The sequence below is a fragment of the Streptomyces sp. NPDC037271 genome (assembly GCF_055603605.1).
Genome location: NZ_JBVJVN010000024.1, coordinates 1 through 112337 on the forward strand (window position 1 = coordinate 1; position 112337 = coordinate 112337).

102 protein-coding genes, 1 tRNA gene and 4 pseudogenes (1 of these 107 running past the window's edge) are annotated in these 112337 nt (G+C 72.9%); 43 read left to right on the forward strand and 64 right to left on the reverse strand.

Features of this window, described 5'->3' with window-relative positions; all coding sequences use genetic code 11:
* Window positions 1–127: 127 nt before the first annotated feature.
* Both chpH and ACZ7G3_RS29195 read right to left on the reverse strand, forming a co-directional pair.
* Window positions 128–361, reverse strand: coding sequence for a chaplin ChpH (chpH, locus tag ACZ7G3_RS29190; RefSeq protein ID WP_426518549.1), 234 nt, complete (start codon window positions 359–361; stop codon window positions 128–130).
* Between the two features lie 167 nt (window positions 362–528).
* Window positions 529–1854 (reverse strand): M20/M25/M40 family metallo-hydrolase, encoded by a 1326-nt coding sequence (locus ACZ7G3_RS29195; RefSeq protein ID WP_073730969.1) that lies wholly within the window; start codon window positions 1852–1854, stop codon window positions 529–531.
* 148 nt (window positions 1855–2002) lie between these two features.
* Between ACZ7G3_RS29195 and ACZ7G3_RS29200 the strand changes: the two genes are divergently transcribed.
* Together ACZ7G3_RS29200 and ACZ7G3_RS29205 are read left to right on the forward strand one after the other, a co-directional pair.
* A tRNA-Leu gene (locus ACZ7G3_RS29200) sits at window positions 2003–2090 on the forward strand.
* A 76-nt stretch (window positions 2091–2166) separates the two neighbouring features.
* On the forward strand, window positions 2167–2550 hold the full coding sequence (locus ACZ7G3_RS29205) for a YchJ family protein (protein WP_470929047.1): 384 nt from the start codon (window positions 2167–2169) through the stop codon (window positions 2548–2550).
* A gap of 27 nt (window positions 2551–2577) precedes the next feature.
* Here the strand turns inward: ACZ7G3_RS29205 and ACZ7G3_RS29210 are convergent, their stop codons facing one another.
* A complete protein-coding gene (locus ACZ7G3_RS29210) occupies window positions 2578–3279 on the reverse strand; it encodes a FadR/GntR family transcriptional regulator (protein WP_426603087.1) in 702 nt (233 codons plus the stop codon).
* A 137-nt stretch (window positions 3280–3416) separates the two neighbouring features.
* Here ACZ7G3_RS29210 and ACZ7G3_RS29215 point away from each other — a divergent pair, with 137 nt between their 5' ends.
* The 5 genes from ACZ7G3_RS29215 (at window position 3417) to ACZ7G3_RS29235 (ending at window position 6970) form a co-directional block, all read left to right on the forward strand.
* Complete coding sequence (locus ACZ7G3_RS29215) at window positions 3417–3944, forward strand: gluconokinase (RefSeq protein WP_426603085.1); 528 nt, start codon at window positions 3417–3419, stop codon at window positions 3942–3944.
* Between the two features lie 99 nt (window positions 3945–4043).
* Complete coding sequence (locus tag ACZ7G3_RS29220) at window positions 4044–5441, forward strand: GntP family permease (RefSeq protein WP_470929050.1); 1398 nt, start codon at window positions 4044–4046, stop codon at window positions 5439–5441.
* Window positions 5442–5617: 176 nt separating this feature from the next.
* Entirely contained in the window at window positions 5618–6127 is a 510-nt protein-coding gene (locus ACZ7G3_RS29225; RefSeq protein WP_470929052.1) for an NUDIX hydrolase, read from the forward strand.
* Window positions 6128–6218: 91 nt separating this feature from the next.
* Window positions 6219–6611, forward strand: coding sequence for a YidH family protein (locus tag ACZ7G3_RS29230; protein WP_426600564.1), 393 nt, complete (start codon window positions 6219–6221; stop codon window positions 6609–6611).
* Between the two features lie 2 nt (window positions 6612–6613).
* On the forward strand, window positions 6614–6970 hold the full coding sequence (locus ACZ7G3_RS29235; RefSeq protein WP_470929055.1) for a DUF202 domain-containing protein: 357 nt from the start codon (window positions 6614–6616) through the stop codon (window positions 6968–6970).
* Between the two features lie 68 nt (window positions 6971–7038).
* Here ACZ7G3_RS29235 and ACZ7G3_RS29240 read toward each other — a convergent pair whose 3' ends face one another.
* Window positions 7039–7971 (reverse strand): NADP-dependent oxidoreductase, encoded by a 933-nt coding sequence (locus ACZ7G3_RS29240; RefSeq protein WP_470929057.1) that lies wholly within the window; start codon window positions 7969–7971, stop codon window positions 7039–7041.
* A gap of 73 nt (window positions 7972–8044) precedes the next feature.
* Here ACZ7G3_RS29240 and ACZ7G3_RS29245 point away from each other — a divergent pair, with 73 nt between their 5' ends.
* The 3 genes from ACZ7G3_RS29245 (at window position 8045) to ACZ7G3_RS29255 (ending at window position 10758) form a co-directional block, all read left to right on the forward strand.
* Window positions 8045–8341: a hypothetical protein gene (locus tag ACZ7G3_RS29245; RefSeq protein WP_470929059.1), complete on the forward strand. Its 297-nt coding sequence runs from the start codon at window positions 8045–8047 to the stop codon at window positions 8339–8341.
* 170 nt (window positions 8342–8511) lie between these two features.
* The gene (locus ACZ7G3_RS29250; protein ID WP_470929061.1) at window positions 8512–9537 is read left to right on the forward strand and encodes a phosphotransferase family protein; all 1026 of its coding nucleotides are present in this window, start codon (window positions 8512–8514) and stop codon (window positions 9535–9537) included.
* A gap of 6 nt (window positions 9538–9543) precedes the next feature.
* The gene (locus ACZ7G3_RS29255) at window positions 9544–10758 is read left to right on the forward strand and encodes an acyl-CoA dehydrogenase (RefSeq protein WP_470929063.1); all 1215 of its coding nucleotides are present in this window, start codon (window positions 9544–9546) and stop codon (window positions 10756–10758) included.
* Between the two features lie 54 nt (window positions 10759–10812).
* Here ACZ7G3_RS29255 and ACZ7G3_RS29260 read toward each other — a convergent pair whose 3' ends face one another.
* The 3 genes from ACZ7G3_RS29260 to ACZ7G3_RS29270 are packed head-to-tail and all read right to left on the reverse strand — an operon-like array spanning window position 10813 to window position 13887.
* The gene (locus tag ACZ7G3_RS29260) at window positions 10813–11406 is read right to left on the reverse strand and encodes a TetR/AcrR family transcriptional regulator (protein WP_426518528.1); all 594 of its coding nucleotides are present in this window, start codon (window positions 11404–11406) and stop codon (window positions 10813–10815) included.
* 22 nt (window positions 11407–11428) lie between these two features.
* Window positions 11429–13120, reverse strand: coding sequence for a class I adenylate-forming enzyme family protein (locus ACZ7G3_RS29265; RefSeq protein WP_470929065.1), 1692 nt, complete (start codon window positions 13118–13120; stop codon window positions 11429–11431).
* Entirely contained in the window at window positions 13117–13887 is a 771-nt protein-coding gene (locus ACZ7G3_RS29270; protein WP_470929067.1) for an SDR family oxidoreductase, read from the reverse strand. The genes ACZ7G3_RS29265 and ACZ7G3_RS29270 overlap by 4 nt, the downstream gene beginning before the upstream one ends.
* Window positions 13888–14062: 175 nt before the next feature.
* On the opposite strand from ACZ7G3_RS29270, the gene ACZ7G3_RS29275 reads away from it, so the two are divergent.
* Window positions 14063–15319, forward strand: coding sequence for an exo-beta-N-acetylmuramidase NamZ family protein (locus ACZ7G3_RS29275; RefSeq protein ID WP_470929069.1), 1257 nt, complete (start codon window positions 14063–14065; stop codon window positions 15317–15319).
* Window positions 15320–15625: 306 nt separating this feature from the next.
* On the opposite strand, the gene ACZ7G3_RS29280 is transcribed toward ACZ7G3_RS29275, so the two are convergent.
* On the reverse strand, window positions 15626–15814 hold the full coding sequence (locus tag ACZ7G3_RS29280) for a hypothetical protein (protein ID WP_470929071.1): 189 nt from the start codon (window positions 15812–15814) through the stop codon (window positions 15626–15628).
* A gap of 619 nt (window positions 15815–16433) precedes the next feature.
* Between ACZ7G3_RS29280 and ACZ7G3_RS29285 the strand changes: the two genes are divergently transcribed.
* A complete protein-coding gene (locus ACZ7G3_RS29285) occupies window positions 16434–17039 on the forward strand; it encodes a hypothetical protein (RefSeq protein WP_426600574.1) in 606 nt (201 codons plus the stop codon).
* Between the two features lie 111 nt (window positions 17040–17150).
* Here the strand turns inward: ACZ7G3_RS29285 and ACZ7G3_RS29290 are convergent, their stop codons facing one another.
* Complete coding sequence (locus ACZ7G3_RS29290; protein ID WP_470929073.1) at window positions 17151–20558, reverse strand: hypothetical protein; 3408 nt, start codon at window positions 20556–20558, stop codon at window positions 17151–17153.
* A 125-nt stretch (window positions 20559–20683) separates the two neighbouring features.
* The gene (gene soxR / locus ACZ7G3_RS29295) at window positions 20684–21232 is read right to left on the reverse strand and encodes a redox-sensitive transcriptional activator SoxR (protein WP_426600576.1); all 549 of its coding nucleotides are present in this window, start codon (window positions 21230–21232) and stop codon (window positions 20684–20686) included.
* Window positions 21233–21377: 145 nt separating this feature from the next.
* On the opposite strand from soxR, the gene ACZ7G3_RS29300 reads away from it, so the two are divergent.
* Entirely contained in the window at window positions 21378–21839 is a 462-nt protein-coding gene (locus ACZ7G3_RS29300) for a MaoC family dehydratase (RefSeq protein ID WP_426600577.1), read from the forward strand.
* Here the strand turns inward: ACZ7G3_RS29300 and ACZ7G3_RS29305 are convergent.
* The 3 genes from ACZ7G3_RS29305 to ACZ7G3_RS29315 form a co-directional block, all read right to left on the reverse strand.
* Window positions 21830–22474: a TetR-type transcription factor C-terminal domain-containing protein gene (locus tag ACZ7G3_RS29305; RefSeq protein WP_426600578.1), complete on the reverse strand. Its 645-nt coding sequence runs from the start codon at window positions 22472–22474 to the stop codon at window positions 21830–21832. The genes ACZ7G3_RS29300 and ACZ7G3_RS29305 overlap by 10 nt on opposite strands.
* An 84-nt stretch (window positions 22475–22558) precedes the next feature.
* Window positions 22559–22849, reverse strand: coding sequence for a YiaA/YiaB family inner membrane protein (locus ACZ7G3_RS29310; protein ID WP_426600579.1), 291 nt, complete (start codon window positions 22847–22849; stop codon window positions 22559–22561).
* A 61-nt stretch (window positions 22850–22910) separates the two neighbouring features.
* Complete coding sequence (locus ACZ7G3_RS29315; RefSeq protein ID WP_426554827.1) at window positions 22911–24062, reverse strand: acyl-CoA dehydrogenase family protein; 1152 nt, start codon at window positions 24060–24062, stop codon at window positions 22911–22913.
* A gap of 89 nt (window positions 24063–24151) precedes the next feature.
* Here ACZ7G3_RS29315 and ACZ7G3_RS29320 point away from each other — a divergent pair, with 89 nt between their 5' ends.
* The 3 genes from ACZ7G3_RS29320 (at window position 24152) to ACZ7G3_RS29330 (ending at window position 26580) form a co-directional block, all read left to right on the forward strand.
* A complete protein-coding gene (locus ACZ7G3_RS29320) occupies window positions 24152–24793 on the forward strand; it encodes a TetR/AcrR family transcriptional regulator (RefSeq protein WP_426518506.1) in 642 nt (213 codons plus the stop codon).
* Window positions 24794–24840: 47 nt separating this feature from the next.
* Complete coding sequence (locus tag ACZ7G3_RS29325) at window positions 24841–25554, forward strand: ArsR/SmtB family transcription factor (RefSeq protein ID WP_470929077.1); 714 nt, start codon at window positions 24841–24843, stop codon at window positions 25552–25554.
* Between the two features lie 75 nt (window positions 25555–25629).
* Window positions 25630–26580, forward strand: a complete 951-nt coding sequence (locus tag ACZ7G3_RS29330; protein ID WP_470929185.1) for a DMT family transporter — start codon at window positions 25630–25632, stop codon at window positions 26578–26580.
* A 75-nt stretch (window positions 26581–26655) separates the two neighbouring features.
* Here the strand turns inward: ACZ7G3_RS29330 and ACZ7G3_RS29335 are convergent, their stop codons facing one another.
* The 3 genes from ACZ7G3_RS29335 to ACZ7G3_RS29345 form a co-directional block, all read right to left on the reverse strand.
* Complete coding sequence (locus ACZ7G3_RS29335) at window positions 26656–27753, reverse strand: zinc-binding dehydrogenase (protein WP_470929079.1); 1098 nt, start codon at window positions 27751–27753, stop codon at window positions 26656–26658.
* A 22-nt stretch (window positions 27754–27775) separates the two neighbouring features.
* On the reverse strand, window positions 27776–29164 hold the full coding sequence (locus ACZ7G3_RS29340) for an aldehyde dehydrogenase family protein (protein ID WP_470929081.1): 1389 nt from the start codon (window positions 29162–29164) through the stop codon (window positions 27776–27778).
* A 122-nt stretch (window positions 29165–29286) separates the two neighbouring features.
* Complete coding sequence (locus ACZ7G3_RS29345) at window positions 29287–30639, reverse strand: ABC transporter ATP-binding protein (protein WP_470929083.1); 1353 nt, start codon at window positions 30637–30639, stop codon at window positions 29287–29289.
* Window positions 30640–31307: 668 nt separating this feature from the next.
* On the opposite strand from ACZ7G3_RS29345, the gene ACZ7G3_RS29350 reads away from it, so the two are divergent.
* Window positions 31308–31688, forward strand: a complete 381-nt coding sequence (locus ACZ7G3_RS29350; RefSeq protein WP_470929085.1) for a hypothetical protein — start codon at window positions 31308–31310, stop codon at window positions 31686–31688.
* A 113-nt stretch (window positions 31689–31801) separates the two neighbouring features.
* Window positions 31802–33001: an ABC transporter substrate-binding protein gene (locus tag ACZ7G3_RS29355; protein WP_470929087.1), complete on the forward strand. Its 1200-nt coding sequence runs from the start codon at window positions 31802–31804 to the stop codon at window positions 32999–33001.
* Between the two features lie 229 nt (window positions 33002–33230).
* Here ACZ7G3_RS29355 and ACZ7G3_RS29360 read toward each other — a convergent pair whose 3' ends face one another.
* The 5 genes from ACZ7G3_RS29360 to ACZ7G3_RS29380 form a co-directional block, all read right to left on the reverse strand.
* Window positions 33231–34478: an MFS transporter gene (locus ACZ7G3_RS29360; RefSeq protein WP_470929089.1), complete on the reverse strand. Its 1248-nt coding sequence runs from the start codon at window positions 34476–34478 to the stop codon at window positions 33231–33233.
* 77 nt (window positions 34479–34555) lie between these two features.
* A complete protein-coding gene (locus ACZ7G3_RS29365) occupies window positions 34556–36025 on the reverse strand; it encodes a CitMHS family transporter (protein WP_470929091.1) in 1470 nt (489 codons plus the stop codon).
* Between the two features lie 123 nt (window positions 36026–36148).
* Window positions 36149–38404: a molybdopterin-dependent oxidoreductase gene (locus ACZ7G3_RS29370; protein WP_470929093.1), complete on the reverse strand. Its 2256-nt coding sequence runs from the start codon at window positions 38402–38404 to the stop codon at window positions 36149–36151.
* Between the two features lie 429 nt (window positions 38405–38833).
* Window positions 38834–39451: a TetR/AcrR family transcriptional regulator gene (locus ACZ7G3_RS29375; RefSeq protein ID WP_426600590.1), complete on the reverse strand. Its 618-nt coding sequence runs from the start codon at window positions 39449–39451 to the stop codon at window positions 38834–38836.
* Between the two features lie 64 nt (window positions 39452–39515).
* On the reverse strand, window positions 39516–40112 hold the full coding sequence (locus ACZ7G3_RS29380) for a hypothetical protein (protein WP_470929095.1): 597 nt from the start codon (window positions 40110–40112) through the stop codon (window positions 39516–39518).
* Between the two features lie 204 nt (window positions 40113–40316).
* On the opposite strand from ACZ7G3_RS29380, the gene hmgA reads away from it, so the two are divergent.
* Genes hmgA through ACZ7G3_RS29395 form a run of 3 tightly spaced genes read left to right on the forward strand, consistent with a single transcriptional unit; the run spans window position 40317 to window position 43604 of the window.
* On the forward strand, window positions 40317–41639 hold the full coding sequence (gene hmgA, locus ACZ7G3_RS29385; protein WP_470929097.1) for a homogentisate 1,2-dioxygenase: 1323 nt from the start codon (window positions 40317–40319) through the stop codon (window positions 41637–41639).
* A gap of 26 nt (window positions 41640–41665) precedes the next feature.
* Window positions 41666–42415, forward strand: coding sequence for a GntR family transcriptional regulator (locus tag ACZ7G3_RS29390; protein WP_470929099.1), 750 nt, complete (start codon window positions 41666–41668; stop codon window positions 42413–42415).
* Between the two features lie 22 nt (window positions 42416–42437).
* Entirely contained in the window at window positions 42438–43604 is a 1167-nt protein-coding gene (locus ACZ7G3_RS29395; protein ID WP_470929101.1) for a type ISP restriction/modification enzyme, read from the forward strand.
* A gap of 335 nt (window positions 43605–43939) precedes the next feature.
* On the opposite strand, the gene ACZ7G3_RS29400 is transcribed toward ACZ7G3_RS29395, so the two are convergent.
* Window positions 43940–44209 (reverse strand): hypothetical protein, encoded by a 270-nt coding sequence (locus ACZ7G3_RS29400; protein ID WP_426600595.1) that lies wholly within the window; start codon window positions 44207–44209, stop codon window positions 43940–43942.
* 902 nt (window positions 44210–45111) lie between these two features.
* Between ACZ7G3_RS29400 and ACZ7G3_RS29405 the strand changes: the two genes are divergently transcribed.
* Complete coding sequence (locus ACZ7G3_RS29405) at window positions 45112–46797, forward strand: serine/threonine-protein kinase (protein WP_470929103.1); 1686 nt, start codon at window positions 45112–45114, stop codon at window positions 46795–46797.
* Here the strand turns inward: ACZ7G3_RS29405 and ACZ7G3_RS29410 are convergent.
* Window positions 46767–47573 carry an SGNH/GDSL hydrolase family protein gene (locus ACZ7G3_RS29410; RefSeq protein ID WP_426600597.1) on the reverse strand — a complete coding sequence of 269 codons (807 nt, stop codon included), beginning with the start codon at window positions 47571–47573 and terminating at the stop codon, window positions 46767–46769. The two genes, ACZ7G3_RS29405 and ACZ7G3_RS29410, sit on opposite strands and share 31 nt — an antisense overlap.
* A 630-nt stretch (window positions 47574–48203) precedes the next feature.
* Here ACZ7G3_RS29410 and ACZ7G3_RS29415 point away from each other — a divergent pair.
* From ACZ7G3_RS29415 to ACZ7G3_RS29435, 5 genes are all read left to right on the forward strand, one after another.
* A complete protein-coding gene (locus tag ACZ7G3_RS29415) occupies window positions 48204–49082 on the forward strand; it encodes a glycosyltransferase family 2 protein (RefSeq protein ID WP_426600598.1) in 879 nt (292 codons plus the stop codon).
* Complete coding sequence (locus ACZ7G3_RS29420; protein ID WP_470929106.1) at window positions 49079–50092, forward strand: glycosyltransferase family 2 protein; 1014 nt, start codon at window positions 49079–49081, stop codon at window positions 50090–50092. Before ACZ7G3_RS29415 ends, ACZ7G3_RS29420 begins: the two co-directional genes overlap by 4 nt.
* Window positions 50085–50900, forward strand: a complete 816-nt coding sequence (locus ACZ7G3_RS29425; protein WP_470929108.1) for a polysaccharide deacetylase family protein — start codon at window positions 50085–50087, stop codon at window positions 50898–50900. The genes ACZ7G3_RS29420 and ACZ7G3_RS29425 overlap by 8 nt, the downstream gene beginning before the upstream one ends.
* 109 nt (window positions 50901–51009) lie before the next feature.
* A complete protein-coding gene (locus ACZ7G3_RS29430; protein WP_470929110.1) occupies window positions 51010–52104 on the forward strand; it encodes a DUF5925 domain-containing protein in 1095 nt (364 codons plus the stop codon).
* A 16-nt stretch (window positions 52105–52120) separates the two neighbouring features.
* Complete coding sequence (locus ACZ7G3_RS29435) at window positions 52121–52885, forward strand: DUF72 domain-containing protein (protein ID WP_470929112.1); 765 nt, start codon at window positions 52121–52123, stop codon at window positions 52883–52885.
* 81 nt (window positions 52886–52966) lie between these two features.
* Here ACZ7G3_RS29435 and ACZ7G3_RS29440 read toward each other — a convergent pair whose 3' ends face one another.
* Window positions 52967–53335 (reverse strand): GntR family transcriptional regulator, encoded by a 369-nt coding sequence (locus tag ACZ7G3_RS29440; RefSeq protein ID WP_426600603.1) that lies wholly within the window; start codon window positions 53333–53335, stop codon window positions 52967–52969.
* Window positions 53336–53406: 71 nt separating this feature from the next.
* On the opposite strand from ACZ7G3_RS29440, the gene ACZ7G3_RS29445 reads away from it, so the two are divergent.
* From ACZ7G3_RS29445 to ACZ7G3_RS29455, 3 genes are all read left to right on the forward strand, one after another.
* Window positions 53407–54336: a GNAT family N-acetyltransferase gene (locus tag ACZ7G3_RS29445; protein WP_470929114.1), complete on the forward strand. Its 930-nt coding sequence runs from the start codon at window positions 53407–53409 to the stop codon at window positions 54334–54336.
* A complete protein-coding gene (locus tag ACZ7G3_RS29450) occupies window positions 54317–54817 on the forward strand; it encodes a ribonuclease FAU-1 family protein (RefSeq protein WP_470929116.1) in 501 nt (166 codons plus the stop codon). The genes ACZ7G3_RS29445 and ACZ7G3_RS29450 overlap by 20 nt, the downstream gene beginning before the upstream one ends.
* Before the next feature lie 412 nt (window positions 54818–55229).
* Entirely contained in the window at window positions 55230–55364 is a 135-nt protein-coding gene (locus ACZ7G3_RS29455; protein ID WP_398135216.1) for a hypothetical protein, read from the forward strand.
* A 26-nt stretch (window positions 55365–55390) separates the two neighbouring features.
* Here ACZ7G3_RS29455 and ACZ7G3_RS29460 read toward each other — a convergent pair.
* A pseudogene (locus tag ACZ7G3_RS29460) lies at window positions 55391–55840 on the reverse strand (GNAT family N-acetyltransferase).
* A 189-nt stretch (window positions 55841–56029) separates the two neighbouring features.
* On the opposite strand from ACZ7G3_RS29460, the gene ACZ7G3_RS29465 reads away from it, so the two are divergent.
* Window positions 56030–57100, forward strand: a complete 1071-nt coding sequence (locus tag ACZ7G3_RS29465) for a lytic polysaccharide monooxygenase auxiliary activity family 9 protein (RefSeq protein ID WP_470929119.1) — start codon at window positions 56030–56032, stop codon at window positions 57098–57100.
* A 111-nt stretch (window positions 57101–57211) separates the two neighbouring features.
* On the opposite strand, the gene ACZ7G3_RS29470 is transcribed toward ACZ7G3_RS29465, so the two are convergent.
* Window positions 57212–57658, reverse strand: a complete 447-nt coding sequence (locus ACZ7G3_RS29470) for a MarR family winged helix-turn-helix transcriptional regulator (protein ID WP_470929121.1) — start codon at window positions 57656–57658, stop codon at window positions 57212–57214.
* 100 nt (window positions 57659–57758) lie between these two features.
* On the opposite strand from ACZ7G3_RS29470, the gene ACZ7G3_RS29475 reads away from it, so the two are divergent.
* Complete coding sequence (locus ACZ7G3_RS29475; protein ID WP_470929123.1) at window positions 57759–58133, forward strand: cupin domain-containing protein; 375 nt, start codon at window positions 57759–57761, stop codon at window positions 58131–58133.
* Window positions 58134–58145: 12 nt separating this feature from the next.
* Here ACZ7G3_RS29475 and ACZ7G3_RS29480 read toward each other — a convergent pair whose 3' ends face one another.
* Window positions 58146–59114: a DNA polymerase Y family protein gene (locus ACZ7G3_RS29480; RefSeq protein ID WP_470929125.1), complete on the reverse strand. Its 969-nt coding sequence runs from the start codon at window positions 59112–59114 to the stop codon at window positions 58146–58148.
* Entirely contained in the window at window positions 59111–62656 is a 3546-nt protein-coding gene (locus ACZ7G3_RS29485; RefSeq protein ID WP_470929127.1) for a DNA polymerase III subunit alpha, read from the reverse strand. Before ACZ7G3_RS29485 ends, ACZ7G3_RS29480 begins: the two co-directional genes overlap by 4 nt.
* Before the next feature lie 152 nt (window positions 62657–62808).
* Between ACZ7G3_RS29485 and ACZ7G3_RS29490 the strand changes: the two genes are divergently transcribed.
* Complete coding sequence (locus tag ACZ7G3_RS29490; protein WP_470929129.1) at window positions 62809–63867, forward strand: DUF3533 domain-containing protein; 1059 nt, start codon at window positions 62809–62811, stop codon at window positions 63865–63867.
* Between the two features lie 226 nt (window positions 63868–64093).
* On the opposite strand, the gene ACZ7G3_RS29495 is transcribed toward ACZ7G3_RS29490, so the two are convergent.
* The 4 genes from ACZ7G3_RS29495 to ACZ7G3_RS29510 form a co-directional block, all read right to left on the reverse strand.
* A complete protein-coding gene (locus ACZ7G3_RS29495; RefSeq protein ID WP_470929131.1) occupies window positions 64094–65176 on the reverse strand; it encodes a S1 family peptidase in 1083 nt (360 codons plus the stop codon).
* Between the two features lie 474 nt (window positions 65177–65650).
* Entirely contained in the window at window positions 65651–66559 is a 909-nt protein-coding gene (locus ACZ7G3_RS29500) for a S1 family peptidase (RefSeq protein ID WP_470929133.1), read from the reverse strand.
* Window positions 66560–66770: 211 nt separating this feature from the next.
* Window positions 66771–67556: a DUF1684 domain-containing protein gene (locus tag ACZ7G3_RS29505; protein ID WP_470929135.1), complete on the reverse strand. Its 786-nt coding sequence runs from the start codon at window positions 67554–67556 to the stop codon at window positions 66771–66773.
* 28 nt (window positions 67557–67584) lie between these two features.
* A complete protein-coding gene (locus ACZ7G3_RS29510) occupies window positions 67585–68769 on the reverse strand; it encodes a DUF5685 family protein (RefSeq protein WP_470929137.1) in 1185 nt (394 codons plus the stop codon).
* Between the two features lie 289 nt (window positions 68770–69058).
* Between ACZ7G3_RS29510 and ACZ7G3_RS29515 the strand changes: the two genes are divergently transcribed.
* Window positions 69059–69496 carry a cell division protein SepF gene (locus ACZ7G3_RS29515; RefSeq protein ID WP_426518430.1) on the forward strand — a complete coding sequence of 146 codons (438 nt, stop codon included), beginning with the start codon at window positions 69059–69061 and terminating at the stop codon, window positions 69494–69496.
* 60 nt (window positions 69497–69556) lie between these two features.
* On the opposite strand, the gene ACZ7G3_RS29520 is transcribed toward ACZ7G3_RS29515, so the two are convergent.
* Entirely contained in the window at window positions 69557–70747 is a 1191-nt protein-coding gene (locus ACZ7G3_RS29520; protein ID WP_470929139.1) for an acyl-CoA dehydrogenase family protein, read from the reverse strand.
* A gap of 215 nt (window positions 70748–70962) precedes the next feature.
* Window positions 70963–72561, reverse strand: a complete 1599-nt coding sequence (locus tag ACZ7G3_RS29525; protein ID WP_426600618.1) for an MFS transporter — start codon at window positions 72559–72561, stop codon at window positions 70963–70965.
* Window positions 72562–72819: 258 nt separating this feature from the next.
* On the opposite strand from ACZ7G3_RS29525, the gene ACZ7G3_RS29530 reads away from it, so the two are divergent.
* Window positions 72820–74007, forward strand: a complete 1188-nt coding sequence (locus tag ACZ7G3_RS29530; RefSeq protein ID WP_426600619.1) for a glycosyltransferase family 39 protein — start codon at window positions 72820–72822, stop codon at window positions 74005–74007.
* A 238-nt stretch (window positions 74008–74245) separates the two neighbouring features.
* On the forward strand, window positions 74246–75262 hold the full coding sequence (locus ACZ7G3_RS29535; RefSeq protein ID WP_426600620.1) for a phosphatase PAP2 family protein: 1017 nt from the start codon (window positions 74246–74248) through the stop codon (window positions 75260–75262).
* A gap of 51 nt (window positions 75263–75313) precedes the next feature.
* Here the strand turns inward: ACZ7G3_RS29535 and ACZ7G3_RS29540 are convergent, their stop codons facing one another.
* The 4 genes and pseudogenes from ACZ7G3_RS29540 to ACZ7G3_RS29555 form a co-directional block, all read right to left on the reverse strand.
* Window positions 75314–75529 carry an I78 family peptidase inhibitor gene (locus ACZ7G3_RS29540; RefSeq protein ID WP_426600621.1) on the reverse strand — a complete coding sequence of 72 codons (216 nt, stop codon included), beginning with the start codon at window positions 75527–75529 and terminating at the stop codon, window positions 75314–75316.
* A gap of 370 nt (window positions 75530–75899) precedes the next feature.
* A pseudogene (locus ACZ7G3_RS29545) lies at window positions 75900–76862 on the reverse strand (helix-turn-helix transcriptional regulator); the annotation flags it as partial.
* 51 nt (window positions 76863–76913) lie between these two features.
* Complete coding sequence (locus ACZ7G3_RS29550) at window positions 76914–77726, reverse strand: hypothetical protein (RefSeq protein ID WP_470929143.1); 813 nt, start codon at window positions 77724–77726, stop codon at window positions 76914–76916.
* Between the two features lie 162 nt (window positions 77727–77888).
* Complete coding sequence (locus tag ACZ7G3_RS29555) at window positions 77889–78539, reverse strand: LysM peptidoglycan-binding domain-containing protein (RefSeq protein ID WP_470929145.1); 651 nt, start codon at window positions 78537–78539, stop codon at window positions 77889–77891.
* Window positions 78540–79075: 536 nt separating this feature from the next.
* Between ACZ7G3_RS29555 and ACZ7G3_RS29560 the strand changes: the two genes are divergently transcribed.
* Together ACZ7G3_RS29560 and ACZ7G3_RS29565 are read left to right on the forward strand one after the other, a co-directional pair.
* Window positions 79076–79873, forward strand: coding sequence for a hypothetical protein (locus ACZ7G3_RS29560; protein WP_426600624.1), 798 nt, complete (start codon window positions 79076–79078; stop codon window positions 79871–79873).
* A 74-nt stretch (window positions 79874–79947) separates the two neighbouring features.
* Window positions 79948–80241, forward strand: a complete 294-nt coding sequence (locus ACZ7G3_RS29565) for a hypothetical protein (RefSeq protein ID WP_398135195.1) — start codon at window positions 79948–79950, stop codon at window positions 80239–80241.
* A gap of 81 nt (window positions 80242–80322) precedes the next feature.
* On the opposite strand, the gene der is transcribed toward ACZ7G3_RS29565, so the two are convergent.
* The 5 genes from der to aroH all read right to left on the reverse strand — a co-directional run bounded on the left by der (window position 80323) and on the right by aroH (window position 84796).
* Entirely contained in the window at window positions 80323–81801 is a 1479-nt protein-coding gene (gene der, locus ACZ7G3_RS29570; RefSeq protein WP_470929147.1) for a ribosome biogenesis GTPase Der, read from the reverse strand.
* A 64-nt stretch (window positions 81802–81865) separates the two neighbouring features.
* Entirely contained in the window at window positions 81866–82525 is a 660-nt protein-coding gene (locus ACZ7G3_RS29575) for a lysophospholipid acyltransferase family protein (RefSeq protein WP_426518409.1), read from the reverse strand.
* Window positions 82522–83217 (reverse strand): (d)CMP kinase, encoded by a 696-nt coding sequence (gene cmk, locus ACZ7G3_RS29580; RefSeq protein WP_426518407.1) that lies wholly within the window; start codon window positions 83215–83217, stop codon window positions 82522–82524. The genes ACZ7G3_RS29575 and cmk overlap by 4 nt, the downstream gene beginning before the upstream one ends.
* A 134-nt stretch (window positions 83218–83351) precedes the next feature.
* Window positions 83352–84437 carry a prephenate dehydrogenase gene (locus tag ACZ7G3_RS29585; RefSeq protein WP_470929149.1) on the reverse strand — a complete coding sequence of 362 codons (1086 nt, stop codon included), beginning with the start codon at window positions 84435–84437 and terminating at the stop codon, window positions 83352–83354.
* Window positions 84434–84796, reverse strand: coding sequence for a chorismate mutase (gene aroH / locus ACZ7G3_RS29590; RefSeq protein WP_470929151.1), 363 nt, complete (start codon window positions 84794–84796; stop codon window positions 84434–84436). Before aroH ends, ACZ7G3_RS29585 begins: the two co-directional genes overlap by 4 nt.
* A 134-nt stretch (window positions 84797–84930) precedes the next feature.
* Here aroH and ACZ7G3_RS29595 point away from each other — a divergent pair, with 134 nt between their 5' ends.
* Window positions 84931–85323 (forward strand): Rieske (2Fe-2S) protein, encoded by a 393-nt coding sequence (locus tag ACZ7G3_RS29595; protein ID WP_470929153.1) that lies wholly within the window; start codon window positions 84931–84933, stop codon window positions 85321–85323.
* A 23-nt stretch (window positions 85324–85346) separates the two neighbouring features.
* Window positions 85347–86099 carry a nucleotidyltransferase domain-containing protein gene (locus ACZ7G3_RS29600; protein ID WP_470929155.1) on the forward strand — a complete coding sequence of 251 codons (753 nt, stop codon included), beginning with the start codon at window positions 85347–85349 and terminating at the stop codon, window positions 86097–86099.
* Here ACZ7G3_RS29600 and ACZ7G3_RS29605 read toward each other — a convergent pair.
* From ACZ7G3_RS29605 to ACZ7G3_RS29660, 12 genes and pseudogenes are all read right to left on the reverse strand, one after another.
* A pseudogene (locus ACZ7G3_RS29605) lies at window positions 86034–86192 on the reverse strand (nucleotidyltransferase domain-containing protein); the annotation flags it as partial. The gene ACZ7G3_RS29600 and the pseudogene ACZ7G3_RS29605 sit on opposite strands and share 66 nt — an antisense overlap.
* A 19-nt stretch (window positions 86193–86211) precedes the next feature.
* Window positions 86212–87252 (reverse strand): ADP-ribosylglycohydrolase family protein, encoded by a 1041-nt coding sequence (locus ACZ7G3_RS29610; protein ID WP_470929157.1) that lies wholly within the window; start codon window positions 87250–87252, stop codon window positions 86212–86214.
* Window positions 87249–87968, reverse strand: coding sequence for an NUDIX hydrolase (locus tag ACZ7G3_RS29615; RefSeq protein ID WP_470929159.1), 720 nt, complete (start codon window positions 87966–87968; stop codon window positions 87249–87251). The genes ACZ7G3_RS29610 and ACZ7G3_RS29615 overlap by 4 nt, the downstream gene beginning before the upstream one ends.
* Before the next feature lie 71 nt (window positions 87969–88039).
* On the reverse strand, window positions 88040–89188 hold the full coding sequence (locus tag ACZ7G3_RS29620; protein ID WP_426600633.1) for a pseudouridine synthase: 1149 nt from the start codon (window positions 89186–89188) through the stop codon (window positions 88040–88042).
* Window positions 89188–89841 carry an SMC-Scp complex subunit ScpB gene (gene scpB / locus ACZ7G3_RS29625; RefSeq protein WP_426600634.1) on the reverse strand — a complete coding sequence of 218 codons (654 nt, stop codon included), beginning with the start codon at window positions 89839–89841 and terminating at the stop codon, window positions 89188–89190. Before scpB ends, ACZ7G3_RS29620 begins: the two co-directional genes overlap by 1 nt.
* Window positions 89838–90866, reverse strand: a complete 1029-nt coding sequence (locus ACZ7G3_RS29630; protein WP_470929161.1) for a segregation and condensation protein A — start codon at window positions 90864–90866, stop codon at window positions 89838–89840. The genes scpB and ACZ7G3_RS29630 overlap by 4 nt, the downstream gene beginning before the upstream one ends.
* A 483-nt stretch (window positions 90867–91349) precedes the next feature.
* Window positions 91350–91913, reverse strand: a complete 564-nt coding sequence (locus ACZ7G3_RS29635) for a hypothetical protein (RefSeq protein ID WP_426600636.1) — start codon at window positions 91911–91913, stop codon at window positions 91350–91352.
* Window positions 91898–93025 (reverse strand): ParA family protein, encoded by a 1128-nt coding sequence (locus ACZ7G3_RS29640; protein WP_398135180.1) that lies wholly within the window; start codon window positions 93023–93025, stop codon window positions 91898–91900. The genes ACZ7G3_RS29635 and ACZ7G3_RS29640 overlap by 16 nt, the downstream gene beginning before the upstream one ends.
* 445 nt (window positions 93026–93470) lie before the next feature.
* Complete coding sequence (gene ald / locus ACZ7G3_RS29645; protein WP_470929163.1) at window positions 93471–94595, reverse strand: alanine dehydrogenase; 1125 nt, start codon at window positions 94593–94595, stop codon at window positions 93471–93473.
* Between the two features lie 132 nt (window positions 94596–94727).
* Window positions 94728–96755 carry a tetratricopeptide repeat protein gene (locus ACZ7G3_RS29650; protein WP_470929165.1) on the reverse strand — a complete coding sequence of 676 codons (2028 nt, stop codon included), beginning with the start codon at window positions 96753–96755 and terminating at the stop codon, window positions 94728–94730.
* A gap of 164 nt (window positions 96756–96919) precedes the next feature.
* Complete coding sequence (locus tag ACZ7G3_RS29655) at window positions 96920–97555, reverse strand: NUDIX domain-containing protein (RefSeq protein WP_426600640.1); 636 nt, start codon at window positions 97553–97555, stop codon at window positions 96920–96922.
* Window positions 97556–97641: 86 nt separating this feature from the next.
* Window positions 97642–99297: a CTP synthase gene (locus ACZ7G3_RS29660; protein ID WP_426600641.1), complete on the reverse strand. Its 1656-nt coding sequence runs from the start codon at window positions 99295–99297 to the stop codon at window positions 97642–97644.
* Window positions 99298–99858: 561 nt separating this feature from the next.
* On the opposite strand from ACZ7G3_RS29660, the gene ACZ7G3_RS29665 reads away from it, so the two are divergent.
* Together ACZ7G3_RS29665 and ACZ7G3_RS29670 are read left to right on the forward strand one after the other, a co-directional pair.
* Complete coding sequence (locus ACZ7G3_RS29665; RefSeq protein WP_426600653.1) at window positions 99859–101661, forward strand: glycoside hydrolase family 15 protein; 1803 nt, start codon at window positions 99859–99861, stop codon at window positions 101659–101661.
* A gap of 240 nt (window positions 101662–101901) precedes the next feature.
* Entirely contained in the window at window positions 101902–103536 is a 1635-nt protein-coding gene (locus tag ACZ7G3_RS29670; RefSeq protein WP_470929167.1) for a PucR family transcriptional regulator, read from the forward strand.
* Between the two features lie 10 nt (window positions 103537–103546).
* On the opposite strand, the gene ACZ7G3_RS29675 is transcribed toward ACZ7G3_RS29670, so the two are convergent.
* From ACZ7G3_RS29675 to ACZ7G3_RS29700, 6 genes and pseudogenes are all read right to left on the reverse strand, one after another.
* A complete protein-coding gene (locus ACZ7G3_RS29675) occupies window positions 103547–104692 on the reverse strand; it encodes a glycosyltransferase family 4 protein (RefSeq protein ID WP_470929169.1) in 1146 nt (381 codons plus the stop codon).
* A 186-nt stretch (window positions 104693–104878) separates the two neighbouring features.
* Window positions 104879–105636 (reverse strand): annotated as a pseudogene (locus ACZ7G3_RS29680) (hypothetical protein).
* Window positions 105637–105668: 32 nt separating this feature from the next.
* On the reverse strand, window positions 105669–107411 hold the full coding sequence (gene recN / locus ACZ7G3_RS29685) for a DNA repair protein RecN (protein ID WP_470929171.1): 1743 nt from the start codon (window positions 107409–107411) through the stop codon (window positions 105669–105671).
* A gap of 346 nt (window positions 107412–107757) precedes the next feature.
* A complete protein-coding gene (locus tag ACZ7G3_RS29690; RefSeq protein WP_426600646.1) occupies window positions 107758–108663 on the reverse strand; it encodes an NAD kinase in 906 nt (301 codons plus the stop codon).
* Window positions 108660–109475, reverse strand: a complete 816-nt coding sequence (locus tag ACZ7G3_RS29695; RefSeq protein ID WP_426600647.1) for a hemolysin — start codon at window positions 109473–109475, stop codon at window positions 108660–108662. The genes ACZ7G3_RS29690 and ACZ7G3_RS29695 overlap by 4 nt, the downstream gene beginning before the upstream one ends.
* A gap of 7 nt (window positions 109476–109482) precedes the next feature.
* Complete coding sequence (locus ACZ7G3_RS29700) at window positions 109483–109809, reverse strand: hypothetical protein (protein WP_470929174.1); 327 nt, start codon at window positions 109807–109809, stop codon at window positions 109483–109485.
* Window positions 109810–109851: 42 nt separating this feature from the next.
* Here ACZ7G3_RS29700 and ACZ7G3_RS29705 point away from each other — a divergent pair, with 42 nt between their 5' ends.
* Entirely contained in the window at window positions 109852–110199 is a 348-nt protein-coding gene (locus ACZ7G3_RS29705; RefSeq protein WP_470929176.1) for an SCP2 sterol-binding domain-containing protein, read from the forward strand.
* Here the strand turns inward: ACZ7G3_RS29705 and ACZ7G3_RS29710 are convergent.
* The 3 genes in view from ACZ7G3_RS29710 to ACZ7G3_RS29720 are tightly spaced (at most 23 nt apart) and all read right to left on the reverse strand, a layout consistent with a single transcriptional unit that may run on beyond the window.
* Window positions 110183–111070 carry an ABC transporter ATP-binding protein gene (locus ACZ7G3_RS29710; protein ID WP_470929178.1) on the reverse strand — a complete coding sequence of 296 codons (888 nt, stop codon included), beginning with the start codon at window positions 111068–111070 and terminating at the stop codon, window positions 110183–110185. The two genes, ACZ7G3_RS29705 and ACZ7G3_RS29710, sit on opposite strands and share 17 nt — an antisense overlap.
* Complete coding sequence (locus ACZ7G3_RS29715; protein WP_470929187.1) at window positions 111067–112104, reverse strand: FecCD family ABC transporter permease; 1038 nt, start codon at window positions 112102–112104, stop codon at window positions 111067–111069. The genes ACZ7G3_RS29710 and ACZ7G3_RS29715 overlap by 4 nt, the downstream gene beginning before the upstream one ends.
* Before the next feature lie 23 nt (window positions 112105–112127).
* Window positions 112128–112337: the final stretch of a FecCD family ABC transporter permease gene (locus tag ACZ7G3_RS29720; protein WP_470929180.1), read on the reverse strand. 837 nt of this gene lie beyond the right edge of the window; only the last 210 of its 1047 coding nucleotides appear in the window; the start codon falls outside the window, past its right edge; it ends in the stop codon at window positions 112128–112130.

Below are 112337 nucleotides of genomic sequence, written 5' to 3' on the forward strand. Positions count from 1 at the left end.
CCCCCCCCCCCCCCCCCCCCCCCCCCCCCCCCCCCCCCTCCCCCCCCCCCCCCCCCCCCCCCCCCCCCCCCCCCCCCCCCCCCCCCCCCCCCCCCGGACTCAGACCCTCATGAGGCGAGGCGCAACGTCACTTGTTGATGCAGACGTTGCCGAAGGCGGGGTTCAGCAGACCGATCACGGAGACCGTGTTGCCGCAGACGTTCACCGGAACGTGGACGGGCGCCTGAACGACGTTGCCGGAGAGGACACCGGGCGAGTGCACGGCGGCACCCTGGGCACCGGAGTCGGCGGCGGCCATGCCCGCGCCCGCGAGAACCAGACCACCGGTGGCAGCCGCGACGGCGACGACCTTCTTGAGCATTATTCCTCCTAGTTGGCAAGCGCGATCCCAGCTTGCTGATCGCATCACCTGTAACGAGGAGGAACTAATGAGGCTACGAGCTTATGAATGCATTCACTCGTCCCGGTCGCCACCCGCACGCGCGGCCGAATACCGTCGCGTGCGGCAGTCACGTTCGAGCGGGCGAATCAGGACGCGTCGATGAAGCGGTCGAGCACCCGCACGCCGAACTGCAGTCCCTCCACCGGCACCCGCTCGTCCACCCCGTGGAACATGCCCGCGAAGTCCAGCTCCGGCGGCAGCTTGAGCGGCGCGAAGCCGAAGCAGCGGATGCCGAGGTCGTCGAAGGACTTGGCGTCGGTACCGCCGGAGAGCATGTAGGGCACCGCCCGCGCGATCGGGTCCTCGGCGCGCAGGGCCGTCTGCATGGCGTCGACGAGCCGGCCATCGAAGTCGGTCTCCAGCGCCTTGTCGGCGTGCACGTCCTCGCGCCGCACGCGCGGGCCGAGGATGCGGTCGAGGTCGGCGAGGAACTCCTCCTCGTAGCCGGGCAGGAAGCGCCCGTCGACGTGCGCGGTGGCCTGGCCGGGGATGACGTTGACCTTGTAGCCGGCGCCGAGCTGGGTGGGCGCCGCCGAGTTGCGCAGGGTCGTGCCGATCATCCGGGCGATGCCGCCCAGCTTGGCGAGGGTCTCCTCCATGTTCTCGGGGTCGAGTTCGGTGCCGAGCGCGTCGGACAGCTCGTCCAGGAAGGCCCGTACGGTCTTGGTGACCCTGACCGGCCACTTGTGCCGGCCGAGCCTCGCCACCGCCTCGCACAGTTCGGTGATCGCGTTGTCGTCGTTGGTCATCGAGCCGTGCCCGGCCGTGCCGTCGACGGTGAGCCGCATCCAGTGCATGCCCTTCTCGGCGGTCTCGACGAGGTAGAGCCGCAGCTTCTCGTTGACCGTGAAGGAGAACCCGCCGACCTCGCCGATCGCCTCGCTGACGCCCTCGAACAGCTCCGGGTGCTCGCGCACCAGGTGCTTGGCGCCGTACGTGCCGCCGGCCTCCTCGTCCGCGAGGAACGCGAGCACGATGTCGCGCGGGGGCTTGCGGCCGGTGCGCAGCCGGTCGCGGACGACCGCGAGGGTCATCGCGTCCATGTCCTTCATGTCGACCGCGCCGCGCCCCCACACGCATCCGTCCGCGATCTCGCCGGAGAAGGGGTGGTGGGTCCAGTCGTCCGCGTTGGCCGGGACGACGTCGGTGTGGCCGTGGATGAGCAGCGCGGGCCGGGACGGGTCCTCGCCCTCGATCCGGGCCACCGTGGAGGCGCGTCCGGGGTGGGACTCGAAGATCTGCGGTTCGAGTCCCACCTCGGCGAGCTTCTCGGCGACGTACTCGGCCGCCTTGCGCTCGCCGGGGCCCGAGTGGTCGCCGTAGTTGCTGGTGTCGATCCGGATCAGCTCGCGGCAGAGGTCGACGACCTCGTCCTCGCCGGTGACGCTCCTGGCCGTGCCCGAGTCGCTCACGTGCTTCCTCCCGCTGTCGCTGCTGGTGGGTCCCTCTCATCCTCCCCCTCCGGCCGCCCCCGCCCAAGGCGGGGGTGATCGGCCACCCCGGAAAGCCTGGTAATGTTTACGTCGTCGCCGCGGGGAAAACCCGCACGACAGACACCTTGTCCGGGTGGCGGAATGGCAGACGCGCTAGCTTGAGGTGCTAGTGCCCTTTATCGGGCGTGGGGGTTCAAGTCCCCCCTCGGACACCAGCGAGATCACCGAAGGCCCCTTGATCATCAAGGGGCTTTCGGTGTTTCCGTCGAGGCTCGGCGCCGACCGGGCAGAATGGCCGCCATGCCAACTCGTTCCTGCCCGTGTGGGCTGCCCGACCCGTACGAGAAGTGCTGCGGCCGTTTCCACGCGGGGGAAGCCTCCGCACCCACCGCCGAGGCCCTCATGCGCTCGCGCTACAGCGCCTTCGGGCGTCTGGACGCGGGCTATCTGCTGCGGACGTGGCATCCGAAGACGCGCCCCGAGCGCCTCGACCTCGACCCGGGGACGCGGTGGACCGGTCTGGAGATCCTGGCCGCGACCGGCGGGTCGGCCTTCCACTCCACCGGGACCGTGACGTTCCGGGCGTCCTACCGCGGCGGCTCGCTGCACGAGCGGAGCCGGTTCGAGCGGGTCGACGGGGCGTGGGTGTACGTCGACGGGGAGTTCCTCGCGTAGAGCCCCGCCCAGGCCCCCGTCCGCGCGCTACGGCGCCAGGATGTCCAGTTCCTGCAGCGCCCCCACCGTGATCTCCCGGGTCAGCCGCTCGGCGCGCTCGGCGTCCCGCGCGCGGACCGCCTCGGCGACCTGGACGTGCAGGGTGACGGCGGCCGGGTCGGGGTCCTCGAACATCACGTCGTGATGGGTGCGGCCGGCCAGGACCTCGGCGACGACGCCGCCGAGGCGGGCGAACATCTCGTTGCCGGAGGCGGTCAGGATGACGCGGTGGAAGGCCACGTCGTGGAAGAGGTACTGCTCCAGTCGGTGGCCGCTGGAGTTGGCGACCATGCCGAGCGCGCACTCGGTCAGTTCGGCGCACTGCTCCGGCGTGGCGAGCCGCGCCGCCAGCCCCGCCGCCACCGGTTCGACGGCCGACCGCAGCACGGTCAGGGAGCGCAGCTGCCGCGGGCGTTCGGCGCCGGCCAGGCGCCAGCGGATGACCTGCGGGTCGTAGACGTTCCACTCGCACTCGGGCAGGACGGTCACGCCCACCCGGCGGCGTGACTCGACCAGGTGCATGGACTCCAGCACCCGGACCGCCTCCCGCATCACGGAGCGCGACACCTCGAAACGCTGTGCCAGCTCGTCCGTGCGCAGAACGCTGCCCGCAGGGTACTCGCCCGCCGTGATCGCGGGGCCGAGGGTGTCCAGTACGCGGCCGTGCAGCCCTCGACCCGGTGTGCTCATGCACTCAGCGTACGGGGCGCGTTACGGGAACAAAAAGTCAGACTTATATGTCACAGACTCTTGAATTCGTCGTACCTAATGGGTTTCAGTTGCGTCGACATCACGTGTCGACGAAGACAGCAGACAGCGAGAGTGCGATGCAGCAACTGCATACCCCCCACGTCGTCGTGGTCATGGGCGTAGCGGGCACCGGGAAGACCACCATCGGCCCCCTGCTCGCGGCCCGGCTCGGCGTTCCCTACGCCGAGGGCGACGACTTCCACCCGCCGGCCAACATCGCCAAGATGACGGCCGGCACCCCGCTCACCGACGAGGACCGCTGGCCCTGGCTGGACGCCATCGGCAGCTGGGCGCACGGGCGGGCGGGGCTCGGCGGGGTGGTGAGCAGTTCGGCGCTGAAGCGGTCGTACCGCGACCGGCTGCGGGCCGCCGCTCCCGGTGTCGTCTTCGTGCACCTCTCGGGCAGCCGCGAGCTGATCGAGGACCGGATGTCGCACCGGCAGGGGCACTTCATGCCGACGGCCCTGCTCGACTCCCAGTTCGCCACGCTCCAGCCGCTGGAGCCGGACGAGGCGGGAGTCGCGGTGGACGTCGCCGGCACGCCGGAGGAGATCACCGAACGGGCCGCGAACGCCCTGAAGGACCTCCCCGGGCCGATCGGGTAGCCCCCCGCCGCACCCCCACACCCTCCCCCGGGGCCGTGCCGCCACCCGCGGACACGGCCCCGCCCTCCCCCGACCCCCCATCACCGCAAGGGAACCACCGTGACCAGACTCAGCGTCGAGATGCTGGCAGCGGACACCGCCGAGCCCATCACCTCGGCCGGCCATGCCCAGCTGGGCATCGCCGTGCTCCTGGGCATCGCCGTCATCGTCCTGCTCATCACCAAGTTCAAGCTGCATGCCTTCCTGTCGCTGACCATCGGGTCACTGGCTCTCGGCGCGTTCGCCGGAGCGCCGCTGGACAAGGTCATCACCAGCTTCACCAGCGGACTCGGCTCCACCGTCGCGGGCGTCGGCGTCCTGATCGCCCTCGGTGCGATCCTCGGCAAGATGCTCGCCGACTCCGGCGGCGCCGACCAGATCGTGGACACCATCCTCGCCAAGGCGAGCCCGCGTTCGATGCCGTGGACGATGGTGCTGATCGCCTCCGTCATCGGACTGCCGCTGTTCTTCGAGGTCGGCATCGTCCTGCTGATCCCGGTCGTCCTGATGGTCGCCAAGCGCGGCAACTACTCCCTGATGCGCATCGGCATCCCGGCGCTGGCCGGCCTGTCCGTGATGCACGGTCTGGTCCCGCCGCACCCCGGCCCGCTGGTCGCGATCGACGCGGTGGGCGCGAACCTCGGTGTGACGCTCGCGCTGGGTGTCCTGATCGCCGTCCCGACGGTGATCATCGCCGGTCCGCTGTTCTCGAAGTACGCGGCCCGCTGGGTGGACGTGCCCGCCCCCGACCGCATGATCCCGCAGCGCGCCTCGGAGGAGCTGGAGAAGCGCCCCGGCTTCGGCGCGACCCTGGCCACGATCCTGCTGCCGGTCGTGCTGATGCTGGCCAAGGCGCTCGTCGACATCATCGTCGACGACCCGGAGAACGTGGTGCAGCGCACCTTCGACGTGATCGGCAACCCGCTGATCGCCCTGCTCGCCTCCGTGATCGTCGGCATCTTCACGCTGCTGCGTCCGGCCGGGTTCGGCAAGGACCGCCTGTCGGGCCTGGTCGAGAAGGGCCTCGCGCCCATCGCGGGCATCCTCCTGATCGTCGGCGCGGGCGGCGGCTTCAAGCAGACGCTGATCGACTCCGGCGTGGGCCAGATGATCCTGGAGATCTCCGAGGACTGGTCGATCCCGGCGCTGCTGCTGGCCTGGCTGATCGCGGTGGCGATCCGGCTGGCGACCGGTTCGGCGACCGTGGCGACCGTCTCGGCGGCCGGTCTGGTCGCGCCGCTGGCGGCCGACATGTCGACGACCCACGCGGCCCTGCTGGTCCTGGCGATCGGCGCCGGCTCGCTGTTCTTCAGCCACGTCAACGACGCCGGCTTCTGGCTGGTGAAGGAGTACTTCGGCCTGGACGTCGGCCAGACCATCAAGACCTGGTCCGTCATGGAGACGATCATCTCGGTGGTCGCGGGCGCTCTGGTCCTGCTCCTCTCGCTGGTCATATAGACGCACGCCGCAGCGTGCCGCCCACGGGGAGGCGCAGCCGGGTACGAGGACGGGGAGGCGCGGCCGCATGTGGCCGCGCCTCCCCGTCGTCGTACCCGGCCGGTTGCGGGCATCGCCTGCCGGGGCCGGGCCCCGCAGCGGCGCCGAACCGGGCGGCCGCTGCTTGGATGGACGGCATGAGCGCTGCTGACGAGATCCTCGACATCGTCGACGAGAACGACCGCGTCGTCGGGCAGGCCCGGCGGGGCGACGCGTACGCCCGGGGGCTGCGCCACCGCTGCGTCTTCGTGTGGGCCCGGGACGCCCAGGGGCGCGTCTTCGTCCACCGCCGTACGGCGACGAAGCTGGTGTTCCCCTCCCTGTACGACATGTTCGTCGGCGGGGTGGTGGGCGCGGGCGAGTCCTACGACGACGCGGCGCTGCGGGAGGCGGAGGAGGAACTGGGGGTGACGGGGCTGCCGCGCCCGGAACACCTCTTCACGTTCCTGTACGACGACGGCGCCGGGCGGACCTGGTGGTCGGCGGTGTACGAGGTCCGCTGCGAGGGGCCGGTCGCCCCGCAGGCGGAGGAGGTGGCCTGGCACGGGTTCCTCGAGGAGGCGGAGCTGGAGCGGCGGCTCGGGGAGTGGGAGTGGGTGCCGGACGGGTTGTCGGCGTACGCGCGGCTGCGTGCCCGTCGGGAGTGAGGCAGGAGGGCGGTCTGTTCCGCCGCCGGGGCGTTCGGGCACCCGCACAGGCCGCCGTAGGCGTGCCGCCCCCACCCGATAAGGTCCCCAAGTGATCGAATTCGTGCGGAACGCCCGGCTCTGGTTGGCGCCCGGAGAGATCCGGCGGGAGGGCGGCACCCCCGACTACCGGTTCTCGCTGGCGAACGAGCGCACCTTCCTGGCCTGGTTGCGCACCGCTCTCGCCCTGGTCGGCGGCGGGTTCGCGGTGGACCAGTTCCTGCCCGACCTGCGCTGGGGCTGGCGGGTGGGGCTGGCGCTCGCACTGCTCGCGTCGGGCGCCCTGTGCTCGCTGCGTGCCGTGAACCACTGGGTGCGCTGCGAACGGGCCATGCGCCGCGGCGAGGACCTCCCCGTCTCGCGCTTCCCCGCCCTGCTCAGCCTGGTCGTCGCCGTGGTCGCCGTCGCGATGGTCGTCGTGGTACTCGTCGGCTGGGAGGGCTGAGCGTGGGCGCCGACGCCGACGCGGGCGCGGGCGCGGACGCCGCACCGGCCGGCCCGGAGCGCGACCCCGGGCTCCAGCCCGAGCGCACCCGGCTCGCCTGGCGCCGTACGACGCTGTCCGGCACCGTCGTCGCCGTGCTCGCCGGGAAGACCGCGCTGCACGGCGGCGCGACGCCCGCCTCGGTCGTCGCCGCCGCCCTGTGCTGCGCCCTCTGGCTGGCCTTCCTGGCCATCGCCCACGACCGCATCCGCACGCTCGCCTCGGCGAACCGGCCCCGCGCCCTGACCCCGCCGTACGCCACGGCGGCGGCCCTGTGCACGGTGGCGCTGGCGGTGTGCGGCGCGTTCCTCGTCCTCTAGGGGGCCGGGACCCGTTGGGGGCCGGGACCCGTTGGGGGCCGGGACCCGTTGGGGGCCGGGACCCACCCCTACTCCCAGTCCACCGTCACCACGATCTTCCCCCGCGTCCGCCCCTCCTGGTTCCGCCGGTGCGCGTCCGCCGCCCGTTCCAGGGGGAACGTCTCCGACACGTGCACGGTCACGACCCCCTGCTCCGCCAGCTCGGCCAGCCGCGACAGGTCCTCGGCGTCGGGGCGTACGAAGCAGTACCGCCCGCCGTGGTCGACGACGTCCGTGTCGGTGATCGACGCCAGCCGGCCCGCGGTGGCCAGCAGGTTCGCCGAAACCCTCAGCGCCTCGCCGCCGACCGTGTCGAACACGGCGTCCACGCCCTCGGGCGCCAGCCCGCGCACCCGCTCGGCCAGCCCCTCCCCGTACGCCACCGGCTCCCCGCCCAGCCCGCGCACGAAGTCGTGGTTGCCCTCGCTCGCCGTCCCGATGACCCGCGCCCCCAGATACCTCCCCAGTTGCACGGCGATCGAGCCGACCCCGCCCGCGGCGGCGTGCACGAGGACGGTCTCGCCCCGCTTCACCCGCAGCGCCTTCACCAGCACCTGGTACGCGGTCAGCCCGGCCAGCGGCAGCCCGGCGGCCTCCTCGTAGGAGAGGTTGCGGGGTTTGCGCGCGAGGGTGCGCACGGGCGCCGCCACGTACTCGGCGAAGGTCCCCCGGGAGAGGAAGTCCTCGCGGACGTAGCCGATCACCTCGTCCCCGGCGGCGAACTCCGTGACGGCGGCCCCGGGCCGCACCACGACCCCCGAGACGTCCCACCCCGGGATCACGGGGAAGACGGGCTGGAGGATCGCGTCGAGGTGGCCGTCACGGCACTTCCAGTCGACGGGATTGACGGCGGCGGCCCGCACCTTCACGAGCACCGAGTCGGGGCCGACGCGTGGATCGGGGACGTCCGCGTACTCCAGCGTCTCGGGGCCGCCGTACCGTGCGTAACTGATCGCCTTCATGGCTCCGACCCTCCGGGGTACCCGGACACCACGCAAGCCGAATGTCCGGATATACACCGTTAAGGTGAGCGCCATGACGACTCTCCACCAGGAACACACCGCCCACGACCACGTGCACGGCCCCGACTGCGGCCACACGCGGGTGCCCCACGGCGACCACGTCGACTACGCGCACGACGGGCACCTGCACCGCGAGCACGGCAGCCACTGGGACGAGTGCGAGCCCTCCGTGCACACCGCGCACGAGAGCCACGACCACCGGCACGGCGAGGACTGCGGGCACGCGCGCGTGCGGCACGGCGACCACGTCGACTACCTCCACGACGGCCACCGGCACGCCGCGCACGACGGCCATTGGGACGACCACTGACCCACGGGCACTCCGCTCCGCCGCCCCGCCCCCCCGACGGCTCCCGCGCCCCCGCGCCGGGAGCCGTCGGCACGCCGTGGCGCCGATCACGTTCCGCTCCCCCACTGGACGGCATACCGACTGGTCGGCATCATGACTCGGGTACTGTTCGCCTGCCCGTAGGAGCGACGATGAGCCCCGACCACCCGCCCGGACTCGATCTCGACCGGTTGCGCGGCCTGCTCGACCGCGAGCGGCCCGGCCTGGTGACCGGCCCGCTGTCCGGCCGGCTGATCGAGGGCGGACGGTCGAACCTCACCTACGCGGTCTCGGACGGTACCGCCCGCTGGGTCGTACGGCGCCCCCCGCTCGGCCACGTCCTGGCCACCGCGCACGACATGAAGCGCGAGCACCGCGTCATCAGCGCCCTGCACCCGACGAACGTGCCGGTGCCGCGCCCCGTCCTCCTCTGCGAGGACGAGGGCGTCCTCGGCTCGCCGTTCTACGTCATGGAGTTCGTCGAGGGCACCCCCTACCGCACCGCCGAGCAGCTCGCCCCGCTCGGGCCCGAGCGCACCCGGGCCGCCGTGCTGAACCTGGTCGACACGCTCGTCGACCTGCACGCGGTGGACCCCGCCGAGGTGGGCCTCGCGGACTTCGGGCGCCCCGAGGGCTTCCTGGACCGGCAGCTGCGGCGCTGGGCCAAGCAGCTGGACGCCTCCCGCAACCGCGACCTGGCCGGCATCGACGAGCTGCACGCCACGCTCGGCCGGGAGCTGCCCCGCTCCCCCGCCGCGACCGTCGTGCACGGCGACTACCGCCTCGACAACGTCCTGATCGGCGGCGCCGACGACGAGATCAGGGCCGTCCTCGACTGGGAGATGTCCACCCTCGGCGACCCGCTCACCGACCTGGGCCTGCTGGTGATGTACAGCATGCCGCTCGGCATGCCCGACTCGCCCGTCTCCACCACGGCGCAGGCCCCCGGCCACCCCGCCCCCGCCGAGCTGATCGAGCGCTACGCCGCGCGCTCGGGGCGCGACGTGTCCGCCGTCGCCTGGTACACGGCGTTCGCCTGGTTCAAGCTCGCCGTGATCCTGGAGGGCATCCACTACCGCTACACGCTGGGCCAGACGGTCGGCCGCGGCTTCGACCGCATCGGCGATCTCGTCCCCGTCTTCATCGAGCACGGCCTGACCACCCTTCAGAAGGGCTGACCCGCCATGGACTTCGCGTTCGACGCACGCACCGAGGAACTCCGCGCCAAACTGCTCGCCTTCATGGACGAGTACGTCTACCCCGCCGAGCAGGTCGCCCACGAGCAGCGCGCCCGGCTCGCCTCCCCCTGGGACACCCCGCAGGTCGTGGAGGACCTGAAGGCCGAGGCCCGCCGCCAGGGCCTGTGGAACCTCTTCCTGCCCGACGCCGAGCACGGCGCCGGCCTCACCAACCTCCAGTACGCGCCGCTCGCCGAGATCACCGGCCGCAGCCCGCAGCTGGCCCCGACGGCGACGAACTGCGCGGCTCCCGACACCGGGAACATGGAGGTGCTGGCCCAGTTCGCCGACGAGGCGCAGCGGAAGCAGTGGCTCCAGCCGCTGCTCGCCGGTGAGATCCGCTCGGCGTTCGCGATGACCGAGCCGGACGTGGCCTCCTCGGACGCCACGAACATCACCACGCACATCGAGCGGGACGGCGACGAGTACGTCATCACCGGCCGCAAGTGGTACATCTCCGGGGCGATGAACCCGGACTGCAGGATCTTCATCGTGATGGGCAAGACCGACCCGGACGGCGCGGACATCCGACGCCAGCAGTCCATGGTGCTGGTGCCGCGCGACACGCCCGGCGTCACCGTCGACCGGGCCATGCAGGTCTTCGGGTACGAGGACCACTACCACGGCGGTCACGCGGAAGTGACCTTCGACCACGCGCGCGTGCCGGTCTCCAACCTGATCGGCGAGGAGGGCGGCGGCTTCGCCATCGCCCAGGCCCGCCTCGGTCCGGGCCGCATCCACCACTGCATGCGGCTGATCGGCATGGCCGAGCGGGCGATCGAGCTGATGTGCCGCCGGGCGGTGTCCCGCGAGGCCTTCGGCAAATCGCTGGCCCAGCAGGGCGTCGTGCACAACTGGATCGCGGACGCGCGCGTCACCGTCGAGCAGCTGCGGCTGCTGGTGCTGAAGACCGCCTGGCTGATGGACACGGTCGGCAACAAGGGCGCCCACACCGAGATCCAGGCCATCAAGATCGCCACGCCCCGCGCGGTGGTCGACATCATCGACCGGGCGATCCAGCTGCACGGCGCGGGCGGCGTGAGCCAGGACTTCCCGCTGGCCGAGCTCTACGCCGGTGCCCGGACCCTGATGATCGCCGACGGCCCGGACGAGGTCCACCAGCGGTCGCTGGCACGCCGGGAGATCAAGAAGTACCTCTGACCTTCTCTGACCTCTGAGCGAGGCGGCGCCCCCGGCACCCGGGGGGCCGTCACCTCACGGGCGCAGTGCCCGCAGCAGCAGGTCGGCCAGGTGGTCGGCGACCTCCTGCGGGCCGAGCGGGCCGTCGGGGCGGTACCAGGTGGAGAGGTGGTGGACGGAGCCGAAGTGGTAGTCCACCACCAGGTCGGCCGGGGACTCCTTGGTGAAGACGCCGGCCTGCTGGCCCTCCTCGATGAGCGCGCGGAAGCGTTCGTGGTAGCGCCGGCGCTCCGCGCGTACCTGCTTGTTCTTCTCCGGGCTCAGCTGGTGCATGGAACGGAAGAAGATCGACGCGTCGTCGAGGTTGTCGATGGTCGTGACGACGACGTCGGCCGCCGCCTCCCGTACCCGCTTCTCGACCGGCTCGTCGGATTCCGCGAAGGCGTCCAGGCGTTCCTGCTGGAGGCGCAGCACGCGCGCGTAGACCTCGTGGAGGAGGTCGTCCTTGGAGCCGAAGTAGTGGTACAGCGCTCCCTTGGTGACGCCGGCCGCCTCCACGATCTCCTGTACCGAGGTGCGGTCGTAGCCCTGCTCCGCGAAGAGCCGGGTGGCGGCGGCCAGGAGCCGCTGCGGCACCGGAGTGCCGTCCCCGTCCGTGGTCCTGGGCACTGCCGTCACCTGCCTTTCCTTTTCAGCGGCCGTTCAGTGGCCGTTCCTGTTCGTCCTGTCGCGTACGGGAACGCAGTTCCCGACGGAGGATCTTCCCACTCGCCGTCTTCGGCAGGTCGGGCAGGATCTCCACCTGGCGCGGGTACTTGTAGGCGGCCAGTCTCTCCTCGCAGTACGCGGCGAGTGCGTCCGGGGCCGCCTCGGCACCCGGACGGAGGCTGATGTACGCCTTGACGGTCTCCCCGCGGTACCCGTCGGGCACGCCGACGACGGCGGCCTCGCGTACCGCCGGGTGGGTGTAGAGGACGTCCTCGACCTCGCGCGGCCAGACCTTGAACCCGGCGGCGTTGATCATGTCCTTCTTGCGGTCGACGACGTAGAGCCACCCCTGGGCGTCCATGAAGCCGACGTCGCCGGTGCGCAGCTCGCCGCCGGGGAAGGTCTCGGCGGTGGCGTCGGGGCGCCGCCAGTAGCCGGGGACGACCTGCGGGCCGCTCACGACGATCTCGCCCTGTTCCCCGAAGGGCACCTCGGCGCCCTGCTCGTCGACGATCCGGACGATGCTCTCGGGGCCGGGCACGCCGACGGCGAGGGTTCCGGAGACCGGGTCGACGGGCGCCTCCAGGTGCGGCGGGACCGAGGCGCACGGCGCGGTGCACTCGGTCAGCCCGTAGCCGTTGCGGATGTACGGGCCGAAGCCCGCGCGGAACTTCTCCACCAGGGCGGGCGGCAGCGGGGCGCCCCCGGAGGAGATGTTCGCGAAGGAGGCGAAGTGCTCGCGGGTGACGGAGGGGTGGGCGGCCAGCGCCATGAAGGCGGTGGACGGGCCGACAGTGTAGTGCGGCCGGTGCTCGGCGAACGCGTCGAGCACGACGCCCGGCTCGAAGCGGTAGGCGAGGACGAGCGTGCCCGCGCTGTTCAGGCAGGCCCCGAACTCGCAGACCATGCCGGTGATGTGGAACAGCGGCGCCAGCGCGAAGTAGACCGGCGCCTCGGGCAGGCCGAGCCCGGTGCGCTGCCGTTCGGCGTTGTACATGATGTTGCGGTGCGTGTTGGTGGCGCCCTTGGGTGTGCCGCTGGTGCCCGAGGTGTAGCTGATGAGCGCGGTGTCGCCGGGCTCCGGGTCGCGGCCCTCGGGTGCCGGGTGACCGGCGCGGGCGGCCTGGGTGAGGTCGTCGGCGTCGGTGGCGCCCGGCAGCCGCTCGAAGGTCAGCACGCGCGCGTCCTGGCGGGTCTGGAAGTCCAGCTCGCACCCGGTGAGGACGATCCGTACGGGCGTGCCGCCCGCCGTCTCGCGCAGGTACGACTCCCAGGCCCGGTCGGAGCAGATCAGCGCGGCGACCTCGCCGTCCCGCAGGACGTGGCCGACCTCCCCCGACTTGTACATGGGGTTGACGGGCACGACGACCGCGCCGGCCTTCCAGGCGCCGAGGACGGCGAGCACGAAGTGCGGGGAGTTCTGCAGCAGGACCGCCACCCGCTCGCCGCGCCGCAGGCCGCGCGCGGCGAGGTGCCCGGCGACGGAGTCGCTCAGCTCGTCCACCTCGCGGTAGGTGAGGCGGCCGTCGAAGTAGGCGAGGAAGGCGCGGTCGGGGGCTGCGGCCGCGGCCCGGCGCAGGGCGTGCACCAGGGAGGCCTCCGGGTCGAGCGGGGCCTTCTGGGCGTCGGTCAGCAGGTCCAGCCAGGGCCTGGCCGCGTAACGGGAGCCGGTCACCGGGCGGTCGCCTCCTCCCACTGCCGCTGGAGGCGGTTCATGCCGCGCAGCCAGCGTTCGGGCTCGGCGGCTCGGGCCTGGTAGTACTCGGCGACCTCGGGGTGCGGCAGGATCAGGAAGCGGTCCTCCTCGATGCCCTTGAAGAGGGCGTCCGCCACGTCCGCGGGTTCGACGGCGGTCGGCGCGAGCACCAGGTCGCCCGCGCTGCCGCTCGCGGTGAGCATGTCGGTGCGCACGCCCTGCGGGCAGATGGCGTGGACCTTGATCCCGCGGTGGCGGTACGTGAGGGACAGCCACTCGGCGAAGGCGTACGCGCCGTGCTTGGTGACGCTGTAGGGCGCGGCGCCGATCATGGTGAGGAGTCCGGCGGCCGAGACGGTGGAGACGAAGCGGCCGCTGCCGCGCTCCAGCCAGTCGGGGATCAGTTCGTGGGCCGCCCGTACGTGGGCCATGACGTTGACGTCCCAGGCGAGCGCCCAGACGGCCTCCTCGGCCGCCTGCGAACCGCCGGAGCCGACACCCGCGTTGGCGCAGTACACGTCGACCGTGCCGCCCAGCGCCTCACGCGCCTCGGCGACGATCGCGGAGGCGTCGCCCGGGACCGCGACGGCGCCGATCTCGTCGGCGACGGCCTTCGCCCGGTCGGCGTCCAGGTCGTTGACGACGACCCGGGCTCCCCCGGCGGCGAAGCGGCGGGCCAGCGCGGCGCCGATGCCGCCTCCCGCCCCGGTGACGACGACTCCGGCATCCTGCACGGCTTCCACCATCGGTCTCCTTCGACACGGCTGCGACGCCACGTGCGTGGGCTTGCTGCAACGCCAGACTAACCAGTCGGTATGTACGACGGAAGAGGTGAACCGGGGTCCGACTCGTTCCGTGTGGCAGGGAGCGCGGGTTAGCGTGCGTGCGCATGACACCCGCCGCGATCACGGAGGTCACCGCATGACGCTGTCCAGACGGACCCTGCTCGCCACCACGGCCGCGGTGGCGGCCACCACCACGGCCGTCGCGGCCGGCACGGCGCAGGCGGCGGCCGGGGGCCACGGCGGCCGCCGGCTCCGCACCGGCTTCGAGCGCCTCGCCGACGACGGCTACGCCCTGCTCGACGGGCAGAAGGTCGGCGTCGTCACCAACCCGACCGGCGTCACCCGGGACGTGCGTCACATCGTGGACGTCATGCACGCCGACGACCGCGTGGACCTGACCGCCGTCTTCGGCCCCGAGCACGGCTTCCGCGGCACCGCGCAGGCGGGCGGCTCCGAGGGCCGCCACGACGACCCCGCGACCGGCCTGCCGGTCTACGACACGTACCTGAAGAGCGGGCAGCCGCTCGCGGACGTCTTCACGGCGTCCGGCGTGGACACCGTCGTCTTCGACATCCAGGACGTCGGCGCGCGCTTCTACACGTACATCTGGACGCTGTTCGACTGCATGGAGGCGGCCCGGCTCGCGGGCAAGCGGTTCGTGGTCCTGGACCGGCCGAACCCGGTGACCGGGCGGGCGGCCCTCGGCCCGGTCCTGCACGAGGAGTTCGCGACCTTCGTCGGCCGCAAGCCCGTCGCGCAGGCGCACGGCATGACGGTCGCCGAGCTGGCACGGCTGTTCAACGGGGAGTTCCTGACGGCACCGGTGTCGCTGGAGACCGTGACGATGTCCGGCTGGCGGCGCTCGGAGTTCTACGACGCCGCCGGGCTGCCCTGGGTGCCGCCGAGTCCGAACATGCCGACGCCGGAGTGCGCCCTCGTCTACTCGGGCACCTGCCTGTTCGAGGGAACGAACCTGTCGGAGGGGCGCGGCACCACCCGCCCCTTCGAGCTGATCGGGGCCGAGGGCATCGACGGGGACTGGGCCGCCGCCGCGAACGCGCTCGGCCTGCCCGGCGTGCGCTTCCGGGAGGCGTACTTCGCGCCCACGTTCTCCAAGTTCCAGGGGAAGACCGTCGGGGGTGTGCAGCTCCATGTGCACGACCGGGCCGCCTTCGACCCGGTCCGCACCGGGATCGCCCTCCTGGTGACCGCGAAACAGACCTGGGACGGCTTCGCCTGGCGGCCGGACAACTGGATCGACAAGCTCACCGGCTCCGCACGGGTGCGCACGATGATCGACGCGGGCGCGGACACCGACGAGGTGGCGGGCGGCTGGGAGAGCGAACTGGCGGCGTTCCGAAGGACGCGCCGCCCGTACCTGCTCTACCGCTGACCCGGGCGCCGACCGGTCACCGGCGGGACCTGGCCCCTGCCCCGACCGGTCCGCGCGACGCGCGACTCCCGCTTTTCCGGCGGGAGTCGTGGCCCGCTGCCGGCGACCGGTGAACTCCACGACCTGCCGGCGGGTCGACCGGGTGGCCGCCGGCGGTGCGCTCGCCGCCGGGGAGCCCATGACGGAGGCCGGCGCGGTCGGGTCGGTGCGGTCAGGTCGGTGCGGTCGGGTCGGTGCGGTCGGTCAGGTCGGTGCGCTCGAAGTGCTCGACGGTGCCGGCGTCGGTGAGGCCGTCCTTGGGGCCGGTCAGGACGTACTCGCCGAGAGCAGCGGCCCTTGGACCCGGCGGCGCCCATCGTGACCGGGCCGGCGAACAACGCCGCCCCTCACGGACGCCTCCCGGGCCGCCGCGTGACCGGCGCCGGACTCGGTGCCGTAGCGGGTGGTGCCGGTGACGAGCGGCTCACCGGTCTTCTTGCCGCGGACGGTGGTCACGTCACCGCACCTGCGGCGAGGTCGGCACGGGGCCCGAGCCGGTCCTCGGCGTGGGCGGGCCGCGTGCCGAAGGCCTGGCTGACGAGGATCCGGGCGAGGGCGGCATCACCGTTCCGACCGGGTGGCGGGACGTCGGAACACCGGCCGCCTCAGTGGTCGTCGGCCATCGCTCCGGCGTGCTTTCCGGAGATCTTTTCGGTGTTCCTTCCAGTGGCGTTCCCGGCGGTCGTTTCTGTGGCTTTCTCCGAGGTGAGGCCCGTTCCGGTGGCCATCGCGGGGGAAAGCGGCGCCAAAAGACCGGCGGCGAGGGCGCATACGGACGCCCCCTTCAGGAACCCGTGGAAGCCGCGGGGAGTTCTCAGTCCGTCGAGGGCATTGCCTGGGGTGCACCGTGGCACGGCAGCTCCTCCCGACCGGGGACGAGCCGGACGTCACCGCCGGTATCCCCGAGTTGAAAGATGAACACGCGTCACTTTTCGGAGCGGGTGGAACGGCTTATGAGGGGCATCGGAAATCGGATGGAGCCGAATCGCGTGTCGATACGTCTATTCGGCGACGTCCTTACGACGACGCCGCAGTAACCGAAGTACAGGTGCAGGTGTGACGGAGGTGCAGGGCGATGGCCGGTTTCCGGAGTCTGGCGAGACAGGTCCGCGATCCGCGGTGCGACCTGGCGCTACGGCGCTATTCGCTGCGCAAGTGCCTTGAGCGGTTCGCTCCTTACGGGCACAGGGCGACCTGGGACCATCTGTGCTCCCGGGCCGGGTTCGGCCTCGAGGACCGCTCCCCCGACCCGGCACGGCTCGTGGCCGCGCTGGAGGAACTGGAGGAGGCGCGTTCGGTGTGGCTGGCCTACGAGGCCGGGTTCGCCGAGCGGCGCAGGAAGGAGAAGCACGACGGGCTGCGCAGGCCGGGCAGCGTGGACGACTGGCACCGGCTGACCTGGGGCGGCTTCGGTGTCGCCTGGTGCGACGATCCCGCGGTCCATCCGGACGGGCCGCTGGCGGAGGTGCTGCGCCGGCTGATCTCCGCGCTGGAGCGCGAGCCGGGGGCGGTGTGCCCGGTCTGCGACGGGGGCCACCTGCTCTGGAAGTACGACCTCGACCACGAGCCGTCCACGGGCCCGGTCTGCGCGGACTGCGGCATCCTGGTCCCGCGCCCCGTCCTGACCCCCGAGGCACTGGCGGCCGCCAGACGGGGACGGCCGCTGCTCATGTCGGCCTAGGGGGCGCCCCGCCGTGCGACCCGGCGCCGGCGGGGCCCGGCCGCACGGCGACGGGTGTCGCCGCGCAGAACGCGCGAGGCGTGCTGTGCGGCGACCCGGGCGGAGCCGTCCCTACGGGGCGTAGTAGCCCTGCACGTCGGCGATCAGGTCGACCGTGCCCGCGTGGTTGTAGAAGGTGACCTTGCCGTCGACCACCGGGACCACGACGAGGCCGGCCACGGTCCGTCCCGCCGTCGGGTTCATGGTGGACGCGCTGGTGCGGGCCGTTCCCGAGGGGTAGACCGAGATGAACGTGGACGAGGTCGCGTTGGTCGCCGTCACGTTCAGCACGACCGCCGTCACACCCGTGGCGGGGACGCCGTCCCGGCCGGCGACCTGAAGGGTCACCGTGTCGCCGGATCCGACCTTGCCCTTGGCGACGCCGGTGCCGTACCGGGTGTCCATGGCACGGGTCGGGGCCAGCGGCTGGTAGAGGGAGCCGAGGTTCGAGGAGGTGTAGTAGCCGGCGACATCGGCGATGAGATCGACCGAGCCCGAGTGGTTGTACAGGTGGATCTCACCGTCGCGCACGGGGGCGACGACGAGGTTCGACACGGTCTGACCCGACGTCATGTTCAGGTTCGACGGCCCCTGCCAGTCCACCACGCCCTCGGACGGGACGACGGACACGACGGTCGAGGTGGTGGCGTTGGTCGCCGTCACGTTCAGCACGACCGCCGTGACGTCCTCGGTGGGCACCCCGCCGCGGCCGGTGACGGTGAGGGGCACCGTGTGGTGTGCCTGCACCTTGGCCTTGCGCGCGCCGAGGCCGCTGCGGGTGTCCAGCAGACGGGTGGGACGCAGGGGCTCGTAGAGGGAGCCGTCCTCCTCGGTGTAGTAACCGGTGATGTCGGCGATGAGGTCGACGGTCCCGGTGTGGTTGTAGAAGGTGACCTTCCCGTCCTCGACGGGGACGACCACCGTGTTGGGCACGGTCGCTCCGGCGGGCACGCTGAGGTGGGACGCGCTGCCGCGGGCGGTGCCGGACGGGTAGACCGAGATGTAGGTGGAGGCCGTCGGGGCGGTGGCGGTCACGTTCATGGCCACCGCGGTCACCTTGTCGGCCGGGAGGAGGTCGTCGCGCTCGGGGAGCTGGAGGGTCACCGTGTCTCCGGAGCCGACCTTGCCCTTGCGGACGCCGGTTCCGGTGCGCGTGTCCATGGCCCGCAGCGGCTCGTTCACCCGGAACCTGGAGGTGGCCGTGGACAGGCCGTGGGTCAGCACGACGCTGCCGGTCTGCTGGACCGCCGGGCCGACGCCGTCGGCGGGCGGGGCGTTCAGGGTCCAGGTGTACTGCCCGTTGGGCATCAGGTCGCCGGCCTTGTCACGGCCGGTCCAGAAGAGCTCCACCTCGCCGCGTGCCTCCGGCCCGGAGTCCAGGACGGAGACCTTGCCGGTGGTGGCGTGCCGCGCGGTGAGGGACCACTCGCCGACGGGCTTGCTGAACAGCAGCCGCAGCATCTGCGAGCCGGTCTCGCCGGCCTCGACGTGGTCGCCGGCGTACCGGCTCAGCACCGACAGGGGCTGGGCGCCGATGTCCGTCGGGACGATGTGGACACGCTCGTCGGCGTCGGCGTAGGCCACGTGGCCACCGAAGCGGTCCACGCTCCAGCGGATGTGGCGCTGCGAAACACCGGTGCCGGGCAGGGAACCGATGACGCGGCTGACGGGGTGGGCGCTGTCGGCGCCGGTGAGGACCAACTGTCCGGCCGCCTGGTCGTGGGTGACCACGTAGCCGTCGCCGAGCAGGGCCTCCCCCGCCGGGACCGGCAGCGAGGTCTTCGCCGTACGGTCGTGGACGCCGGCCGGTCCGTCCGCGCCGCAGCTCCAGTACAGCCAGCGGCCCACCGCCTGCAGCTCCCGGGGCACGCACGGGGCGCCGGTGTCCACCGACTGAACCGTCTTGCCGGTCGCCAGGTCCTCGGCCGTGACGCGGCCGTTCTCCGCCTCCGGCTTCCACAGCCAGGAACCCCACAGGGCGGCCGCGCCGGCCGGCCGCGTCCCGATGACCCGCTCGGCCCGGAGCGAGTACACCTTCTGCTCGCCCGTGGCGTCGGCGGAGGCGTGGACGAGGTAGTCACCGTTGACGTCCACGAGGCGGCCGGCGCCGAGGTACGGGGCTTTGAAGTCGCCGCTCTCCGGGCCGTTGATCATGTAGTAGCCGCCCATGCGGTGCATGAACCGCCCGTCCCCGAGGGCCCGGTACTCCGCGCAGGCGACGTCGTCGGCCGCGCAGTCGGCCAGCGGGAGGTCCGTGAGCCTGGACCGGTCATCGTAGGCCGGCGCCCCGGAGGTACTGATGGAGCGGACGTACTGGTAGCGGCTGACGCCGCTGTTGTCGACCACGGACAGCCGGCCCTGGGCGAGTGCCAGGCCCTGGATGTTCGCCGGCCTCGGCAGCCGCTTCACCAGGGCCGCCACCGGTTGGCCCGTGGTGTCCGCCGCGATGTGCCGGACCCCCCAGTCGATGGCGTCACCGCCGACGACGATCGCCGCCGTGCCGTCCGGCCCGGCGGCGATCCCGCCCCGGAACTCGCGGAGCAGGGTCACGACGGGACCGCCGGCGATCGGCGCCGCATCCAGGCGGATGCCGTTCTGGTGGACCAGCCAGTCGCCGACGACGGCGAAGTCGTGGTGGGGGGAGTCGAGGCCGTCCAACGTGACCTCGGTGTACGGAGCCGAGAGATCACTCCGGGAGAACACGAGGATCTTCTGGTTCCCCTCGTCCGGGCTGTAGGCCGCCAGGTACTCGGGCGAGAGCTTCACCCGGGAGAAGCTGTCGGGGACCAGTGGGCTCATGTCCTCGACCTGGCCCGTCGCCGTCGAGGCGATGCCGAAGCGCCGCTGCCCGTCCTGGGCCTCCGCCGCCACGACGAGGCCCGACCCGTCGCCGCCGAACACCCCCAGGGAGTGGCCGGCGGGGTCCGACAGGGGCAGATCCCGGGTCGTCCCGTCCGGCCGGGGCGACAGCAGGTGCATCGATTCCGCCGTCACCCTCCCGTCCGGCTGGGTGACCGGCTCGTAGGCGACCACGGTGGAGCCGAAGACCGCGGCCGTCTTCAGCCCCTCGGGGACCGTCACGCGGCGTGAACTCCCGTCCGCGCCGCGGAGTTCGACCTCTCCGTCGCGCAGGAAGGCCAGTGTGTCGGCGCCGGTGCCGCGGACGGCCGTCCCGGACTCGGTGGGCAACGGGACCGGTGTGCTGCGGCCGTCCGCGTACCGGACGTGGGCGACCTTCCCGTCCTGCGCGTAGAAGACGCCCTCGGCACCGGCGGAATCCGCCCGGAAATCGCGTGACTGGGCGGACAGATAGGTCTGCGCGTACACCGGGTCCGCCTGAGGTGCGGCCGGAACCACCACCTCACCGGGCACCGGTTCGTCGGCCGCGGCACTCGACGCCTGCGGCATCAGACCGCCCACGGTCAGAGCGACGCCCATGACGGTGGCGAACGCCCCCCGCACCAAGCCGTGACGTTTCACTGCATCCCCTCCCCTTGCCCTGCCATGCCCATGGCAGGTGAACCGGATCCTACCGGCTCGCGATCAAGGACGGCGAAGGAATTTGAATCTGTTCAAAAAAAGCCCGCCCAGCCTGCGCGGCCCGGTCAGCCCGTCGGCCGGTCGCAGCACCGGGCGTCCGCGTCCGGCTCCCGGGCGGGCGGCGTGCGCCGGGCCGCGGGGGTGGCGGTGGCCCCCTTGGCCCGTTCCACCAACAGGCGGGAGCCGGCGCCGCGTTCGCCGAACACGTCGTCGGGGTTGGACAGGACACAGGTGTCCAGGGAGAGGCAGCCGCAGCCGATGCAGTCGGTGAGGTGATCGCGCAGTCGGTTCAACTGCTTGATCCGCTCGTCCAGTTCGGAACGCCAGGACGCGGAGAGCCGGGCCCAGTCGTCCTCGGTGGGGGTGCGCCCCTCCGGCAGTTCGGCGAGCGCTTCGCGGATCGTGGCGAGCGGGATGCCGACGCGCTGCGCCGCGCGCACGAAGGCGACCCGGCGCAGCGCGTCACGGCTGAAGCGGCGCTGGTTGCCCGACGTGCGGCGACTGTGGATCAGGCCCTTGGACTCGTAGAAGTGCAGGGCGGAGACGGCGGCGCCGCTGCGCGCGGCGAGCTGGCCGACCGTGAGCTCGTGGATCTTCTCGGGAATCTGAGGCACCCCTCGAACCCTACCGACCCGGTCACCCGCGCGGATGCCTCCGGTCCGTTGACACGGGCCGCCCGGGCGACCATGCTAAGCAGTCGCTTAGCTTTGAGGGCGAACAGGTCGAGCGAGCAGGTCGAGCGAGCAGAGAGGCCGGGACATGGCAGAGCCGAGGATCTTCACATCCGCCGACGACGTGAAGGCGGCGGTGGGCGAGCGGTTGGGGTACACCGACTGGCTGGACGTCGACCAGAAGCGGATCGACCTGTTCGCGGAGGCGACCGGCGACCACCAGTGGATCCACGTGGACCCGGAGAAGGCCGCCGCGGGCCCCTTCGGCACCACCATCGCGCACGGCTATCTGACCCTGTCGCTGCTCCCGCTCTTCGGGCCGCAGCTCATCCAGGTCGAGGGCGTGAAGATGGGCGTCAACTACGGCACCAACAAGGTCCGTTTCCCCTCCCCCGTCCCGGTCGGCTCGCGACTGCGCGCCACGGCGACGATCACCGGCGTCGAGGACGTCCAGGGAGGGATCCAGGTGGCCGTCGCCTTCACCGTGGAGCGCGAGGGCGGCGACAAGCCCGTGTGCGTCGCCGAGTCGGTCTCCCGCTACTACCTCTGAGCCTCGCCGGAGGGTGCGGCTCCCACCATCCGCAGCACGAGGTCGGCGTAGAGCGCGCCGACCTCGTCGGGCGTCCGGGGGCCGTTCACGTTGAACCAGCGGGCGACGTCGATGCAGAGCGACAGCACGGCGAGCGTCGTCCCCTTCACGTCCGGCACGTCGAACTCGCCCGACGCGACACCGTCGTCGATGATCCCGCGCACCTCGGCGTCGACCTGCCGGCGCAGCGCGAGGATCTCGTCGCGGGCCTCCGGTCCGAGCGCGTCCAGCTCGTACTGCACCACCCGCGCCGTCGTGCGGCGCCCGGCGTGCCACCGTACGAAGGAGCTCACGGCGTCGGCGAGCCGCTCGGTGGCGCTGCCCTCGCCCTGGGCCGCCGTCCGCAGGATGGCGACCGCGCGGTCGTGGCCGATCCGGCTGATGCGGTGGAGCAGCTCTTCCTTGGTCTTGTAGTGGATGTAGAGCGCGGCCGGGCTCATACCGGCCCGCCCGGCGATGTCGCGGGTCGTGGTCGCGTGGTACCCGCGCTCGGCGAAGGCCTCCACCGCGGCGACCAGGAGCCGCCGGGCCGCGTCCGGGGTGACCTCTTCCCACGGCTCGGTTTCGCCGCCCGTCGTCTCGGCCGCCGTACTCATCGCTTGCTCGCCCCTCTCGGTGACAGGGGCACCACCATACCGCCGAAGCTGAGCGGGCGCTTAGGGGCGGCACCGGCGGGCACGTCAGCCCAGCTTCTCGAAGGGGTCGTGCTCGGCGAGGAGCTTGTCCAGCCGGGCCTGGTCGACGCGGCTCACTATCTGCCCGGCCTCCTGGCGGTCACGGATGATCTTGGCCAGCGTGAAGGCCGAGGTGACGAGGTACAGGACGGCGACGGCGAGGAAGGCACGGACCCAGGCGTCGGCCTGGAGGTTGTAGATGCCGACGGCGGTGGCGATCATCGCGACCGCGAACGAGGCCACGGCCTGCCCGTAGAAGGCCGTCGTGCTCTGCTGCTTGACGGGTGTGTCACTCATGCGGACAAGGGTCGGCGGATGTGGCCCCCGCCACATCCGCCGGCGTACTCAGTTCTCGTACTCAGAAGGCCGAAACGCCGGTCAGCGCCCGCCCGATGACCAGCTTCTGGATCTGGCTGGTGCCCTCGTAGAGGGTCATCACGCGGGCGTCGCGCAGCAGCTTGCCGGCCGGGTACTCGTCGATGTAGCCGTAGCCGCCGAAGACCTGGAGGGCGTTGTTGGCGGCGCGGACGGCGGCCTCCGAGGCGAACAGCTTGGCCTTGGAGGACTCGACGGTGAAGGGCCGCCCGCGGTCGATCAGGTCGGCGACCCGCCAGGTCAGCAGCCGGGCCGCGTCCACGTCGAGGGCGATGTCGCTGAGCAGCTCCTGCACCAACTGGTGGTGGGCGATGGTCTTCCCGAACTGCTCGCGCTCGCCCGCGTACCGCACGGCCGCGTCCAGTGCCGCCTGGGCTATGCCGACGCAGCCGGCCGCGACCGACATCCGCCCCTTGGCGAGGGCCGACATGGCGACCGAGAAGCCCTTGCCCTCGGGGGCCAGCATCGCGGAGGCGGGGACACGGACGTCCTCGAGGACCAGTTCGGCGGTGGCCTGGCCGCGCAGTCCGAGCTTGCCGTGGACGGTGCGGCGGGTCAGGCCGGGTGTGTCGGTGGGCACGAGGAAGGCGGAGACCCCCTTGTGGCCGGGGGCGTCCGTGGAGCGGGCGAAGAGCAGCACCACGTCGGCCCAGGTGCCGTTGGTGATGAACATCTTGGTGCCGTTGACGACGTAGTCGTCGCCGTCGCGGACGGCACGGGTGGTGAGGTTCCCGGCGTCCGACCCCGTACCGGGCTCGGTGAGGCCGAAGCAGCCGACGTACTCGCCGGAGGTGAGCCCCGGCAGCCAGCGCCGCTTCTGCTCCTCGTCGCCCCAGGCGGCGACGGTCTTGGCGACCAGGCCGAGGGAGACCGACACGATCCCGCGCACGGAGCTGTCGCCGCGGCCCAGTTCCTCGGTGACCAGGCAGTACGCGAGGTGGTCGCCGCCGCTGCCGCCGTACTCCTCGTCGACGGTGAGGCCGAGGAAGCCGACCTCGCCGAGCTTCTTCACGATCGACCGGTCCACCTCCTCGGCGCGGTCCCAGGCGACGACGTGCGGGGCGATCTCGCGCTCCACGAAGTCCCGGGCGAGCTGCCGCACGGCGGTCTGCTCCTCGCTGAGCTCCAGGTTCATGCCGAGTCACCCCACAGGAAAGACATCTTGAAAGCCGTACATTTAAATTAGCACTGCTAGTTTCTGCTCGCAGCCCTACTATGTGCGCCATGGCCCGACCGCGCAAGCCCCTGCTCAGCACCGACCGGATCGTCGAGACGGCCCGGGCGCTGGTCGACGCGGAGGGCCTCGCGGCCGTCTCCACGCGGCGGCTCGCCGCGGAGCTGGGCGTCAGCGGGCCCTCGCTCTACAACCACTTCCGCACCAAGGACGAGATCCTGGAGGCGGTCGCCGACTCGGTGAGCGCGCAGGTCGACCTGACGATGTTCGAGGACGGCCGGGACTGGCGGACCGCGCTGCACGACTGGGCCGTCTCCTACCGGGCGGCCCTGCGCGACCACCCCCACATCGTCCCGGTGCTGGCCCACGGCCCCGGCCGCCGCCCGGCCGCGCTGCACCTCGCGGACGCCGTCTACGGCGCGATGGTCGCGGCGGGCTGGCCCCCGGCCCAGGCCACGTCCATCGGCGCGCTGATGCGGTACTTCGTCATGGGCTCGGCGCTCGGCTCCTTCGCCGGGGGCTTCGTGGGCGACGCCGGCGCCTACGACCCCGCCGACTACCCGCACCTCCAGCAGGCCCACCTCCTGGCCGAGCAGCAGGAGAAGATCGACGAGCGGGCCTTCGAGACCGGGCTGACGGCGCTGCTGGACGGGCTGGCTCAGCAGTACGCCCAGGTGGCGCGGGGCACCTGAGGACGCTTCGGCGTCCGCCGAACGGTGCGTACCGCATCCTGGAACGCATGACCGACAAGGACGCCGAAGCGCCCGGACTCGCGCGGCTGGCCGGGCTGATCGCCGACGAGACCAGGGCCGCGTGCCTGCTGGCACTGCTCGACGGGCGGGCGTGGACCGCCGGTGAGCTGGCCCGGCACGCGGGAGTCGCCGCCTCCACGCTGAGCGAGCACCTGGGCAAGCTCGTCGCGGGCGGACTGCTCACCGAGGAGCGGCAGGGGCGGCACCGGTACGTGCGGCTGGCCGACGAGCGGGTCGCACAGCTGGTCGAGGACCTGGCCGCACAGGTCGCGCCCGAGGCCGCGGCGCGGCGTCCGCGCACGCTGCGGGCAGCCGGCGCCGGTTCGGCCATGGCCCGGGGCCGCACCTGCTACGACCACCTCGCCGGGCGGCTCGGCATCACGGTCACCGACGCGCTGACCGGGCGGGGGCTGCTGCGCCAGGACACCGGCTTCGCGCTCACCGACGCCGGGCTCGGCTGGTTCCAGGACGCCGGGATCGCGCTGAAGCCCACCGGTCGCCGTCCGCTGGCCCGGGCCTGCCTCGACTGGACCGAGCGCCGTCCCCATCTCGCGGGCGTCGCGGGCGCGGCCCTGTGCCGGCACGCCCTGGACACGGGCTGGTGCGTACGCATCGGCTCCGGGCGGGCGGTGAAGGTGACGCCGGCGGGCGAGGAGGCGCTGTCGGAGCTGCTCGGCATCGATCCGGTGGGGCTGCGCTGAGCACCGGTGTCCACGCGTCCCCGTCCCGGACCCGCCGGTCCCCGTATTCCGTCCCTCCCTGGCCTCAGGAGCATGATGAGCACCGCCCCGTCCCGCCGTCCGGACCTGCTCGCGGCGGCCGCCGCCACGGTCACCGTCGTCCTGTGGGCCTCCGCCTTCGTCTCGATCCGCAGTGCGGGCGACGCCTACTCGCCCGGGGCGCTGGCGCTCGGCCGGCTGCTGTCGGGCGCGCTGACGCTGGGCGTGATCTGGCTGCTGCGGCGGGAAGGGATGCCGCCACGGCCGGCCTGGCGGGGGATCGCGGTCTCGGGACTGCTGTGGTTCGGCTTCTACATGGTCGTGCTCAACTGGGGCGAGCAACGGGTGGATGCCGGCACGGCCGCCCTCGTGGTCAACGTCGGTCCGATCCTCATCGCCCTGCTCGGCGCCCGGCTGCTCGGGGACGCGCTGCCGCCGCGGCTGGTGGCGGGGATGGCGGTGTCGTTCGCGGGCGCGGTGACCGTGGGCCTGTCGATGTCCGGTGAGGGAGGTTCCTCGCTGTTCGGGGTGGTGCTGTGCCTGCTGGCCGCCGTGGCGTACGCGGGCGGGGTGGTCGCCCAGAAGCCCGCGCTGAGGCACGCCGGCGCGCTTCAGGTGACGACGTTCGGGTGCCTGGTCGGGGCTGTGCTCTGCCTTCCGTTCGCGGGGCAGCTGGTGCGTGAGGCGGCCGACGCGCCCGTCTCCGCGACGCTCAACATGGTGTACCTGGGCGTGTTCCCGACCGCGCTGGCCTTCACGACGTGGGCGTACGCGCTGGCCCGCACGACCGCGGGCCGGATGGGCGCGACGACGTACGCCGTGCCCGCCCTCGTCGTCCTGATGTCGTGGCTGGCGCTCGGCGAGGTGCCGGGGCCGCTCACCCTGGCGGGCGGCGCGCTGTGCCTGGCGGGCGTGGCGGTGTCGCGGTCGAGGAAGCGCGCGGGGGCGGCCCCGGAGCGGGTCGGCACCGCACGGGAACCGCGCCGCGAGGACGCCGACCGGCTCTGAGCCTGTTGCGGACCGGCCCCGACCGGCGGCCGGGGCCTGCCCGGACCGGCCGGGACCGGCTCGGACCCGGCCCGTCTAGAACACCACCAGCGCCCGCCCGCCCTTGCCCGCCAGCATGTTCTCGAAGGCCGCCGGGATGCCGTCCAGCGCGATGCGCTCCGTCACCAGGGCACCGAGGTCCAGGCGTCCCGCCCGCACGTGCTCGGCCAGCACCGGGAGGTCCCGGGCCGGGTCGGCGTTGCCGTAGACGCAGCCGGACAGGGTGCGGCCCCAGTGGAAGATCTCCAGGGCGTTGAAGGTGACCTGCTGGTCCTTGCCGCCGATGCCGACGACCGTGGTGCGTCCGCCGCGCCGGGTGGATTCCCAGGCGGTGCGGATGGTGACCGCGCGGCCGACGCACTCGACGGCGACGTCGACGCCCTGCTTGCCGGTGAGGGCGCGGATCTCGCGGGCGGTGGTGTCGGAGGCGATCAGGTAGTCGGTGGCGCCGGCGGCGCGGGCCAGGCCCTCCTTCTCGGGGGAGACGTCGACGGCGACGATCTTCGAGGCGCCCGCGATCCGGGCCGCCTGGAGCGTGGCGAGGCCCACTCCGCCGACGCCGAACACGGCGACCGTCTCGCCCTCGCGGACCTTCGCCGCGTGGTGCACGGCGCCGTAACCGGTGAGGACGGCGCAGCCGAGCAGGGCGGCGTCGGTGAGCGGGATGCCGTCGGGGACGGGCAGGACGCAGTCGGCGCCCACCACCGTCTCCTCGGCGAACGCGGCGACGTTCAGGCCGGGGTGCAGGCCGGTGCCGTCGTCGGCGCGGCGGGCGTGCGTGTTCGCGGCGCCGGCCAGGGCGCCCGCGCACAGCCAGACCTCCCCGAGCGAGCAGGCGTGGCAGGCGCCGCAGGACGGGGCCCAGTTGAGGACGACGTCGTCGCCGGGGGCGATGTGGCTGACGCCCTCGCCGACGGCGAGGACCGTGCCGGCGCCCTCGTGGCCGAGGACGGCGGGCAGCGGCACCCGCATGGTGCCGTTGGACAGGGACAGGTCGGAGTGGCAGACCCCGGCGGCGGCGAGCTTCACCCGGACCTGCCCCGGGCCGGGCTCGGGCAGCTCGATCCCGGTGACCTCCAGCGGGGCGCCTACGGCGGGTACGACGGCGGCACGGACAGCGGTACGGACGGCCATGACGTGGACGGCTCCCCTGGGGCTAGAACTGGAGGGACTTGGTCTGGAGGTACTCGGACAGGCCGTGCCGGCCCAGCTCGCGGCCCACGCCGGACTGCTTGTAGCCGCCGAAGGGCGCCAGCGGGTTGAACCGGCCGCCGTTGATGTCCACCTGGCCGGTGTCCATCCGGCGGGCGAAGGCGACCGCCTCGGCCTCGTCGCCGGCCCAGACGGCGCCGGCCAGGCCGTACACCGTGCCGTTGGCGATCCGCAGGGCGTCCTCCTCGTCCGTGTAGCGGAGGATGGACAGGACCGGACCGAAGATCTCCTCCTGGGCGACGGTCATGTCCTCGGTGACGTCGGCGAAGACGGTCGGGGCGACGAAGTAGCCCTGCTCCCGCGGGGCTTCGGGGCCGCCCGCGACGAGGCGCGCGCCCTCGGCGACGCCCTTCTCGATGTAACCGCGCACGCGCTCCTGCTGCTTGGCGTTGACGACCGGGCCGATCCGGTCGCCGTACTTGGCGGCGGCCTCGGCGGCCAGTCGCACGGCCTCGTCGTACTGGTCGGCGTGCACGAGCATGCGGGTCCAGGCGCTGCACGTCTGGCCGGAGTTGGACATGACGTTGGCGACGCCGACGTTGACCGCCTTGGCCAGGTCGGCGCTCGGGAGGATCACGTTGGCGGACTTGCCGCCCAGCTCGAGGGCGACCTTCTTGACGGCGGCGCCGGCGACGGCGCCGATCCGGCGGCCCACGGCCGTGGAACCGGTGAAGGAGACCAGGTCGATGCCCGGGTGCTCGGCGAGGGCCTGGCCGGCGACCGGGCCGAGGCCGGTCACCAGGTTGAAGACGCCCGCCGGGACGCCCGCCTCGTGCACCGCCTCCGCGAAGAGCTGGGCGGTGAGCGGGGTGTCCTCGGCGGGCTTCAGCACGACCGTGCAGCCGGCCGCGAGCGCCGGGGCGACCTTGGCGACGATCTGGTGGAGGGGGTAGTTCCACGGGGTGATCGCACCGACCACGCCGATCGGCTCGTGGTGGACGACGGAGTTGCCGACCTTCTCCTCGAAGGCGTACGTCGCCGCCAGTCCGGCGTACGAGCCGGCCACCGCGATCGGGGCGCCGGCGTGCACGGCCTGCGACAGCTTCGGCGGCGAGCCCAGCTCGGCGGTGACCGTCTCCGCGATCTCGTCCTTGCGGGCCACCAGTACGTCCCGCAGCGCCGCCAGGCGCGCGGCCCGCTCGGCGGGCGGGGTGGCGGCCCAGCCCGGCAGGGCGGCGCGGGCGGCCCGTACGGCGGTGTCGACGTCCAGGGCGGTGCCGGCGGGGACCTTGCCGATCACCTGCTCGTCGGCCGGGTTGACGACCTCGATCGTGTCCCGGCCGTCGGCGGGCCGCCAGGCCCCGTCGATGTACATGCCGTCGTGTGCCTTCATCGCGTTCCTTCCGGGCGGGCCTCGTCGTCCGGCTCCAAACTAGCGCCGATAGTTTTACGGCACCAGGGGCGGCCACCATGGTGGCGCGGCTCACCTTCCCGGCAGGCCGGATGCCGGCGAACTCACTCCTCCAGGTCAGGCAGCCGCGCCGGGGCGGGGCAGATCCGGTCGCCGTGCTGGTCGAAGACGAACAGGTGGGCGAGGTCGACGAGGAGGGGGACCTGCATGCCGTGGCGGAGGTCGATGTCGGGGGTGGTCCGGACGATCAGGTCGCCGGGGAGGCGGCCGTCCGGGGCGGTGGCGGAGGGTTCGGTGCCCGCGGGTCCGGCGTCCTCGGGGTCGTCCACGACCACCACCGGTCCGGCGCGCAGGGTGCCCGCCCGCTCCTTCAGCCGGTCCAGGACCGTGCCGTCGCGGCGGCGGCGCCCGGCCGGGCGCGCGACCGGGCGCGGAGCCTCCAGATCGGGTACGACGGCCGGGCGCGAGCCGGTGTTGAAGTGGACGAGGACCTCGTGGCCCTGGAACTCGACGTGCTCCACCAGGCCGGTGAGCAGCACCTCGCCGGGGCGGGCGGAGGCGGGTTTCGCGATCCGTACGGCCTCCGAGCGCAGGCCGACGATGACCTCGCGGCCCTGCTGGACGCGGAGCAACTGGTGGTCCAGGGAGAGCGGTTCGGGCAGGCGCAGGAACTGCTTGCCCAGGCTGATGGTCATCGCCCCGTCGAGCGGCGCCCGTACGAGGCCGCGCAGCAGGTTGATCCGCGGGGTGCCGATGAAGGCGGCGACGAAGACGTTGCGGGGCAGGGCGTACACCGCGCGCGGGGTGTCCACCTGCTGGAGCACGCCGCCGCGCAGGACGGCGACGCGGTCGCCGAGGGACATGGCCTCGGACTGGTCGTGGGTGACGTAGACCGTGGTGACGCCCAGTTCCCGGGTCAGTTTGGTGATCTCGGCGCGCAGATGGTTGCGGAGCTTGGCGTCGAGGTTGGACAGCGGCTCGTCCATCAGGAAGGCGGTGGGGTGGCGGGCGATGGCCCGGCCCATGGCGACGCGCTGGCGTTCGCCGCCGGAGAGCTGGGCGGGGAAGCGGTCGAGGAGGTCCTCGATGCCCAGCATGCGGGCGGTGGCGTCCACACGGGGGCCGGGGTCGGTCTGCGGTGCCTCGACGCGCAGCGGGAAGCCGATGTTCCCGCGGGTCGTCATGTTCGGGTACAGGGCGAAGTTCTGGAAGACCATCGCCATGCTCCGCTCGGAGGGAGGCAGGTCGTTGCCGTACTCGCCGTCCAGCAGCAGTCGGCCGTCGGTGATCTCCTCCAGGCCGGCGATCATGCGCAGCACGGTGGACTTGCCGCAGCCGGAGGGGCCGAGCAGGACGAGGAACTCGCCGGGCGCGATGTCCAGCGACAGCCGGTCCACCACGCGGACGCCTCGCGCGTAGGTCTTGCTCACGTCGTGCAGGGAGATGGCGCGTGTCATGGGAGGTGCCCCCGGGGGCTCACTGAGCGCTGGTGCTCCGCGGTCGGACGCCCTCGTGCGGGTCGTACGGGGCGTGTGAGTCACGGAAGTTAACGGAATGTGCGCGGCTGGGGGAAGACACTGGACCGTATCCCGGTCCCACCGTCCATCTGATGAGAAAGCGGACGGCCGGATTCAGGGGTGGGGGCGTCTCAGGAGGTGGACCCGAGGCCTGTGGCGCTTCACTGCACGATTCCTCCGGCCCGACCCCGACCCGAGTCGGGCCGGGCCGACCCGCGCCGCACCGGGCCGCGCCGCACCGGGCTGGGCCGCGCCGCCGGGCGCCGGGCGCCGGGCGCCGGCGTGCCACACCCGAACCCGTGACCGTGGTGGCGGCGACACCATTCGATGCGCGAGATGCCGCCGGCATCGTCCGGATCCGCTCCTGATCCGCTCCCACGCCCGCGGCCGCGCGAACAGGCGGCCGGAGGGCGAGCAACCGCATCGCCGCGTCCCCGTCCCCCGCCGCTGTCAACGGCCTGGCCGGTGAGCCCCCTTCGGAGTAGCCGATCAACTGCTTCGCTGATGATTCACCGTGCCTACGGCCATGCCGTTCGCCCGCACCGTCGTTAGGGCTGGTGGGCCGGTCGACGCGGCCGGCAACGGTGTATGGGAGGAACACAGTGCAGATGTTCGGTGTGCGGCGTGTCGCGGTGGTGGCCTCGCTGGTGGGGGCGGTACTGGCGACGCCCGTCAGTGCGGCCGCCGCGCATGCCGGTGACAGTGACGGGGGGCCCGGGGGCCTGCTGTCCAACCTGTCCGGCAGGAACTCCTCCGGCCACGCCAACCTCTGCGGAACGGGCAAGGTGGCTCTGCTCAAGGACCGCACCTGCCTGTCCGAGGACACCAGTCAGGGCGGCGGCGGTGACCAGGTCGGCGCCAGCGGCGGGGTCCTGTCCAACCTGCTGTTCGCCCGCAACGCCTCGGGCCACAGCAACAACTGCGGCAACGAGACGGTGTCGGTGATGAGCAGGACCACGTGCGTGACCGTGGACCGTTCCGGTCACTGAGCCGGAGAGTCCGGCGAGGAGCAGTGAGGAGCCGGTGAGCCGCGTGGCGTCGTCCACCACCACGCGGCTCACCGGTTCTCGTGGATGGGCGATGAGAAGGCGGGAAGCACAGGGTGAAGATCTCCTCGGCAAGGCTGACGATCGGTGTGGTGGCGCCCCTGACGGGGCGTCTGACGCCGCTGGGCAAGCCACTGACCTACGTTCTGAAGGCGCTGGCGCCGCAGCTGGAGCACGTCCGTAACGGAAGCAGCCGTTACGACGTGTCGGTCGCCGTACGCGACAGCCGCTCCGATCCGGCAGCGGCCCGGCAGGCCGTCCACGACCTGGTCACCACCGACCGGGCGCACATCGTCCTGACCATGGCCGGGACCCAGGTACTGCCCGCCGTCGCCGACGCCTGCGAGGAACTGCGGGTCCCCTGTCTGTCGACCACCTTCCCGTGGCAGGCCTACGTCCACGCGCGCGGTGCCGCCCCCGGACACCACTTCCAGTGGACTTACCACTTCGCCTGGGGCCTGGACGACATCGCCACCGTCTTCGCCGAGATGTGGGAACAGACCGGCGGCACCCACACCATCGGCTGCCTGTGGAACGACGACCTTCAGGGCAGCCTGCTCCGCCACGCCCGGTACGGCTTCGCCCCGGTGACATCCGCGCGCGGACACGACATGGCCGACCTCGGCCCCTACCGCGAACCGGCGGGCGACTTCCGGACACAGGTCGGCCGCATGCGGGAGTACGGCGCCGACATCGTCACCAGCGCCGCCACCGCCGCCGACCTGTCCCTCTTCCACCGTCAGGCCCGTCAGGCCGGGCTGCGGCCCCGGCTGATCACCTGCTCTCGGTGGCTGACCTACCCCCACACCCACACCACCGCAGCCCCGGACGTCCACGCCGAACTCGCCGACGCACGCGTCGCCACCCTCGTCTACTGGAGCCCCGCCCACCCCTACCGTTCCAGCCTGGACGGCACCACCTGCGCCGACCTCGCCCACGCCTACCGCCGTGACACCGGCGAATCCTGGCTGCAGCCGCTCGGACTGGCCCACGCCCTCGTGGAAACCGCCCACCACGCCCTCAGTACCGCCGACGACCCCACCGACCACGCTGCCATCGCCCGAGCCCTCGCCGGCACGGCCCTGCCCACCATCGCGGGCACCCTCGACTGGAAACGGGGCCCCACCCCCAACATCGCCCTGGTCCGCCTGGCCGGCGGCCAGTGGCACCCTGGTCCGAAAGGCCCCGACCTCGCCATCGTCACCAACACGCGGACCCCCGACGTCCCGATCACCGGCGAGCTCCAGCCGACCTGACAGAGCGCCGCGCTCCGAACCGGCGGGCCCGGTCGCGCGGCCCCGGCGCCTGCCCACGACGTCCCCGGGGCTGCGGGCACCGCTCGGCCGGAAGACCCGCCGTCCGACGCTCGCGACACGTCGGCGTTCACAGTGCCCTCGGCCGACTCCGCCCTCGTGCCTGCCCCCACCCGGGAAGGGGCTTCGCGGTCCCGCGAAGGGACGCTCCCGAGGTGACCTGGCCGGCGACCTAACGGGCCGACCGGCGCGGTGCCCGGCGGCGAGGGGTGTCCTCGGCATCGTCCCCGGCGGGCGGCCGGTCCGCGGCCGGTCCGGTGGACGGGGAGCGCAGGGCGATGCCCGAGGACATGAGCAGCAGGGCGCCGAGCATCACGAACGGCGCGGCCACCCCCGCGACGCCGGCGATCAGTCCCGCCGCGGCGGGTGCGGCGACCTGGCCGAGGCGGTTGCCGGTCAGGCGCAGGGCGAGGGCGGTGGAGCGGGCTCCGTCGGGGGCGGCCTGGACGACGGTCGTCATGGACAGCGGCTGGCCGACGCCGAGGCAGAAGCCGAGGGCGACCAGCATCAGCGCGAGCCCCCACACCGGCACCGGCAGCGCGACACCGGCGCACAGCAGGGCGGCCAGCAGACAGCTGACCGTGAGCAGCGCGGTCCGGCCGAGCAGCCGCAGCAGGGGGGTCAGCACCAGCCGGCAGGCGATCGTGGCGGCGGCCCGCAGGCTGAGCAGTACGCCGATCACGACCGGGGAGATGCCCCGGTGCTCGCCGACCACCGGCAGGTAGGCGGTGAGGACGTCGGTCGCGGACAGGACGGACAGGCTGATCAGGATGCCGGCGGGCACGCCCCGGGCGCGCAGGATGCTCGCGACGGGGACGCGCGTTCCCTGTTCCGTACGGGACGTGGCGGCCGTCGGGTGCTCTATGCGCCACAGCGAGGTGAACGCGACCGCCGCGCCCGCGCCCGCCACCACCAGGGCCAGGGCGCTGCTGCCCGCCATGTCGTGGCCGCCGATCAGCGCGCCCGCCGCGACGGGCCCGACGAGCTGGCCGAGCGAGGCCCCGATGGTGAAGTGGCCGAAATTGCGGTCCTGCTCGTGCGGGGCGGACTGGCGGGCGACCAGCGACTGGGCGCCGATGACGAAGCAGAGGTGTCCCAGGCCCATGACGCCGCTCCACAGGGCCATCGCCCACAGGGAGCCCGCGATACCGCTCAGCGCGCAACCGCCGGCGATGAGTACCACGCCGACGGGCAGCAGGGGCGCGCAGCGGCCGTGGTCGGTGCGGCGGCCGAGCGGGACGGCGGCGAACAGCGGCAGCAGCGCGTACACACCGGCGATGACGCCGACCGCCCTTTCGTCCGCGCCCAGCGCGAGGGCCCGGTAGGAGACGGCGGGCCGGGCCATCGACACCGCCCCCTGCGCGAAGCCGAAGGCGATGACGAGGCGGAGCAGCCACCCGCGGTTCCCACCGGGCGTCATGATCGTTTCCTTCCCGGGATCCCGTACTCCCCGGCCGCCGGTTCTCTGAGCGAGTGACCGGACAACCGGTCCGATGATCAGATGATGCCGAACAGGATGCCCGCCGCGAGGATGACCAGGCTCGTCATGACCGCCCACTTCACCACGAACCGCGTGTGGTCGCCGAACTCGACCTTCGCCATGCCGACCAGGACGTAGACGGCCGGGACGAGCGGGCTGGACATGTGCAGCGGCTGGCCGACGATGGAGGCGCGGGCGATCTCCAGCGTCGACACGCCGTGTGCCTGGCCGGCCTCGGCGAGCACCGGCAGGACGCCGAAGTAGAAGCCGTCGTTCGACATGAAGTAGGTCAGCGGCAGGCTGAGCAGGCCGGTGACCAGGCCCATGTGCGGGCCCATGCCGTCGGGGATGGTGTCCACCAGCCAGTTGGCCATGTGGTCGACCATGCCGGTGCCGGTGAGGACGCCGGTGAAGACGGCGGCGGCGAAGACCATGCCGGAGACGTTGAGGACGTTGTCGGCGTGGGCCGCGATGCGTGCCTTCTGGTCCGGGATGTGGGGGAAGTTGACGGTGAGCGCGAGCGCGGCGCCGAGCAGGAAGAGCACCGGGATCGGCAGCAGCTCCATGATCATGGCGGTGAGCAGCGCGACCGTGAGCAGCGCGTTGAACCAGTACAGCTTGGGGCGCAGGGTGGCCCGGTTCGGGTCGAGGGTCTGGAAGTCGTCGTCGCAGTCGCCGTCCTCGGCGGCGACACCCTGGGACCCGCCGGAACCCGCGGCGGCCTTCTCCGAACCCGAACCGGCACCCGAACCGGCACCGGCACCGGCGTCCGCACCGGAGGCCGCATCAGCACCCGCCTTCGTACCCGCACCCGCCCCGACCAGCACCGTCTCGCTCTCCGGCTCCCGCACCAGCGCCTCGTCCAGCGTCAGCGTGCCCAGCCGCCTGCGCTCGCGCAGGCCCAGGACGTAGGACAGGGTGACGACGGCGAGCAGACCGACGGCCAGGGCCGGGATCATCGGGACGAAGATGTCGGTGGCGTCGACCTTCAGCGCGGTGGCGGCGCGGGCGGTGGGACCGCCCCAGGGCAGGGTGTTCATCACGCCGTTGGCCATCGCGGCGACGCCGGTCATCACGACCAGGCTCATCTTCAGGCGCTTGTACAGCGGGTACATCGCCGAGACCGTGATCATGAAGGTGGTGGATCCGTCGCCGTCCAGCGAGACGATGGCGGCGAGCAGGGCCGTACCGACGACGATCCGCATCGGGTCGGCCTTGCAGAACTTCAGAATGGCCCGGACGATCGGGTCGAAGAGCCCGACGTCGATCATCACCCCGAAGTAGACGATCGCGAACATGAGCATCGCCGCGGTGGGGGCGAGGCTGGACACGCCGTCGATGACGTAGTCACCGAGTTCGGCGCCCTTGCCGACGAACACGCAGAACAGCGCGGGGATCAGCACGAGCGCCGCGATCGGCGACATCTTCTTCATCATGATCAGGACCAGGAAGGTCGCGATCATGGCGAAGCCGAGGATGGTCAGCATGAGTGAGTACCTAACGTTCGCCCTTGAACATCCCACCGGGGCAGGCGGTGCGAGCGACGTTAGGTGCCGTGAAGCGTCGTTAACAAGACGTTGACACGCGAGCAATAAGCGCAAAACTCCAGGTCACAGCTTTGCGTCGGTCAGCGGCGGGGGTACCGGGACGAGCTCGACGGGTACGCCGTTGAGGACCGCGTTGCCCGAGAGCGGGTCGAGCATGGTGCCGTCGAGGAGCTGGTTGACGTTGACGCCGGGCTCGGTGGCGGCGTGGCGCGTGCGGGTGCCGGGCCGGTCGTGGCCCCAGCCGTGCGGAAGGCTGACCACGCCCGGCCGGACGGTGTCGGTGACCTCGGCGGGGGCCGTCACCTCTCCCCCGGCGCCCTTGACCCGCACGGGCTCTCCGCCGCGCACGCCGAGCCGTTCGGCGTCGTCGGGGTGGAGGTGCAGGGTGCAGCGGTTGGAGCCGCCGGTGAGGGCCGGGATGTTGTGCATCCAGCTGTTGTTGGACCGCAGGTGGCGGCGGCCGACGAGGACGAGCCCGTCGGCGCGCTCGGCCAGGGCCTGGCGCAGGCGCGGCAGGTCGTCGGCGATCGGTCCGGGCAGCAGTTCCACCTTGCCGCTGCGGGTCTTCAGCGGCTGCGGCAGGCGTGGGCGCAGCGGGCCGAGGTCGATGCCGTGCGGGTGGGCGAGCAGCCGCTGAAGGGTCAGGCCGTCGGGGCGTACGCCGAAGCCGTCGCCGTAGGGGCCGAGGCGCAGCATCAGGTCGAGCCGCCGCTCGGGGCCGTTCTCGCCGGTGAGCTGTGCGGTCAGTTCGCCGGCGTCCCGTCCGTGTACGGGTGAGTGCGGGTCCCCCACGGCCCTGTCGAGGGTCTGCTCGATCACCATGGCGTCGACGGCGGCCGGATCGGCGCCGTGCATGCCGGTGGCGGCCAGGATCAGCCGGGCCAGGATCTCGGTCTCGGCCATGCGGCCGGGTTGCAGCGGGACGGCGGGACGGGTGTAGCGGACCTGGTTGCGCACGGCGAGGGTGTTGAAGGCGAAGTCGTGGTGCGGGCTCTGGGCCGGCGGGGGCGGCGGCAGGACGACGTGGGCGTGGCGCGAGGTCTCGCCCAGGTAGGGGTCGACGCTCACCATGAAGTCGAGCGAGTCCAGTGCCTTGTCGAGCCGGTCGCCGTCGGGTGCGGACAGCACCGGGTTGGCGGCGACGGTGATCAGCGCCCGGACCGGCGCGCCCTCGTCGGTGGCGGTGTCGATCTCCTCGGCGAGGGCGGACAGGGGCAGCTCGCCCTTGGCCTCGGGGTGTCCGCTCACCCGGGAGTGCCAGCGGCCGAGCGCGAAGCCGCGGCCGGGACCGGCGGGGCGCGGGGTCTTGTCGGTGGCGGCCTGCGGGAAGAGGGCGCCACCGGGGCGGTCGAGGTTGCCGGTGAGGATGTTGAGGACGTCCACGAGCCAGCTGGCGAGGGTGCCGTGCGGGACGGTGCAGCTGCCGATGCGGCCGTAGACGGCGGCGGTGGGGGCGGCGGCGAGTTCGCGGGCGAGGGCGCGGGTGACGCCGGCGTCCACGTCGCAGGCGTCGGCGACGGACTCCGGCGTGAAGTCGCGTACGGCGTCGGCGAGTTCCGTGACCCCTTCGACGTGCGGGGCGAGCGCGCCGAGGTCCACCAGTCCCTCTTCGAAGAGCACGTGGGCCATCGCGGCGAGGAGCAGGGCGTCGGTGCCGGGGCGGATCGCCACGTGCCGGTCGGCGAGCCTGGCGGTGCGGGTGCGGCGCGGGTCGATGACGGTGAGGGTGCCGCCGCGCGCCCTGAGGGCCTTGAGGCGGCCGGGGAAGTCGGGAGCCGTGCACAGGCTGCCGTTGGACTCCAGCGGGTTGGCGCCGATGAGGAGCAGGTGGTCGGTGCGGTCGAGGTCGGGCACCGGGATGGCGTTGGCGTCACCGAAGAGCAGCCCGCTGGAGACGTGCTTGGGCATCTGGTCGACCGTGGATGCGGTGAAGAGGCTGCGGGTGCCGAGGGCGCCGAGCAGGACGGTCGGGTAGAGGGCGCCGGCCATGGTGTGCACGTTGGGGTTGCCGAGGACGACGCCGACGGAGTGCGGCCCGTACCGCTCGACGACGGGCCGGATGCCGGCGGCGACCGCGTCGAACGCCTCCTCCCAGGTCGCCTCGCGCAGTTCGCCGTCCCTGCGCACCAGGGGAGTGCGCAGCCGGTCGGGGTCGGCGTCGACGGCGCCGAAGGAGGCGCCCTTGGGGCAGATGAAGCCACGACTGAAGACGTCGTCGCGGTCCCCGCGGGCGGCGGTGACCGTGGTGCCGTCGATGGTGAGGGCCAGGCCGCAGGTGGCCTCGCACAGGGGGCAGATACGCAGGGCGGTGCGGGACACGGGTCCTCCCGTAGGGCGGCGGCAGCGGCGCTCTCTCGCGGTGAGCATACCGACCGGTAGGCATGCTGGGGAGGCTTTGCGCCGACGGCTGCGTAACAGCCGTACGACACCGGCCCGCCGGCCGAGCACCGCCGACCCGCCGACCCGCCGACCCGCCGACCCGCCGACCCGCCGACCCGCCGACCGAACACCGTCGGCCCTCCGGTCCCTCCCGACCGACCCGTCCCGTCCCGCCCAGTACAGCCGGCCCAGCACACCCTGCCCGTCCCGCCCAGCGAGACCCGCCCGTCGGCCGAGTACAGCCGGTCCATCGGCCCAGCGCGGCCTGCGTCGGCCAAGCACGGCCGACTTGCGGGCCGAGCCAATCCGGTCCGTAGGCCGAGCCCAGCCGCCCCGTAGGCCGACCCGTAGGCGAGCCCAGCCGGCCCGTCAGTCCAACACCCGCCCCAAATAGGCCCGCAGCAGCTCCCGGGCCTCCTCGATGATCCTCTCGTCCCCGTCCGGCGCGACCCGGAAGGCGAGTTGCACAAGGGCGTCGGCGGTCTCCACGGCGACGAGGAAGGCGCGGCGCAGATCGTCGTCGGGGCGGCGGCCCAGGTAGCCGGAGAGCAGCTCGGTGAGCCGGTCGGCGACGCGGTGGTTGGGGACGGCGTGGCGGCCGCCGACCGGGATCTGGTTGCCGAAGTCGATCAGGGAGAAACCGGGCGCGGTCCGCTTCATCGCCAGGTACTCGTCGAGCACCGCGTCCAGCGCCCCGCGCCAGCCGCCGTCGCCCGTCTCCGTCAGCCGTTCGGTGACCCGTTCCGCGTAGTGCTCCAGGTTGCGCTGGGCCAGCGCGTCGACCATCTGCCGCTTGTTGCCGAAGAAGCGGTAGACGGAGCCGATGGGGACGTCCGCGCGCAGTGCCACGGCCCGGGTGCTCAGGGCGTCGTAGCCGACCTCGTCGAGGAGGACGGCGCAGGCGTCGAGGATCCGGGTCAGCCGTTCGGCGCTGCGCCGCTGCACGGGGGCGCGGCGGAGCGAGGTCGCGTGGGACACGGTCTTCATGATGCCCTTCCGCCGCGGTCCGGTGAACTGTGACCTTCAGTACGGCGGTGGCCACCGGTTTCGTTCATCGGGCCGCCGCGGGGACGGGAAGCGTCCGGCCGTCGAGCCCCTCCGGCTCCGCGGCCTGTGACGGCTCCGCGGCCTGCGACGGCTCCGCGGCCGACGCCGTGATGTCCGCCGTGCTCTCGACCGGTTCGCCGTCGACGGCCCAGACGGTGCCGTCGTCGGCGTACAGGCGGACCGTGAGCTGGTGGGTGCCGCGCGGTACGAGGCCGGCGGCGAGGCGGTACTCCGGGCCGCGCAGGCGGGTGAGGAGGTCCCCGTCGAGGAAGAGGTGGGCGACGCCGCGGCCGGCCACCGCCTCGGCCTCCGTACCGGCCGGCGAGAACCTGAAGTCGCGGACGGTCAGGCGTACGTTCCAGCTGTCGTCGTCCTCGGGCTCCACCTCGACACCGACCTCGGGCGCGTCCTCGCCGTCCACCTCCCGGTAGCGCCGGCCCTCCTCGTCGGTGGCGTCGAGCAGCCTGCCCACCGGCGTGGCCGAATCCCGGGCCTCCGGTTCGTCCGTACCGCCCGTGTCACCCGAGCCGCAGCCGGCGGATCCGGTCAGCAGCAGGACACAGACCGCGAGCACGGCGAGCACTCTCCGCATCCACGACATGACGGGAGACTAGAACACCGGTCCGACGGTCCGGATCCCCCAAGGGTCTGATTCCGGTCATCCTCCCCCGGGACGACCGAGGGGGGCCGGGACCCCAGCCCCGCAGGACCTCTTGCGCCCGCACGACCTCTTGCGCCCGGGCGACCTCAATCCTACGGTGTCCCATAGGAATCGGGTGGGACACGGGTTGCGAGGGAGCGATCGATGAGCGGGGACGCGCGGAAGACCGCGGAGGGACTGGCCTACCTGTCCGGTTTCGGCAACGAGCACAGCTCGCAGGCCGTTCCGGGGACGCTGCCCGAGGGCCGGAACTCGCCGCAGCGGGCGCCCGAGGGGCTGTACGCGGAGCAGCTGAGCGGCACGGCGTTCACCGAGCCGAGGGCGCACAACCGCCGCTCGTGGCTGTACCGGATCCGCCCGTCGGCCGCGCACCCGGCGTTCACCCGCACGGGCAACGGCGCGATCCGCACGGCACCCTTCACCCAAGCCGTGCCGGACCCGAACCGGCTGCGGTGGAACCCGCTGCCCGCGCCCGGGGCCGGGACCGACTTCCTCGCGGGCCTGTGGACGCTCGGCGGCAACGGGGACGCCACCCAGCGCACCGGCATGGCCGTGCACCTGTACCACGCCACGGCGTCCATGGAGCGCGTCTTCAGTGACGCCGACGGCGAGCTGCTGATCGTCCCGGAGCGCGGCGGTCTGCTGCTGCGCACCGAGTTCGGGCTGCTGCACGCCGAGCCCGGCCATGTGGCGCTGATCCCGCGCGGGGTCCGCTTCCGCGTGGAGCTCCTCGACGAGGACGCCCGCGGCTACGTCTGCGAGAACTACGGCGCCCCCTTCCGCCTCCCCGACCTCGGCCCGATCGGCGCCAACGGCCTGGCGAACGCACGGGACTTCATGGCGCCGGTCGCGGCGTACGAGGACGACGACGCGGCGGGCCCGGTGGAGGTGGTCAACAAGTTCTGCGGCAACCTCTGGGCGGCCGACTACGACCACTCCCCGCTCGACGTGGTCGCCTGGCACGGCAACCACGTGCCGTACCTCTACGACCTGCGCCGCTTCAACGTCCTCGGCACGATCTCCTACGACCACCCCGACCCGTCGATCTTCACGGTGCTGACCTCCCCGTCGGACACCCCCGGTCTCGCGGGCGTCGACTTCGTGGTCTTCGCCCCGCGCTGGCTGGTGGGCGAGGACACCTTCCGGCCGCCGTACTTCCACCGGAACGTGATGAGCGAGTACATGGGCCTGATCGAGGGCGCCTACGACGCGAAGGCGGAAGGTTTTGTACCGGGCGGTGGCTCGCTGCACAACATGATGTCGGCGCACGGTCCGGACCGGGAGACCTTCGACCGGGCGAGCGCCGCCGAGCTGAAGCCGCAGCGGATCGACGACGGGCTGGCGTTCATGTTCGAGACGCGCTGGCCGGTGACCCTCACGCCCCAGGCGGCCCGCGCCGAGCACCTGCAACAGGGTTACGACGACGTCTGGCAGGGCCTGGAGCGTCACTTCCGCCCCTTGCACTGAGGATTCACTACCGGTACGGATGGCCCGTGACCTCCTTCGCCCCGGACTCCATCGTCCTGAACCGCAAGCTGCCGCTCTGGTACCAGGTGTCGCAGTCGCTGCGCGCCTCGATACTGGGCCGCTCGCCCCGGGACCCGCTGCGCCTGCCCACCGAGGAGCAGTTGGCCGGCCACTACGGGGTGAGCGTGCTGACCATGCGGCAGGCGCTGAAGGAGCTGGAGGACGAGGGGCTGATCACCCGGCACCGCCGGCGCGGCACGTTCATCGAGCCCGACGTCCGGCGGGGCGCCCCGGTGCGGCTGCTGGGCTCGGTGGACGCGATCGTGGCCCAGCAGTCCGGCATGAAGGCCGAGCTGCTGGACCACGGCACCGGCCCCGTGCCGGCCGAACTCGCCGAGTACTTCCCCGACCTGGCCGAGACGGCGACGTACCACCGGCTGCGCTGCGACGAGAAGACGGGCGAGCCCACCAACCACGCCCGCAACTACGTCCGTCCCGAAGTCGCCGCCCGCATCGACGTGGACGACCTGGCCCGCTGGCCGATGACGAAGGTGCTGCGGGACGTGGTGGGCCTGGACATCAGCCGGATCACGGACACGGTTCAGGCCCGGCTCGCGGACCCGGAGACGGCGCGGCTGCTCGAAGTCCCGCTGCTCAGCCCGATCCTGCACTACACGGGCATCACGTACGACACGGCGGGCCGGGTGCTGGACGTGGCGGTCATCCACTACCGGGGGGACCGTTTCTCCTTCACGGTCACCCTGGATGCCACGTGAGGCCGCGGCGCCCCGTCGTACGATGCCCGGCGTGACGCACGACGACGCTCCGCCGCTGGCGGACCTCATGCCGTGGTCCGTCGCACCGCCGCGGCTCGGCCGGGCGTGGCCGGCGGCCCCCGACGCGGCGTCCCTGAAGGCCCGCTGGGACGCCCTGGTGAAGGCCGAGGGCGCCGACCGCGAGGCCCTGTTCGAGCCGACGCGTTCACGCACGCCGCACACGGCGGTCGGGCGGTTGCCGGGCGGTTCCGGCGGCACGGAGAAACTGGTGCGCGCCTCGGGGCCGTGCCCGGAGCCCGTACGGGTGCTGCGCGCGCCCTTCGACGAGCAGTGGCTGATTCCCGACCACCGGCTGATCGACGCGGCCCGTCCGGAGCTGTGGCGGGTGGCGGACGAGCGGCAGGTGTTCGCGGTGGAGGCGCCCGGTACCGCCGGTGCTCCGCTGCTCCTCGCGACCTCGCGGCTGCCGCTGCTCGGCGGCGCCCGGGTGCGCCCGCTGTACCGCCGTCCGGGCGGGGCGGAGCCGAACCTGGCACCCGGTCTCCTCGACCACCTGGCCGCCCGGCTCGGCCGGCGTCCCGACCCGGTGGACGTGCTGGCCTGGGCGGTGGCGATGGTGCGTGAGGGCTCCCGGGTGCCGCTCACCGCGGACCCCGCGCTGTGGGAGCGCGGTGTCGGCCTGGGCCGGCGCGCCCTGTGGCTGATGCGCCGCGACGGCGAGCGCCCCAAACTGCCCGGCGGCCGCCGCCCGTACGTCCGGGCCCCGCTGCCCGCCCGCCCGGTGACCCTGCGCTACGACCGGGACGAGGAGGCCCTGTACCTGGACGAGGGCCGGGGCCGGGTCTCTCCCGTGCCGCCCGGCGCCTGGGACTTCGAGGTGGGCGGGGTGCGGGTGCTGGAGCAGTGGTTCGCGGCCCGGACCGCCGAGGGCGAGCCGGGCACGCTGGCGGCGATCCGCCCGGCCGTCTGGCCGCAGACCTGGACGTCCGAACTGCTGGAACTGATCACGGTCCTCGCCCTGCTCGCCGAGGTGCGGCCGCTGTTCCGGGAGCCGGCGGTGACGGCGGAGATCACGGCGGCCGAGTTGCGCGAGGCGGGTGTGCTTCCGGTGCCCCAGGCGGCCCGCAGGCCGGCCTCCGTGCTGGACGGCCGGGAGGAGGGGCCGGAGGGGCAGCTGGCGCTGCTGTAGGCCCTTCCGGCGCCGGGCTACGCGCGCGGGGACCGCCGGCGCGGTGCGGGCGCTGGTGGTTGCGGGGCTCCGCACCGGCTACGCGCGGGGACCGCCGAGCGGGTCGGTGTGTGCGTCACCGCCGGATGGGGGACGGCGGGACGAGGCCGTGAGAACATCCACGGCGACGTACCGGACGAACGCGGGGAGACGGACGTGGGATACGGGCGTACGGAGACGGACGTACGGGGATTACCCGCGCTCGGGACCACACCGAGGCGCCGCTGCGTGCCGTGGGGACGACGGACGAGTGCGCGGCGCCGCGCCGGGACGGTGTGATCGCCGGCGCGCGGGCTTCAGTTGCTGCCGAACAGCGAGCGCCGCAGTCGGCGCAGCGGCGCGAACAGCGAGACCCCGCGCACCCTGGCACCCCTGCTGCTGCGCTTGTGCGCGGGCTCACGCGCGGTCAGCTCACGCATCAGCGACGTCGCCTCCACCGTCTCCCGTTGCGGGAGGGCGGGCCCTCCGAGCACCGCGAGGTGACGGTCGAGACGCGAGCTGGTCGCGCCGCTTCCACACGTGATCGCAGGGACCCTTGCCCTGCTGCGCACTGTTATCTGTTCCATGTCACTCCCCACCCGTACGAGTCCACCCGGCCCGGGCAGAGTAACCCTATCGCCCCGGTACGACATGCGCGTATCGCGGTCACAGGATTCACCTTCCCCGTAAGGGGGTTGACGATCACTCTTCGAATCCAGAAGATTCCAGGGCGAGTTGGACAATCGGCTCGCCCGTCGGGCGGGCCGGGCACCCTGCCGGTCCGACCGTGACGGCCAGTGAGGTGGCGGGCAGGTCCGGGCCGGAGGCTAACAGTGGCCCGCCGGTGCCGAGAAGCCCCCAGGGAGCGCGGTCCGGCGCCGGGGCGCACGGGCCGCAGTCGGTGCACGCGGTCGCCCGGACGGCTCGCCGTATCCGCGCGGGGCGACGATCGCGCGCCCCTCGGATGCGGAGGCGACCACTCCGAGACCGCGGCTCCGGTCGTCCGCGCCACTCGTCGCTCGGGCGTCCGGAGCCGCGCGAACGTGGGCGATCTCACGTGCCGGTCCCGCGCCGAGTCCGACTCGTCCTGCCTCCGGTTCGCCCGGACGGCGAAGTGCGGGGCGGCGACGAGCGCCGCGGCGGCCGTCGCCGTGGCCAAGGGCACGGGCAGGGGCGCGTCCTGGGTGCGCGGGGGCGCTCCGGCGGCGGCCGGATACCACGGGCATCGGGTGGTGGCCGGCGGACGGGCCCGCGTCCGGGCGCCGGCTCCTGCCCGGGGGTGCGTACGGCGGCCGGGACGCGGTCGCGCAGGGCGGCCGCGGCCTCCCGGTCACGGCGGTCTCGGGCCGCGTCCGTGGCGGTGAGCGGTACCGGACTGGTGTCCGGGGGGCCGCATCCGCGCTCGGCTGAGCTACTTTTGGGATGAATGCGGGAGAAATACGGGCCCGTTCCCGAGGAATGTCCACAGGAGACGCCATAGGGGGCGCCGGTGTTCGAGGAACCGGGCAACGAGCGCGCGATCGCCGGCCGCTACCGTCTCCTGTCCCGCCTCGGCGAGGGCGGCATGGGCACGGTGTGGCGCGCCCGCGACGAGGTGCTGCACCGCGAGGTCGCCGTGAAGGAGGTGCGCGCCCCCGCCGGACTGCCGGAGACCGACGTGCGGCGGCTGTACGCACGGCTGGAGCGCGAGGCGTGGGCCGCCGCCCGGGTCGCCCACCACAACGTGGTCACCGTGTACGACGTGGCCACCGACGGCGGCCGGCCCTGGATCGTGATGGAGCTGGTCCGCGGGCTGTCGCTGGCCGACCTGCTGGAGGCCGAGGGCCCGCTGGAACCGCGGCGTGCCGCGCGGATCGGTGCCGAGGTGCTGGCCGCGCTGCGGGCCGCGCACGGGGCGGGGGTGCTGCACCGGGACGTGAAGCCGGCCAACGTACTGCTGGCGAACGACGGCCGGGTGGTGCTCACCGACTTCGGGATCGCCATGGTCGAGGGCAGTTCGGCACTGACCATGACCGGCGAGGTCGTCGGCTCGCCCGAGTTCCTCGCCCCGGAGCGGGCGCTGGGCCGCACGCCCGGTCCCGAGTCCGACCTCTGGTCGCTGGGCGTACTGCTGTACGCGGCGGTCGAGGGCATCTCCCCCTTCCGGCAGGACACCCCGTTGAGCACTCTGCGGGCCGTCGTCGACGAGGAGTTGCCGCCGCCGCACCGGGCCGGCGCGCTCACTCCCGTCGTCGAGGGCCTGCTGCGCAAGGATCCGGCCGAGCGCACCCCGGCCGAGCGGGCCGAGCGGGATCTGCGGCTCGTGGGTGCCGGAGGTGCTCCCTCCGGCGGAGGCACACCGCGCGCGGACACGGTGCCGGCCGGTGCGTACGCCCCGACGGTACCGGCACCCGCCGGGCCTGAGGCCTCATCGGCCGCCCCGACGCCCGTGCCGGCCACGGCGACCGCGCCCGGGGCGTCCGAGGGCCGGGACCGGCGTGCGCGGGTCGTGCTGGTCCTGGGACTGGTGGTTCTCGCACTGGCGCTGGCCGGACTGGCGTACGCCCTGCTGGACCGCCGGGACCACGGCGGGGGCACCGAAGGTGCGAGCGGGAGCCCGGGGGCGACCGGTTCCGCGCCGAGCGGGACCGAGCGCGGCGAGGAGCCGGGCCCTTCCGTCGGTTCCGGCAGCCACGGTCCGCGGAGCAGTCCTCCAGCGCAGTCCGTGAAGGTGTCCGTGGTGGGCTCGCACCCCGACTACGCGGGGGCCTGCCCCCCGCCGCACGACCGGTCGCCCTCCTTCACCGCGGCGTTCACGGTGGGCCGGCTGCCCGCGCGGGTCGGCTACCGCTGGGTGACGGACGACGGGGCGGTCTCCGGTCCGGGCTGGCGGACGCTGTCCTTCCCCGCGGGCGGCGACCGCACGCGGCAGGACACCGTGGTCGTCACGACGAACGCCGGCAGCGGCATGTTCGAGGGCACCGTCCGCGTGGAGGTGCGGGAGCCGGTGGAGGCCACGTCGAACGCGGTGGCGTTCTCCGTGACCTGTGAGACGGAGACCGGGACGGAGACGGAGACAGAGCCGGAGGGGGAGACCCCGACGGGCGGGGCCTCCCCCTCCTCCTCTCCTTCCGCTTCAGCTTCGGCTTCCGCTTCCGCTTCCGGTCATGCGGCGCTGTTGAGGACCGGCAGGTAGCCGCCGGACTGGCCGGCCGCGGTCGGGTGGTACGACTCGCCGATGTTGAGCCAGTTCACGCTGTGCAGCCAGGAACTGCCGGAGCAGATCTCATGGCCGGTGAAGGGGGGACGTACGTCGCCGAAGGTGAAGCCGTGGTCGGCGGCGCGCTTGGCGATCGCGGTGTTGAGGTGGTCGGCGGCGTCGTTGATCGCTTTCCGCTTGGTCTCGGAGAGGCCGATGCAGGACGTGCCGAGCTGGTAGAAGCGCGGGTAACCGATGACGACGACGTGCGCGGCCGGGGCCTTGCTGCGGATCGCCGAGTAGACGCTGTCGAGGTTGCCGGGCAGCGTCGAGTCCACGTACGCCTTGGCGGTGGCGATCCGCGACAGGCAGGTGCTGTCGGACTGGAGCACACAGGTCATCATGACGTCGGCGAAGCCCGCGTCGTTGCCGCCGACGCTGATCGAGACCAGGCCGGTGGTGGAGCTGAGCGGGCCGAGCTGTCCGGCGAGAACATCACCCGTACGGGCGCCGGAGCAGGCGGTGAAGTGGAACGTCGAGGGTGAGTTGGCGGCGGCCCACAGGTACGGATGGGCCTTCGTGCTGCGCTTGCAGTCGCCGCTGGAGCCGATGTAGCTGCCCGCTCCGACCCCGGAGGAGTAGGAGTCGCCGAGCGCCACATAGCCCTCGGCGGCGGCGGGTTGGGCCGCCTGAGCGGTCGCGCCCCCGGCGAGCGCGGCGCCGGCGGCGAGGAGGAACGAACTCAGGAACCCGACAAGTCGGAAACGTCTCATGGAACCTCCCTTAGCAGGATCTCTGCCTCGACCGTGGTAGCGACTCCACCCATCGACAGGAAGTGTCCATGCCAAAAAATGGCTGACAGTCATTCAATATCGGACGAAAGTCAGCGGGAAGGCCGATGCGCCCTTGACGCTCTCCGGCGCGCTGCGCCACATTGAGGCCCGGCATCTTGGGCTTCGGGGGGCAAAGCGGAACGGTCCGGGTGGCCCGTGCCTGACCCGTACCGTGCGAAATCGCCCCTCAAGAAGAACGGATGACGGCAAACCAACAAAAACGTGAGACCTGGTTCCAGGTCTTGCCATAGAGGTTCAATCGTCAATACCGTCATACATCTCCCGCATCGGTACGTCGGCAAGCGGCTCAGGGGAGGGCTCGAGGCCGCGACGGACCGGGGCCGGGAGGCGCGGTAGGGGGGTGCCGTGCTCGGTGACCGCACTGGTGACCGGGCCGTGCCGCGCGGTCGGCTGTCGTCTTTCCGGCGCCGACGGGCTTTGCCAGCTCACCTGGCACGCACGGAGATCCGTCCCGTCGCGCGCCGTGGGTGAGAACCCCCCTTTCGAACCGGATACAGAGCCGGACCGCCCCTGGGGCGGGCGGTCCGCCGGACGAGAGGGACCAGACTCATGAGCTCAGTCCTGCAGCCGGCGTCGACGGGCAACGAGCCGTCACGCGAATCGTCTTCCGATCCGTCGCCCGCCGGGAAGTACCGGCCCGTCTCCTCGCATCTGGCGATAGCTCCGCCGGTGAGCGTGGTGATACCCGCCATGAACGAGGCGGAGAACCTTCCGTACGTCTTCAAGACACTGCCCGACTGGGTCCACGAGGTCGTCCTGGTGGACGGCAACTCCACCGACGACACCGTCGAGGTCGCCCGGGAGCTGTGGCCGGACGTCAAGGTGGTCGAGCAGCGCGGCAAGGGCAAGGGCGACGCGCTGATCACCGGCTTCAAGGCGTGCACCGGGGACATCATCGTGATGGTCGACGCCGACGGTTCGGCCGACGGCCAGGAGATCGTGTCGTACGTCTCCGCCCTCGTCTCGGGCGCGGACTTCGCCAAGGGCTCCCGCTTCGCCAACGGCGGCGGCACCGACGACATGACCTTCATCCGCAAGCTCGGCAACCGCGCCCTGTGCGCGGTCGTCAACCGGAAGTTCGGCGCCCGCTACACCGACCTCTGCTACGGCTACAACGCCTTCTGGCGGCACTGCCTGGACAAGATCGACCTCGACTGCACCGGCTTCGAGGTCGAGACCCTGATGAACATCCGGGTCGTGAAGGCCGGCCTGAAGGTCCAGGAGATCCCCAGCCACGAGTACCTGCGCATCCACGGCGTCAGCAACCTGCGCGCGGTACGGGACGGGCTGCGGGTGCTCAGAGTGATCCTCGACGAGCGGTCCAACCGGCGCGCGCTGCGCAGCCGTACACACGCGCCGACGCTCGCCTCGGTCGGCCCGGTCGGCTCGGCCGCTCCGGTCGTCCCGGTCCGGAGGAAGGCGTCTTGAGCGGTACGGACGCCCCTCTCACGCTCTCCCCCACGATCTCCGTCGTGATCTGCGTCTACACCGAGGACCGCTGGGAGGACATCCTCGCGGCGGTCGCCTCGGTGCGGGCGCAGTCCCACCCGGCGCGGGAGACGCTGCTGGTCGTCGACCACAACGAGGCGCTGCGGGAACGGCTGCTGAAGGAGTACAAGGAGCGGGCGGACGTGCGGGTGCTCGCCAACGCGGGCCCCCGCGGCCTGTCCGCCGGCCGCAACACCGGCATCGCCGCCTCGCGCGGAGAGGTGATCGCCTTCCTCGACGACGACGCCGTGGCCGAACGCGACTGGCTGCGGCACTTCGCCGAGGGGTACGCCGACCCGGCGGTCGTCGCCGTCGGCGGGCGCACGGTGCCGATCTGGGCGTCGGGGCGCCGGCCGGTCTGGTTCCCCGAGGAGTTCGACTGGGTGGTGGGCTGCACGTACCGGGGCCTGCCGCCCGGCCGGGTCCGGGTGCGCAACGTGCTGGGCGGGAACGCGTCCTTCCGGCGCGAGGCGTTCGACGCGGCGGGCGGCTTCGCCACCGGTATCGGCCGCGACGGCGACAAGCGCCCGCTGGGCTGCGAGGAGACCGAGCTGTGCATCCGGCTCAGCCGCGCCCGGCCCGACGCCGTGCTGCTGATCGACGACCGGGCGGTGATCCACCACCGGGTGCCCGAGGCGCGCGAGCACTTCGCCTACTTCCGTACCCGTGCCTACGCCGAGGGCCTGTCCAAGGCACTGGTGGCGCGCAGCGTCGGCGCGGACAAGGGCCTGGAGTCCGAACGCCGGTACGCCACCCGCGTGCTGCCGGCGGGTGTGGCGCGCGGGCTGCGCGACGCCGTGCTGGCCCGGCCGGGCGGCGCGGGACGGGCGGGCGCGATCGTCGCCGGGGTGCTCACGGCGGCGGGCGGCTACGTGGTGGGGAGCGTACGGGCCCGGCGGGGCGGGGCCACCTTCTCCGTGGTGCCCATCGAGGGGGGCGCGCATGGCTGAGGCGCACGAGGCGGACGCGCGCGTGCCGGTCCTCATGTACCACGCGGTCGCGGCCGGTCCGAACGACGCGACCCGCGCGCTCTCGGTGGCTCCGGAGGCGTTCGCCGAGCAGATGGCGGCGATCTCCGACCGGGGCCTGACCCCGATCGGCACGGCGGAGCTGGCCGCCGCCTGGCGCTCCGGACGCCCGCTGCCGAAGCGGCCCGTCCTGATCACCTTCGACGACGGCTACGAGGGCGTGCACCGGCACGCCCTGCCCGCCCTCGCCGAGCACGGCTTCCCGGCCACCCTGTTCGTCTCGACCGGCTGGCTGCGCGGCCCGTACGACACCGGGGGCGCCCTGGACACCATGCTCGACTGGGACCAGGTCCGCGAACTGGCCGCCGCCGGCGTGGAGATCGGCGGACACAGTCACACCCACCCGCAGCTCGACCAGCTCGCCGAGGAACGGCTGCGGTACGAGCTGATCCACTGCAAGGAGATCGTCGCCGACCAACTGGGCACCGTACCGGCCTCGTTCGCCTACCCGTACGGGTATTCCGACCGCCGGGTGCGGCGGGCGGTGCGCGAGACGGGGTACGCGCAGGCGCTCGCCGTCGGCAACGGCCTGGCGCGCCGCGCCCAGGGGCCGTACGCCCTGCGGCGGGTCACCGTGCGCCGCAGCACGGGGATCGACGAGTTCGCCCGGCTGGTCGAGGGACGCGCGATCACCCGCACCTTCGCCCGGGACCGGGCCCTCACCAAGGGGTACGCCGTGCTCCGCAGGGCACGGCGGGCACGGGGGCGGGTGCTGGGATCCGGTGCCTGAACCGCCCGCCGCCGGCCTCCCCGTGCCCGAGGTGCCGAGGGCGTCCGGTGCGCCGCGTACGCCGGGGAAACCGGATGCACGCGGCGGCCGGGTGCCGGATCATGGCGGCATGTCCGTGAACCCGTACGACGCCCTGCCGATCCGGCTCAACGTCGACGACAGCGACTCCCCGTCCGATGTCGTCGACGCGCTGTTCCTCGGCCGTTTCGCGACGGGCGAGCAGCCGTTCGCCCACGCGGCGAACATCGACCGCGTGCGGTCCGGGGCGACGCTGCTGCCGCCCGGGGCGCGCGTGCTGCGGCTCGCCCGCGACGACGACCGCAGCGCGACGCTGGCGGAGGGCGACGGCTGGACCCTGCTGGTCTCGCGGTGGAACCGGGGCGCGGACGTCACGGTGACGGCGACCACCGCCGACCTGGCCGAGAAGGTGCTCGCCGACGCCACGGACGGCGCGGCGGACGAGCCCGAGCCGCAACCGGAGAACGTCACGATGGGCTTCTGGTACGTCTCCCCGCGCCGCGGCCCGCACCGCACCACCCGGCAGATCTCCGCGGGCACCTGGGACGAGGTCCGGCCCAACTACACGGCGCCCGTCGCGGACGCGATGGACGGGCTGATGAAGACGACGCCCGAGGACATCGCGGGCCGGCTGCTGCTCCTGCACGGTCCGCCGGGCACCGGGAAGACCTCCGCGCTGCGCACCCTCGCCCGCTCGTGGCGGGACTGGTGCCAGGTGGACTGCGTACTGGACCCGGAGCGGCTCTTCTCCGACGTCGGCTACCTGATGGACATCGCCATCGGCGAGGAGGACGCGGCGGGCAAGGGCCGCTGGCGGCTGCTCCTGCTGGAGGACTGCGACGAACTGATCCGCGGCGAGGCCAAGCACACCGCCGGCCAGGCCCTCTCGCGGCTGCTGAACCTGACCGACGGGCTGCTGGGCCAGGGCCGCAACGTGCTGGTCGGCGTCACCACCAACGAGGACCTGGAGCGTCTGCACCCCGCCGTCGTCCGCCCCGGCCGCTGCCTGGCCCGCATCGAGGTCGGCCCGCTGACCCGCCGGGAGGCGGTGGACTGGCTCGGCGGCGAGGAGGGGATCGGCCGCGAGGGCGCCACGCTGGCGGAGCTGTACGCGCTGCGCCGGGGCACCTCGCCGACCACGCTGCCGGAGCCGCGGGACGGCGCGGAGGCCGGGCTGTACCTGTAGCTGCTTTGATGAGGGTATGACCCTGTTCGTCGGCACGTCGGGCTGGCAGTACCGGGACTGGCGGGAGGTTCTCTACCCGCCCGGCCTGCCCGTACGGCTGTGGCTGGAGCGGTACACGGAGGCCTTCGCCACGGTGGAGATCAACAACGCGTTCTACCGGCTGCCGTCCCGGGAGACCTTCGCGGCGTGGCGCGAGCGGGTACCGGCTGATTTCGTGGTCGCGGTCAAGGCGAGCCGCTACCTCACCCACATCAAGCGTCTGCGGGACCCCGGGGAACCGGTCGACCGCCTGATGACCCACGCGGCGGGCCTGGGCGACCGGCTCGGCCCGGTCCTGCTGCAGCTGCCGCCGACGCTGCGGGGCGACCCGGGCCTCCTGGACGCCTGCCTCGCCTGCTTCCCGCCCGGCACGCGGGTCGCGGTGGAACCCCGGCACGAGTCGTGGTGGACACCCGGGGTGCGGGAGGTCCTGGTGTCCCGGCGCGCGGCCCTGTGCTGGGCGGACATCCTGTCCCGCCCGGTCACCCCCCTGTGGCGCACCACCGACTGGGGCTACGTCCGCTTCCACCAGGGCCGGGCGGCAGCCTGGCCGCACTACGGCCGCCGGTCGCTGGCGACGTGGGTCCAGCGCGTCCAGGACACCTGGCCCCGGCAGGACGTCTACGCGTACTTCAACAACGACCCGAACGGTGCGGCGGTGAGCGACGCACAGACTTTCGCCCGACTGGCGCGTACTTCTGGTCTCACGGTCACCCGAACACCGCTAGGGGCGCGGGGCTGAGACACGTCGCGGCTCCGCCGCGCGGGCGCGCCAAGCCACAACGAACCCGCAGCCGCCCACCGGCCCCCGCCGAAACGGCGCTCAATCCCCGTAAGCCGCCCGCAGGGCATCCCGCACCGCGGCCACCGCATCCCCCTCCGTCACCCCGAGCCGCCGAGCCCGCTCGGCATAGCCCTGGGCCGCGGAGGCCAGCTCCCGCTCCGCCGCCGAGCCCGCCGCGGCGACGAACGTTCCGTTGCGCCCCCGCGTCTCGATCACCCCGTCCCCCTCCAGCGCCCGGTACGCCTTGGCGACCGTGTTCGCGGCGAGCCCCAGGGACTCGGCCAGCCCGCGCACGGTCGGCAGCCGGTATCCGACGGGCAGCGCCCCGGACCGCGCCTGTTCGGAGATCTGTGCGCGCACCTGCTCGTAGGGCGGGGCACCGTCGTCGATGTGGATCTTCAAGGTCACGCGGCGATTGTCCCGCATCCCCCGGAAAATGGGAGGCAACCGACCGCCCGCCCGCCGTAGCGTGCGCTCACATGACCGTTCTTGTGCGTGACCTGCGTCCCGATGATGCGGCCGACGTCGCGGCCTTCGCCCATGTCCGCCACGCCACCCTGCCGTTCATCCTGTGGACGCCCGAGGCCATCGTCCACCGGCTCGTCCACACCCATCCGGACGCCCGGAGCCGGTCCCTCGTCGCGGAGGAGAACGGGGAGACGATCGGCACGGCGCAGATCGGGCTGGTGCACGACAGCCCGGAGCCCGGACAGGCGTACCTCAACATCTATGTCCACCCGGACAGGGCGGGGCGCGGGGCCGGCGGGCTGCTGGTGCGTACGGCGGAGGAGTACCTGGCCACCGAGGGGGCGACGAAGCTGTTCGCCTGGGTGCTGGACGAGCCCGCCAACCTGGCCTTCGCCGAGCGGCACGGCTACGCACGGCGGCGCTCCGGCCACTTCCTCCGCCTCGACCTGGCGAACGGCACTCTGCCGCCCCTGCCGGCCACTCCCCCGGGCGTCGAACTGCGCACCGCCGCCGACTACGCCGACGATCCCCGTCCGATGTTCGAGCTGGACGCGGAGACGCTGGAGGACGAACCGAGCGACATCGACGTCGAGTTCACGGACTACGAGGCCTGGCTCGCGGAGACCTGGCGGCACCCGCTGCTGAACCGCGAACTGACCACGGTCGCGGTCGTCGACGGCCGCCCCGTCGCCTTCAGCGTCGCCTACACCGACGGCGGCACCCGCTACTCGACCGCCATGACGGGCACCGTCCGCGCCCACCGCGGCCGGGGTCTCGCCAAACTCACCAAGACCGACTCCCTGTACCGGGCCCGCGCCGCCGGATTCACGGAGGCGTTCACCGGCAACGACACCGACAACGGTCCGATGCTCGCCATCAACAAGTGGCTCGGGTACGAGGTCTGCGGGACCGAGGTGCGCTATGTCCGCGAACTCGGCTGAGGCGCCGGGCGGGGTGGACGTCGTCCTGGTCAAGGCGGGCCGTACGAAGATCCGGTACGCGAGCGAACCGCTGCACGACGACGGCACCCGCCTCGCCGTCCGCGCCCCCTGGGCCGGTGCCGGCGTCCGCGACTTCGGCTTCGTGCGCTTCGAGCCCGGCGACGTCTTCACCGAGTACTACTGGCGCGACCGCTGGTACTCCGTGAAGGAGGTCCGGACCGGCACGGGCACGCTGAAGGGCTGGTACTGCGACATCACCCGCCCCGCCGTGCTGACCGGCGCGGAACTGGTCGTGGAGGATCTCGACCTGGATCTGTGGCGCTCCGCGGACGGCACGGACGTACGGCGGCTGGACGAGGACGAGTTCGCCGAGAGCGGTCTGGCGGTGCGGGACCCCGAGGCCGCTGCCGCCGCCGTGGCCGCGCTGGACGAGCTGGAGCGGCTGGCCCGCGGGGGCGGCTTCGAGGACCTGCTGACATAGCGCGGGCCGCCCGCCTCGCTCCCGGCCGGGACCGGCCACCAGCCGGGACGCGGCAACTCCCGCCGGTGCCGCGGGATCCTGGCGGGGCCGGGCAGCGTCCACTGCACATGCCGGGCGAGCGCGCCGTCGAAGCGCCGCCCCGCCCACGGGCGGTGGCGCGGTGTCCCTGTTCGGCCGCGAGGAGTGACAGGCCGCCGCACATCCCGGTCGATACCCGGCGTGGTCGTCCCGTCACTGTCGTTCGCCATGCCGCCCAGACTGACACCCGCCACCGACAACAGGACCGGCAGAGGAACCGGGACGCCGGATCGTGACACCCGCCACTGACAGCCATGCTTCGATGAGCAAGTCTCGGGGAAAGGGTCTACCTCCGTGAGAACGCGGAACCCGGTGGATCCGTAAGGAGGCAGCCATGCGCCGTCTGACCGTGCACAAGCCCCTCAAGAAGACCGACGCCCGCCGTGTCCGCGAGGAGGCCGACGAGCGGCCCTCGGGGCGCCCGGAGGTCCGCAAGGACATCGCGCGCACGTGGTGGCCGGACAACTGACCGGGCCGGTCACGTCATGAGACGGGTCAGAGCAGTCGCTTGCGGTAGTGGACGCGGTCGTAGGGCCCGTCCACTCGACGTTCCACGACCTCGTACCCGTACTTCGGATAGATCTGCTAGTTCTCGCGCATCATCGCGTTCGTGTAGAGCCTGACCTCGGACAGGCCCAGCGCACGCGCGCGTGCGTCCACGAAGCGCAGCAGCCGTCGCCCCACGCCACTGCCGTGCGCGTCGGGGTGGACGGCGATGCTGTCGAGGAAGAGATGGTCCGCGAACGCCTCCAGGACCACGAGGCCCACGACGGGCTCGCCCGTGACGAACACCTTCCCCCCGGCCACGTTCGCCGCGTGGTCCGCCTCCATGGGCTGCGGCACCACCCCGATGCGCTCGATGCAGGGGTGGTAGGCGGCGTCGGTGACGGCCCTCACCGCCAGTACGTCCGCGGTGACCGCCTGCCGGATCCGCTCTCGTTCCATGCCGCGAACGGTAGCTACCTCAGCGCAGCCTGAGCACTCCCTTAACGCGACCATAAGGATCTCCGTCACCCGCCTCCAACAGGCGATCTCACGGTTTCCCGGGGCTAGCTTGCTGGTCAACCCCACGGGTTCCGGCCCGAGTTCACGCATATCCGCGCATCCCCAGTGACCGTTTCGAGGAGTTCCCCCATGCCCGCACCCTCCGCGCCCCGCAGGGTCGCCGCCGTCGCCGTCGCCGGCCTCGCCCCGCTCGCCCTGACCACCCTGGCCGCCGCCCCCGCGGCCGCGCACGGTTCGATGGGCGACCCGGTCAGCCGGGTCTCGCAGTGCCACGCCGAGGGCCCCGAGAACCCGAAGTCCGCCGCGTGCAAGGCGGCCGTCGCGGCCGGCGGCACGCAGGCGCTGTACGACTGGAACGGCATCCGGATCGGCAACGCCGCCGGCAAGCACCAGGAGCTGATCCCGGACGGCAAGCTGTGCAGCGCGAACGACCCGGCCTTCAAGGGCATGGACCTGGCGCGCGGCGACTGGCCCGCGACCAGCGTGAGCAGCGGCTCGTACACCTTCAAGTACCGTGTGACCGCGCCGCACAAGGGCACCTTCAAGGTGTACATCACCAAGCCCGGGTACGACCCGGCGGGGCCGCTGGGCTGGGGCGACCTGGATCTGTCCGCCCCGGTGGCGACGGTCACCGACCCGGCCGCCTCGGGCGGCTTCTACACCTTCTCCGGCACGCTGCCCGAGCGCTCCGGCAAGCACCTGCTGTACGCGGTGTGGCAGCGCTCGGACAGCCCGGAGGCGTTCTACTCCTGCTCCGACATCTCCTTCGGCGGCGCCAACGGCGGTACGACGGGCGGCGACACGGCAGGTGGGGACGCGGCGAGCGGGGACACCGCGGGCGGTGCCGCCCCGGCTCCCGAGGCCTCCGCCCCGTCCGAGGAGCAGATCGCGGCCGCGGCCGACAAGTCGACGATCGAGCACCACGGCCACGGCGACCAGGACGCCGAGACGACGACGGACCCGACGGACCCGGCCGCCCCGGACGAGGCGTCCGACGCGGCGCCCGAAACCGCCTCGGCGGGTGAGCCCAACCAGGTCAAGGCCGCCGGCGCGGGCACCGAGAGCCTCGCCGAGACCGGCGGGGACAGCACCACGCCCTACATCGCGGTCGGCGGCGCCGCCGCCCTGGCCGTCGGCGCGGCCGTGCTGTTCGGGTCGGTGCGCCGACGGGCACTGACGGGTGGCCGGCACGGCCGCTGACCCGGGACGCGGGAGAACGGGGGAACACGGGGCTCGTCCGGCGGCTCAGGCCGGACGAGCCCCGCTCGGCGTGCCGGGCGCGGGTAGCCGTGCGAGCCGGGCCGGCGCGGTTCACCACACGGGTCGGATCGGCCCGCCCGGCGCGATCCGCAACAGACGCTCCCGCAGCTCGGCGACCCCGCCCTCGCCGAGCACGTCGGCCCACGCGCCCACAGCCTCCGCCGCCGCCTCCTCCGCGGCCCGCGTGCAGGCCCACCCCGCCTCGGTCAGCATGATCAGCCGGGCCCGCGCGTCGACGGGGTGTGGCCGACGTTCTGCATAGCCCTTGCGGACCAGCTCGTCGACGAGCTGACTCGCGGCCTGCTTGGTCATTCCGAGGTGGACGGCGAGGTCGGTGACCGTCGCACCGTCCGGGGCCAGCCGGGCGAACGCGAAGCCGTGCGCGGGCCGCAGCCCTTCGAAACCTCGGGCGACGACACCCTCGTGAATCCGCTGCGTGAGCCCGCCGGCGGCGGCGAGCAGAGCGGCGGACAGGGCCATGGCGTCGGAGTTCTGCACGGGAGCATTGAACACCCTTGACGAATTGATCAACGAGCTTGACCATAATTTCGGACAGCTCAGTCAAGCAGCTTGACCATAATCACTAGGGGGAGCAGTCATGCCCATCATCCGCTCGTCCGAAGCCGTGACCCACGAGATCCACGGCGCCCGTTTCGTCTCGTACGCCACTCCCCGCACCGGCAGCAAGGAGCTCTGTGCCTGGCGCGGCGAGATCCCGGCGGGCACGAAGGCACCCGCGCACACCGTCAGCCGGGAGGAGATCTTCCACCTCCTCACCGGCGAACTGCTGATCACCCTCGACGGCCGCACCGAGCGCGTCACCGCGGGCGACACGGTGATCATCAACCGGGGGGCGACCCTCGCTGTCGAGAACCCCACCGACCGGACCGCGACCTCCTGGGTCACCACCTCCGTCGGCCTGGAGGCGGAGCTGGCCGACGGCACCCGGCTCACTCCCCCGTGGGCCAACTGACCCGCGGGGGCCTCACGCCGCCAGCGCCCCCGGCATCACCGCCCTCGGCCCGAACTTCGCCCGCGCGCGGTCCGCGACCTCCTCGAGCCGGCGGGCCTTCTCGTCCACCGGGTCGAAGGTGAGCTGGTGGGAGGCCTGCTCGGCGGGGGCCAGGCCTTCGGCGCGCAGGGAGAGCGAGCGGACCCGGGCGCGCTGGAGGCCGAGCGCCTCGTACATGTCGTACGCGGCCCGCGTCAGCGCCGCCGAGTGCGCGGTCGGTTCCTTCAGGGTGCGACCGCGGGTGGTCGCCGACCTGTCGGCGTAGCGCACGGTGAGGGTGAGGGTGCGGCACACCTTGTCCACGGCGCGCAGCCGGGCGCCCAGTTCCTCGGTGGCCGAGAGCAGGGCGCGGCGGTGGCGGCCGGGGTCGAGTTCGTCACGGGTGAAGGGGCGTTCGGTGGCCAGGGAGCGGGAGACGCCGTTGGGGACGACCCGGCCGCGGTCGACTCCGTTCGCCTTCTCGTGCAGCTCGCGGCCGGCCTTCGCGCCGACCAGCCGCTGGAGCGTGGACAACGGCGCGGCGGCCACCCGGCCGAGGGTGTCCAGGCCGTACTCGCACAGGGTGCGGGCGGTCGCGGTGCCGACGCCGGGCAGCGCGGCGACGGGCTTGCCGGCGAGGAAGTCCCGCACCCCGCCCTCGGGCACCGCGCGGGTCAGTCCCGGCCGGGCGTCCCGCAGGGCCATGCGGGCGAGCATCGGGCCCGGACCGGCGCCGGTCACGCAGTCGACGCCGTACAGCGCGAGGGCGCGGACGCGGATCACCGAGGCCAGTTCCACGGCGTCGCGCCCGAAGTACCGCTCGGCGCCGCGCAGGTCGGCCAGCGCGCCGTCGGGTGGCAGCGCCTCGACGACCGGCGTGAACTCCTCCAGCAGCCCGAGCAGCTGGGGCAGGGCCGCCTCGTACATCGGCGGCAGCTGGAAACGTACGCAGAGGATCGTCATCCCGTACTCCCCGGACTCTGGTGCCACAACTTCCTTCCGACCGCGGGCCCTTCGCCCGCGGGGCGCAGATCGGCCCAGGGGTGCATCTCGTACCCGGTGGACATGCGGATCCTCCGCTGCTCCATCGGGTCCTGGGCCGCGGAACCGGCCGGCGCGGGTTGTCCGTCCGAACCGGCCAGCCGGCGGCGCGCCGGGCCGCCCTCGGGGTCGTCGCCCTCCTGGCTTCCGGCCGCTCCGGCCAGCCGGGCCGCGACGCCCTCCAGCCCCTCCTCCCGCCGCACCTCCAGCAGGTCGGCGAGGTTCCAGGCGGCGGAGCCGACCACGCTGAGGCTGCGCGGGCCGCGCCGCTGCACCACCCCGCGCACCAGCAGCAGCCAGGAGTGGAAGACGGTGTGCGCGCAGGCGTCGTGGGAGTCGTCGAAGAAGGCGAGGTCGACCAGGCCGGAGCCGTCGTCCAGGGTGGAGAAGATGACCCGGCGGCCGGAGCGGATCGGCGGTGTCTGGGTGGCCGCCTTGGCGCCCGCGACCAGCACCGTCTCCCCGTGCCTGGCCTCGCGCAGCCGCTTGGCCGACACCACGCCCAGCTCGCGCAGGAAGGTGCGGTGGTCGTCCATCAGGTTGCGCGAGGCGTCCATGGAGAGCACGCCCAGTTCGGCGCTGAGCTTCTCCGCCGAGGTGAGGTCGGGCAGTCCGGCGGAAGCGGTCCTCCGTCCGCCGGACAGCGGGAGCTGGTCGCCGCGTCCGCCCCGGGCGCCGCGGTGCAGTTCGGTCAGGTGCAGTTGCAGGTCGCGCCGGTTGGCGCCGAACGCGTCCAGCGCGCCGACCTGGGCGAGCCGCCCGGCCAGCGGCCTGCTGGGACGGGCCCGTTCCCAGAAGTCGAGCAGGGAGGCGTACGGCTGCCCCTCGGCGATGCGTTCCGCCTCGGCCTCGCTGATGCCGTGCACGTCCGAGAGGGCGAGGCGCAGGCCCCAGACGGTCCCCTTGGAACGCCGCGATTCAGACACCAGTTCGATCCTGTGTGCGACCCCCGACTTGTTCACGTCCAACGGCAGGATCGGCACCCCGCGCCGCCGCGCGTCCGCCAGCAGCAGCCGCTTGGGGTACATGCCGGGGTCGTGCGTGAGCAACCCGGCGTAGAAGGCGGCCGGGTGATGGGCCTTCAGCCACGCCGACTGGTACGTCGGCACGGCGAAGGCGACGGCGTGCGCCTTGCAGAAACCGTAACTGCCGAAGGCCTCGACGATCTCCCAGGTCCGCTGGATCGTTTCCGCGTCGTATCCGTTCGCCGCCGCGTGCTGCGCGAACCACGCCTTGATCCGCCCCTGCGACTGAGGGTCGGACAGCCCGCGCCGCACCCGGTCGGCCTCGCCGCGTCCGCAGCCGGTCATGATGTCCACGATGTCGATGACCTGCTCGTGGAAGACGACGACCCCGTACGTCCCCTCCAGCGGCTCCGCCAGGTCCTCGTGCGGGTAGCGCACCGGCGCCCGCCCGTGCCGGGCCTCGATGAACGGCCGCACCATGTCGGCGGCGACCGGGCCGGGCCGGAAGAGCGAGATGTCGACCACGAGGTCGTGGAAGGTCGACGGCTGGAGCCGCCCGACCAGGTCCCGCTGCCCCGGTGACTCGATCTGGAAGCAGCCCAGCGTCTCGGCGGAGCGGATCAGCCGGTACGTCGCCGGGTCGCCCTCCGGTACGGAGTCCAGGTCGATCTCGGTACCCGTCGCCCGCTTCACCTCGGTGACCGCGTGCGCCATCGCCGACTGCATCCGCACGCCGAGCACGTCCAGCTTGAGCAGCCCGAGGTCCTCGACGTCGTCCTTGTCGAACTGCGCCATGGGGAAGCCCTCGCCGCTGGTCGGCACGACCGGCGTACGGGAGAGCAGGGAGGCGTCGGAGAGGAGCACGCCGCAGGGGTGCATGGCGACGCCGCGCGGGAGGGCGTCGAGGCCCTCCACCAGCTCCCACAGCTTCCCGTACTTCCCCCCTCCTTCCCGCCGGGATTCCCCCGCCAGCTCCCTCAGCTCGGGCAGCTCCTCCAGGGCCGCGCGGGCGTCGCGGGCGCGGATGTGCGGGAAGGACTTGGCGACGCGGTCGATCTCGGCCGGGTCCATGGACAGGGCGGCGCCGACGTCGCGGATGGCGTGGCGCACGCGGTACGTCTCCGGCATGGCGACCGTGGCGACCCGCTCGGTGCCGAAGCGGCCGATGATCGCGCGGTAGACCTCCAGGCGGCGCGCGGACTCCACGTCGATGTCGATGTCGGGCAGCACGACCCGCTCCCTGGACAGGAAGCGTTCCATCAGCAGCCCGTGCTCGACCGGGTCGGCGTGCGCGATGCCGAGGAGGTGGTTGACGAGCGAGCCCACGCCGGAGCCGCGCGCGGCGACCCGGATGCCCATGTGCCGCACGTCGTCCACGACCTGGGCGACGGTGAGGAAGTACGAGGCGAAGCCGTGGTGGGCGATGATGTCCAGCTCGTGGTGCATCCGCTCCCAGTACGCGCGGCGCCGGTCGTAGCCGCGCAGCACCATGCCCGCCGCCGCCCGGGAGGCGAGCGCGCGCTGGGCGGTGCGGCGGCCGGCGCCGACGAGGTGCGGCTCGGGGAAGTGGACGGCGCCCATGCCGAGGTCGTCCTCGGGGTCGACCAGGCACTCGGCGGCCGTCGCCCGCGTCTGCTCCAGCAGGCGGTGGGCGGTGTCGCGCCGGAAGCCGGCGGCCTCGACGATCCGCTCGGCGGCGTGCCGCATGGCGCCGGCGTCCTTGAGCCAGGCCTCGCCGGAGTCCAGCTCCTTGGTGGCGTCGATCGGGACGAGGCGGCGGGCGGCGTCCAGCACGTCGGCGACCTGGCCCTGGCCGGGGTCGGCGTAGCGGACGGCGTTGGAGAGCACCGGCCGGATGCCCTGTTCGGCGGCGAAGCCGACGGTACGGGCGGCCAGGCGCAGGGAGCCGGGGCCGGTCCCTTCGCGGCCGTGCCAGACGGCTTCCAGGCGCAGGGCGTCGCCGTAGCCCTCCCGCCAGGGGGCGAGGAGCCGGGCCGCGCGGTCGGGGCGGCCGGCGGTGAGGGCGCGGCCGACGTCGGAATCGGGGCCGAGCAGGACGGTCAGGCCGTCGGCGTGGTTGTCGGCCCAGGGCAGCAGGGGTGTGCCCTCCGCGGTGTGGGCCGCGGACACCAGCCCGCACAGGTCGGCCCAGCCGCGGGCGCCGTCCCGGGCGAGGAAGGTCACCCGGGGGGCCGACTCGTCGACGAAGGCGCCGCCGCGCACGGGGGCGCGGCGCCGGTCACGGCGTACGGAGGTCTCCGAGCGGTCCGCTTCCGGCTCGGGGGCGGCCACCGCCAGCTCCGCGCCGAACAGCGGACGGACGCCCGCCTTCGCACAGGCCTTGGCGAAGCGGACCGTGCCCGCGAGGGTGTCGCGGTCGGTGAGGGCGAGGGCGTCCATGCCCCGCTCGACGGCACGCTCGGCCAGCCGCTCCGGGTGGGAGGCGCCGTAGCGGGCGGAGAACCCGGAGACGGTGTGCAGATGCGTGAAACCCGGCACACGCACCTCCCGCTCTCATGAACCGACGCCTTATCGAACGCCTGTTCCCAACTACCTCACCCCCACCATAGACCAATTTTCGAATGCGTGTGCGACATCCGTTCGGCCCCGTCCCACCTGCGCAAACGCCCGCGGCCCCGGACCGTGGGGACATGTCGCACACACCGGCCACCGGCACCCGGAGCGGCTCCTTCCGCGACGAGGTGAAGGACGCCGTCACCCCGCGGGCCACCCTGCTCGTGCTCGGGGTGATCGCGCTCCAGCTGCTGTTCATCGCCTCCTACGTGGGGGCGCTGCACGACCCGAAACCGAAGGACGTGCCCTTCGGGGTGGTCGCGCCCCCGGCGGCGGCCGGGCAGACGGTGAGCAGGCTGGAGCGGCTGCCCGGGTCACCCCTGGACCCGCGCACGGTGGCCGACGCGGCGAGTGCCCGGCAGCAGATCAAGGACCGGGAGATCGACGGCGCCCTGGTCGTCGACCCCTCCGCCGGCACCGACACCCTGCTGGTCGCCTCCGGCGGCGGCACCGTCCTCGCCACCACCCTGGAGAGCCTCGTCGCCGAAGTGGAGCGGGCCGAGGGCCGCACGGTGCGGACCGTCGACGTGGCCCCGGCCTCCCCCCACGACTTCGACGGGCTGTCGTCCTTCTACCTGGTCGTGGGCTGGTGCGTCGGCGGCTACCTGTGCGCCTCGATCCTGGCGATCAGCACCGGCGCCCGGCCGGCCAACCCGCACCGCGCGGCGATCCGGCTGATCGTGATGGCCCTGGTGTCGATCGTCGGCGGGCTCGGCGGCGCGGTGATCGTCGGGCCGATCCTCGGCGCCCTGCCCGGCAGCGTGGTGGATCTGTGGGGGCTCGGCGCACTGATCACCTTCGCGGTGGGCGCCGCCACGCTCGCCCTCCAGGGCGTCTTCGGGATCGTCGGCATCGGGCTGGCGATCCTGCTGGTGGTGGTCGCGGGCAACCCGAGCGCGGGCGGCGCCTTCCCGCTGCCGATGCTGCCGCCGTTCTGGCAGGCGATCGGACCGGCGCTGCCGCCGGGCGCGGGGACGTGGGCGGCCCGCTCGATCGCCTACTTCAAGGGCAACGACACGACCGTCTCCCTGCTGGTGCTGTGGGCGTGGGCGGTCGCGGGGACGCTGATCACGGTGCTGGCGTCCGTGCTGCGCCTCAGGCGGCGGGAGCCGGAACTGCCCACGCAGGTCGGCTGACCCGCCGTCGCACGCGGAAGCTCCGCCGCACACACGCGGAAATCCCGCCGTACGCAGGGCGGAAGCCCGCCCCAGACACACGGGACCCCGCCGCACGCAAGGCAGAAACCCCCGCCCCACACACACGGGACCCCGCCGCGCGCAAGACAGAAACCCCCGCCCCACACACACGGAAGCCCCGCCCCTCGCGCGCGGGACGGGACTTCTGCCTGCGATGTGTGTGAGCTCAGCCGATCTGCGTACCGGTGGCCGACAGGGCCTCCGTCACCGGCTGGAAGAAGGTCTCGCCGCCCGAGGTGCAGTCACCGCTGCCGCCGGAGGTGAGGCCGACCGCCTGGTCGCCCGAGAAGAGCGAGCCGCCGCTGTCACCGGGCTCGGCGCAGACGTCGGTCTGTATCAGGCCGTTGACGATGTCGCCGTTGCCGTAGTTCACGGTGGCGTCCAGGCCGGTGACCGCACCGGAGTGCACCTGGGTGGTGGAGCCGCTGCGGGTCACCTCCATGCCGACGGTGGCGTCGGCGGCACCCGAGATGGCCTGCGAGGAGCCGTCGTAGAGGTTCACCTCGCTCGGGTGGTCCACCTCGGCGGTGTACTTGACCAGGCCGTAGTCGTCGCCCGGGAAGCTGGACGCCTCGTTCTCGCCGATCACGTTCCCGGAGGAGTCCGACCAGGTGGTGATGCCCTCGGTGCAGTGGCCGGCGGTGAGGAAGTACGGCTCCCCGCCCTTGGTCACGTTGAAGCCGAGGGAGCAGCGCCCGCCGTTGCCGGTGATGGCGTCGCCGCCCGCGACGAAGGGACGGTACTCACCGTTGGTCCGCTTGAGCTCGGCCTTGGCGCCCAGCCCGTCGACCACCTTGGTCAGCTTGGCCCACTCGGCCTTCGAGACCGTGCGGTCGGCGGTGACGACGACCTTGTTGGTGGTCGGGTCGGTCGCCCAGGAGGTGCCCGGGATGGTGGCGTCCTCGGCGAGGGTGGTGCGCGCGCTCTTCAGCTCGGCGAGCGAGTTCTCGACGATTCTCGCCTTGGCGCCGGCCGCCTCGACGGTCTGCGCGGCGTTCTCGTCGAGCACGTTGACGACGAGGCTCTTCGCCTGTGCGTCGTAGTACGTGCCCGCCGCGTCGGTGCCGAGGTCGCCGAGCAGCGTGGAGGCGAGCTTTCCGGCCGCCGTGACCGACAGGGTCTCGGGGGCGGAGGCCTCCGGGGTCTCGCTGGCGTTCGCACTCTGGAAGGTGACTCCCGCGGCGACCAGCGCGGTGACTCCCGCGCCGATCACGGCGACCCGCCGCCTGGGTATACGTCGGTGCTTCAACTCACGTCCTCCTGTGGGGGGTCGGCCCGGGAGGGTGTGGGGACCTCGCGGACCGGAAGGCTGGTTGACGAGCACCAACTCTTCCAACCCCACAGGGGGCACACAAGGTCGGCTTCAGGACGTGCGCACGACAACTCCAGTGCGCGCACACGACCTTCACCATTCATGTCCCTTCCAGCAGGATTCGTACGGCGAACACTCCAGCAAACGCTACGAGCGAGTAACCGAGGACCGGCCGGCCCGCTCCACCCCTGTCCGGAATTCACCCCTTGCGCTCAGACCTCCGAGTGTGCTTCTACACGCGGTGCCGGCTTCCGCGGGGCCTTCGGGCCCGGGGCAACTCGGGCCCGGGGCAACTCGGGCCCGGGGCAACTCGGGCCCGGGGCAACTCGGGCCCGGGGCAACGACGAGCCCCCGCACACCGATCGGTGTGCGGGGGCTCGTCGTGCTGCCGGCTGCGCTCCGACGGGCGGCTCAGGTGACGTTGACGCCGTAGGCGCTCAGGGCCTCCGTGACCGGCTGGAAGAACGTGGTACCGCCGGAGCGGCAGTTGCCGCTGCCGCCGGAGGTCAGGCCGTACGCGGTGCCGTTGCTGCCGTAGAGCGGACCGCCCGAGTCGCCGGGCTCGGCGCAGACCGTGGTCTGGATCAGCCCGCGGACGATGTCGCCGCCGCCGTAGTTGACGGTGGCGTTCAGGGCGGTGACCCGGCCGCTGTGGGTGCCGGTGGTGGAACCGTCGCGGATGACCGTGGTGCCCACGCTCGGGGTGGCCGCGCGGGTGATGTCCACGCCGTTCGCGGTACCGGGCTTGCTGATGGAGCTGTTGGTGTACCGGACGATGCCGTAGTCGTTGCCCGGGAAGCTGGACCCGGCGGTCGAGCCGAGGACGGTGGTGCGCCCGGAGTTGGCGTACCAGGTCCCGGCCCCGGCGGTGCAGTGCCCGGCGGTCAGGAAGTAGTCGACGCCACTGCCGCTGCGGACGTTGAAGCCGAGGGAGCAGCGCCCGCTGTTCGAGTAGATGGCGTCGCCGCCCTGGATGAGCTTGCTGAACGTGCCGGGGGTCCGCTTGATCGTGAGCGCGCCGGCCTTGTCGCCGGCCTGTTCCTTGATCTTCGCGATCTCGGCCTGGGAGACCGTGCTGTCGATGGTGACGACCAGCCGGTCGCTCTTGCTGTCGATGGCCCAGGCGGTGCCCGGGACGTCGGCCTCGAGCACCGCGCTGCTGGCGCTGTTGAGCTCGGCGTCACTGAAGGTGGCCGGGGTGGGTGCCGCGTTCGCGCTGGGGATCGCGATCGCTGCCGCGGCCACGACGCCGGTGGATACGGCGATCAGCCGGGTCCGTCTCGTGATGCCGCTGCGGGGGGTGGTGCGCTTGATCCTCACTTTTCGTTCCTCCACTGGGGAAGTCGGGGGCCCTCTGGGTGGGGTGGGCCCGTGAGGCGCAGCCAGGGGCGGACGTCCGGGTTCCGAATGCGTCGTGCTCCTGACAAGCGCTGAGGTTGGAGTATTCGGCCGAACGACCGGTCGGCGCAAGAGTGCCTTTCGGCCTTCAACCTTTGGCCGACCCGCGTCGCCCCGCCAACCCCGCCGGACCTCAGCGCAGTTCGCGCTCCCCCGCCTCGACGGGGACCTCCAGGGTGTTCCCCGGCGGCGGGAAGGGACAGACGAAGTGGTCGGCGAACGCGCACGGCGGCAGCAGCGCGCGGTTGAAGTCGACCGTCGTACGGCCCTCGGCGTCCGGCGCGGCCGGACGCAGGAACCGGAAGCGGTAACTGGTGCTCCCGCTGGTGGCGTCGGCGAAGACGGCCCACAGCGAGCCGTCCCCCTCGACGCTCGCCTGGAGCGCGAGTTCCCGCTCGCCCAGGTGGAAGGCGAGTTCTCCGCCCAGGGCGAGCCCGCGCTCCCGCCCGTCCGCGTTCGGCACCCGCACGCTGCGCTGCCCGGCGTCGTACGGCGTGAAGCGGCCCGGCACCGACCACCGCGGGTCGTACGGCGTGGCCGCGATGCCCCGGAACGCGCGCCGCGCCTCGGCGGCCGGGTCGAAGTCGCGCACGCCCCAGGCGCCCTCGCGCAGCAGGACGACGATCCGCCGCGCGCCGTACCCGACCCGGGCCGCGCTCGCGGGCCCCGGGTCGGGGGCGAGCCGGACCTCACCGTCGAGCGGCCGCCCGTCCACGGTGAGCCCGTCCGCCTCGGCTGCCGTCAGCAGCACCGCGCCGTCGCCGGCCGTCCAGCTCCCCGGGATGTCCGGAAGCTGCCCGTCCGGATAGTCCTCCAGCCAGTACGTGCCGGTCAGGGCCAGCGGTCCGTAGGGCGCCGACACCGTCGCGACGCGCTCCTCGTGCCACCGCTGCCACTCGCCGGATGCGTCCGTCGTCATGAGGGAAACCCTCGCACACCGGACCGCCTCAACAACTGCAGCCGCAGTCGCAGCCGTCGCAGCCGCACCCGTCGTCGCCGCAGCAGTTGCCGCAGCAGTCGCAGCCGCAGCTACAGCAGTCGCCGCACCCGCTGCAGTCGCCGTTGGTGCACGGCGACTGCTTGCGCTCCCCGCTCCAGGGGTCGTGGTACGTGCCGCAGCACATCTGACACGTACAGGCCAGTCCCAGCCACACGGCGCACCCCGCGAGCAGCCCGCGCCGGTCCCGGCGCGGCGGCTCCGGGGGCACCGGCGCGCCGGGTCCCGCCGGGGTGCCGGGAGGGGCGTACGGGTGGCTGCCGTGGGCGCAGGAGACGGTGCCGAAGGCGCGGTCGACGGAGTTCCCCAGCTCGTGCACGAGCAGTCGGTGCACCAGTCGGCCGTCGCCGAACTCGGCGTCCCGCAGCGCGAGGCGCACCCCGCGCACGGCGTCGTCGGCCAGCCGCCGGGCCTCCGTGAGCGAGGTCCCCGTGGCGGTCAGCGGGTTCCAGGCGCCCGACGCGGCGTCAGCCTCCTTGTCCTCCACGGCGTCGAGGAGGTGGGCGAGCCTGCCGAAGAGGCGCCCGGCCTCGGCGAGCGGCTCGGCGTTGTGCGGCCGCCCGGCGAGGCGCGCGGTGTGCGCGAACGCGGCGGCGGTGGCGGTCTCGGTCGGCTCGGTGACGGTGAGCAGGGGGGTGCCGGGCCCGGCGAGCGCCTCGATGCCGCCCTGCCGGTCCACGGCGTCGACCAGTACGGCGGTGTCGAACCCGACCGCGCCACCGCTGCGGGCGCCGGCGGCGTCCCAGCCGGTGGCGACCCGGCGGGCGGCGAGGGCCACCGGCCGGCGGGCCAGCACCCCGTCCCCGTCGGCGACGTGGTCGCGCACCTTGGCCGAGGCCAGCACCAGGGAGACGGCCGCCGCGAGCCGGGCGCCCTCACCGTGGGCGACGGACGCGGTGCGCATTCCGCGCAGCGGACACGGCCCGGCCTTGCGCCGCCCGGCGCCGGTGCCGCCGCGGCCCGCCTGAGCCTCCGTCAGGACCGAGATCAGCAGCCCGTCATAGTTCGTCACGATCCGCGCGAACTGCCCGTGGTCCTTGCGCAGTGCGAGGCACAATCCGCACAGATGCGCCATCCACTGACTCGTGAGGCTCTCCCCGAGCCGATGCCTGCAAGGCCTGACGATTCCGAACACGACATTCCCCCGTGCCTCGTACGATGCTGAGCTGCGGCATCGTACCGACGGGCGCGTTCACCCGTACGCACCCTCCCTCACCCGTCCGCCGGGAAGAATCATATTTCACTCACAGTCAGCATCCGTTTGGGGAACGACCCTTGGGACACAAGGACTCTCGACGGATTCGCTGTGCACCAGTACCGTCACAAACCCCCCGGGCGGCGTCTATCCACTTGGCGCGACGTCCGCATCATGGATGACCATAGGGATGCGGAAACACGAAAGACCGCTGAGAGAGGAGGCGTCCATGGGATCGGTACGCAAGGCGAGTGCGTGGCTCGGCCTCGTCGACGACAACGATGACGAGCGCTACTACGACGACGACTACTCCGAGGGCACCGAATCCGGGGACGCCTGGGTCACGGACCCGCGGGTGAAGGTGGCCACGGACGTGGCCGAGGAGAAGGGCCGCCGCATCGCCACGGTCACCCCGGACAGCTTCCGGGACGCCCGTGCCATCGGCGAACTGTTCCGGGACGGCGTCCCGGTCATCGTGAACCTGACGGCCATGGAGGGCACCGACGCCAAGCGCGTGGTCGACTTCGCGGCCGGGCTGATCTTCGGCCTGCGCGGTTCCATCGAGCGGGTGTCCACCCGGGTGTTCCTGCTGAGCCCGGCCGACACCCAGGTCATCAGCGGCGAGTCGGCCGCGCACCGTTCCGACGGTTTCTTCAACCAGAGCTGAGGCGGGGCCGCACACCACGGCCCCGCCCCCCGCCGGCCCCCCGGGTCCGCCGCCGGAGTCCTACCGGAAGGCGTCGAGTCCGGTGAGGGCCTTGCCCAGCACCAGCTGGTGCATCTCGACGGTGCCCTCGTAGGTGAGCACCGATTCCAGGTTCGTCGCGTGCCGCATCACGGGGTACTCGAGGGAGATCCCGTTGGCGCCGAGGATCGTGCGGGCCGTACGGCAGATGCCGATGGCCTCGCGTACGTTGTTGAGCTTGCCGAAGCTGACCTGCTCGGGACGCAGGCGGCCGGCGTCCATGCGCCGCCCGAGGTGGTGGGCGAGCAGGATCCCCTTGTGCAGTTCGACCGCCATGTCGGCGAGCTTGGCCTGGGTCAGCTGGAACCCGCCGATGGGCCGTCCGAACTGCTCCCGCGTCTTCGCGTACTCCACGGCGGCCTCGAAGGAGCTGCGGGCCGCGCCCATCGCGCCCCAGACGATGCCGTAGCGGGCGTGGGAGAGGCAGCTGAGCGGTCCGCGCAGGCCGGCGGCCTCCGGCAGTACGGCGTCGGCGGGCAGCCGTACGCCGTCGAGGACGAGCTCGCTGGTGACGCTGGCCCGCAGCGACCACTTGTGCCTGATCTCGGGCGCGGAGAAACCGGGACTGTCGGTGGGCACGACGAAGCCGCGGATCCCGTCCTCGGTCTGCGCCCAGACGACGGCGACACCGGCCACCGACCCGTTGGTGATCCACATCTTGCGCCCGTCGAGCACCCAGTCCCCGCCGTCGCGCTTGGCACGGGTGCGCATGTGGGCGGGGTCGGAGCCGTGGTCGGGCTCGGTCAGCCCGAAGCAGCCGATGACCTCACCGGCGGCCATGCGCGGCAACCAGGCCTGCTTCTGGTCCTCACTGCCGAAGCGGTGGATGGCGTACATGGCGAGGGAGCCCTGCACGGAGACCAGGGACCGGATCCCGGAGTCGGCCGCCTCCAGCTCCAGGCAGGCCAGTCCGTACTGCACGGCACTCGCGCCGGCGCAGCCGTGGCCCTGGAGCGACATGCCCAGCGCGCCGATGCCGCCGAGCTCGCGGGCAAGCTCCCGGATGCCGGGCAGCTCGCCCTTCTCGTACCAGTCCGCGACGTACGGCAGCACGCGGTCCGCCGCCCAGTCCCGCACGGTGTCCCGGACCGCCAGGTCCTCCGGCTCCAGGAGGTCGTCGATGCCGAGCGGGTCGGCGGGATCGAACGCGGGCAACTTGGGGGACGAGGCCATGGGACACCCTCCGGGACGTGAAACTAGCGCTGCTAGTTACGGTTCTCGTGCCGACGTTACGACGCGCCGCTTCGCGCGTCCACCATGCGCCTCCCCCTCACGCCCACCCGGCTCGCCCGTGCCCCACCGCGCCGACGGCGGCACACCCCCGCGGACGACGTCCACCGGGTGACGGACGGCGAACGGGTGGTGCGCGGACGCGGAGGCCGAATCGCTCACACCGAGACGCGTGACTCCACCGCGTCCCGAGGCGCGGGCACGGAGACCCCCTCGCACTGCATCCCCCGCGGCAACCGCAGCGCCATCACCGCCCCCAGCAGCAACAACCCCGCGCTCACCACCAGCGTCACGTGCAGCCCATGCACGAACGCGTCGGCGGCCGCCCGCCGCAGAGCGGCCCCCGCGGGCCCCCCGAGCTGCGCGGCGACCTCGTACGCCTCCCCCAGCGAATGCCCCGCCGCCACCGACGCCGAAGCCGGCACCCCGGGCACACCGCCCGCCACTCCGGGCGTGTACGCCGCGTTCATCACGCTGCCCAGCAGGGCGATCCCGATCCCGGCACCCAGCTGGTACGACGTCTCCCCGATCGCCGCCGCCCCGCCGGCCTGCTCCTGCGGCGCCTCGCTCAGCATCGACTCGTACGCGCCGAAGAGCGTCGTCTCCAGGCCGAAGCCGAGCAGCACGAACCCGGACAGCAGCAGCGCGCAGTTGTCGGCCCGGCCCATCGCCGTCAGCAGCAGCACCGCGAAGGCCGTCAGGCAGAACCCGGCGCACACCATCCGGCGCGGCCCGAACCGCCGCAGCATCCGCGCGCCCGCCAGCCCGGCGGCCATCGCCGCGAAGGTCAGCGGCAGCAGTCGCAGCCCGGTCTGGAGCGGGGACAGCCCGAGCACCAGCTGCAGATACTGCGCCGCGATCAGCTCCAGACCCACCAGCGCCAGCATCGCCAGCACGATGCACCCCACCGACGTACTGAACGCCGGCCGCCGGAACATCTCCAGGTCCACCAGCGGATGCGTACGCCGCCGCTGCCGCCGTACGAACGCGGCCAGCAGGGCCGCGCCCACCACCAGCGGCACCACCGTGAGCACGCTCGCCACCGGCTCCCCGCCGCCCAGCCGCTTCACGCCCAGGACCACTCCGAACAGGCCGCCGGCCGCCATCAGCGCGCCGACCACGTCCCAGGGTCCTCGGCCGTCACCCTTCGACTCGGGCAGCAGCAGCCGCCCCAGCGGCAGGCTGACCAGCATCAGCGGGATGTTGACGAGGAAGACCGAGCCCCACCAGAAGTGCTCCAGCAGGAAGCCGCCGAGCAGTGGCCCGACCGCCGCGCCGACCGCGGCCACGGCGCTCCAGACGCCGATGGCCAGCGCCCTCTCCCGGCGGTCGGGGAAGACCTGCCGGAGGATCGACAGCGTCGCCGGCATGATCATCGCGCCGCCGACGCCGAGCAGCGCGCGCGCCATGATCAGGACCTGGGCGCTGTCGGCGAGGGCCGCCAGCGCGGAGGCGACGCCGAAGAGCGCGTAGCCGAGCAGCAGGACGCGTCTGCGTCCCACCCGGTCGCCCAGCGTGCCGAACAGGATCAGCAGCGAGGCGCAGACGAGCGGGTAGACGTCGACGATCCAGAGCAGCTCGATCGCGCCGGGCCGCAGGTCCTCGGTGACGGCGGGGACCGCCACGTGCAGCACGGTCGCGTCGACGGCGACGAGCAGCAGGCTGACGCAGAGGACGATCAGAACCACCCAGCGGTTGGCACCGCCCCCGGTCGCCCGACGGCGCGGCGCGGCGGCAGCCGTGGTCGTCCCGGACATGTACGTACCTCCAAGATGTTCCCTCGCGTCCGGCGGGCCGCGGGGTGGGGACTCCCCGGCGGCTCGGCCGGAGAGGAGCGGGGGCTCCGGGCCGTGCAACGGAACGCGAGTGGCTCGCCAGAGTACGCGAGACCTCGCACGGCACACGTGGCGGACCTCACACAACCCGCGTCACCTGTGTGGCATGCGCCACCGCGGCCACGGCCCCGCCCGCCCCGGCCGGCCGGCCGCTCCCGCCCACGGCAGATAATCGAGCCCGTGACCGATCTTGAAACGCGCACGACGGGCCGCCCGGGCGCCCTGCGCCGGGCCGCCCCGGCGCTCCTCGGCTACGCGGCCGTACGCGCCCTGGGCCTGCTCGCCCTGGCCCTGTGGAGCGCCGCGCGCGACAAGAGCGCGTACACGCTGCTGACGGCCCGCTGGGACTCCCTCTGGTACACGAGGGTCGCCGAACTGGGCTACGGCTACGAGGTGCGCCTGCCGAACGGCGACGTGCACTCCAACCTGGCCTTCTTCCCGCTGCTGCCCTGGCTGGAGCGGCTGGGCGCGGCGGCGGGGCCGTGGTCGCCCGCGGACGCCGGGTTCGTCGTGTCGCTGCTCGCCTCGCTCGCCGCGGCCTGGGGGATCTTCGCGGTCGCGGAGCATGTGTACGGCCGCCGGGCCGGGGTGTGCGCGGTGCTGCTGTGGGCCGTGCTGCCGGTCGGGATCGTGCAGTCCATGGCGTACAGCGAGTCCCTGTTCACGGCGCTCGCGGCCTGGTCTCTGTACGCGGTGCTGACCGGGCGCTGGGTGACGGCGGGGGCGCTGGCCGCGCTGGCCGGGCTGACCCGCCCGGTGGGGCTCGCGGTGGCGGCGGCCGTGTGGGTCGCCGCGATTACGGCATTCGTGCGAAGCCGGAGCGACGCCGGCACGGACGGCGCCCGCGACCCGGCGCGCGCCCCCGGTGACGGCGCGCGGCGTGCGCTCGGCATGCTCCTCGCGCCCCTGGGCGCCGCCGGGTACGTGCTCTGGGTCGGGCACCGCACCGGCCGGGGCCCGCTCGGCTATCTCGACGTCCAGGCAGGCTGGCGCAACGGCTTCGACGGGGGCGTGGCCTTCGCCCGTTTCGTCGCCGGCAAGTTCACGTCGTTCCCGTCGGCACTGGCGGGCGTCGCCCTGGTCGTGGGGATCGCCCTGCTCGTCCGGCTGTACGTCGTCTGCGTACGGCAGCGCCAGCCGCTCCCGCTGCTGGTGTACGCGGGGATCGTCACCGTCCTCGCCCTGTGCACGTCGAGCTACTTCGGCTCGAAGCCGCGGCTGCTGCTGCCCGCTTTCCCGCTGCTGCTGCCCCTCGCCCTGCCCCTGGCCCGGCTGCGAACCTCCAGGTCGGCGCTGGTCGTCGGCGGTGTCGCGGTGGCGTCGGCGGTGTACGGGGCGTTCTGGCTGAACGGCTCCGGCCCGCCCTGACCGGGCCGGGGCGCCCCGATGACCGCCGGGAGAATTCCGCACCAGCATTCGGTGAACGAATTCATAAGCACGATAAGCCGTCGACCGGGCCGATCAAAGGAATTGAAGTCCGCAATAGGACGGGGTTGCGGATTCCTCGGAAATAAACCACCGCCTGAGAGGAATCCCACATCACATCGTCATCACAAAGCCGTTGATTCGGCCGGGATCACTCCTCACTCGCTGTAACGTCGATTGGGTGCGTACCGAACGGAACCTCACCCGTCTGGACCGGGTGTTCGCGAGACTGGACCGGGAGCCGGAACGACCGGCCCACCTAGATGTGCCGGAGATGAGCCGGCACAGGGTTGCGCTGTTCGCCGGGACCCTCGCGTTCTACATCGCGATCGTGTGGGCCGTGCTGATCACCTCGTGGCTGGTCCGGCTCGACTGGCAGGTCATGTTCTTCCGGCCCTACCAGCAGTGGCCGGAGCTCCACGCGTTCGTCGACTACTACGTGGTGCTCGGCCAGCGCGGCCCCACCGCGGTGATGGTCGCGGCCTGGCTCGGCTGGCGCTCCTGGCGGCAGCACACCCTGCGCCCCCTGCTCGCGCTCGGCGTCTCCCTGCTCCTGCTGAACGTCACCGTCGGTGCCGCCAAGTACGGCATGGGCCGGCTCGGGCCGCACTACGCGACCACGATCGGCGCGAACGAGATGTGGCTCGGCGGCGATATATTTCCGAGCGGTCACACCGCGAACGCCGTCGTGACCTGGGGCATCCTGGCCTATCTGGCCTCGACGCCGAGGGCACGGCGCTGGTTGTCGGCACTGTCGGCGGTCACCTCGCTCGGCGTGGGACTGTCCACCGTCTACATCGGCACGCACTGGCTCAGCGACGTGCTCCTCGGCTGGGCGGCGGGACTGCTGATCCTGCTGGCGCTGCCGTGGTTCGAGCCGCTGATCACCCGGACCGAAGCCCGGATCCTCGGCCTGCGCGACGGCTGGTTCGCCCGTCGCCGCCGCGCGGCGGCGACGAAGCAGCCGGTCAGCACACCCGAGGTCCTCACGCCGCACGCCCCCGACCGGGAGGAGGCACCGGTCCGCGAGCCGGTCGCCGCGCCGCGCAACCGGGCCCCGGCGTACCTGGCCCCCGGCCCCCACACGGCCCGCTCGGACCGCACGCCGGCGCCCCCGGCGGGCAGCCGCCGGCCGGGGCACGCCGACCGCCACCCGCGAGGCGCGGCCCCGGCCGGGCGCCCCCTGTCGGGCGGCTGACCGCTCACACCACGCCGCGGGGACCGGTACGCACAGCCCCTCCCCCGCGGGTCAGCCCTTCCAGGCCCGGGCCACTCGGCCGTCCTTCACCTCGAAGTTGAGGCGGCCCACGCGGTACTCCATGGTGATGACCGTCCCCGGCGCCAGTGCGCGCACCGTCGACCAGCCCCGCTCCCGGGCGAGCCGTTCGGCCGCGCCGGAATCGAGGCCCACGTACGTGTCCGGACTGTCCTGGGGTTCGGCCGGGGGTGTCGGAATCGGTGCCATGCCGCCACGCTATGCCCTGCTCCACAACCGGGGAAGTCCAGGCCCGTAACGCGGGGTGCAGACGCACCTGGGGTCACACTTCTGTCACAAGATCACGACCCGCGTTTCGGTATGAATCCGTCACACGGACGGACGGTTCTGTACGCCTTACGGCAGACCCGTGAGGTGAATTTCCGCGTGTCGCGTCACCCTCTCGAATAAGTGGACGGAAAAGGCTTCGAAGGGCCGCGGAGGCTTCCCCGCATTCCGCGCCCGAACACATCCGAACCCACTCGAACGAACTCACGTACGACGTCGCGTACGGCGTGCGGGGACCGGACATCGACACAGGAAACACATCAGCTGCTCACAGATTCCCCTCTGGCCGCCCGGACCGGGACAGGGCGCGGGTGAGCCGGTCGCGTGCCGCCCGGATCGTCTCCGTCAGCCCGTCCGGCTCCAGCACCTCGAAGTCGAAGCCCAGCAGCATCAGGTGCACCACCATGACCTCCAGGCTCCCGGCGCCGGTGCGCAGGAGGCAGCTGTCCGGGCCCTCCGCCCCCAGCACCCCGGCGGTGGGCGAGATCCGCTCGACGGCCTCCTCCAGGGGCACCAGCAGCCGTACGACCGCGTGCGTGGCGTACGCGCGCGTGGAGACGCCCGCGGAGACGTAGGCGGCCAGGTCCTCGGCGGGCGGCTCGCGCGGGACGAAGCGGGGACCGTGCGGCGGCTTGGGCGTGACGCGGTCCACCCGGAACGTGCGCCAGTCCGCGCGGTCGAGGTCGAAGGCGACCAGGTACCAGCGGCGCTCGGAGCACACCAGCCGGTGGGGCTCGACGGTGCGGCGGCTGTCGGTGCCGTCGTGGCCCCGGTACGCGAAGCGCAGCCGCTCGCCGTCCCGGCACAGGTGGGCCAGCTCGGCCAGGACGCCCGGGTCCACGGCGGAGGCCCCGGGGCCGCGCAGCATCGGCACGGTGAAGGCGTTCAGGGCGCCCACGCGGCGCCGCAGCCGGTCGGGCAGCACCTGCTCCAGCTTGGCGAGCGCACGGACGGAGGTCTCGCCGATCCCCTCGATGCCCTGCCCCGCGGCCGTGCGCAGCCCCACGGCCACGGCGACCGCCTCGTCGTCGTCCAGCAGCAGCGGCGGCAGCTCGGCGCCCGCGCCCAGCTGGTATCCGCCGCCGGTGCCGGGGCTGGCGTTGACCGGGTAGCCCAGCTCGCGCAGCCGGTCCACGTCCCGGCGCACGGTGCGGGGGGAGACGCCGAGGCGGTCGGCGAGGTCGGTGCCGGACCAGTCCCGGTGGGCCTGGAGGAGGGAGAGCAGGCGCAGTAGTCGTGCCGAGGTCTCGAGCATGGCGCCGAGTCTGCCAGCGGTTGCGGACAGGTACTGTCCGCGTCGTCAGGTCTACAGCGGGGTGACCGACAGCGACAGGTCGTTGTCCCGGGTGTAGTACGGCCCGGCCCGCACGAGGCCGTGCGGCGTCCGCACGCGCGCGCGTGGATACGTGAGGACGGGGTACTTGTCGGCGATGTCGTCCAGCAGCCGCGCGAGGCGCACGGCCGGGCCGGGTTCCCCGGCGGGCCGCAGCCACAGGTCCCACTCGCCCGGCGCCAGGGTGTCGTAGGGCACGGTGAAGCCGAACTCCGCCCGGTCGGCCGCGACGTCCAGCCGGCGCACACCGCCCTCGCCGGTGCCGGAGCGGACCCGCAGCTCGGCGTGGGCGCCGGGGGCCAGCTGCGTGCCGTACACCCGTCCGCGTACCGTCAGCCCGCCCTCCGCGGCGCGCAGCTCTCCCGTCTCCGCGTGCGGGGCGCGCAGCCAGCTGCGGACGGTGAGGTTGCCCTGCCGGGTGGCGTACGGGATGCGGACGGCGACGTGGCCGAGCAGGCCCCCGGGGGTGCGGTCGGCGAGGGAGCGCAGGTCGGTGACGCCGGGCACCAGGCGCCGCGGCTCGCCGTCGGACACGCGCGCGTAGGCGTCCCAGCGGCCCTCGGGGAGGGCCACGCTGCTGGGCAGCGCGGCGCGCAGCCTGCCCTCGGCCGCGGGGGCCAGCGGCAGGCTGACGGTGTCGTCGGCTCCGTCGGCGGCGCGGCGGCGCAGGATGAGGAGGGCCGCCCCGGTGCCCTCGTGCGCGGCGACGTCGAAGGTCAGACCGCCCGCCGAGTCGCCGATGCAGTCGGCGCGCAGCGGAGCGGCCGATGGGGTCGGCGGCGTCATGCGGTGCGGATCCTCCCTGGGCTTCTCGTCGTCCGGTTAGACCCAGAACCCCGCCTTCTGGTTGCCTGTGTCCGATTGCGATGTGATCACGGCCGAAGGCGGGTCCGAGGCCCCGCCGCGGGTTCGCCCAGGGAGGCTGTGCCGCGCGGCGGGGCGGGCGGCTCAGAGTTCGAGGCGCTGGCCGGGCACGATCACGTCGGGGTCGGCGCCGATGACGGCCTTGTTGGTGGCGTGCAGGCGCTGCCAGCTGGTGCCGTACCGGCCGGCGATCGCGCTGAGGGTGTCGCCCTGGCGGACGGTGTAGTCACCACGGGACGCGCTGGGGCCGGTGTGGCCGCTCTTCCGGGTCGGCGCCTTCGACGGCCCGGCGGCGGACTTCGCGGGTTCGGCGGGGGCGGCCGGGGCCGCCTCGGGCGGGGTGGCGGCGGCCGGTGCGCCGCCCCGGGCCCCGGCCCGGGAGGAGCAGGTCGGCCACGCGCCCCAGCCCTGGGCGCGCTGGACCTTGGTCGCCACGGCGATCTGCTGGGACTTCGTCGCCCTGTCGGCGGTCGGCGCGTAGGCGGTGCCGCCGTACGCGCGCCAGGTGGAGGCGGAGAACTGCAGTCCGCCGTAGTAGCCGTTGCCGGTGTTGATGTGCCAGTTGCCGCCGCTCTCGCACTGGGCGATGCGGTCCCACACTCCGCGGTCCGCCGCCGCGGCGCTGCCGGTCGCGGCCAGCAGGCCGAGGGGCGCGAGCAGTGCCGCCCCGGCGAGGACCGCCGCCGTACGGTTGCTGCGAACGTTGCCGCGAGTGGTATCGGCACTTCCGGACATGTGTTTCCCTCTCCACGCAACCCGGGCTCCCCCAGGACGGGGCACGCTCGCCGCGCACAGCACGCGGTCGTCGCGCTCCGCCCCGTCCGCCGATGGCCGTGGTGCGAGCCGGTGATGCGGTCGGCGGACGTTCCCGAGCGGTGCTCGTTGCACACGGCGGAGCAATCTAGGGAGCCCGTCCGGCCGGGATCAACCAATGGCCCGTCATTCCAGGCCAGTCCGCCATTACCTCGGGTATCAGCCATTTCCGGACACCCACTTCATTCGCTGATTTCCTGATTTGTCGACCAACCGGCATGGCGATCTGTGACCCACCTCACCGCATCAACGGCCTTGCGGTTCAAACCAGTTGACGGTGAGTGAGCGGTTCCGGCCGACAGATGACCGTGTGCGCCGGATGGTTCGATTCCGTCGGGCGTGGGGCGTGACTCCCGCCACAGATCCCCCGTTGTCTTCTGCATGAGCCGGGGACCGCCCGGACCACGGCCCGGGAGCCACCCGGTCCGGCCACGTACCGCATCCCGAGGGAGCCACCCGTGCCGCGCATGCTCGACGTCAGCGACGACGTACGCGCCGAGATCGGCGACGAAGAAGCCGACCGCCTGCTCGCCGGGGAATCCGCCCCGGGCAGCTACGACTGCACGTCCTGCCGCACCCCGGGCGACTGCGCGCAGGAGCGCACCAGCACCGTTCTCTTCATCGGGGACGAGACCGCCGTACTCGCCTTCGCCCACGCCGGGTGCCTGCCCTCGCAGGTGGTCAAGGTCACCGAGGAGCAGCTCCAGGGGGCCGTGAAGTCCATCAGCTCCGACAACGCCCGCCCCGGGCCGGAACAGGCCGTGCCCGAGCAGGCCGCACCCGAGCAGGCCGTGCTCGGTGTCACCAGCGGACTGATCCTGATCGCCGACGAACTCCACCCGGCCCTCGTGGTGGAGCCGACCGCCCCCATCGCCCGGCCCGGCACCGTCGGTGCCGGCGACGACTTCCTGCCGCTGCTCATCGAACAGGGCTTCATGCCGGTCACCGAGCTGTCCACCGCGCCGGCGGTGCTGCACGGCTGGTCGGTACTGCTCGCGATGGGCCAGTTGCACGCGGTGCTCCAGCCGGGGACGAACGGCGGCCGGCCGGTGGCCTGGTGGCAGGCGCACCAGCCCCTCCAGGTCACCGAGGGCTGGCGCACGGCGGCCAACAAACACCAGCAGGTGCTGATGTTCGCGGCGCCCGTCGGATCGATCGGACGGCAGCCGCGCGAGGACCTGCTGCGGGAAGCGCTGGACAGGGCGGCGGCGAACGGGCAGCTGGTCGCGGCGGCGCTGCCGCTGGCCGGAACCTGAGCGCGGTCCGTGCGGCCGGCGGACGGCCACCGCCTGGGCCGCATCTCTTCCAGCGCGGTGTCGTTTGGACATACGTGTACGCATACGACGCCTTTCACCGCCAGGGCGGCCCCTCGGCCACGCCGATCTACGACGCGCTCTACGCCGAGTACGTCCGGTCCTTCCGATCACTGCCGGGCGATCGCAGCGGTGAGGAGGAGCTGGGATTCACGGCCTTCCGGAGCATCCCGCGCAGCAGAGGCGCGTACAGCGCCTACAGTGCGGGGGCCCACAGCGCCCGCGTCGGCCACCAGCAGCCGATGTGGCAGCGCGTCGGCACGCACCATGTCCCGGCCGCGCTGCCACCGGGCCCGCGCAGAGGCGCCTGACAGCCACCCGAGTGACGAGAGAGGGCGGCCCCTTGCCGGGGTCGCCCTCTCTCGTCGTTCTCTTCGCCGTCGCGGCTGCCGCTACTTCTTCTTCGCGCCGCGCTTCTCGCGCACCCGCACCGAGAGGTGGATCGGCGTACCGTCGAAGCCGAACTCCTCGCGCAGCCGGCGCTCGATGAAGCGCCGGTAGCCGGCCTCGATGAAGCCGGAGGCGAAGAGCACGAACCGCGGGGGCTTGGTGCCGGCCTGCGTGCCGAACAGGATGCGCGGCTGCTTGCCGCCCCGCACCGGGTGCGGGTGGGCGGCGGCCAGCTCACCGAGGAAGGCGTTCAGCCGGCCCGTCGGAACGCGGGTCTCCCAGCCGGCCAGGGCCGTCTCGATCGCGGGGACCAGCTTCTCCATGTGCCGGCCGGTCTGCGCCGAGACGTTGACCCGGGGCGCCCACGCCACCTGGCCGAGCTCGGTCTCGATCTCCCGCTCCAGGTAGTAGCGGCGCTCCTCGTCGAGGGTGTCCCACTTGTTGTAGGCGACGACGATCGCGCGGCCCGCCTCGACGGCCATGGTGACGATCCGCTGGTCCTGGACCGAGATCGACTCGGAGGCGTCGACGAGGATGACGGCGACCTCCGCCTTCTCGACGGCGGCGGCGGTGCGCAGCGAGGCGTAGTAGTCGGCGCCCTGCTGGAGGTGGACGCGCTTGCGGATGCCCGCCGTGTCGACGAACTTCCAGGTCACGCCGCCCAGCTCGATCAGCTCGTCGACCGGGTCGCGGGTGGTGCCGGCCAGCTCGTTGACGACGACGCGCTCCTCGCCCGCCACCTTGTTCAGCAGCGAGGACTTGCCGACGTTGGGCCGGCCGATCAGGGCGATGCGGCGCGGGCCGCCGACGGCGGTGCCGAAGGTCTGGGCCGGGGCCTCGGGCAGGGCCTCCAGGACCTTGTCCAGCATGTCGCCGGTGCCTCGGCCGTGCAGCGCGGAGACCGGGTGCGGCTCTCCCAGTCCCAGCGACCACAGGTAGGAGGCGTCGGCCTCGCCGCTCTGGCCGTCCACCTTGTTGGCGCACAGCACGACGGGCTTGCCGGCCTTGCGCAGCAGCCGTACGACGGCCTCGTCGGTGTCGGTCGCGCCGACCTTGGCGTCCACGACGAAGACGACCGCGTCGGCGGCCTCGATCGCGTACTCGGCCTGCGCGGCCACGGAGGCGTCGATGCCGAGGACGTCCTGCTCCCAGCCGCCGGTGTCGACGACCTTGAAGCGGCGGCCGGCCCACTCGGCCTCGTAGCTGACGCGGTCGCGGGTGACGCCGGGCTTGTCCTCGACGACGGCCTCGCGGCGGCCGATGATCCGGTTCACCAGGGTCGACTTGCCGACGTTGGGACGGCCGACGACGGCGAGGACGGGCAGCGGGCCGTGCCCGGCCTCCTCGATCGCGCCCTCGACCTCCTCGATGTCGAAGCCCTCTTCGGCGGCGAGCTCCATGAACTGCGCGTACTCGGCGTCACCGAGCGCCCCGTGGTCGTGCTCCTCGCCCGAGCCCTCGGAGTGGATGTGGTCGTTCATGAAGTCCGTACCTCGTTCATCGTGGTGATCGGTGGTGCACCCCCTGTACCGGGTGATCCACTACTCAAAGTGTGGCCCGGCGGCCGGTGAGCCGCCTGGCGTTCTCCAGGTGTGCGGTGAGCTGCTTCTGGATGCGTTCGGTCGCCTCGTCCAGCGCCTTGCGGGTTCGCCGCCCGCTGCCGTCACCCGCGTCGAAGGGGTCGCCGAAGACGACGTCGACGCGCGAGCGCAGCGGAGGCAGCGCCTTTATCAACCGTCCGGGCCGGTCGGAACTTCCCAGCACCGCGACCGGGACGATCGGTGCGCCGCTGCGGACCGCGAAGTAGGCGAGGCCGGCCCGCAGCGCGGCGAAGTCGCCCTCGCCCCGGGTGCCCTCCGGGAAGATGCCCAGCACGCCGCCGTTGTCCAGGACGCCCAGCGCCTGGGTGATGGCGGTGCGGTCGGCGGTCGAGCGGTCCACCTTCAGCTGGCCGATGCCGAGCAGGAAGGGGTCCAGCGGACCGATGAACGCTTCCTTCTTGATCAGGAAGTGCGTCGGCCGGGGCGCCACGCCCATGACCATCGGGCCGTCCACGTTGTGCGAGTGGTTGACGGCGAAGATCACCGGGCCGGTCGCGGGCACCCGCCAGGCGCCCAGCACACGCGGCCGGAACAGCCCGTACATCAGGCCGACGCCGATGCGCCGCCCGACCTCGGCGCTCCGCGCCGATGGGACCTCGGTCACTTCCCCGCCCGCTTCTCCTCGACGAGGGTGACGACGCACTCGATGACCTGCGGGAGGGTGAGGTCGGTGGTGTCCACCTCGACGGCGTCGTCGGCCTTGGCCAGCGGCGAGGTCTTGCGGCTGGAGTCCGCCGCGTCCCGCTTGATCAGGGCCTCGCGGGTGACGTTGACGTCGGCGCCCTTGAGCTCGCCGCTGCGGCGGGCGGCGCGGGCCTCCGCCGAGGCGGTGAGGAAGATCTTCAGGTCGGCGTCCGGCAGCACCGTCGTCCCGATGTCGCGGCCCTCGACGACGATGCCGAGCGGGGCGGCGGCGGCGATGGTGCGCTGCAGCTCGGTGATCCGGGTCCGCACCTCGGGGACGGCGCTGACCGCGCTGACCTTGGAGGTGACCTCCTGGGTGCGGATCGGGCCGGCCACGTCCACGCCGTCGACCGTGATGGTGGGGCCCGCCGGGTCGGTGCCGGAGACGATCTCGGGCTTGCCGGCCGCGGCGGCGATCGCGTGCGGGTCGTCGGTGTCGATGCCGTTGGTGACCATCCACCACGTGATCGCCCGGTACTGGGCGCCGGTGTCCAGGTAGCTGAGGCCGAGCTGCTCGGCGACGGCCTTCGACGTGCTCGACTTGCCCGTGCCGGAGGGGCCGTCGATGGCGACAATCACGGCCGGGACGGTCGGGGCGGCGCCGTTTTCCACGAGGGGACACCTTCCTGGTGCGGTGCGGTGGGTGGTGTGCGGGACGCGAAGGCGTCCCGCACAAGGTTACTGGCTCTCCGGGACCCCTCCGACAGTCGCCCGGCACCCCGGGACCACCGCCGGGATCCGAAAGATCACTGCCGGATCGCCCAGCCCCGCTCCTTGAGGGCCGCCGTCAGCACGGACGCGGCCTTCGGCTCGACCATCAGCTGCACCAGACCGGCCTGCTGCCCGGTCGCGTGCTCGATCCGTACGTCCTCGATGTTGACCCCGGCCCGTCCCGCGTCCGCGAAGATCCGGGCCAGCTGGCCGGGCTGGTCGTCGATGAGGACGGCCACGGTCTCGTAGACCCGCGGTGCGCTGCCGTGCTTGCCCGGGACCCGCACCTGTCCGGCGTTGCCGCGCCGCAGGACCTCCGCGATGCCCGTGCCGCCCTCGCGGCGCTTGTCCTCGTCGGAGGACTGCAGGGCGCGCAGGGCCCGTACCGTCTCCTCCAGGTCGCCGGCGACGTCGGTGAGCAGGTCGGCGACCGGCCCGGGGTTGGCGGAGAGGATGTCGATCCACATCCGGGGGTCGGAGGCTGCGATCCGGGTCACGTCGCGGATGCCCTGTCCGCACAGCCGTACGGCGGTCTCCTCGGCGTGTTCGAGGCGGGCGGCGACCATGCTGGAGACCAGGTGGGGCATGTGGGAGACGAGGGCCACGGCGCGGTCGTGGGCGTCCGCGTCCATCACCACCGGCACCGCACGGCAGTGCGAGACCAGCTCCAGGGCGAGGTTCAGCACCTCGGTGTCGGTGTCCCGGGTCGGGGTCAGCACCCAGGGGCGGCCCTCGAAGAGGTCGCCGGTGGCGGCGAGCGGGCCCGACTTCTCGCGGCCGGACATGGGGTGCGTGCCGATGTAGGCGGAGAGGTCGAGCCCCCGTGCCTCCAGGTCGCGCCGGGGGCCGCCCTTGACGCTGGCCACGTCGATGTAGCCGCGGGCGGCGCCGCGCGCCATCGCGTCGGCGAGCACGTCGGCCACCAGGGCCGGCGGGGCGGCGACGATCGCGAGGTCGACCGGCCCGTCCGGGGCCCGGTCGGTGCCGGCGCCGAGCGCGGCGGCCGTACGGGCCTGCTCGGGGTGGTGGTCGACGAGGTGGACGGTGACCCCGCGCTGGGTCAGGGCCAGGGCGGCGGAGGTGCCGATGAGGCCGGTGCCGATGACGAGTGCGGTTCTCACTGGGCGATGTCCTTGCGCAGGGCCGCGGCGGCGCCGAGGTAGACGTGGGAGATCTCGGCGCGGGGCCGGTCGGACTCGACGTGGGCGAGGATCCGGACGACGCGGGGCATGGCGCCCTCGATGTCCAGTTCCTGGGCGCAGATCAGCGGGACGTCGGTGATGCCGAGCTTGCGGGCCGCCGCCGCGGGGAAGTCGCTGTGCAGGTCGGGCGTGGCCGTGAACCAGATGCTGATGAGGTCGTCGCCGGTCAGGCCGTTGCGCTCCAGGACGGCGGTCAGCAGTGCCGCGACCTGCTCGTCCATGTGCCCGGCCTCGTCCCGCTCCAGTTGGACGGCGCCCCGGACCGCTCGTACCGCCACGGCGATGCTCCTTGCTGACGTGCGTATCGGTTCTTGGTCCGTCCAGCGTAGTCAGCCCGCCGCGTACCGGTCCGGGGCGCCCGTCTCCTGAGACGCCGGCCCCGGCCGGAACCCCCCTCCCCGGGAGCTGCGACATGACCGACATCCCGACCCGCCGTACGGTCCTCCTCTGCACGGGGGCGGCGGCGCTCACCACCGGCTGCGGAGGCGGAGGCGGCGGTTCCTCGGCCGCCTCGCCGGGACAGGATCTGGCGCCGACGAGCGACATCGCGGTCGGCGGTGGCAAGGTCTTCGCGGACGAGAAGATCGTGGTGACCCAGCCGCAGCCGGGTGAGTTCAAGGCGTTCTCGGCGGTCTGCACTCACCAGAACTGCCTGGTGTCGGACGTGCGGGACGGCACCATCGACTGCGCCTGCCACGGCAGCGGGTTCAGCGTCGCCGACGGCGCGGTGGAGCGGGGTCCGGCCACGAGGCCGCTGTCCGAGGAGCGGATCGCGGTGCGGGGAAATTCGGTCCGCCTGGCGTGAGGCGCCCGCGTACGCTCCCGGACATGCACCCCGAGACCGCGGCGCTGCCCGAGACCCTGGTACGCGACCACACGATCTACGCCTGTGTCATGGGTTCGCGCGCCTTCGGTCTGGCGACGGAGGGCAGCGACACGGACCGCCGGGGCGTGTTCCTCGCGCCGACGCCCCTGTTCTGGCGCTTCGAGAAGCCGCCGACGCACGTGGAGGGTCCGGCCGAGGAGCAGTTCAGCTGGGAGCTGGAGCGCTTCTGCGGGCTGGCGCTGCGCGCCAACCCGAACATCCTGGAGTGCCTGCACTCCCCGCTCGTCGAGTCCGTGGACGACACGGGCCGCGAACTGCTCGCCCTGCGCGAGGCGTTCCTCTCGCGCCGGGTCCACGAGACGTTCAGCCGGTACGCGCACGGCCGGCGCCGCAAGCTGGACGCCGATGTGCGCGCGCACGGCGCCCCGCGCTGGAAGCACGCGATGCACCTGCTGCGGCTGCTGACGAGCGCCCGCGACCTGCTCCGCACGGGCGTCCTGACGATCGACGTCGGCGACCGGCGGGAGTCGCTGCTCGCCGTGAAGCGCGGCGAGGTGCCCTGGCCGGAGGTCGAGTCCCGGATGAGCCTCCTGGTGGAGGAAGGCGAGGAGGCGGCCCGCCGCAGCCCGCTGCCCGCCGAGCCGGACCGGCGCCGCGTCGAGGACTTCCTCGTCCGCGTCCGCCGCGCCTCAGCCCTCCGGGCCGGCCGGACGGATCCGTACGACGAAGTCGTGCGGGGCGTCGGGCAGGACTGACGCCGCCCGCGCCTCGTCGAGTACGCCGTGCAGCCGCTCCACGTCGGCGCGCACGCGCGTGTGGCCGACGCCGGCGTCCCCGTGCTCGCGCCCCACCTGGTCGGTCATGTGCTCAAGCGTCCCAGAGCGCTCCGAGGGCCAGCAGGTCGGTCCGGTACTCGATGCGGTCGGCCCATGCGGCGGGCCAGGCGTCGGCGCCCAGGTACGCGCCGGCGAAGGCGCCCGCGAGGCAGGCGATGGAGTCGGAGTCGCCGGAGGTGCAGGCGCCTCGGCGCAGGGCGGTCAGCGGCTCGTCGACGAAGAGCAGGAAGCAGAGCAGTCCGGCCGCCAGGGCCTCCTCGGCGATCCAGCCCTCGCCGACCGCGAGGCAGGGGTCGGTCTCCGGCGAGACGGTGCGCACGGCGTGCTGGAGGCGGTCGAGTATCGCCAGGCACTCGTCCCAGCCGCGGGCGATGAAGTGCTCGGGCGTGGGGTCCTGGGCGCGGGTCCACAGGTCGCCGAGCCAACGCTCGTGGTAGCGGGTGCGGTTGTCGTAGGCGTACGACCGCAGCAGCCCGACCAGTCCGGTCGGCTCGGCGCCCTGGGCGAGCAGCCGTACGGCGTGGGCGGTGAGGTCGGAGGCGGCGAGCGCGGTCGGGTGGCCGTGGGTGAGCGCGGACTGCAACTGGGCGGCGCCCGCGCGCTGTTCGTCGCTGAGGCCGGGGACGAGGCCGATGGGCGCGACGCGCATGTTGGCGCCGCAGCCCTTGGAGTGAACCTGGCTGGCGTCCTGCCAGGGGCGGTCGGACCGCTCCAGGAGGCCGCAGGCCGTGAGGCAGGTGTTGCCCGGCGCCCGGTTGTTCTCCGGCGACCGGTTCCAGGCGATGAACTCCTGCCGCACGGGCTCCGCCATGCCCTCGGGCGTCAGGACCGCGAGGCCCATGGCCGTCCGCAGCCCCTTCCCGAGCGCCAGCGTCATCTGGGTGTCGTCGGTGACGATCGCGGGCCGGGGCAGCTCCATCTCCCGCCAGGGGCCGCACTTGGCGAGGATCGACGGGACGTCGTCGAACTCGGTGGGGAAGCCCAGCGCGTCGCCGAGGGCGAGTCCGGTGAGCGCCCCGGTGGCGGCGCGCTTGGTGACGGTGGTCGTGGTCGTGCGGGGCGTCGTGGTCATGCGGGGCGTCCTTCCCGAGGGGTGCGGAGCAGGGGCGGGTGCAGGGTGGTGGCGGGGCCGGAGCGGTAGAGCGCGGCCGGTTTGCCGCGGCCGCCGGTGAGGCGGGCGGCGCCGGGGACCGCCTCGACGAAACCCGGTGTGGTGAGCACCTTGCGGCGGAAGTTCGGCCGGTCCAGAGCCGTCCCCCACACGGTCTCGTAGACCTGCTGCAGCTCGCCGAGCGTGAACTCGGCCGGGCAGAAGGCGGTGGCCAGGCAGGTGTACTCCAGCTTGGCGCCGACGCGTTCCCGGGCGTCGGCCAGGATCCGGTCGTGGTCGAAGGCGAGGTTTAGGGCCGCGTCGTACGGCACCCAGCGGGCCTCGGCCGCGTCGGTGCCCGCGTGCGGTTCGGGAGGGCCGGGCAGCAGGGCGGCGAACGCGACCGACACGACCCGCATCCGGGGGTCGCGGCCGGGCTCGCTGTAGGTGCGCAGCTGCTCCAGGTGCAGTCCGCTCACGTCGGACAGGCCGGTCTCCTCGGCCAGCTCGCGCCGGGCCGCCGTCTCCGCCGACTCGTCCGGCAGCAGAAAGCCGCCGGGCAGCGCCCAGCGGCCGGCGTACGGCTCCTGCCCCCGCTCGACGAGCAGCACGTGCAGCGCGCCCGCGCGGATCGTGAGGACGGCGAGATCGACGGTGACGGCGAAGGGCTCGAAGGCGTACTTGTCGTAGCCGTGCACAGGCGGCCACCCCCTTAATAGTCACTCAGACTATAAAGGGGGTGGGTGGCCCGTCACAACCTTCGCGGTGCTTAGAGTTCGACCTCCTGCATCAGCATCCCGACCTCCGTGTTGGACAGCCGGCGCAGCCAGCCCGACTTCTGGTCGCCCAGGGTGATCGGGCCGAAGGCGGTGCGCACCAGTTTGTCGACGGGGAAGCCCGCCTCGGCCAGCATCCGGCGGACGATGTGCTTGCGGCCCTCGTGGAGGGTGACCTCGACCAGGTAGTTCTTGCCGGTCTGCTCGACGACCCGGAAGTGGTCCGCGCGCGCGTACCCGTCCTCCAGCTGGATGCCGTCCTTGAGGCGCTTGCCGAGGTCGCGCGGGATGGGGCCCACGATGTGCGCGAGGTAGGTCTTCTTCACGCCGTACCGGGGGTGGGTCAGGCGGTGCGCCAGCTCACCGTGGTTGGTCAGCAGGATGACACCCTCGGTCTCGGTGTCGAGCCGGCCGACGTGGAAGAGCCGGGTCTCGCGGTTGGTGACGTAGTCACCGAGGCACTGCCGGCCGTCCGGGTCCTCCATGGTGGAGACGACGCCGGCGGGCTTGTTGAGCGAGAAGAACTGGTACGACTGCGTGGCGACGGTCAGGCCGTCGACCTTGACCTCGTCCTTCTCCGGGTCGACCCGCCTGCCCTGCTCCAGCACGATCTCGCCGTTGATCTCGACGCGCGCCTGCTCGATCAGCTCCTCGCAGGCACGCCGGGAGCCGTAGCCCGCGCGCGCGAGGACCTTCTGCAGCCGCTCGCCCTCCTGCTCGGCGCCCGGGAAGGTCTTGGGCAGCTTGACGTCCTTCTTGCCGGCGTACCGCTCCCGGTTGCGCTCCTCGGCCCGCGCCTCGTACTCACGCGACGTGGCCGGGACCGAGCGGCCCCGCTGCAGGGGCTTCTTCGGCCCGCCCTTGGCGCCGCCGCGGGCCGCGGGGCCGCGGCCCGACTTCGGGCCCTCATGGGTGGCGCCGGGGCCCACGTCGTAGCGCCGCTCCTCCGGGCGCGGGTTCTTGGGACGGCCGCCCTGCCTGTCGTCGCGGTTGCCACCGGCGCCGCGGGGGTTACCGCGCCCACCACTGCTCCCGCCGCGGGGGTTACCGCGGCCACCGCTGCTCCCGCCGCGGCCGCCGCTGTTGCCACCACGGCTCCCGCCGTTGTTTCCGCTGCTGTTCCTGCCGCTGCTGCTTCGCATCAAAGTTCCGTCTTGTCGTCTGCGTCCTCGGAATCCGGGGCGTCCGGATCGAACGACGGGACCCCTTCCAGTGTCTCGGCCTCGATCGCCGCCGCCTCGGGGAGGAAGGGCGCGAGCTCCGGGAGCTCGTCCAGGCCGCGCAGGCCCATCCGCTCCAGGAAGTAGTTCGTCGTCACGTACAGGATCGCACCTGTTTCGGGTTCCGTGCCCGCCTCCTCGACCAGACCCCGTTGCAGGAGGGTGCGCATCACGCCGTCGCAGTTCACGCCGCGTACCGCGGAGACGCGGCTGCGGCTGACCGGCTGGCGGTAGGCGACCACGGCGAGTGTCTCCAGCGCGGCCTGGGTGAGGCGGGCGTGCTGGCCGTCCAGGACGAAGCCCTCGACGGCCGCCGCGTACTCGGGGCGGCTGTAGAAGCGCCAGCCGCCCGCGATCAGGCGCAGCTCGAAGCCGCGGCGCTGGACGGTGTACTCGTCGGCGAGCTCGCGCAGCGCGTCCGCGATCTGCCGCCGCGGCCGCTGGAGTATCCGGGCGAGGTGCTCCTCGGTCGCGGGCTCGTCCACGACCATGAGGACGGCTTCGAGGGCGGGTTTGAGTTCCAGGCCGGCGACGGTGCCCGGCCCGCCCACGACCTCCGTGGTCTCGTCACTCACGCCTTCCGCTCCTCCTCGGTCTTCTCGGGCGGCCGGTCGAACTCGTCCGTCACCACCGGCCCGGCGTCGCCCTCCCCTCCCGCCCAGCGCACCAGCAGGTCACCGAGCGCGGTCTCCTGGTCCAGCTCGACGGCCTTCTCCCGGTACAGCTCCAGCAGGGCGAGGAAGCGGGCGACGACGGTCAGTGTGTCCTCGGTGTCCTCGACCAGGGTCCGGAAGCTGGCCTCGCCCAGCTCCCTCAGCCGGGCGACGACGATCCCGGCCTGCTCCTGCACGCTGACCAGGGGTGCGTGGATGTGCTCGACGTAGACCTGCGGCTTGGGCCTGGGCTGCATCGCCTTGACGGCGAGCCTGGCGAAGCCCTCCGGCCCGATGCTGATGACGACCTCGGGCAGCAGCTCGGCGTGGTGGGGTTCCAGGCCGACGGTACGGGGGTGGCGGCGGGCCTCGGCCTCCAGCCGGTCGTTGAAGATCTCCGCGATCTGTTTGTACGCGCGGTACTGGAGCAGCCGCGCGAAGAGCAGGTCGCGGGCCTCCAGCAGCGCCAGGTCGGCCTCGTCCTCCACCTCGGCGGCGGGCAGCAGCCGGGCCGCCTTCAGGTCGAGCAGTGTGGCCGCCACCACCAGGAACTCGGTCGTCTCGTCGAGATCCCAGTCCGGCCCCCTCGCCCGGATGTGCGCCATGAACTCGTCGGTCACCCTGGAGAGCGCGACCTCGGTGACGTCCATCTTGTGCTTGGAGATCAGCTGGAGGAGCAGATCGAACGGCCCCTCGAAGTTGGCGAGCCGCACCTTGAAGACCCCGTCGCCGGGCGCGTCCTCCGCCGGGTTCTCGGACCCGTCCCGAGTCGGGGCCTGCGACGGCACGGGGGCGGCCGCCGCCCCGTCGGGCCCCGGAGCGCCCTGCGGCGCCCTCTCGGGGCCTGCGGGACCGTGGGCCGCCCCGGAGCCCTCCTGAGCGCCGGCGGACTCCTGCGGCGCGGCTCCCGGCGCGAGGGGCGGCTGCGGCGCGGACTCCGAAGCCACGGCGGACGTCCGCTCCCCGGCCCCCGGCCCCGCGGTGGAAGCCCACGCCGCCGTGTTCGGAGCGGCGGCGGGCGGCTGCGGCGCGGACTCCGGCCGAGGGGGCGCCGGGGCCTCCGACTCGCCCCGTGACCCGGCCTCCCGGCGGGGGCGCTCCGCCTCCGGCTCGGTCACCGCGGGGGAAGCCTGCGGAGATGCCTGGGAAAGGACCTGGGGAGAGACCTGCGCAGAGGTCGCGTCACTCGGCGAAGAGGCCTCCGGAGCCGTGCTCGCCGGTGGCGCCTCGGATGCCGGCCGTGCGACCGCGGCCTCGCGGGGCTCGGTGCCGGACGGCGCCTCCACGGGCGCCTCGGGCGTCTCGGTGACCGGCGGGGCCGACGGAGCCACCCGCGGCTCTCCCGGTCCTCTCCCCAGCGCACGCCGACGGCCGGCGCGGGCACCGGGGCGGGGGGCGTCGTTCGAGGTCATGGCCCCCGCAGGCTACCGCTACCGCCCGCGCAGCCGTCGTACGAGGATGCTGGCGTCCCCCCGGGTCTCCAGGTCGGCGAGGACCACGGCGACCGCCTCGCGGACGATGCGGCCGCGGTCGACGGCCAGCCCGTGCTCGCCGCGGAGCACCAGCCGGGCGTGCTCCAGGTCCATGAGCTCCTCGGCGGAGACGTACACGGTGATCTTCTCGTCGTGGCGCTCGCGACCGCTGGGACGGCGCGAGGGAGACCGCCCGCGCTTGCGCGGCTGGGCGGTGGCAGAACCTTCCTGCGCGCCCGGGCCCGAGCCCCGCGCGGAGCGTTCCGCGCCGCGGCTGCGCGGCTCGCCCCCGGAGCCGGGTTCCGCGTCCGCCGCGGCGTGCTCCGCGCCCTCGCCGTCACCGCCCTGCGCGGGCACCGACTGCGGCGCGTCCTCGGCGGCGGCCTGGTCGCTCTCCCCCGCCGGCGCCGGCACCCGGGCGTCGCCACCGGCCGGTCGCCGCGGGGAGGACGCCTGGAGCGCCGTTCCCCCTGTCGTGCGGAAGAGTTCGTCGGCCCCCGGCAGACTCACTCGGCGTGACACCGGGCGAGCACCTCCCTGGCGAGCTGGCGGTAGGCGGCGGCACCGACGGAGTTGGAGGCGTACGTGGTGATCGGCTCACCGGCGACCGTGGTCTCCGGGAAGCGGACCGTGCGCCCGATGACCGTGTGGTAGACGTGGTCGTCGAATGCCTCGACCACACGCGCGAGCACCTCACGGCTGTGCACCGTGCGCGAGTCGTACATCGTGGCGAGGATGCCGTCGAGCTCCAGGTCGGGGTTGAGCCGCTCCTGGACCTTCTCGATCGTCTCGGTCAGCAGCGCCACACCGCGCAGTGCGAAGAACTCGCACTCCAGCGGCACGATCACCTTGTGCGCGGCGGTCAGCGCGTTGACCGTGAGCAGGCCGAGCGAGGGCTGGCAGTCGATCACGATGTAGTCGTAGTCGTCCATCAGCGGCTTCAGCGCCCGCTGCAGCGTGGACTCGCGCGCGACCTCGCTCACCAGCTGCACCTCGGCCGCCGACAGGTCGATGTTGCTGGGCAGCAGGTCCATGTTGGGGACCGCGGTCTTCAGCAGCACCTCGTCGGCCGCCATGCCCCGCTCCATGAGCAGGTTGTAGACGGTGAGGTCGAGCTCCATCGGGTTGACGCCGAGACCGACCGACAGCGCGCCCTGCGGGTCGAAGTCGACGAGCAGCACCCGGCGCCCGTACTCGGCGAGCGCGGCGCCCAGGTTGATGGTCGACGTGGTCTTGCCCACGCCGCCCTTCTGGTTGCACATCGCGATGATCTTCGCGGGGCCGTGCTCGGTCAGCGGCCCCGGGATCGGGAAGTAGGGCAGCGGGCGTCCGGTCGGTCCGATGCGCTCACGGCGCTGGCGGGCCGCGTCGGGCGCGAGCGTGGCGGCGTACTCGGGATCGGGCTCGTACTCCGCGTCCGGGTCGTAGAAGTGCCCCTCGGGCAGTTCGTCGTAGTCGGCGAAGTGGTTGCGGGACGCGCCACTTCCGTTGCCGGCCATGGCGTTCACGTGTTGGCCATCCATACTCATGTGTGCTGTCTGAGTTGCCTGCGGACTCTGGTGGGCTGCGAAGGTGTGTACAGCGACGGAGCCGACAGCCTCGAGACGCCTGGGGCTGTGGGCCCGTGCAGGCATTCCTGGTTGACCACCCCCGGGAGTAAATGTCGACTCATTCACAAGTCGTCTTACCTCCTTGGTGACCAGGAAACTTCTAGACAGGTCAGCGTGGCACCATGCCGACGTTCGGCGACTCTATGGCGTGTCGGCCGTCCGCAGCAACACAATCCACCGGACCCGGCCGGATGTGTCGGCAATGAAACAACCCTCTGTCAAGGGCGTACGGCCGTCGCACAGCAGGTTTCACCGGTGCGCGAATCGGTTGAAGCGTTACGTTCGAGGCGAGTTGACCGAGAATCGCAAAGTGACCATACACACACCCGGCCGGACCTTGTCGGGCAAGGTCCGGCCGGGTGTGCGGGGTTGACGGCGACTGTTGACGTATCGCCTTTCCCGGTTGATGACTTAGCCGATTTACCGGCCGACGACAGCCGCCGACGGCGGCCGACGGCTCGTGCGGGCGTCAGGCGAGCAGGGCGGCCGGCTCCACGTGCTCCAGGCCGTGCGCCTCGGCGACCTCCTTGTAAACGACCTTGCCGTCATGCGTGTTGAGGCCCTTGGCCAACGCGGGGTCACGGCGCAGCGCCTCGGCCCAGCCGCGGTTCGCCAGTTCCACGATGTACGGCAGCGTGGCGTTGGTCAGCGCGTAGGTGGAGGTGTTCGGCACCGCGCCGGGCATGTTGGCGACGCAGTAGAAGACCGAGTTGTGGACCGGGAAGGTCGGCTCGGCGTGCGTGGTCGGGTGGGAGTCCTCGAAGCAGCCGCCCTGGTCGATCGCGATGTCGACAAGGACACTTCCGGGCTTCATCCGGGAGACCAGCTCGTTGCTGACCAGCTTCGGGGCCTTGGCGCCCGGGATCAGGACGGCGCCGATCACGAGGTCGGCCTCCAGGCAGGCCTTCTCCAGCTCGAAGGCGTTGGAGACGACGGTCTGGATCTTCGTACCGAAGATCTTGTCGGCTTCCTTGAGCTTGGTGATGTCCTTGTCGAGCAGGGTCACGTGGAAGCCCATGCCGATGGCGATCTGCGCCGCGTTCCAGCCGGAGACGCCGCCGCCGATGACGACGGCCCGGCCGGCCAGCACGCCGGGGACGCCGCCCGGCAGCACACCGCGGCCGCCGTTCGCGGCCATCAGGTGGTACGCGCCGACCTGGGGGGCCAGCCGGCCCGCGACCTCGGACATGGGGGCCAGCAGCGGCAGCGCCCGGTTCGGCAGCTCGACCGTCTCGTAGGCGATGGCGGTGGTGCCGGCCTCGACGAGCGCGTCCGTGCACTCCTTGGAGGCGGCCAGGTGCAGGTAGGTGAAGAGCGTCTGGTCCTTGCGGAGGCGGTGGTACTCCTCCGCGACGGGCTCCTTGACCTTCAGCACCAGGTCGGCGGCGGCCCAGACCTCGTCGGCGGTGTCGAGTATCCGCGCGCCGGCCGCGACGTACTCGGCGTCCGGGATCGAGGATCCGACGCCGGCCTCGCGCTCGACGACGACCTGGTGACCGTGGCGCACCAGCTCGTGCACGCCGGCGGGGGTGATGGCCACCCGGAACTCGTTGTTCTTGACCTCGCGGGGGATACCGACCTTCACGTCGATCACGGTCCTTGGCTCAGAGGGTTGGGCTATTGCTACACATACCCGCGCACACGTACGCACAACGGGAGAGACCGCAAGAACGTGCGGCAGAGCCAGTCTAATGAAGGTGTTCCGTGTGTCCAGCCTTTCAAAGCATCAATCTTCAGAGCCCGATCTGCGGATTTCGCAGGCTTCGGCGGTGTCTTCCCTCAGCATGCGTTCGGCCACGCTCCGCTGCATGCCGGCCGCCGTGGGATCGCCGAGACGGTCGAGCGTGTCGGCCAGCCGCAGGTGCAGCGCGGCCTGGAGCCGGACGTCCTCGGCCCTGCGCGCCCAGTCGACGGCCTCCTGGCAGGTACGCAGCGACTCCTCGGGCCGTCCGGCGTACTCCTGGACCCGGGCCAGTTCGCTCAACGCGCGCGCGTGCGCGGCCACATCGCCCACCTTGCGGTACCCGGCGACCGCGGCGCGCCAGCACCGCAGCGCCTCGCCGTACCGGCCCGCGTAGGTGTGGGCGGTGGCGGTGCGGCCGTAGATCCGGGCGGCGTCGGCGCGCTCGTGCCGGGCGAGCCGCTGGGCGAGGGCCCGGCCGAACCAGTCGGCGGCCCGGTCGTAGTCGCCGAGCTCCAGGTGGGCGCCGCCTACGGATTCCATCGCGCGGCCGGTCGCGTACGGGTCGTTCGCCTCGCGTCCGGCGTCCAGCGCGGCGCGGTAGCGCACCAGGGCCTCGGCGGTGCGGCCGGTGCGGGCGTCCAGGTCGGCCAGGTTCAGCAGGGCCGCGGCCTTCTCCCGGGGCAGCTCGCGGCGCTCGGCCACGTCGAGGACGAGGCGGTGGACGCCGTACAGGTCGGCTGCCGCCGCCCGGGTGCCGAAGTGGGCGACCATGGCCCGCACCAGCTGGGACAGCAGTCTCCGGGCGAGGGTGTCCAGTTCCCCGTCGGCGACCGCGAGCCGGGCCGCGGCGAGCAGGGCGGGCCGGCGGACGCGCAGCCAGTCGGCGGCGGCCCTCGGGGTGGGGAAACGGAGGTCTCGTGGTGTGGCGAGGAGCTTCTCACGGGCCTGCGGGCTGTCGGTCTCGGTGACCGCCCGGCAGGACTGGAGCAGCCGTACCGTCCGCTCCAGCATGCGGGCGCGGGCGAGCTGGATCTCGGCGGGGCGGTCGTGGGTCTCGGTGAGGGCCCTCAGCCGGCCGTGCAGGCATCCGGGGACCTCGTACTCGGGCAGCGGGGAGTCGACCGCGCGCAGCACGCCGAGGGCGACGAAGTCGTCCAGGGTGGTGCGGGCGCCGTTCACCGAGCAGCCGGCGAGCGCGGAGGCGGTGTGCGGGTCGACCAGACCGGCCGGAGCGAGGGAGAGCAATCGCAGTATCCGGGCGGCGGGGCCGGGCAGCGACGCGTAGGCGAGGCGGAAGACGCGGCTGAGCGGGGTGCCTTCGTCACCCTCCGTGTGCATGTGCTTGGCGAGGTCGGCGACGGCCGCCTGGGGACGGGCGGCGAGCCAGCCGCCGGCCAGGGTCAGCGCGGCGGGCTGGGCCTGGCAGACCTCGGCCAGCTGCTCGGCGGCGCGGGGGTCGACGGTGATGCGGACCGAGCCGGTGTGCCGGGAGAGCAGTTCCACGGCCGACTTGGTGTCGAGGCCGCCCAGTGTGCACGGACGGACGTCCGCGATGCCGGTCAGCGGGCCCTCGGAGACGGCGACGGCCAGGCAGTCGGGGGTGTCCGGCAACAGGGCGTCGACCTGCTCGGCGTCGGCCGCGTCGTCGAGCAGGAGCAGCACCCTGCGGTCGGCGAGGGCGGTGCGGAGGGCCTCGGTGAGGTCGTCCTCGCCGGCGCCGGGCGGGGCGGGACGGTCCAGCTCGGTGAGGAGTTCCCGGGCGAGCCGCCCGACCGGCACGCGAGTGCCGTCCGGTTCGCTCAGCCGGGCGCGCAGCACGCCGTCGGGGTAGGCGTCGGCGACCTGGGCGACCAGTTCCTCGGCGAGCGCGGTGCGGCCGGAGCCGGGCCGGCCCGCGATGAGCAGCACGCGCGCGCGGGGGGCCTTGCGGCCGGAGAGGGTGTCCAGTCCCGCGCGCTCGATGTCGGCGCGCAGCTCCTTCAACTCCCGGATGCGGCCCAGGAACCGATTCTCCTCAGCAGGGTCCTCCGACAGCCGTACGCCGTCCGTGTCCACCGCCTGATCCGTCACGGGCCACACTCCCGATCCCACCGCACGCCGGCGCCCGCCGGAACCCCGGTTCGGGCGTTTCCAGAGCCTAGTTCACGCTCTGCTACGTTCCCGGCGGAGCGCGGCGGGCACATCCCCCGATCGGATCAACCGATGGTCATACCAAGGCCGGGCGGGGGTGTTCCTCAGGCCTCGAACGGACGCGCCGGCCACGGCGCCTGCGCCGGGCGGAGGGTGTCGAGTCCGTCGCCCTGCTCCGCCGCGACCAGCGACAGCACGCCCACGACCAGGCAGTTGTTGTGCAGCTCACCCGCGAGTACGCCCCGCACCAGCTCCGCGACGGGCACCCGCGTCAGCTCCATGTCGGCCTCTTCGTCCTCGACCTCGAAGCGCTCGCCGTCGGCCTCGGACAGGTTGCGGGCGAGGAAGATCCGTACGGCCTCGTCGCAGCCGCCGGGGGTGGTGTAGACGTCGGTCAGCACCCGCCAGTCCTCGGCCTTGACGTGCGCCTCCTCGTACAGCTCGCGCTGCGCGGCGTGCAGCGGGTTCTCGCCCGGGACGTCGAGCAGACCGGCCGGGATCTCCCACAGCTTCTCGCGCACGGGGTGCCGGTACTGCCGGATGACCAGCACCCGCCCCTCGTCGTCCAGGGCGAGGACGGCCACCGAGCCGGGGTGGACCTGGTAGTCGCGGGTCACCACGGAGCCGTCGGGCATGACCACGTCGTCCGTGCGGACGGAGGTCTTCTTGCCGCGGAAGGGCGTCTCGGTGCCCCGGACCTCCCACTCCTCGGGGATGTCCTTGATCGTGCTGCCCGTCATACCTGACCTGCCCTTCCAGACGTACGCGAAAAGCCGGGGCCCGCGCCGTCGGATGCGCGCGCCCCGGCCACCGTACAACCGGTGTGTTACTTCGACTTCGCCGTCTTCCGCTCGACCGCGGCCTTGACCAGCCCGGCGAAGAGCGGGTGCGGGCGGGTCGGGCGGGAGCGCAGCTCCGGGTGGGCCTGCGTGGCGACCAGGTAGGGGTGGACGTCGCGCGGGTACTCGACGTACTCGACGAGCTTGCCGTCCGGGGAGGTGCCCGAGAAGACGATGCCCGTCTTCTTCTCCAGCTCCGCGCGGTAGGTGTTGTTCACCTCGTAGCGGTGGCGGTGCCGCTCCTCGACGTACTCCTTGCCGTCGTACACCTCGCGCACGATGGAGCCCTCGGCCAGCTTGGCCGGGTACATGCCGAGCCGCATCGTGCCGCCCATGTCGCCCTCACCGGCCACGATGTCCAGCTGCTCGGCCATCGTGGAGATGACCGGGTGGCCGGTGGCCGGGTCGAACTCGGTGGAGTTGGCGTCCGTGATGCCGGCCAGGTTGCGCGCGGCCTCGACCACGATGCACTGCAGGCCCAGGCAGAGGCCGAGGAGCGGGATCCTGTTCTCGCGGGCGTACTTGATCGCGCCGACCTTGCCCAGCACTCCGCGGTCGCCGAAGCCGCCCGGGATGCAGATGGCGTCGACGTCACCGAGCTGCGCCTTGGCGCCGGCCGGGGTCTTGCAGTCGTCGGACGTGACCCACTTGATCTTCACGCGGGCCTTGTTGGCGAAGCCGCCCGCGCGCAGCGCCTCGGTGACCGACAGGTAGGCGTCGGGCAGGTCGATGTACTTGCCGACCAGGGCCATGGTGATTTCGTGGTCGGGGTTGTGGACGCGGTCGAGCAGGTCGTCCCAGGTCGTCCAGTCCACGTCGCGGAACGGCAGGTCCAGCTTGCGGACCACGTAGGCGTCCAGGCCCTCGGTGTGGACGACCTTGGGGATGTCGTAGATCGACCGGGCGTCGGGGCAGGCCACCACGGCGGCCTCGTCGACGTCGCACATCAGGGAGATCTTGCGCTTGATCGCGGTCGGCACCTCGCGGTCGCAGCGCAGCACGATCGCGTCCGGCTGGATACCGATGTTGCGCAGCGCCGCGACCGAGTGCTGGGTCGGCTTCGTCTTCAGCTCACCCGAGGGGCCGATGTACGGCAGGAGCGAGATGTGGACGACGAAGACGTTGTCGCGGCCGACCTCGTGCCGCACCTGGCGGACGGTCTCCAGGAACGGCAGCGACTCGATGTCGCCGACCGTGCCGCCGACCTCGGTGATCACGACGTCCACCTCGTCCGTCGCCATGCGGCGGATGCGGTGCTTGATCTCGTTGGTGATGTGCGGGATGACCTGGACCGTGTCGCCCAGGTACTCGCCGCGCCGCTCCTTGGCGATCACCGTGTTGTAGACCTGGCCGGTGGTGACGTTGGCGGAGCCGTCGAGGTCGCGGTCGAGGAAACGCTCGTAGTGGCCGATGTCCAGGTCGGTCTCGGCGCCGTCGTTGGTGACGAACACCTCACCGTGCTGGAAGGGGTTCATCGTGCCAGGGTCGACATTGAGGTACGGGTCGAGCTTCTGCATCACGACGCGCAGACCCCGTGCCTTGAGCAGCATGCCGAGGCTGGAGGCGGTCAGCCCCTTGCCGAGCGAGGAGGCGACACCCCCGGTGACGAAGATGTGCTTGGTCGTCGAGGATTTGGGCGGCATGGCCAAAGGGGGGCTCCCGTGGTCGCGGTCTGGGGTGCTGTGCGCTCGTCGTCCGGCCCGGTCGTACCGGGTTGCCGTCGGCGGCGCCGTCGCTGCGGTTCCGGGGTTTTTCTCCCACCGGTCCACGGGCTACCAGCGTATCAGCGCCTCGGGGCGGCGGCTTCCGGCCACCCTCCGCGCACGCTCCGGTACTCAGACGCGCGGCTCACCGTTTCCTCACCCGGTGGTCACCCTTTCGGCGGACCCGGGTTGTCCGGAGCGGCACACAGATCATCTACGTGCGTCGTATCCTGCTCGGACGTTCGCTGCCGAGCCCGCCCGGCGACATGGCACCACCCCTCGCCCGTCAGCACCGGAACAACGAGAGCTCGTCAGTTCGTTGAGCGACAATTGTCGCTCGCGGCACCGCGTTGGCGACAATCGTCGTGTGCGGCGCAGCGTTTGGCTTCCCGGCCGGACGGCTGCTTTGCTTCATGACTCAACGACGCAAGACACACCCCCTTGACCGCACCAGCGACCGCCCCCATGCGGGGTGACGTGGCCGTTCGACTGGAGTTGCACGTGGCCGGGCGCATCGAAGACTACGCACTCATCGGAGACATGCAGACCGCTGCCCTGGTCTGCCGGGACGGCACAGTCGACTGGCTGTGCCTGCCCCGCTTCGACTCGCATGCCATCTTCGCCGGTCTGCTGGGCACCGGGGAACACGGCTTCTGGCGGATGGGCCCCGCCTACGCCCCCGGCGCCGAGCCGCCCACCGCGTCCCGGCGGACCTACCGCGGCGACTCGCTGATCCTGGAGTCCGAGTGGGACACCCCGCGCGGCACCGTCCGGGTGACCGATTTCATGCCGCCGCGCGACGGCGCGCCGCAGCTGATCCGGATCGTGGAGGGCGTCTCCGGCCGGGTGCCGATGCGCTCGGAGCTGCGGATGCGGTTCAGCTACGGACGCGTCGTCCCCTGGGTGCACAAGCACGAGGGCCGCACGGTGGCCGTCGCGGGCCCCGACTCCGTGTGGTTCGACACGGAGGCCGAGACCTACGGCAAGGCGCTCACCACGTACGCGGACTTCACGGTCGCTCCGGGTGACCGGATCGCGTTCACCATCTCGTGGGAGCCCTCGCACAAGGAGCCGCCGCCGCTGCCGGAGCCGGAGCAGTCGCTGGAGGCGACGGAGGACTTCTGGCGCGACTGGGTCGAGCACTGTACGTACCACGGTCCCTACCGGGAGGCCGTGGTCCGCTCCCTGATCACGCTGAAGGCCCTGACGTACGCCCCCACCGGCGGCATCGTCGCCGCGCCCACCACTTCCCTGCCGGAGGACATCGGCGGCGTCCGCAACTGGGACTACCGCTACACCTGGCTGCGCGACGCGGCGATCACCCTCTCCTCGCTGCTGCGCACCGGCTACCGCGAGGAGGCCCGCGCCTGGCGCGAGTGGCTGCTGCGCGCGGTCGCCGGCGACCCGGAGAACCTGCAGATCATGTACGGCATCGCCGGCGAGCGCGAACTCGGCGAGGCGGAGCTGGACTGGCTGCCCGGCTACGAGGGCTCCACCCCGGTCCGGGTCGGCAACGGCGCGGCGCACCAGCTCCAGCTCGACGTCTACGGCGAGGTCACCGAGGCACTGCACCTGGGCCACATGACGGGCCTGGCCCGCAACGACTACGCCTCGGTGCTCCAGCTCAAGCTGATCCGCTACCTGGAGGACCACTGGCAGGAGCCGGACGAGGGCATCTGGGAGGTGCGCGGCCCGCGCCGCCACTTCGTGCACTCCAAGGTGATGGCCTGGGTCGCCGTCGACCGCACCATCAAGCTCATCGAGTCCGGCGACGCGGACGGCCCGCTGGAGCGCTGGAAGCAGCTGCGCGACGACATCCACCGCGACGTGTGCGAGAAGGGCTACGACAAGGAACGCAACACCTTCACGCAGTCCTACGGCTCCCAGGAACTGGACGCCTCACTGCTGCTGATCCCCCAGATGGGCTTCCTGCCGCCGGACGACAAGCGGGTCATCGGCACCATCGAGGCCATCCAGCGCGAGCTGTCCACGTCGGACGGCTTCATCCTGCGCTACCCGACGGAGGGCGGCGACGAGGGCGTCGACGGCCTGCCCGGCGACGAGGGCGCCTTCCTCGCCTGCTCGTTCTGGATGGCCGACGACCTGGCGATGATCGGCCGGGTGGACGAGGCCAGGAAGCTCTTCGAGAAGCTCCTGGCCCTGCGCAACGACCTGGGCCTGCTCGCCGAGGAGTGGGACCCGCGCCTGCAGCGCCAGGTCGGCAACTTCCCGCAGGCCTTCAGCCATGTGCCCCTGATCGACACGGCACTCCGTCTCACGGCGAGCGGGGCGTACGGGGGCTGAGACGGCCGCCGCTGCGGGCACCCGTGCCTCTGGGGCGATGGGGGTACCCCCGCTCGAGCGAAGCCGAGAGTGGGGGGAGGGTGGGCGCGGCGGCGTCCCCGTAGCGCCGGGCCGCGCGCGCCCCACCCCGGCTCACGCCCACCCCGGCTCACGCCCACCCCGGCTCACGCCCACGCCGGGCAGCCGGCAAGCGCCGGGCGACTCGACCCACCGCCCCCACCCCCGGGTACCGTCCGCTGCATGAACACCCCCAGCGCACCCCCGCCCTCGGGGATCACCGTGCAGCGCGCCCTGGAGCTCCCCGGCCTCCGCAGCGGCCTGCCGGAGATCCTCGCCGGTGCCGACCGCCTGCACCGCACCGTGCGCTGGGTCCACGCCGGCGAGGTACCCAACATCGCCTCCCTCCTCAAGGGCGGCGAGCTCCTCCTGACCACGGGCTACGGCCTCGGCACCCGCCCCGCCGAGCAGCGCGCGTTCGTCCGCACCCTCGCCGAGCGCGGCATCGCCGCCCTGGTCGTGGAACTCGGCCCGCGCTTCGCGAAACTCCCCGCGGCCCTCGTGGACACCGCGCGCACGGCCGGCCTCCCGCTCGTCCAGCTGCACCGCGAGGTGCCGTTCGTGACGGTCACCGAGGAGATCCACACCGAGATCGTCAACGGCCACTACGCGCTGCTCCAGCGTGCCGAGGAGGTGCACCGCCGCTGCACGGAGGCTCTGCTCGGCGGCGGCGGAGTACCTCAGGTGCTCGGCATCCTGGCCGGCTTCGGCGGCAACCCCGTCTTCCTGGAGACCACCGACGGCCGTCTGCTGTACGCCGCCGGCCCCGGTCCCGAGGGCGCCGACCCGCTCCAGGTCTGGGAGGGACTGCGCGGCCCCCACAAGGACGCCCCGCCCCCGGCGGGCTCGGTCCTGGTGGACGTGCCCGGCGGCGGCCCCGGCGCCGGACCGGTACGCGCCCGGCTCGTCCTGCTGCCCGTACGGTCCCCGCTCGCGCCGGTGCACCGGATGGCGGCGGAGCGGGCGGCCGGCATCCTCGCCGTGGTGCTGATGCAGGCGCGGCAGGAGGAGGAACTGGCGGCGCGCGGGCGCGGCGACTTCCTCACCGACCTCGCCGAGGGCCGGATCACCGCGGAGGACGCCCCTGCGCAGGCCCGCGTCCTGGGCTTCAAACCGGGCGCCGGCCCGCTGCTCCCCGTGGTGATGCGGCTCGGTGACACCCTGTCCCCGGCCGGCGGCGGCTGGGCGGTGCTGGCGCGCGCGGTCGCCGAGGAGCTGGCCTCGGTCGGGGTGCCGGCCCTGCTGGGCGTACGGCCGGTGGAGGGGCGGGTGCCGCTCCTGCTGGGCCTGCGCGCGGAGCCGGAGCGGGCGGCGGTCGCGGACCGGGTCGCGGCGGCACTGCGGGCGGGCGTGGAACGGGCCGGGATGCGGCAGCCGGGGGCGCGGCCGCCCGTCGTGGTCGTCGGTGTGGCCGGCGGCTGGGCGGCGGCGTCGGCGGGCCTGCGGCACGCGGCGGAGACGGCGACCGCGGCCCAGGGCCTCACCGACCGGCCCTGGTACGACGCCCGGCGCCTCGACATCGACCTGCTGCTGTGGCGGCTGCGCGACCATCCGGACCTCGCGGCCTTCGTGGACCGGGCGATCGGCCCCCTGCGCGACCACGACAACCGTTCCAAGCCGCCCCTGCTGCCCACCCTCCAGACGTACCTGGCGCACGCGGGACGCAAGGCGGAGACGGCGCGCGAACTCCACCTCAACCGGCAGACGCTGTACAACCGGCTGGCGAGGATCGGGGAGTTGCTCGGCACGGACCTCGACGACCCGCAGACCGTCCTGGCGTTGAGCCTCGCCCTGCGGGCGCGCCGCCACCTGCCCTGACGGAGCCTGCCTAGAGCAGCGGCCCGGGCTGCGTCAACTCGTCGTAGACACTGAGGACCTGGGCGACGGTCTCGTCCTCGGTCGGCCAGGTGGCCGCCTGCCGTACGCCCCTGTCCTTCAGCTCCTCGCACCGCCCGGGTTCGGCGAGCAGCCGGACGACGGCGTCCGCGAGGGCCTCCGCGTCCCCGGCCGGGACGAGTTCGGCGGCGTCGCCGACGAGTTCGGGGATGCCGCCCACGTCGCTCGCGACGAGCGGCACGCGCGCGTGGAGGGCCTCCTGGGCGAGGACGGAGCGCGCCTCCCGACGGCTCGGCAGCAGGGCGAGATCGGCCGCCCCCAGCAGGTCGGTGATGTCGTCGCGGCTGCCGATGAGCGCCACCGGCAGCTCCTCGTCCTCGATCCGCCGCTGCAACTCCCCGCGCAGCGGGCCCTCCCCGGCGACGACGACCAGCGGCACCGGATCGAGGCGGCGCCACGCGCGCGCCGCGTCGAGCAGGACGTCGTACCCGCGGTGCCGCTCCAGGGAACCGACCGCGATCAGCAACGGGCGGCCGACCGCGCCGAGTTCCGCCCGGACCTTCGGGGGCCGTCGGTCGGGGTCGTCGGACTCGGCCGCCCGGCAGGGCCGCGCGGGGAGCGCGACGGGGCCGAGCCGGGCGTCCCGCGCGCCCGTCCGCCGCGCCCGGTCGACCAGCTCCGAGGTGGCGCCGAGCACCACGGCGGCGGCCTTCATCACCCGTCGTTCCAGCACGCGCAGCAGTTGGGCGCGCGCCCCCTCGGCAGGAACCCGGTCGTGCCAGGTGACGACGAGCGGGGTACGGATCCGCCGCCCGCCGAGGGCCAGCGCGGCACGGAACGAGGCGTGCAGCCCGTGCGCGTGCACCAGGTCGGCGTCCGAGCACACCGCCCGCAGGGCGGCCACGGAGACGGGATCGCTGCTGCGCGGCACATGCACGTGGCCGGCTCCGGCGCCCGTGAAGTCGTAGGTGCGTTCCGCCTCGGAGGGGGCGCACACCGTCACTTTCACGCCCCGTGCGACGAGCCCCGCGGCCAGGGAGCGCACGTGTGCGCTGCTGCCGGCGTTGCCACCGCCCAGCACCTGCACGGTGCGCAGCGGCGACCGGCCGTGCGGTGAGTGGCTGCTCACAGGGGTCACGTGGCCGGGAACTCCTGGTTCGGCGGGGAACGGTCACGAAGAACGTACAGAAGGACGGTGCGGAGGGGACGCGCCGCGCAGATCCTGCGCGTCACTCCGTCAAGGATGCCAGGCCGTACGGGTGTTCCGGGAACGACGGCCCTCGCGAAAGGGGACCGTCGGGGCAACGGGACAGGGCCAGTTCACTCACACGAGTGAGCGTGCTGCCTCACTCACCTTCTCCCCGCACGACGCCGCGGCGACGAGTGCCGCGGCGTGCGCGGCGAGCCCCGCCCGTCCGTTCCCGGCCACCACCGCGACACCCAGGGCCGCGCCCAGTGCGTGCGCTCCCGTGTCACCGAGCATCGTGCGCTCGGCGAGGTCGTCGGGCAGCGCGGCCGCGGCGGCCCCATGGCGGCGGCCGCCTCCGCTCCGGGGCCCTTGCGCGGCAGCCCCGGCGCCCCGAGCGCGAGGACCGACGCGCCGGCCGGCCCCGGGCGTACGTCCACCAGGTTGACGAAGTGCGCGGCCCCGGCGACGACGACACCCGCGAGCACCTTGTCCAAGGGCCGTTCCTTCAGCACCGCGCCCGCGGCGAGCCCGGCCGCGGAGATCCCGGACAGCTTCACCGCCCTGCTGGTGACCTCGCCGTGCCGCAGGGCCGACAGACGCGCCCGGAACCCGCGCCGGGGATCCCCGGCGCCCACCGCGTCGTCGTAGGCCCCGCGGGCCCCGGCGGCGAGCACGGCGAATCCCGCGGCGGGCCGCACCCGCGCCGTCCCCACCGCCGCGGCCACGGCGCACGCGGGTCCGGTGTGGAGATCCACGGCCCGTCCGGCGTGGTTCCCGCGCTCCCAGCGTTCCCGGCCGCCGGGGGCCGTGGCGCGCAGCACGGTCAGGCCGGTCCGCGCGAGGGCGGCGGCGAGGGCGAAGGCGGAGCCGATCGGGCGACTGCGGTTGGCCATCCGGCCACCCTACGGGCGCGGGGACCGTGCCTCTACGCGTCCGCCCTGGCCGTCGCGAGCAGTTCCTCCGCGTGTGCCCGGGCCGTCTCCGAGTCCTCCTGGCCGGCCAGCATCCGGGACAGCTCCCGGATCCGCTCCTCGCCCTCCAGCACCTTCACACCGGACCGGGTCACCGACCCGTCGTTCGTCTTCTCCACGAGCAACTGCCGGTCGGCGAACGCGGCCACCTGCGGCAGATGCGTGACGACCACGACCTGGGCGCTCTTCGCCAGCCGCGCCAGGCGCCGCCCGATCTCCACCGCCGCCTTGCCGCCGACCCCGGCGTCGACCTCGTCGAAGAGGTACGTCGGCACCGGGTCCGTACCCGCGAACACGACCTCCACGGCCAGCATCACGCGCGACAGCTCACCGCCGGACGCGCCCTTGGCGATCGGCCGCGGCGGCGCCCCCGGATGCGGGGCGAGCAGCAGCTCGACCTCGTCGGCGCCCGACGGCCCGTACGCGACCGTGCGCCCGCCGACCTCCACGCCCTGGGGGTCCTCGGTCTGGCGGATCTCGAACGACACGCGCGCGTGCGGCATGGCGAGCGAGGCCAGCTCGGCCGTCACCGCGGCGGCGAACCGCTCGGCCGCCTCCGTCCGCGCGTCGGTCAGGGCCTGCGCCAGCCCGCCCAGCTCCGCCCGGAGCGCGTCCCGCTCGGCGGTCAGCTCGCCGATCCGCTCGTCGTCGCCGTCCAGCTCGGTCAGCCGGGCGGCGCTCTGCTCGGCCCAGGCCAGCACGGCGGCGACGTCGTCGCCGTACTTACGCGTCAGCGCGGTGAGCGCGGCCCGCCGTTCCTCGACCGCCGCCAGCCGCAGCGGGTCGGCGTCCAGGTCGTCGGCGTACCCGGCGAGCTCCCCGGCCACGTCACGCAGCAGGATCCCGACCTCGCCGATCCGCTCGGCGAGCGAGGCCAGCGCCGGGTCGTACGACCGTACGGCGTCCAGGGCCCGCTGTGCGCCCGCGACGAGCGTCGCCGCGTCCACACCCTCGGGGTCCTCGGGATTGCCCGCCAGGGCGGCGTGGGCGACCGTGGCCGCCGACGCGAGCGCCTCGGCGTGGCCCAGCCGCTCCGCCTCCTGGGCCAGCTCCACGTCCTCACCGGCGCGCGGCTCGACCGCCGACACCTCGTCGAGGCCGTAGCGCAGCAGATCGGCCTCCTGGGCGCGCTCCCGCGCGCGCGTGGTGATCTCCTCCAGCTCCGTGACGACGGCCCGCAGCCGCCGGTAGGCCCCGGCGTACTTGGCGAGCGGTCCGGCGACCGCGTCGCCCGCGTACCGGTCCAGCGCCTGCCGCTGCCGGGACAGTTTGAGCAGCCCCTGCTGGTCGGTCTGCCCGTGCACGGCCACCAGTTCGTCGGCCAGCTCGGCGAGCACCCCCACGGGCACGGACCGCCCGCCGAGATGCGCGCGCGACCGCCCCTCGGCGGACACGGTACGGCTGATCAGCAGCGCCCCGTCGTCCAGCTCGGCCCCGGCCTCCTCGGCCCGGACGGCGACCGCGGCGTCCCCGGGCACGGCGATCCGCCCCTCGACGACCGCGTTCTTCGCCCCGATCCGCACGAGCGCCGCGTCCGCACGTCCGCCCAGCAGCAGCCCCAGGCTGGTGACCACCATGGTCTTGCCGGCACCCGTCTCACCGGTGACAGCGGTGAACCCGGGCGACAGCTCGACAACGGCGTCGTCGATGACTCCGAGCGACCGTATCCGCATCTCCTCAAGCACGGACACGACCATACGAGGTCGAGGGCGGGGCGCGCACACAGGCCGCCCGTGTCACCCCGGGGACCGGGTGCCGCTCAGGGGCGCGGAACCGTGCTGACGGCGGCTGAGCCGCCGAGCCCCGGCCGCGGACGGTCCGCGGCCGGGGCTCGGCAGAACCACTCCATCGAGTCCGCTAGGGGGTGTCGTTCGGATCAGGTCGGCTCCGGGCAACGGCGCCTTGCAATCGGAGCCGAGCGGGGTCTGGTGCGTGCGGCTGCAAGGCGGAGGAGGGCGACAGGGCGGAGCCCTGGCAACCGACGACAACGCCGCAGATGTGCGTGCCGGACCCCGCGACCCCGGCAAGATCCAAACGACACCCCTAGTGCGGCGCCCCGCGCCACCCGGACACCGGCAACGCGAACTTCGCCACCAGCCGGTCCGTGAACGAAGCGTGGTGCAACCGGGCCAGCCGGACCGGCACCGCGCCCCGCCGCACCTCCACCCGCGCCCCCGGCGGCAACTCCACCGTCCGCCGCCCGTCGCACCACAGGACCCCCGGCGGGATGTGCGGCAGCACCTCCACCACGAGCACCGAGTCCGGCGAGGTCACCAGCGGCTTCGCGAACAGCGCGTGCGCGCTGATCGGCACCATCAGCAGCGCCTCGACCTCGGGCCACACCACCGGCCCCCCGGCCGAGAAGGCGTACGCGGTCGACCCGGTCGGCGTCGACAGCACGATGCCGTCGCAGCCGAACCCGGTCACCGGCCGGCCGTCGATCTCCAGCACGACTTCCAGCAGCTTCTCGGCACCGGCCTTCTGCACGGCCGCCTCGTTCAGCGCCCAGTCGGTGTGCACGATGTCGCCGTTGCGGTGCACGACGACGTCGACGGTCATCCGCTCCTCGACCTCGTACGCCCGGCTCACCACCCGGTCGACGACCTTGTCGAGGTCGTCGCGCTCGGCCTCCGCGAGGAAGCCGACCCGGCCGAGGTTGACGCCGAGCATCGGCACTCCGGACGCGCGGGCGAACTCGGCGCCGCGCAGCAGCGTCCCGTCACCGCCCAGCACGATGAGCAGCTCGCACCCGTCGAGGCACTGCGGGGTGGCCTCCCCGACCAGCTCCACCTCGTCCGGCAGCGGCAGGTCGCGCGCCTCGGCCTCCAGGACGCGCACGCCGAGCCCGGCGTGCAGCAGCCCCTTGACCACGAGCTCCGCGCTGCGGATGGCGGCGGGACGCCCGGTGTGGGCGAGCAGGAAAACAGTACGCGCTCGGTTCTGTGTCAACTCGGCCCCTCCGCCACTGCACGGTCAACGTCGGCCGGGTCCAGTTCGTCGGCCCCGGCCCGCAGCCACAGAAAATACTCGACGTTCCCGGAGGGACCGGGCAGCGGACTGGCGGTGACCCCCTTCACTCCGAGTCCCAGCTCCCAGGCCGTCCGGGCGACTCCCCGTACGGCCTCGGCCCGCAGCTGCGCGCTGCGTACCACTCCGCCGCTGCCCAGCCGCTCCTTGCCCACCTCGAACTGCGGCTTCACCATCATCACGAGGTCGGCGCCCGGCCGTGTGCAGCGCACCAGCGCGGGCAGCACCAGTCCGAGCGGGATGAAGGACAGGTCCCCCACGACGAGGTCCACGGGCTCCCCGTCGATCGCGTCCGGCGTCAACTCGCGCACGTTCGTACGGTCCTTGACGGTGACGCGTTCATCCTGCTGAAGAGTCCAGGCGAGTTGTCCGTATCCGACGTCGACGGCGACGACGTGCGCGACGCCCGCCCGCAGCAGTACGTCGGTGAAGCCTCCGGTGGACGCGCCGGCGTCCAGCGCCCGCCGCCCCTCGACGACGAGCCCCTGCGGGACGAACACCGACAGGGCACCGGCCAGCTTGTGGCCGCCGCGCGAGACGTAGTCCGGGTCGCTGTCGTCGGCGCTCACCACGATCGCGGCAGCGGTCTCCACCTGCGTGGCGGGCTTGGTCGCGGCGATCTTGCCGACGGTGACCCGCCCGGCGGCGATCAGCTGGCTCGCGTGCTCGCGCGAGCGCGCCAGCTTGCGGCGGACCAGCTCCGCGTCGAGACGGCGGCGTGCGACTCCTGCCACGTTCGGTTCAGCTCCTGTGTTCGTACGACGAATGGGTCTCGTGGCCGAAAGGGCCACGTCGGGGGGTGGTGGTCGGGTGACGGTCGGGAGCCGGAGGCCCCGGGCGGGCGTCGAGCGCGGTCAGCGCGTCGCGCAACCCCCGGTGCACATCCTCGTACACCTCGACGTGTCCGTCCGTGGCCAGGTGGTCGGCGTCCGCCAGCCGCGCCAGCCGGGCGTCCACCTCGGCGTTCCCGGTGGGGGCGCGGGGGACGTCCAGGGGGGCGGGCGCGGCGGGCTCGTACGCGGGGCGTGCGTCCTCCGTCTCCCGGGGCTCCGGTACTGCGTCGCTCATGCCCCGACGCTACCGCGTACCGCTGAGGTACGGTCGGTCCCGATGGCGACGACTAAGGAGTGCCGCGCCGCACTCGAAAAGCTCTCGGACAACATGCGGGGCGCCGAAGGGGACGTGCGGTCGGCCACCGGGCTGGACCGCTCGGTGAGCTGTCACATCACCGACCTGGACGTCACCTTCGCCGGACGCATGGCGGACGGCCGGATCGACGTGCGCGAGACCCTGGACGGGCCGCCGCGCGAGAAGGCCGAGATCAGGCTGGCGATGACCGGCGACGACCTGGTGGCCCTGGTCGACGGCGAGCTGAACTTCGCCAAGGCCTGGGGCTCGGGCCGGGTGAAGCTGGAGGCGGGCCTGCGGGACCTGTTCCGCCTCAGGAAGCTTCTGTAGCCGCCACCTTCTCGCGCTGGGCGCCGCCCCCGCCGCGCGCCTTGCGCGCGGCCGGCACCACCAGTGGCGTACCCGTCTCCGGGTCGTCGATGACCTGGCAGCCCAGCCCGAAGACGCGCTCGACGAGCTCGGCCGTGACGATGTCCTTCGGCGCACCCTCCGCGATGACCTCCCCGCCGCGCAGCGCGATGAGGTGGGTGGCGTACCGGGCGGCGTGGTTGAGGTCGTGCAGGACGGCCACGAGCGTGCGGCCCTGCTCCTCGTGGAGTTCCGCGCACAGGTCGAGGACGTCGATCTGGTGCTGGATGTCCAGGTACGTCGTCGGCTCGTCGAGCAGTAGCAGCGGGGTCTGCTGGGCGAGCGCCATGGCGATCCACACACGCTGGCGCTGGCCGCCGGAGAGCTCGTCGACGTATCGGTCGGCGAGTTCGGAGATGCCGGTCTGGGCCATCGACTCCTGGACGACCCGTTCGTCCTCCGTCGACCACTGGCGCAGGATGCCCTGGTGCGGGTAGCGGCCGCGGCCGACGAGGTCGCCGACGGTGATGCCGTCGGGCGCGATGGACGACTGCGGCAGCAGGCCGAGGGTCCGCGCGACCTGCTTGGCGGGCATCGACTGGATCACCGACCCGTCGAGGAGCACGCGGCCCTGGGTGGGCTTGAGCATCCGTGACAGGGCGCGCAGCAGGGTGGACTTGCCGCAGGCGTTCGGGCCGACGATCACGGTGAAGGAGTTGTCGGGTATCTCCACCGACAGTTTCTCCGCGATGACCCGCTGGTCGTAGGCGAGGGTGACGTTCTCGGCGGTCAGGCGGTTCACGTTGCTCCTTTGGTTGTTCAGCCCGCTGCGCTTGCCGGCGCCGGCGCTCATATCCGGCCCGCCTTGCGCTCGGTGACCAGCAGCCACAGCAGGTAGACGCCGCCGAGCACGCCGGTGACCACGCCGACGGGCAGCTGGTCGGCGCCGAAGGCGCGCTGCGAGACGAAGTCGGCGCTGACCAGCAGGGCGGCGCCCATGCACAGGGACGGCAGCAGGTTGGGGCCCGGCGAACGGGTCAGGCGGCGGGCGAGCTGCGGCGCGGTGAGCGCGACGAAGGCGACCGGGCCCGCGGCGGCGGTGGCCGCGGCGGTGAGCAGCACGGCGGCCACCATCAGCAGCGCCCGCACACGCTCGACGCGCACTCCTAGGGCGTACGAGATGTCGTCGCCCATCTCCATCATCCGCAGCGCCCGCCCGTTGGTGAGGACGAGCGGGACGAGCACGGCGCACAGCCCGAGCAGGGGCCAGACCTGGCTCCAGTCGCGGCCGTCGAGGGACCCGGTCATCCAGACGACGGCTCGGGAGGCGTCGACGATGTCGGCCCGGGTGAGCAGGTAGCCGTTGACCGCCGTGACGATCGCGGACATGCCGATACCGACCAGGACGAGCCGGTAACCGTGCACGCCCCGCTTCCAGGCGAGCAGGTAGATGGCGAGGCCGGTCACCAGGCCGCCCACGAGCGCGCCGACGGTCACCTGGGTCGAGCCGCCGGAGAACAGGACGATCATGGTGAGGGCGCCGGCCGTCGCCCCCTGCCCGAGGCCGAGCACGTCCGGGCTGCCGAGCGGGTTGCGCGAGATGGCCTGGAACAGCGCGCCGCCCAGCCCGAGCGCGGCGCCGACCAGCAGTCCGACCAGGACCCGCGGCAGCCGCAGTTCGTTGACGATGAACTCCTGACCGGCGTCGCCCTCGCCGACCAGGGTCCTCAGCACGTCGCCGACCGGTATCGGGAAGTCGCCGGTGCCGATCAGCACGACGCTCGCGGCGAGCGCGACGACCAGCAGCAGGACGACGACGAGCACGGTCCGGACGTCGAGGCGGAACGAGAGCCCGCCCGGGCTTCGCACGGCTCGGGTGGTCTTCACGGTCTTCACGGTCTTCGCGGTCTTCACAGCTGGGCCGTCCTCCGCCGTCGTACGAGATAGATGAAGACCGGCCCGCCCAGGACGGCGGTGACGATGCCGACCTGGAGCTCCGAGGGCCGCGCGACGATCCGGCCGAGGACGTCGGCGCCCAGCAGCAGCACGGGCGACAGGATCGCGGCGTACGGCAGGATCCAGCGCATGTCGGGCCCGGTGAAGGAGCGGACGATGTGCGG

Bases quoted from the DNA above. Each gene is read 5' to 3' on its own strand.
- chpH (WP_426518549.1), bottom strand. From the start codon at position 361: ATGCTCAAGAAGGTCGTCGCCGTCGCGGCTGCCACCGGTGGTCTGGTT.
- ACZ7G3_RS29205 (WP_470929047.1), top strand. From the start codon at position 2,167: ATGGCCGCCATGCCAACTCGTTCCTGCCCGTGTGGGCTGCCCGACCCG.
- ACZ7G3_RS29210 (WP_426603087.1), bottom strand. From the start codon at position 3,279: ATGAGCACACCGGGTCGAGGGCTGCACGGCCGCGTACTGGACACCCTC.
- ACZ7G3_RS29215 (WP_426603085.1), top strand. From the start codon at position 3,417: ATGCAGCAACTGCATACCCCCCACGTCGTCGTGGTCATGGGCGTAGCG.
- ACZ7G3_RS29225 (WP_470929052.1), top strand. From the start codon at position 5,618: ATGAGCGCTGCTGACGAGATCCTCGACATCGTCGACGAGAACGACCGC.
- ACZ7G3_RS29240 (WP_470929057.1), bottom strand. From the start codon at position 7,971: ATGAAGGCGATCAGTTACGCACGGTACGGCGGCCCCGAGACGCTGGAG.
- ACZ7G3_RS29245 (WP_470929059.1), top strand. From the start codon at position 8,045: ATGACGACTCTCCACCAGGAACACACCGCCCACGACCACGTGCACGGC.
- ACZ7G3_RS29250 (WP_470929061.1), top strand. From the start codon at position 8,512: ATGAGCCCCGACCACCCGCCCGGACTCGATCTCGACCGGTTGCGCGGC.
- ACZ7G3_RS29255 (WP_470929063.1), top strand. From the start codon at position 9,544: ATGGACTTCGCGTTCGACGCACGCACCGAGGAACTCCGCGCCAAACTG.
- ACZ7G3_RS29270 (WP_470929067.1), bottom strand. From the start codon at position 13,887: ATGGTGGAAGCCGTGCAGGATGCCGGAGTCGTCGTCACCGGGGCGGGA.
- ACZ7G3_RS29275 (WP_470929069.1), top strand. From the start codon at position 14,063: ATGACGCTGTCCAGACGGACCCTGCTCGCCACCACGGCCGCGGTGGCG.
- ACZ7G3_RS29285 (WP_426600574.1), top strand. From the start codon at position 16,434: ATGGCCGGTTTCCGGAGTCTGGCGAGACAGGTCCGCGATCCGCGGTGC.
- ACZ7G3_RS29300 (WP_426600577.1), top strand. From the start codon at position 21,378: ATGGCAGAGCCGAGGATCTTCACATCCGCCGACGACGTGAAGGCGGCG.
- ACZ7G3_RS29305 (WP_426600578.1), bottom strand. From the start codon at position 22,474: ATGAGTACGGCGGCCGAGACGACGGGCGGCGAAACCGAGCCGTGGGAA.
- ACZ7G3_RS29310 (WP_426600579.1), bottom strand. From the start codon at position 22,849: ATGAGTGACACACCCGTCAAGCAGCAGAGCACGACGGCCTTCTACGGG.
- ACZ7G3_RS29315 (WP_426554827.1), bottom strand. From the start codon at position 24,062: ATGAACCTGGAGCTCAGCGAGGAGCAGACCGCCGTGCGGCAGCTCGCC.
- ACZ7G3_RS29320 (WP_426518506.1), top strand. From the start codon at position 24,152: ATGGCCCGACCGCGCAAGCCCCTGCTCAGCACCGACCGGATCGTCGAG.
- ACZ7G3_RS29325 (WP_470929077.1), top strand. From the start codon at position 24,841: ATGACCGACAAGGACGCCGAAGCGCCCGGACTCGCGCGGCTGGCCGGG.
- ACZ7G3_RS29330 (WP_470929185.1), top strand. From the start codon at position 25,630: ATGAGCACCGCCCCGTCCCGCCGTCCGGACCTGCTCGCGGCGGCCGCC.
- ACZ7G3_RS29335 (WP_470929079.1), bottom strand. From the start codon at position 27,753: ATGGCCGTCCGTACCGCTGTCCGTGCCGCCGTCGTACCCGCCGTAGGC.
- ACZ7G3_RS29340 (WP_470929081.1), bottom strand. From the start codon at position 29,164: ATGAAGGCACACGACGGCATGTACATCGACGGGGCCTGGCGGCCCGCC.
- ACZ7G3_RS29345 (WP_470929083.1), bottom strand. From the start codon at position 30,639: ATGACACGCGCCATCTCCCTGCACGACGTGAGCAAGACCTACGCGCGA.
- ACZ7G3_RS29350 (WP_470929085.1), top strand. From the start codon at position 31,308: ATGTTCGGTGTGCGGCGTGTCGCGGTGGTGGCCTCGCTGGTGGGGGCG.
- ACZ7G3_RS29360 (WP_470929089.1), bottom strand. From the start codon at position 34,478: ATGACGCCCGGTGGGAACCGCGGGTGGCTGCTCCGCCTCGTCATCGCC.
- ACZ7G3_RS29365 (WP_470929091.1), bottom strand. From the start codon at position 36,025: ATGCTGACCATCCTCGGCTTCGCCATGATCGCGACCTTCCTGGTCCTG.
- ACZ7G3_RS29375 (WP_426600590.1), bottom strand. From the start codon at position 39,451: ATGAAGACCGTGTCCCACGCGACCTCGCTCCGCCGCGCCCCCGTGCAG.
- ACZ7G3_RS29380 (WP_470929095.1), bottom strand. From the start codon at position 40,112: ATGTCGTGGATGCGGAGAGTGCTCGCCGTGCTCGCGGTCTGTGTCCTG.
- hmgA (WP_470929097.1), top strand. From the start codon at position 40,317: ATGAGCGGGGACGCGCGGAAGACCGCGGAGGGACTGGCCTACCTGTCC.
- ACZ7G3_RS29395 (WP_470929101.1), top strand. From the start codon at position 42,438: ATGCCCGGCGTGACGCACGACGACGCTCCGCCGCTGGCGGACCTCATG.
- ACZ7G3_RS29400 (WP_426600595.1), bottom strand. From the start codon at position 44,209: ATGGAACAGATAACAGTGCGCAGCAGGGCAAGGGTCCCTGCGATCACG.
- ACZ7G3_RS29410 (WP_426600597.1), bottom strand. From the start codon at position 47,573: ATGAGACGTTTCCGACTTGTCGGGTTCCTGAGTTCGTTCCTCCTCGCC.
- ACZ7G3_RS29415 (WP_426600598.1), top strand. From the start codon at position 48,204: ATGAGCTCAGTCCTGCAGCCGGCGTCGACGGGCAACGAGCCGTCACGC.
- ACZ7G3_RS29425 (WP_470929108.1), top strand. From the start codon at position 50,085: ATGGCTGAGGCGCACGAGGCGGACGCGCGCGTGCCGGTCCTCATGTAC.
- ACZ7G3_RS29430 (WP_470929110.1), top strand. From the start codon at position 51,010: ATGTCCGTGAACCCGTACGACGCCCTGCCGATCCGGCTCAACGTCGAC.
- ACZ7G3_RS29435 (WP_470929112.1), top strand. From the start codon at position 52,121: ATGACCCTGTTCGTCGGCACGTCGGGCTGGCAGTACCGGGACTGGCGG.
- ACZ7G3_RS29445 (WP_470929114.1), top strand. From the start codon at position 53,407: ATGACCGTTCTTGTGCGTGACCTGCGTCCCGATGATGCGGCCGACGTC.
- ACZ7G3_RS29450 (WP_470929116.1), top strand. From the start codon at position 54,317: ATGTCCGCGAACTCGGCTGAGGCGCCGGGCGGGGTGGACGTCGTCCTG.
- ACZ7G3_RS29455 (WP_398135216.1), top strand. From the start codon at position 55,230: ATGCGCCGTCTGACCGTGCACAAGCCCCTCAAGAAGACCGACGCCCGC.
- ACZ7G3_RS29465 (WP_470929119.1), top strand. From the start codon at position 56,030: ATGCCCGCACCCTCCGCGCCCCGCAGGGTCGCCGCCGTCGCCGTCGCC.
- ACZ7G3_RS29475 (WP_470929123.1), top strand. From the start codon at position 57,759: ATGCCCATCATCCGCTCGTCCGAAGCCGTGACCCACGAGATCCACGGC.
- ACZ7G3_RS29480 (WP_470929125.1), bottom strand. From the start codon at position 59,114: ATGACGATCCTCTGCGTACGTTTCCAGCTGCCGCCGATGTACGAGGCG.
- ACZ7G3_RS29490 (WP_470929129.1), top strand. From the start codon at position 62,809: ATGTCGCACACACCGGCCACCGGCACCCGGAGCGGCTCCTTCCGCGAC.
- ACZ7G3_RS29505 (WP_470929135.1), bottom strand. From the start codon at position 67,556: ATGACGACGGACGCATCCGGCGAGTGGCAGCGGTGGCACGAGGAGCGC.
- ACZ7G3_RS29515 (WP_426518430.1), top strand. From the start codon at position 69,059: ATGGGATCGGTACGCAAGGCGAGTGCGTGGCTCGGCCTCGTCGACGAC.
- ACZ7G3_RS29520 (WP_470929139.1), bottom strand. From the start codon at position 70,747: ATGGCCTCGTCCCCCAAGTTGCCCGCGTTCGATCCCGCCGACCCGCTC.
- ACZ7G3_RS29525 (WP_426600618.1), bottom strand. From the start codon at position 72,561: ATGTCCGGGACGACCACGGCTGCCGCCGCGCCGCGCCGTCGGGCGACC.
- ACZ7G3_RS29540 (WP_426600621.1), bottom strand. From the start codon at position 75,529: ATGGCACCGATTCCGACACCCCCGGCCGAACCCCAGGACAGTCCGGAC.
- ACZ7G3_RS29550 (WP_470929143.1), bottom strand. From the start codon at position 77,726: ATGACGCCGCCGACCCCATCGGCCGCTCCGCTGCGCGCCGACTGCATC.
- ACZ7G3_RS29555 (WP_470929145.1), bottom strand. From the start codon at position 78,539: ATGTCCGGAAGTGCCGATACCACTCGCGGCAACGTTCGCAGCAACCGT.
- der (WP_470929147.1), bottom strand. From the start codon at position 81,801: ATGAACGACCACATCCACTCCGAGGGCTCGGGCGAGGAGCACGACCAC.
- ACZ7G3_RS29595 (WP_470929153.1), top strand. From the start codon at position 84,931: ATGACCGACATCCCGACCCGCCGTACGGTCCTCCTCTGCACGGGGGCG.
- ACZ7G3_RS29600 (WP_470929155.1), top strand. From the start codon at position 85,347: ATGCACCCCGAGACCGCGGCGCTGCCCGAGACCCTGGTACGCGACCAC.
- ACZ7G3_RS29610 (WP_470929157.1), bottom strand. From the start codon at position 87,252: ATGACCACGACGCCCCGCACGACCACGACCACCGTCACCAAGCGCGCC.
- ACZ7G3_RS29620 (WP_426600633.1), bottom strand. From the start codon at position 89,188: ATGCGAAGCAGCAGCGGCAGGAACAGCAGCGGAAACAACGGCGGGAGC.
- ACZ7G3_RS29640 (WP_398135180.1), bottom strand. From the start codon at position 93,025: ATGCCTGCACGGGCCCACAGCCCCAGGCGTCTCGAGGCTGTCGGCTCC.
- ACZ7G3_RS29655 (WP_426600640.1), bottom strand. From the start codon at position 97,555: ATGACGGGCAGCACGATCAAGGACATCCCCGAGGAGTGGGAGGTCCGG.
- ACZ7G3_RS29660 (WP_426600641.1), bottom strand. From the start codon at position 99,297: ATGCCGCCCAAATCCTCGACGACCAAGCACATCTTCGTCACCGGGGGT.
- ACZ7G3_RS29670 (WP_470929167.1), top strand. From the start codon at position 101,902: ATGAACACCCCCAGCGCACCCCCGCCCTCGGGGATCACCGTGCAGCGC.
- recN (WP_470929171.1), bottom strand. From the start codon at position 107,411: ATGGTCGTGTCCGTGCTTGAGGAGATGCGGATACGGTCGCTCGGAGTC.
- ACZ7G3_RS29700 (WP_470929174.1), bottom strand. From the start codon at position 109,809: ATGAGCGACGCAGTACCGGAGCCCCGGGAGACGGAGGACGCACGCCCC.
- ACZ7G3_RS29705 (WP_470929176.1), top strand. From the start codon at position 109,852: ATGGCGACGACTAAGGAGTGCCGCGCCGCACTCGAAAAGCTCTCGGAC.
- ACZ7G3_RS29710 (WP_470929178.1), bottom strand. From the start codon at position 111,070: ATGAGCGCCGGCGCCGGCAAGCGCAGCGGGCTGAACAACCAAAGGAGC.